The following is a 115343-nucleotide window of genomic DNA, read 5'->3' as shown; positions in this document are numbered from 1 at the left end:
GCGGTTGCTGGAACGAAGCTGTGTTTCATGAAAAGTGCGGAAAATTTGCCGTTCAGTTAGACAGCGACGATTTGTATGCATCAGAAAACACCCTTCAAAAAATTGTGGATAAGTTCCATGAAGAAAAATGTGCCATGGTGATTGGCAGTTATCAAATGACCAATTTTGATTTGGAAGAGCTGCCTCCCGGAATAATTGACCACAACGAATGGACCGACGACAATGGCCCCAACAATGCTTTGCGGATTAACGGACTGGGCGCACCACGTGCATTTTATACACCGGTACTGAGAACTATCAGAGTTCCGAACGTGAGTTACGGGGAAGATTACGCGGTTGGACTGGCCATTTCGCGGGAATACAAAATAGGGCGGATTTACGAACCGGGTTACCTGTGCCGCCGCTGGGAGGACAATACCGATGCATCGCTCGATATTGAAAAGCAGAATACGCACAACTTGTATAAAGATCGTATTCGTACTTTTGAACTAAAAGCAAGGTTGAAAAAGTAAAGCAGATAATTAAACCCGGAGCTTTCAATACAAATGAACTTGGTAAATCAAAAAATAATAACTGCTCAAGAACTTTCCGGTTTCGGCCTGGTTGAAAACCTGAACGATCAGGCCATTGCACTGGTTAAACAGCAGCAAAAAAAATGGGATTTGGCCCGAAAAAATTACCAGGCACTTACTGGCATGCAAACCAAAAAATTCAATTTTGGCCATTTTAAAATTGTTGTACAGCACAATCCCGGACGCATCCGGTCGTCGGCCGCCAAAACCGATGCAAAAAGTATTGCCGAAAGGCCATGTTTCCTGTGTTATGAGAATTTACCGGCTGTGCAAAAAGGAATTTCTTTCCAGGAAAACTACCTGATTTTGGTCAACCCCTTTCCCATTTTTCCGGTGCACCTCACCATTCCTCATCGGAGCCACACTCCCCAGCGAATTCAGAACTTTTTCCCGGATATGTTGAAACTGAACCGCGACCTGTCCGGATTTACACTTTTTTACAATGGACCGAAATGTGGCGCCTCGGCACCCGACCATTTTCATTTTCAGGCCGGGAACACCGGATTTCTACCTATTGAGGAGGAGTTTGAACTGCTCGAAAACCAATTTGCGGATATTATTTTCAGAAATAGCAAAATTACTGTAGTTGCAGTTGAAAACTATTTACGCAGATTTGTTTCACTTCGCTCATCAGACCTTGAGGAGCTGACAGCTGTTTTCAATGTTATTTTTGAATTGTTGCCGGCAAAGGGCGAACCGGAACCAATGCTGAACATTCTCTGTAATTACCAACAAAATGAATGGCGGGTTGTAATTTTCCCGCGCGAAAAGCAGCGGCCTTCCCATTTTTTCGAAACCGGTGAGAAGCAAATTGTGGTTAGTCCCGCATCGGTTGAGCTATGCGGTGTGCTCATTCTCCCCCGCAACGAGGATTTCAGGAAGATAACCCAAAATACACTGAATGAAATCTTTGACGAAGTTACCCTCTCCAAATATGATTTTAAACACTGGACAGAAAATGTGAAAGATAATCTAAAAAGTAATATGTATTATTAAAACAGCCATATTATTTACTGATTTTCAACGAACTTAGCGACTTTCACCCCGAAATCTCAAAATAATTTTATATTTGCAGCGAGCATTTGAAAAACAATTTACAAACCCGGGAAACAATTTTTGAAGATGAGAGCAGAAAATATACTGGAGGCACTCCCCTTGCATTTTTATGTCATTGATTTAAAACAAAAGAAAATTCTCCAAACCAACGATCCTAACGTTCAGCCCGAAAACGGAACCTGTTTCACACAGCTTTTCAACAAGGAATTGCCATGCCAGGTTATCAACGGACAGTGCTTATGCGAGCAGGTGATTGCGAATGGTGCCCAAAACAGGTTTCTTATGGAGATGGGGGAAAAGAACAATAAAAAGTTTTTCAGGGCCGATGTGAAAAATATTGGAGAGGATCGGGTGGTGGCCACCTATTCTGATATTACCGCCGAAACAATTGCTGCCAAAGAGATGAAAATAAACAATCGGCGGCTACAGCGGGCAGAAAAACTGACTTTTCTGGGATCATGGGAAATTGATTTGGATACAAAAATGATTTACGGAACGGAAGGTGCCCGTACTATTTATGGCGTAAAAAACAGAACTATTTCATTGGATGGATTAATTGAAATTCTGCTTCCGGAATACCGCAAGCCTATACTAAATGAACTTTCCAAACTGGTTGAAGGGAAAGGAAATTTCAATGTAAATTTCAAAATTAAAAGGCCCGACAATGGAGAAATAAGAAATATTCATGCCATTGCAGAATACCGCGAAAGCAAGAATATGGTTTTTGGGGTAAGCCACGATATTACCGAGCAGTTGAAAACTGAAAAAGAGGTGAATGAAATGAACCTGCTGTTCAGCACGCTAATTGATAATATTCCGGATGCGATTTACATGAAAGACACAAATTACCGTAAAATTATTGCCAACAAGGCCGATGTAATAAACTGCGGAGCCCGAAGTGTTGATGATATAATAGGAAAAACGGACGATGAGTTGTACCCCAAAGAAATTGCTGAAAAATACAACGAAGACGACAGGCAGGTTATTGAGCATGGAAAGGCGGTTGTCAACCGTGAAGAGATGCTTCCGGGAAATCCTAACCGCTGGATTTTAACCACCAAGGTGCCGCTGAAAAAAAGCGATGGAGAGGTTACCGGTTTAGTGGGAATAGGACATGACATTACCCTCCGTAAAAAAATGGTTGAAGAACTGGAGGAAGCCAGGAAAAAAGCAGAGGAGAGCGACAGGCTTAAATCACTGTTCCTGGCAAACATGAGCCACGAAATTCGCACCCCGTTAAATGCCATTCTTGGTTTCTCTAATATAATTTGTTCCGGCAACATTGAGCCAAATGACTTAAACTACTTCGGGAAAATCATCGAAAACTCAGGACAGCGCCTCACTGCTGTTATCGATGATATTATCGATATTTCGTTAATCCAGTCGAACCAGCTCAAAATCGACTATTCAACTTTCGACATTAATGAACTGTTGCAGGAATTGCACGTGGTTTACAAAACGCAGAAGGCTGATAAATTGTCAAAAATCGATTTAAAACTAAAATTGTGCCTGAATGAAGAATCCTGCATGGTAAGATCAGATAAAAACAGGTTATACCAGATTTTTAAAAACCTGCTCGACAATGCCTTTAAATTTACCGAAGAGGGTTTTATCGAATTGGGATGTTTGGTTTCCAACGGTGAAATTGTATTATTCGTTAAAGATTCGGGTGTAGGAATTGACCCGAAAAAAGCAACTATTATTTTTGAACCTTTCCGCCAGGTGGAAGAAGGCATTTCAAGGAAACACGAAGGCTCAGGACTTGGCCTTGCCATAATCTCGGGAATAACCGAGCGGCTTGGCGGCAAGGCGTGGGTGAACTCTGAACCCGGCAAAGGTTCAGCCTTTTATGTGTCTGTCCCGCGAAATTTTAAAGATGAAAAAACTTCGGCAGAAAATGGTAAACTTTCGAACAAAGCTGCAGGGGAAAATGGCAAAGAAAAAATCAGTACTTCTGCTAAAACTATTGTTTCATTTGAAGACGACCCCGCAAGTATTGAATACCTGAAAAGTGTAATAAAAATCCTGGGCTTCAAACATGTTAACTTTATGGATGCCAATGAAGGCATCGGGTACCTGAAAAATAACATTGCTGATTTAGTCCTCATGGATGTTCAGTTGCCCGGCATGAATGGCTACGATGCAACCCGGATTATTAAAACAGAGTTTCCAAACCTTCCGGTAATTATTCAAACAGCCTATGCCATGAAAGGCGACAGGGATAAAGCATTCCAGGCAGGTTGCGACGATTATCTTGCAAAGCCGGTTTTGCTGAAAGATTTTAAGGAAAAAATCAACAAATTTATCGACCAAAGCATAAATTGAAGGGCTTGCTCTTGATTATATAACTTGAGAAATCCCAGTTATTGCTTCTGGATTTTTGCTTTTGGCCGGTAATTCTTTCTTTTATTCCGCCTTTTTTTCCTTTTGTTTTTCCCTTTTTTCTCAAAACGATCAATACGTCCGGTGTTTACAGGTTCCCAGCCGGGCTCTTTTGCCTGTGTTGAACCCTGAGGTAAAATTTCGGGTTTTTCCCCTTTTTTGTTTTTCTGGATAATATCCTTCACCTCTTTCAGTGTCAGCTTAAAATTGCCGGATGGTGTGTTACCGCCTGTGGTGTACCAAATCTCTTTTTTCAGATAATCAGTATTTATGGGTTTGGCAACACCGGCAGCGGTTTCCAGCTCAAGCAGTTGTTTTGGGAACTCTTTTCGTGCTTCAATGTAAACATCCAGCTCGTAAAGCAGGCAGCATTTTAGTTTTCCGCAGGCTCCGGCCATTTTTTGTGCCGATGGCGAAAGACCCTGTGTTTGTGCGGCTTCAGAGGTAATACTGGAAAAGTCAGTACGCCAGCTCGAGCAGCAAAGTTCACGTCCGCACGAGCCAATTCCCCCAACCAGTCCGGCCTCCTGCCGGGCACCAATCTGCTTCATTTCCACTTTAATATTGAACTCACGTGCGTAGTCCTTTATCAGCTCCCTGAAATCGACCCGTCCATCGGCAATGTAGTAGAAAATGGCTTTTTTGCCATCGCCCCTAAATTCCACATCGCCCACTTTCATGTCCAATCCATGGTCACCTGCAACCTGGCGTGCACGAATCAAAGTAGGTTTTTCCCTGCTTCGGGCGGCTTCCAGCATTTCGAGGTCGTTTTCGCTGGCTCTCCTGTAAATGGGATTCAGTGTGAAACGTTTCGGGTTTTTTATTTTGCGGTGAAACTGTTTTTCTGCAAGGTAGCCGGTCAGGGTAACTTCGCCGGTATCGTGCCCCGGCGAGGTGGCCACCACCACTTTATCACCTCTTTTTAATGCCAGTTTATCAGTATTTTTATAAAAATCTCTTCGTGTCGATTTAAACTTTACTTCAACAATATCCGTTTCAGATGCCGTGTCGGGCAAATCATTCAGCCAGTCGTATGCATCGCCGGGCCTGTCGGAAATTGAATTATTAAATGAACATCCTGAACAACTCATAATCTTCCCTTCTTAAATAATTCCGTGCGCAAAGATCAAAAAAAAGATTGAAATGTCCTTAAATAAATAAGTTTTTTCTGAATTGATTGGCTTTGAAGGTTAAAATGGCAATACTGTGTTCAATTTTTATCGCCTTCCTTAAAATACACCGGCTCAATTGTTTTCCAGTCCGATTCATTAAAACTTTCCAGGCAAGTGGCAATTACTTCGCGAATACGTTGTTCATGCGTTTTGGTCACATTCAGGGCGGGTTTTTCAACAAACGCCTCGGACTCGTACAGTCTTCCCACACTTCCGTCTTTTTCCCTCAGAAATTCCAATTTGATATCTGCTGTTCCTGTTATTGGCACTCCCATAGTTTCTGAAACATGCAAATAGTTAACATACATTACAACCGGAACACCTGAAAAATCCTGCCTGAAATTTTCTTTCAAAAAATTGTAAATAGCGGGTTCGAGGCCATCTTTAAACCGGGCCGGCACTTTATCTTTTTTGAATACGCCCTTTTGGGCAAACCCAATGCTGTCTTTATTTGAACGGCTATCTGTCACCCGCTTTATATAGAATCCATCCGCCTCAAATTCAATGGGTTCATCATTCAACTCAATTAATTCTTCCTGAGCCAGGAGCATGCTGTGCAATCCGAAAAGAAGTAGAAAAAAAAGAGTAATTCTCATAATAATTTTGAATTTAATTCATTGCTAAAAATATTCAGAATAAAAACTTCTGCTGAGTTAAAACGTGAAATTTTCGTTTTTATTTACCACGCCTCAGGTTGAATACTCCGGCCTGGCCGAGTGTCATTACCAAAACTCCGGCAACTGTTATCAATCCGCCCACAAACTGGTGTGGAAGCGGAAACGAACCGAAAACAAGGTAAGCGCCCAGCAATACAAAAATACCTTTCAGGCTTTGCACCACCGACGACCGCGAAGCATTTATGTAGCTAAATGAGTAATACACTGTAAGAACAGCCAAAAATGGCCCGAGCGCAGCACCCACTGCAATGTTTTTCAATGCCGAAACGGGAATGACAAACGATTTTCCATAAACAAAAATCATTATAAACGAAAATACCAGCAGCCAAACAGAGCGGTTCAGGCCCAGCAATTCGGGACTCAGTTTCCGCACATTCGTCTTTACAACGAGTGAGGCTGTGGTAGCAAAAAAAGCGTTCAGCACAACAATTCCGGTGCCGGGAATGAAAAGTTTTTCAAGTGAAGTTTCACCGGTGTAGCTAATTACGAATGCGCCAACCAGGGCCAAAACTGCCCCGCCGGTTTCAACCGGCCCGAACTTTTCGCCCAAAACCACTACCCCGCCAACTGCCAGCATCACCGGGAAAAGGTTTCCCAAAAACGAGGTTACTGCCGGATCGGGGATTATATTGATGGAGAGAAAAAAGGTTGTGGTAGTGAAAATTTCGAGAAACCCGAGCGTGATTAAAATATGCACCTGGCGTTTGGTGAGGCTATAAAGTTGTTTTAATTTATTGTTCCAAAATGCATACCCCAAACTTAAAACCGTGCTGATAAAAAACCAGTAAACCCCAAACTGTGCAAGGTGAACTTCATTTAAGGCCGCTTTGCTGAAAATGTAAACATTCGAAAATGCAATTGTTGCCAGAATGGCGAAAAAATACCCCTTAAATGCGTCTGACCTCTTTACCATTTTTAATTTACTAATTGTGGACAAAAGTATAAAAAAACGGCTTGCCTGTTATTAAGCAATAATTAAGGATTCCTGCTCAAATGCTGTGATTTTTATTAAAGCATTATCTTTGTCTTATAACTATTAAGCAGTTGGTTCATTTAAACGAAACCTCCTGCTTTTAAAAATTTCAAAAACTATGTTACCAAAAATAAATCCGACTACTACCGGCGCATGGAAAAAGCTGGAAGAATATTATGAAACCTTCAGCGAAACACACATTAAAAATCTTTTTGAAAACGACAGCAACCGCTTTGAAAAGTATTCACTGAAATTCGAAGATATTTTGGTGGATTACTCAAAAAACTGTTTGGACGATACGGCTAAAGCGGCTTTGATTGAGTTAGCCGGCGAGTGTGGACTGAAAAATGCCATCGAAAGCATGTTTTCGGGTGAAAAAATAAATGCCACTGAAAACCGTGCAGTGTTGCACGTAGCCCTGCGCAACCGCAGCAATTCACCAATAATAGTTGATGGCGAGGATGTAATGCCCGAGGTGAATGCAGTGCTCGATCAAATGAAAGATTTTTCTGAAAAAGTGATTTCGGGTGAATGGAAAGGTTACACCGGAAAACCGATTACCGACGTGGTAAATATTGGCATTGGCGGTTCCGACCTTGGCCCTCTGATGGTAACCGAGGCATTGAAGCCCTACAAAAACCATCTCAACCTGCATTTTGTGTCGAACGTGGACGGAACACACATTGCCGAAACACTTAAAGAAGTGAATCCGGAAACCACCCTGTTTATCGTGGCTTCCAAAACGTTTACCACCCAGGAAACCATGACCAACGCCAACTCGGCACGCAGCTGGTTTTTAGATTCAGCAAAAAATGAAAATTTCATTAAAAGCCATTTTGTAGCCGTTTCGACCAATAAAGAAGAAGTGGCAAAATTTGGCATCGACACCAAAAACATGTTCCGTTTTTGGAACTGGGTGGGCGGCCGTTATTCGCTCTGGTCGGCCATCGGGCTTTCCATTGTTTTGGGTATTGGATTTGAAAACTACATTCAGCTTTTGGAAGGCGCTCATGCCATGGATAATCATTTCCGCAATACGGAATTCGACAAAAATATCCCGGTCATTTTGGCATTAATTGGCATTTGGTACAACAATTTTTACGGCGCCGAAACCGAGGCCATTTTGCCTTACGACCAGTACATGCACCGTTTTGCTGCCTATTTCCAGCAGGGAAACATGGAAAGTAACGGAAAATATGTGGACCGAAACGGAAAACAGGTGGATTACCAGACCGGCCCAATCATCTGGGGCGAACCGGGAACCAACGGACAACACGCTTTTTATCAGCTGATTCACCAGGGAACCAAACTGATTCCTTGTGATTTTATTGCACCGGCTGTGAGCCACAACCCAATTAGCGACCACCATCCGAAACTACTGGCCAACTTTTTTGCCCAAACCGAAGCCATGATGGTAGGCAAAACTAAAGAACAGGTGAAAGCCGAGCTTAAAGCAGCAGGAAAAACGGACGAGGAAATTGAATCACTGCTGCCTTTTAAAGTTTTCCAGGGAAATATTCCTACCAATTCTATTCTTGTGAAAAAATTGACGCCCCGCACGTTGGGTTCGCTTATTGCCATGTACGAACACAAAATTTTTGTTCAGGGAGTAATCTGGAACATTTACAGTTTCGACCAGTGGGGCGTTGAGCTGGGCAAACAACTGGCCAAAACGATTCTTCCCGAGCTGGAAGGCAGCGAACCGGTTACCGGACACGATGACTCCACGAATGGATTGATAAATGCATATAAAGAAATGCGGAAATAAAAACACAGAAGTTCCCTATTGACAGATTATTCTGAGTGTTCTCTCAAAATTTTTATTGGGTGAACACTCAGAATGGTGCCAACGCGATCAATTTAAACATACACTTGATTCCTTTGAAGGAAATTTTACACATTTCAATCCCCCTAAAACCTACAAATTGATAAAAAATTATCATTTTGATAGTTCATAATGTCAGCCTATTCATCTTTGCCATTAAACCCAAAAATTAACAAAACAAATACAACAAAATGACATTCAAAAAATTACATTATTGAGCATTTGACAGAAAGCAGACAACTGCTTTTTCAACACGATTTTTGGAATCCTTTTTGAACTTTAGACGTTAACATTCCAGGATTTCATAGTTATTGGTTAGAAATTATGAAATCTGGAATTAGTAATGACGTAAAAAAACAAATACATTAATTAATTATGCAAAAGCTCAGACTTAGTTTAGTGATGATGTTTAGCGCTGCCTTGATTTTTGGCGGTTGTGCTTCGTGGAATAAAACGCAAAAAGGTGCGGCAGTTGGCACTGCAGCCGGTGGCGCTGCCGGTGCAATTGTTGGTAAAGCATCAGGAAATACAGCCCTTGGGGCAATTATCGGAGCCGCAGCCGGTGGTGCAACCGGTGCAGTTATTGGCCGGCAAATGGATAAACAGGCCGAAGAAATAAAAAACACAGTACCCGATGCACAGGTAGAACGCGTGGGAGAAGGAATTGTAGTTGAATTCAACAGCAAAATCCTGTTTGGTTTCGACCAATCAAATCTTTCGGCTGACGCAAGAAACAATCTCGACAAACTGGTAGTTGTATTGAACAATTACCCGGACACCAACATTGAAATTCAGGGACATACTGACAGCACCGGTTCAGAATCCTACAACCAAAGATTATCAGAACAACGCGCCGGTTCAGTTTCCGACTATTTGGTTCAAAACGGAATTTCAAATCGGCGAATTACCGAGATTGGCATGGGGGAATTGTATCCGAAATATACCAACGATACAGAGGAAGGACGAGCCCAAAACCGCAGGGTTGACTTTTTAATTACTGCCAACGAAAAAATGAAAGCTGAGGCAGAACAAGAAGCTGGCAGCTAATAGTATTCCTTCTTATTTTAACACCCTGACATTCAGTTTTAAATCAAAGTAGAATCAAATTAAAAATTCAAAAAAATGAAAACAAAATTTTTAACCATTACCATACTTATCGTATTTACGGCAATGTCTGCAGTTGCCCAATTCAATAATAATTCCTCAAAAACTTCATTTGCCGTGCTTGGCGGAGTGAATTTTCAAAATTTAAACGGGAAAGATGCCGACGGCGACCAGCTCGAATACGATCTTCTGCTGGGATACCATGGTGGAGTGAATGCCCAGATTCCGGTAGCACCCGAGTTTTATTTTCAACCCGGGCTTATGCTGTCAACAAAAGGAGCCCAAAACCCTGAAGGTTTAGAAATGGCACTGGCCTCCAAAATCAGGCTTTCCTATTTGGAAATGCCGTTGAATTTTGTCTATAAAGCACAGCTGGGCAATGGCCATTTTATGTTGGGATTTGGCCCCTATTTAGCTTATGGAGTTGGCGGAAAAGTCATCTGGGAATCCGACTCGGGCTCAATGGAATATGATGTTAAATTTAAAGAAGGCAGCAACTCAGACAGTTCAGATATTTTTTATGTACGGCCTTTTGATGCAGGCGGTAACATTTTTGCCGGTTACGAACTTCCCGGCGGTTTATTTTTTCAGTTCAACACACAATTGGGCATGTTGAATATTAACTGGGAAAATGAATTTATCCCTGACGATCAATCGGTGTTAAAAAATACAGGTTTTGGACTTTCTGCCGGATACCGGTTTTAAAAGTAAGTGCATAAAAATTCAATACCCTTCGTGTTGAATTTTAAAATAACTTCCATTAATTTGCCAATTATCTAAAAATAACTACTTTTGCAGTCCAAATTTTGAATCGTTCAGGCTTAAAAAAGAGGAATCAAAAGTGATTCACGCCTGGCGGTGTAAACATTAAAATTGAAATTATGTACGCGATTGTAGAGATTGCAGGGCACCAGTTTAAGGTGGAAAAAGACAAAAAACTGTATGTCCACCAGTTGGATGCCCAGGAAGGCGACTCGGTAGATTTTGACAAAGTGTTGTTGGTTGACAACGACGGTAAAATTGCCGTAGGAACGCCCACCGTAAAAGGTGCAAAAGTGTCAGCCAAAGTGCTGGCACATGTAAAAGGTGACAAAGTGCTTGTCTTCAAAAAGAAAAGAAGAAAAGGCTACAAAAAACTAAACGGTCACCGTCAGCGGTTCACACAAGTGCAAATTGAAAACATTGTTGGATAACTAAAAAACATTTACCATGGCTCATAAGAAAGGTGTAGGTAGTTCGAAGAACGGACGCGAATCGGAAAGCAAACGACTGGGAGTAAAAATTTACGGAGGTCAGTTTGCCAAAGCTGGTAATATTTTAGTACGCCAGCGTGGAACACAACATTACCCGGGCGAAAATGTGGGAATGGGAAAAGATCATACCCTGTTTTCATTGATCGACGGCACTGTTGTTTTTAAAAGAAAAAGAAAAGACCGCTCTTTTGTATCGGTTGAGCCGCTTGCAGAAGTAGAAACTGCAGTGGCAGAAGCTCCGGCCCCAAAAGCGCCGAAAGCTGAAAAACCAAAAACAGAAGCCAAACCGGCAACTGAAACAAAAGACGAAGCGCCAAAAGCAGAAGCGCCGAAGGCACAGGCTAAAAATGCGGTTGAAAAAGACGACCTCAAAAAACTCGATGGCGTAGGTCCGAAATTAGAAGAAGTTTTCAACACGGCAGGAATTGCAACATTTGAAAATTTTGCTGCAACATCGGTTGAAAAACTCCATGAGATCCTCGAAGAAGCCGGAAGCCGTTACGCTTCAAAAGACCCGGCACCGTGGATTGAACAAGCCAAAGAACTGGCAAAAGAGAAGTAAAAAAAATTCCGGGATGCATTTCCCGAAAAAGAGATAAAATCTCCTGTCGGTTTCGGCAGGAGATTTTTTTTGTAAATTTGTGTAGAAATGAATGCTTCAATCCTGACTTCGAATTGGAACAAAACATTAGCAAAAAGATAACAGATAAAAGTTGAAATTATGAACCTGCAATATATTTCGGACAGCAAAGGAAAAACAACCGGCGTTTTTATTCCTATTAATGATTGGAACGAACTTAAAAGTAAATACAAGGATATTGAAAGCGAAGACATCGATATCCCGGAATGGCAAAAAAGGTTGGTGTTAAAACGCCTTGAAAACCACAAAAAGAATCCTGATTCTGCTTTGGATTTCGACTCTGCCATGGACGATATCGAAAATGATTTGTAATGTATAAATCTGTGATCCTGCCTCTTGCGAAGGAAGATATCCGCGAAGCTGCCAAATGGTATAATAAACAACAAAACGGGCTTGGTAAAAGGTTCACTACAGAAGTCCGTGAAAAGGTCAACTTTATTAGAAAAAATCCTAGAGCTTCAAATGTACGTTACAACGATGTGAGAACTGCTGTTTTAAATGTGTTCCCGTTTTTGGTGCATTATTCAATTGACGAAATCAATAAAACCATAATTGTTTCTGCTGTTCTGCATACAAGCAGAGATCCTGAGATTTGGAAGAACAGATAACAAAAAAAGCCAGATACTTCCGAAGAAGAGATGAAAATCTTCTGTCGGTTTCGGCAGGAGATTTTTTTTTTAGTCCAATTTACTTTTTCTACACAACGGTTGTGCCGTATCATTTATTAAATTTGTACCTTATTTAAACAGGAAGTCATGCTCAACCTTAAATTCATTCAGGATAACCCGGAACTGGTGGTCGAAAAACTGAATCGCAAAAATTTCGATGCCAGTGAAATTGTAGGTCAAATCATCGATTTATACCGGCAAAAAAACAAGTTGCAGAACCAGGCCGACGAGGCCAAAGCTGAGATGAATAAAATCTCGAAGGAGATTGGTCAGTTGTTCCGTGAAGGAAAGACAGAAGAAGCCAACACTGCCAAAGAGCGCACCTCGCAACTGAAGGAAAACATCAGAAAGGTTGACGAACAATTTGGCGGTATCGAAACCCGGGTGAATGAATTGCTGGTTCAGTTGCCCAACCTGCCACACGAATCGGTGCCTGAAGGAAAAGGTGAAGAAGATAACGAAGTAGTTACTTCCAAAGGCGAACTGCCCAAAATGGCCGACGATGTTTTGCCTCACTGGGAACTGGCACAAAAATACAATCTCATCGATTTTGAGCTGGGCGTGAAACTCACCGGCGCAGGTTTCCCGGTGTACCGCGGAAAAGGATCGCAGTTGCAGCGGGCGCTTATTAATTTCTTTTTGGATGAAGCACGAAAAGCAGGCTACGAAGAGGTGCAACCGCCGCTGGTAGTAAACGAAGCCTCCGGTTTTGGCACGGGACAGTTGCCCGACAAAGAGGGCCAAATGTATCATATTACCGGCGATAATCTCTACCTTATTCCCACCGCCGAAGTACCTGTGACTAACATTTACCGCGATGTAATTCTGGATGCCAAAAATCTGCCCTACAAAAACACGGCGTACAGTGCCTGTTTCCGTCGTGAAGCGGGGTCGTACGGAAAAGATGTACGCGGTTTGAACCGCCTGCACCAGTTCGACAAAGTGGAAGTTGTACAAATTGCCCACCCCGACAAATCGTATGAAGTACTGGACGAGATGGTGAAACACGTGGCTTCGCTCGTTGAGAAACTTGAACTTCCCTACCGCGTGTTACGACTTTGCGGCGGCGACATCAGTTTTACCGCTGCACTGACTTACGATTTCGAGGTTTATTCTGCCGCTCAGAAAAAGTGGCTCGAGGTGAGTTCGGTTTCCAATTTTGAATCGTTCCAGGCCAACAGGCTTAAACTGCGTTTTCGCGAAGAAGGTGTGAGAAAGCCGCAACTGGCCCACACTTTGAACGGAAGTGCACTGGCACTGCCCCGGATTGTTGCCGCACTGCTCGAAAATAATCAGACCCCGGAAGGAATAAAAATTCCGAAGGTGCTGGTGCCGTATTGCGGATTTGAAAGAATAGACTAATCGAAAATTACAAATTCCAATTACCAGATCTCAAATAAACACCAAAAATAAAATATCCTGAAATCCAAACATTTTGCACACATTTGGATTTTTTAAAATTTGTGATTTGGAATTCATTTGAGATTTGTTATTTCAAGCGATTCATTATCAAAGTCATTTCAAAAAACCGGACTTTGACCTCTTTGGTTTTATTGCTAACTTTGTAATTCCTGTAAAATTAGTTTTTTATGACACAGAACGCAGGAAACAAGCTGGCACATACTATTCTTCGCCAAACCGAAAGGGCTGAGTATTTTTGTAGTGTTGAAAATATTTCGCCAAACATTACCGTGCATGAACTGCGCAAAATATTTAAACGGTTACGGTCATTAATCCGCTTTTATGAACAGGTGCCCGGGAGCGAAGCCAAAAGCATTCGCAAGGAAATAAAACAACTCGGGAAAATACTTTCTCCGCTGCGCGAATCGTATGTGAATGTCGAGCTCTTTGAAAAAGAACTGACGGGGAAAAAACTTATTCCTGAACGAAAAATAAAAGACGCAGAAGCAAAACTGCACGGGAAGAACAAAAAAGCAATTGATCAAGGTTTCAAAGGAAAAGAAATCTGCAAATCAATCGGCAGTTTCTTTTCAAAACTTGAGTCATCCATTACCGGTTCAGAAAACAGCAAAGTATCAAAAGTTCACCTGGTACGGGAAATCAACAACTCGTACCTCACAGGCTATATTTTTTTCTCTGAACTGCCTGACGCTCCTACTCCCGAAGCGATCCATTCACTGCGAAAAAAGTTGAAGCGCTTATTTTACCAGCTCGATTTTATACGGTTGATGCACCCGAAATATTTTAAAGCCCGAAGCGAACAACTCAATATTATTAACGACCACCTGGGAGACGATCACGATTTGCATATTCTGGCAGTTGAGTTACGCCTTTCGGATTACCAATTCAATTCAGAGGAACAGCAGATCCTGGAAAATCAGATTGAGCACCTCCGCGAAATGAACCAGCTGAAACTTTGGCCCCGGCTGAAACAATTTTTCAGCGAACTGCCCGAAGAATTTGAAGAGAAAGCTGAAAAAGCGTTCAAACTGGATTGAAACTTTTTGAATTCAAACAAAGCATCTTTTTCCCTTTTCCCCTTTATCACTGATAATTTTTTCAATTCTGCCAGCAATCGGTTCTTCGATGTCGCCTTTTTCAATTGGGATGGAATCCAGTACATCTCCTAAATCGTTTATTGCTTTTGACAGAAAGGCTGTTTTTTCTTTCAAATGCCTCAGAAGTTTAATCCGTCATAAGGAAGATTCAATTCTTCAATTACCAACGTATTTTTTCATGTTATATCGTCGCCAGATTCAATTTACCTGATGAAAAAGATGCAGGAAATATCGGATAAAATCGTAGTTTGTAGATTTCCGTATCCGGAGTCTTTACAGCACAAATTACCAGTTGAGCTTGACCTGAAATCTTCCAGTCCCTACCAAAATTTTAAAGTGTAACAACACCATGCTTGTTTGGAGAAAATCATTACGGAAATGGCTGTCAGATAGCCTTGTGTGAACAAACTATTTTGTGGTGTGTTTTTTATTCGGACATAAAATAATAACTCATTGGCCTATGAATAAAGCGTTTGCTATTTTAATGATCTGTATTATCACATAGGGGATCAATGGACATTCAATCGGACAAGAATTCAATAAAAAACAAGAAAAACCCGTTGGACGCCCCAAAGATGTTGGCAATTTGGAATCAGGAAAAACTTTTTGACAATGCCACAAAAGAAGAAATGAAAAACTATTGGCACAGAAAAATGACTGTAATAGAAAATGCATTAACGATTGGAAAAAGAGAAACGAAAACCTACAAAACTTTAAAACCCAGTCGGGAATTCCATTGTTCAAGGGAAAACACAAATGAAGCAGAAGGAGAACATAAAAAAAAGAGCAACAAATCTGTGGAAATTGGACGACATCCAAATTTCGCATAATATTATTGACTATCATTCTTTTGAGACAACCAAATTTGCGGATGATACAAATTTTGTACGGCTCCATATTGGTCTGGGGGGCAGCTATGATTTTAATTTTAAGCAAATAAACAGGTCTTTTTTGCTTTCAGGATATCATAACAATATAATGTATTCTGATGGTTTGGATATTGAGGTCCATAACAATACCAAAAGAATAGAAACACTTGGAATAAACTTCAGCACCAACACATTTATTGAAATAGGTCAAAATGGAAATGAGCCTTTAAAAAGATTTACGGATAAAGTAATTAATCGAAAAAACTGCATCCTTTCGGACGAATGGAAAACCAATAACTTTAAAATCCGGCAGGTATTAAGGGAAATTATCGATTGCACGTACAATGACCAATTAAGAAACCTTTTCCTTCTGTCAAAGAGTATAGAATTATTGGTTTTACAGGCCGAGCTACATGAACACCAAAACTCAAATAAAACTATCAAGTCAGGCCGGGACAAACAAAAATTGATTGAGGCCAGAGAGTTCCTGTCGTACAGAATTGATAATCCCCCAACCATTGTGGAACTTTCCAAACAGGTTGGGGTAAACGAATACAAACTAAAGAAAGGATTTAAAGAGCTTTTTGGCACAACTGTTTTTGGGTATATTCATAAAACCCGGATGTTTATGGCAAAACAACTATTGCTGGAAACCGGAAAGCCTTCAAAAGAGATTGCATACGAAACCGGATATAGTTCCCCTCAGCATTTTTCAAACGCCTTCAAAAAAGAATTTGGGATTTCTCCCAATTGTGTTAGAAATAATCCCGATTCTGTAACAAAAGCATTAAAAAACTCCTCAAATTTGGATTTTAACCAAATGAAAAAGCTATGAAACAGTCACTTATTGTCAGAGAAGAACTTACATTCAAAGCTAATGCTGAAAAGGTTTGGGATTTATTAATAAACCCTGAAATGACGAAACAATACATGTTTGGTTGTGAAGTGCTGTCCGATTGGAAAGTTGGAACGCCAATTGTCTGGCAGGGAAAAAACGAAGCCAACCGGGATGTCGTTTATGTCAAAGGAGAAATAATGGAGGTTGTTCCCCAAAGAAAGGTTACTTTCACAATGTTTGATCCCAATTTGGGATTGGATGACATCCCCGAAAACTACGTGGACTTAACTTACGACATTCTCCCCCAAAAAACTGGTTGTAAATTGATAATCACGCAAGGAGATTTTCAAGGTGCCGAAAACGCTGAAAAGAGGTTTGAAGAATCTTTGCGGGGATGGAAAATGGTTATTCCGAAAATGAAGGAAGTATTGCATGAAGCACCCCCCGGGGAATAAAGGCAATTATAATTCCTTCATCTGCCTTGTCGCCCCCACCTGGCGGCAGGCATTAGCCATTAAAAATCAAGTTTTGTTCTGATGAAACGAACATGATAATTTATAAGCATAAATTTCACAAAATACAATGTTGTAACTAATCAGTCTGGTTTTTGTTCTCTTGATAATGGATGGAAGAAGCCACCCAAAATAGTCCCGACCTTCAGGTTGGGGTATTGTGTGCTGGAAGAGGATTGAGATTTTTATATCAAATAATTACAAAATTTTAACGAATAATTAAGCAGAAGAAATTTATTCATTCTTTGTGTTGGGGTGTATGTGGGAACCAAGTCTTAAAATCAATTCTTCAAAAAACACTCAGTATTTTTGATACACATTCCCGGTTGCAGCCAGCACATCATTTTTGATAAAACACTTTAGTTCAATTAATCCTAGGCAAACTATCACTTTTCGGTAAACTTTTTTTTATTCTCAAACAAAAAAGATAAATTTGTCTTAATATACTTAATGTGTAAAAAAACGAAAAGAGTGGTTGTCTTACTGCTAAAGCACGTTAATATTTCCGTGTTAAACTAAATACTTGAAACGATGAAAAATAAAATCTTATTTGCTGCCAGCCTCCTTTTCGGACTGGCATTCATTAACTCGGGGCTCAACAAATTTTTCTATTACATGCCCGTCCCGGAGGATCTCCCTGAACAGGTGGTGAAAACGATGGAAGCTTTCAACAGTATTGGGTGGGTGCAGCCCCTGGTTGCTGTAGCCGAAATCATCGGGGGGCTCCTTTTTATCCCAAAGAAAAGCAGAGCATTGGGAGCAATTGTCATTTTCCCGGTTATGATCGGGATCCTTGTTCATCATATAACGGTTGCACCTTCGGGGCTCCTTATGCCGCTTCTATTATTTGCGATTTTGCTTTGGGTGATTGTTGACAATTATGAGAAATACCTTCCAATGCTACAATGAAGGTGATGATTGGGCGTAACGCTTTTCAACAAAATTAAAAAAGGATAAGTCACTAAAAAATTAACCACGAATGGCAAACACTTAAAAACACAAAAAAAATACTGTAATCTGGTTGTTAATTTTAAACTAATAAAATATGAAAGAAGCACTAATTGTTATTGATGTGCAGGAAGGATTTTTCGTGGATCCTGATGATTCTGTATATAATGAAACCAGTTTGATAAATAATATCAACCAACTTATTGATTGGTTCAGAAAACATGATAAGCCAATTATCTTCGTCCGGCATATTGACGAAGATTTAGTAAAGGGGACAAAACTCTGGGAAGTATATTCAAAAATCCATTCAGAACCTACTGATTTTTATATTGACAAGCACACTCCCGATGCATTCTTTAAAACCAAGTTATCAAATATTTTGACTTCGAATAATATCAATTCTATTGTGATAGCAGGTCTCCAAACTGAGTACTGTATCGATACAACCTGCAAAAGTGCATTTGGGAAAGGCATTCCAACAACTTTGATAAGTGATGGTCACAGTACTTATGACAACTCATTTATGAAAGCAGATAAAATTATTGAATATCATAATAAAATAATTAAACGATGGTTTGCTCAATTAATAACCACAAATCAAATGATAACAAACTCACGTTAATCCTGACTTTCCCTGCAAAGGACAATAAACTAATAACAGAATAACGAATTGGCAGTTACACACTATTGACTAATGGAAACAGTTTTAATAAACTATAAACGAAAGGATAATGGACAATAAGAAATTAGAAACCCTACACTCTGATTTATTAAAAGCCTGGAACAACCAGGATGCGACCAAAATGGCATCACTATTTACCGATAATGGGGAATCGATTGGTTTTGATGGCAGCTTGTATAAAGGCAGAGATGAAATTGAAGCTGAAATATCAAAAATATTTAACCATCATCAAACAGCCATTTATGTATGGAAAGTTAAAGATATGCGCTTTTTGAAACCAGAGGTCGCCATCCTGCGAGCCATTGTCGGCATGATACCCCCCGGACAAAAAGCGATCAATCCGGCAGCAAATGCAATTCAAACTATAACCGCAGTAAAGCAAAACGACGTTTGGAAAGTTGACCTATTTCAGAACACGCCTGCACAATTTCACGGCAGACCTGAAATGGCTGATGAGTTCACAAAAGAATTAAGCGCACTGGTAAAATAAATCAACGTTTTATATTTATTGCCCCATGAAACCGGAATTTTTTAAAACCTACAACGACTTTGGGGATTTCCTTGCTGAAAATCACAATAAGCTGAATGAGCTTTGGGTCGGCTTTTACAAGAAGTCTTCGGGCAAGGAAAGCATCACATGGGACGAATCAGTGAAAGTGGCTATCAGCTTCGGCTGGATTGACGGCCTCAGAAAATCCATTGATGAAGAAAGCTATAAAATTCGCTTCACCCCCCGAAAGCCGGGAAGCAACTGGAGCGACAAAAACATCAAAACCGCTCGAATACTAATCGGGAAAAACCGGATGCACCCCTCCGGAAGAAAAGCATTTGATCAGCGAAAAGAAAAAAAATCCAGGGTGTATTCATTTGAACAACCCCAGGTGACTTTCAGTAAAGAGTTTGAATCTACCTTCAAAGAAAACAAAAAAGCCTGGGCATTTTTTACTTCTCAGGCACCTTATTACCAGAGAACTGCCATTCATTGGGTAATGAGCGCCAAACAAGAAAAGACACGGCAGAAACGGCTTAATGAACTGATTAATGATTCTGAAAATCGACGAAAAGTGAAACCCCTAAGACGAAAAGGTGAATAAAATCAAATGCATTCCGGAATTACGAAACAATTCCGGAATCCGGTTCTCCGGGCAGGTGCATGTCGCTATTACCCCTTCATATTGTCGTAATCACACAACCTTCTTTCCAAAAAACGATTTCATCTTTGTTTAAGTAATTGTGATGCATAGAAATCAATATATTAATCTTAACGGCATTTGCAAAAATCGAGACATAGCAATGTCCCCGGTTCTGGAAGAAGTGACAACATATCGCGCTAAGGTCATTATTGTATGAAGCATTCAGTGGCCGAGGAATTATAGCTTAAAGGAGGTTCTATGGTAGAAGTTTTCAAAACCAACGTTGACAACCCGGAGCAGGCTGAATCGCTGGTCAGGCGAATTCACCGGCAGTTTCCGGCATACAGAGCCAACTTCGACCTGGAGGACTGCGATAAAATTTTACGAGTAGAGTGTCCGGATCAGATAAATGCTGAGAGAATCATTCGGCTATTAGCACATACTGGCCGACATGCCACCGTTCTGGAAGAATAAACCAGCTATCAATTTTACGCTGACAAACTGCTTTAGCAGCAGAGTTTTCTCTTTTACACACATCAAATTAGTGAAGCCTGTAAACAGGAAACAAAGTTGAGAATTATTGCAAAATATAACATTCCAAAAAAAACAATTTAAAACAGTGAAAAGAAATGGACTACAAAAATGGGTTGATACTTTCATCAAAGTTGATGCGAAAACAATCACCAAGCTTTATGACGACAATACAACTAATCACCAAATCGCAAATGAGCCAATTACCGGACTGTATCCTCCGGCAGAAAACTTTTGGCAGGGTATGATGTTTATTTTTAAGGCAATGCTGAGCTTTTAAATCATTGATATGCCTGTCTTACTAATATTTCAGGTTGTTTTGAAATTTTCACAGAATAGGGTATCTACTAATTTAAAAAAATGAATAATTATGGATAATGATAATCTGCAAATCAAGAAAATAATTACCGAAAGAGTGTCAGCAATTAAAAAAAGAGATGTGGAAAAAGCTACGGCCGGTTATCATACGGATGTAATTTCCTATGATGTGGTTGGCCCTCTTCAACTGGTTGGGATTGATACTTTAAAAAAAAGATTGGATGAATGGCTCTCAACCCTTTCAAAAATAATTGACTATGAAATAGCGGATATTGAAATTAGGGCTACCGGCGACTTAGCCTATTGCAGCGGCCTAAACCACATCGACGCAGTAAAACCCGATGGAGAAAAACTGGACATGTGGTGGCGGGAAACAACTTGTTACATAAAAACGAATGGGAACTGGCAGATTATCCATGCACACAGCTCAGTTCCGTTTAACGCTGAAAACGGCCAGGCCTCGGTTGGTCTGAAACCTGAATAATCAGAATAAAACATGATTCTGAATGAAATTAAAAGCTAAAGATAACCTTGCTCCCATCAAAAATCAAATAATGGATTTGATTGAACCAAATTCCAGCGTAATCGAATTTGGATGCGGAAACGGAGACCTGCTTTTTAAGCTTTCATCACAAATAAAATACGGATTGGGAATCGACAAATCAAAGCCGCTGATTGATTATGCGGTTCAACAAAAGCGAATAATGAATCTTAGTAATGTTGATTTTAGGTGTGAGAAACTCGACAGCAGTTACCAGCACTCAGAAAATTACGATTATGCAATAGCAAGTCTGTTTTTTCATGTGATACCCTGGTCAGATTCGATTTATCTGATAAAAAAAATGCAGGAAATTTCGGATAAAATCGTGGTTTGCGGATTCTCGCAGCCCGTTACTCTACAGCAAAAAACGCTTTTGTGGCTTGACCAAAAAGCTACAAGCCATTACAAAAATTTTAATGCGTATCAAAAGAATGGATATTTGGATGGAATCTTCAGACATATACACTATTCAAATATCATTGATTATGAGACCCCTATCCCATTCACAAAAATCTACAGTATTTGCTGACAAACAAAAAAAGATTTCTATGGACAACAAAAACAAGAAAATTTCATCTGGCTTAAATTTCTCTCAAATTGCGTGGGTAGTGAAAGATGTTGAAAGAACAAAAACATTTTTTCATGAAATGCTCGGAGTACACAATTTTAGCGAAACGGTAACTTCGCGCTTAAAGGAGTACGATGCAACCTATTACGGAAAGCCTTCAGATGCAGAAAATCTGGTAACTATGGCTTATTCGGGGGGTATCTTTGTTGAACTCATTCAGCCACTTTCAGGTCAAAGTATTTTTAAAGATTACATCGACAGTAACCCCGCAGGTGGTTTTCAGCATATTGCATACAGTACACCGGTTACCAATCTTGATAAAGTTATTTCGGAATTTGAAAACAAAGGTTATTCTATTGTAAGCAGCTTTGATACACCAATAGCTAAAATCGTATTCTTCGATACACGAAAAGAGATTGGGGTATTTACAGAAATAATGGGTATTACGGAAGCTGGTGAAAAGGCTGTGCAGGAAATGAAAAACGGGGGCAGGTAAGTTTCCCGGAGACTCGAATTATTGCATAAACAAAGTTGAAAAACAAAAGACAAATGCGAAAATTATCAGTTTTTATAGCAACAAGTTTAGACGGTTATATTGCAAAACCTAATGACGACCTCAGTTTCTTAAAATTGGTAGAAAAAGAAGGCGAAGATTATGGTTATGCAGAATTTACTGATACAATTGACACTTTGATTATTGGCAGAAAAACCTATGATTATGTGCTTAAAGAAATAGGCTCATCTCACTATGATAACGGCGAAAGAGATGTGTATGTCATTACAAGAACCGAAAGACCTAATGTTGGTAAAATAAAGTTCTATACCGGAAATCTAACAGAATTAGTATTAAAACTGAAGAACGAAAACGGAAAAAATATTTACTGTGACGGTGGAGCGGAAATAATAAATGAACTATTAAAAAATGACTTCATTGATGAGTTTATTATTTCAGTCGTTCCTGTATTGTTAGGGAATGGAACAAGATTATTTAAAGACGAAAGGCCTGAACAAACGCTTGAGTTCATATCTGCAAAAACATTTGATACAGGATTAATTCAGTTACATTACAAACGAAAAAAATAAACAACAAACCACCAACACATACGATGATGCATTTTAAAATTACTCTGCAAGTTAAAATGACAAACGAAAAGCTTGACATAAAACTTAGACAAACAGAAATTGAAGACTTGCCCGTTTTCTTTCAATTTCAACTTGACGAAGCAAGTTATTTAGCCGCATTCATACCTGAGGACCCAACAGACAAATCAGCATATTTAACCAAACATACGAAGTTGTTGAGCGCCCCAACCATAAATTATATGACAATCTCGTTTAATAATAGTATTGTTGGAAGTATTGTGAAGTTTGAAATGGAAAGAGAAGCGGAAATTACTTATTGGATTGACAAAAAATTTTGGGGACAAGGAGTTGCCACAAAAGCCCTGGCTGATTTTCTTAATATCGAAACTAAAAGACCAATATATGCACGAGTTGCGTTTGACAATTATGCCTCACAAAAAGTTTTAGAAAAATCTGGTTTTGTCAAAATCGCCAGGGAAGTAAGTTTTGCAAATGCACGACAAACAGAGATAGCAGAATTTATTTATAAACTGACTATCGTTTGAACATCAGGCTTAACAACAATGAATGCAGAGCAGAGCCAAGTATCTAACATTCTAATTTTTGAAAAATTATGGTGAAAAACTATTTCTATTTAATCGTCGGATTTTTATGCGTACTCTTTGCAGTTACTCACACGCTGAATGGGGTCGAAAAAAGTTTGCAAATATTAGAAAATTCTAAAATTGAGAATAATACAATTGTTACACTCACTTATGTGTGGCATATAATAGGTATCGAAAATCTTATTTTCGGAATTGCCTTACTGGTAATGGCTTTTCGAAAGAATCAATCAAACTTAAAGTTTGCTTCATGGCTAATAATTGTGATTTTAGCGATGCGTTGGATTGTTATTACATTTTTTACTCTACTGAATGACAGCAGTAATATAAAGCAATTAATACCTGATACGCTTGCAATTTTTGTTGTAATCGTATTGTTGTTGATTGGAACAAAAGTAAAAAACAAATGAGAAAAGTTTTAACGGTAATACTTGCATTTTTGGCTACCCTCTCTTTTGGACAAACTGACTTTCAAAAATATTATGACAGTTTGAGTTTGAAAGAATGATAAAAACAACGAACCGCCAACAGCTAATTTAGCGGAGCGGTGTAGTTGGGATAGTACTCAGCTCTTTCCTCCTTTTTTTTATTAGCTTTTTCGTTGGATGATGAGTTTATCACAAAAATACAACATTTATCCAGCAGGCTATAACCAACAATTAAACAGAGACTCATATATTAATTTTGAAAAAAAATCAGATAAAAACTTGCGAAACCAAATAGTTGCACATATATTTGCAACCAAATAGTTGCATTAATTAATTTTGAATAAGATGAAACGAGATGTTTTTAAAGCAATAGCAGACCCAACAAGGCGGGCAGTAATAACACTCATTGCGATGCAATCAATGACACCCAATGCAATTGCTGAACATTTCGACACAACACGACAAGCCGTTTCGAAACATTTACGCGTTCTGACAGAATGTGAACTGGTAACTCAAAAACAACAGGGCAGAGAAATTTATTACCAACTTCAGGTTAACAAAATGAAAGAAATTGACCAATGGCTCGAGCCATTCAGGAAGATGTGGGAAGACCGGTACAAGCAACTTGACGAAGTTTTATTAACCATTAAAAAAGAGAAAGATGAAACGTAATTTATTATTTGACTTTAGAGTAAACAAAGAAAGCAATTCCTTAAATATAACACGGGAATTTGCCGCAAACCTTGAATTAGTATGGGAAGCCTGGACAAAACCTGAAATCCTTGATCAATGGTGGGCTCCCAAACCTTATCACATTAAAACCAAATCTTTGGATTTCAGAGAAGGCGGAATGTGGTTATACGCAATGATTAGTCCCGAAAATGATATGCAATGGTGCAAAGCTAATTACAAGAAAATAGAACTGAAAAATTCACTTTCGTGGCTGGATGCATTTTGCGATGAAAATGGCAAGGAAAACTCAGATGCGCCACGTTCTTTCTGGATAATTAAATTCACCGAACAAAATGGAATAACCACAGTAGATGTCACGTTAAAACTCGAGAGTCTCAAAGAAATGGAAAGCCTAATTGAAATGGGCTTCAAAGAAGGCTTTACAATGGCATTAGAAAACTTAGACGAACTTCTGGAAAGCAAATAAACAACATCCCGAGATGCTATAAAAAACTAAACTTTCACAAAAAAAGAGCTGCAAATTTCAACCTCTGCAACTCTTTAATTTCTTGTGGGGAGTACTGGATTCTCCCGTAGGGATCTCTTCGAGGGAACCAGCGACCCCGGATGAATCTTATTTCTTTCCACAAAAAAAGAGCTGCAACTTTCAACCTTTGCAACTCTTTAATTTCTTGTGGGGAGTACTGGATTCTCCCGAAGGGATCTCTTCGAGGGAACCAGCGACCCCGGATGAATCTTATTTCTTTCCACAAAAAAAGAGCTGCAACTTTCAACCTTTGCAACTCTTTAATTTCTTGTGGGGAGTACTGGATTCTCCCGAAGGGATCTCTTCGAGGGAACCAGCGACCCCGGATGAATCTTATTTCTTTCCACAAAAAAAGAGCTGCAACTTTCAACCTTTGCAACTCTTTAATTTCTTGTGGGGAGTACTGGATTCGAACCAGTGACCCCCTGGGTGTAAACCAGGTGCTCTGAACCAACTGAGCTAACCCCCCAATAATGTTTCTCTGAACGCGCCCCCTTTCCTCAAAGGCGCTGCAAATATAAAACGTATTTTCAGTTCTGCAAAAATAATTCACAAAATTTCTGCAACAATAAATGTACTCCCGCCCACAAAAATAAAATCATCTTTTCCGGCACTCTTTTTTGCCTCGTTGTAAGCATCATTAACATCCGAAAAAGCCTGTCCTTTCAACCCAAATCCAGCAGCATATTTTGCCAGAACATTTTCATCGAGGGCACGCGGAATATTCGCTTTAGTGAAATAGTACGCTGCATTTTGTGGCAGCAGTTTCAGAATTTTCTCCGGCTCCTTGTCGTTCACCATCCCAAAAACAACATGCAATTTTTTATATGGAGTTTGTTCCAGCTGCTTCACAATCTCAGTTAGTCCGTCGGCATTGTGGGCAGTGTCGCAAACGATGCGCGGATTGACATCTAAAACCTGCCAACGTCCCAGCAATCCGGTAAGTTTGCTGACCTCAGCCAACCCCGTTTCAATATTTTCCTGTGAAATACCCCAGCCTTTGGTTTTCAGGAACTCCAGCGTTTTTAAAACCGCCGGCAAATTCTTTTGCTGATAAGCACCTTTCAAATCGAGTTTCAAGTGCCGGTAAATCTGCTTCCCGTTTTTCTCAACTGCCAAAAGCTGATTTCCGTCAAAATCATTCATGGCATAACGAACTGAATATTCTCTATCGGCAAAATACAGTGGAGCATATAGTTCGCCAGCTTTTTCCGTAAAAACCTGTTGTGTTTCATTCTGGGTAGTTCCGATAACAACCGGGATTTTGTTTTTAATGATGCCGGCCTTCTCTTTTGCAATCGCTTCAAGCGAATCACCGAGCAAGGCGGTGTGATCCAACCCGATATTTGTAATAATGCTAACTTCCGGGGTGATGATATTTGTGGAGTCGAGCCGGCCCCCCAACCCAACTTCCACAATGGCAATATCCACTTTTTCGTTTGCAAAATAATCGAAAGCCATGGCCACGGTAAGCTCAAAAAACGAAGGTTCAATTTTCTGCAACTCATCGTTAACTTTGTAATTCTCAACCCAGTTAACCACTTCGTTTTCAGGAATCATTTTCCCGTCAATCCGAATTCTTTCCCTGAAATCTTTTAAATGGGGCGAGGTGTAAAGTCCGGTTTTATAACCTGCCGACTGTAAAATAGCCGCCAGCATGTGCGAAACCGATCCTTTTCCGTTGGTTCCCGCAACATGAATTGTTTTAAAATGCCGGTGCGGGTTCCCGTAAAAATTATCGAGCTGCAAAGTATTATCGAGATTGTTTTTGTATGCCGCCGGCCCTACCCGCTGATACATGGGCAAACGGGAAAACAAATAATCAAGTGTTTCAGAATAATTCAAAATCAGAAATATTTATTAACCGCTGCAAGTTTATTAAAAAATGAAATGTGCCTCAACAAATATTTTGAATTTATCTACATTTAGAAAATTCAAATCTACAACTATGTTGAGCAAAACCAGTAAAAGTAAAATTTTCATTCTCGACACGAATGTCATTTTACACGATCACACTTGTATTTACCAGTTTCAGGATAACGACATTATCCTTCCGATAACCGTACTGGAGGAACTGGATAAATTCAAAAGAGGAAACGACCTGATTAATTACCAGGCACGGGAATTTGTGCGCGTCCTTGACGAGATTGTGGGCGACGAACTTTTTAACGGCGGTAAATCGCTGGGAAAAGGAAAGGGCAAACTGCGCATTGAAACCGGCAAACCGTTTTCGGAGGCCATGAAAACGTCGTTCCGCGAAGATATTCCGGACCACCGCATTCTGGCTATTGCCGACTACACCTCGAAAGCGTACCAAAACCGGAAAACAATCTTGGTGAGCAAGGACATCAACCTGCGCATGAAAGCCAAATCGCTCGGAATTAAAGCTGAGGATTACAAAACCGACCAGGTGACCGATGAAAATGTGCTGGATAAAACCATCACCACATTCGAAAATTTCGACGATAGTTTAATTGAAAAGTTGTACGAACAAACGTCGGTGGCCGTTGAAGAATTCAAAGAAATTAAGCCCGAAGCCAATGAATGTTTCATTTTTAAAGGCAACAATTCAAGTGTGCTGGCCAGGTACGACTCCAAAGACAAACGCATCAAGCGGGTGGAAAAGAAACCGGCTTACGGCATAAAACCACGAAATGCGGAGCAAACTTTCAGCCTGAATGTTTTAATGGATCCGGACATCCAGCTGGTAGCGCTTACCGGAAAAGCAGGTACCGGAAAAACACTGCTGGCACTGGCAGCAGCAATCGAGATGCATAAATCGTTCGATCAGATTTTACTGGCGCGCCCAATTGTGGCACTCAGTAACCGCGATCTGGGTTTTTTACCCGGCGATGCCTCCGAAAAAATCAATCCGTACATGCAACCGCTGTTCGACAATCTTTCGGTAATAAAACATGCGTTTAATCCGCGCAGCCAGGAGTACCAGAAAATTGAAGAGCTGCAAAAAAATGAAAAGCTTGTAATTACCCCGCTGGCTTATATTCGCGGACGCAGTTTGTCCAATTCATTTTTTATTATCGATGAAGCCCAAAACCTGACGCCACATGAAATTAAAACCATAATTACACGCGCCGGCGAGGGTACGAAAATGATTTTCACAGGCGACTTGCAGCAAATCGATTCACCTTATCTCGACATGAAATCGAACGGCCTTTCCTACATGGTCGATCACTTGAAGAACCAGGAACTTTTTGCCCACATCAACCTGGTAAAGGGCGAACGGAGTTACCTTGCAGAGCTTGCAAGCAACTTGCTTTAAATTACAATTTGCCAAAAGCAGCTTTTTTCTAACTTTGCATTTTTATTTAGACTGAATTTAAATGCGATATAAAGGGAAAAAAGCTGCTTTTTATACACTGGGATGCAAACTCAATTTCAGCGAAACATCCTCAATAGCAGGAACTTTCACCGAGAAAGGTTTTGAGCGTGTTGACTTTGATGAAGAAGCTGATGTTTATGTAATCAACACCTGCTCGGTAACCAATCAGGGCGACAAATCGAGCCGGAATATCATTCGACAGGCCACAAAGAAAAACCCGAATGCGATGGTGATTGTGGTTGGCTGCTACTCGCAGCTAAAACCTCAGGAAATTGGCCAGATAAAAGGTGTTGACCTCGTATTGGGCACACAGGAAAAATTTAAAATACCTGAATATCTCGGCAATCTGCAAAAGAAAAAAACAACCGAAATACGGACCACCCGCCTGCCTGACATTAAAAGCTACCATCAGGCATTCTCGTGGGGCGACCGTACCCGTAGTTTCCTGAAAGTTCAGGATGGATGCGACTACTATTGCTCGTTCTGCACTATTCCATACGCCCGTGGCCGCAGCCGGAACGACTCCATTAAAAACACGGTAAAAGAGGCGCAAAAAGCCGTAGCAAAAGGTTTTAAAGAAATTGTTTTAACCGGTGTTAATATTGGCGACTTCGGAAAATCGACTGACGAAAATTTCCTCGATTTGTTAAAAGCACTGGAGCAAACCGATGGCCTCGAACGTTTGAGGCTGGGCTCCATCGAACCCAACCTGCTGAAAGATGATATTATTGAATTAGTAGCGGGTTCAAATGTATTGATGCCACATTTCCATATTCCGCTGCAATCGGGTTCCGACGAAGTTTTATCGCTGATGAAACGCAGGTACTCTACAAAATTATTCAATCACAGGATTGAACTCATTCGCCAACTGGTGCCCCACGCTTTTATTGGCGTTGATGTGATTGCCGGCACCAACGGCGAAACGGAGACACTTTTCCAGGAATCGTACGATTTTATTAACGGGCTCGAAATTTCCCAGCTGCACGCATTCACCTACTCTGAACGAAGCGGAACCCAGGCACTCAAAATCCCATGGAAAGTGGATGTGGAAGACCGCAAACGCCGCACGCAGATGTACATCAACTTATCGGAGAAAAAACTGCGCAGTTTCTACCAAAAATATTTAGGAAGCGAGCAAACCGTTTTGTTCGAAGCACAGAAAAACGGAGATACCATGAGCGGATTCACTGAAAATTACATTAAGGTGGAAACTCCTTTCAACAAAAAATTAATCAACCAGTTAGAAAGGGTGAAACTGAAATCCATTATTCCGAACGGTCATGTGGAAATTGAAATGACTTGAAATTTTTGAAAACACCTGTAAAAATCTAAATAAAATTCTCCCGCTGATTGCGCTGATTTTCGCAGAAATCAAAAAAATCTGCGAGAAGTCAGAAAACTAATCAATGTCTGAGTACACAAACGTATAGTAATTTCATTTTTACAAGTCCTGATTTATTACTATATTTGTACATAATTATGTACAAATTTTGCAAACATGATTACAACAACACTTTCCGATTTTAGAAAAGAAATTAAACGATACCTCGATAGCGTAACCGAAAACTTTGAAACACTGATTATTAACCGCGGCAAAGATTCAGGGGTTGTCATTATGTCGTTAAACGAATACAACTCTCTGCGTGCAACTCAACATGAACTTTCTTCCCGGAGGAATGAACAACGACTGGATGCTGCCATCGAAAAATACAGAAATGGGAATTCCGTTCAAAAAGATTTGATTGAACCTTAAAAACCTCTCCCATGAGATATGTTTTTGTTGATGAGTCGTGGGAAGATTACCTCTACTGGCAAAAGAACGACAAACGTATTTTAAAACGAATCAATCAGTTACTTAAAGATATTGCTAGAAATCCTTTTTATGGTCTGGGAAAACCCGAACCATTGAAACATAAATACAAAGGTTTCTGGTCGAGAAGAATTGATAACGAACACCGCTTAATTTATCAGGTAAAAGACAATGAGATATTCATTGCCAAATGCCGGTTTCATTACGACTAAAATCAATAATTATGACAGACATAACCGATTACAAAACATTGTGTGAACAAGTTCAGCAAATTGCCCGCGAAACAGGAAATTTTATCCGCGGTGAACGAGCAAAAATCTCAGAGAAAGATGTGGAATTGAAAAGTGCAGCCAGCCTGGTCACTTATGTTGACAAAACCGCCGAATCGCGCATTGTTTCAGCACTAAAAGAGATCATTCCCGAAAGTGGTTTTGTGGCAGAAGAAGGCACTGCTTCGGAGGCCGGCGAAAAATTTTTGTGGGTTGTAGATCCGCTGGACGGAACCACCAATTACATCCACGGAATTTCGCCGCACTCGGTAAGCATCGCCTTAAAGGAAGGCGACGAGCTGGTGCTGGGAGTGGTTTATGAAATCGGCCTCGATGAAATGTTCTGCGCATGGAAGGACAGTCCGGCTTATTTAAACGGGAAAAAAATCTGGGTTAACACCACTTCGGAACCGGAAGACACATTAATTGGCACCGGGTTTCCCTACTATGATTTTGACCGGGTGGACGACTACATCGAGGCCATGAAAAACCTCATGAAAAACACTCGCGGGCTGCGGCGACTGGGTTCTGCCGCCGTCGATCTTTGTTATGTGGCAGCAGGTCGGTTCGATGCATTTTTTGAACATGCCCTGCACGCCTGGGATGTGGCAGCCGGAGTTTTTATTTTGCAGCAGGCCGGAGGAAAAGTTTCCGATTTCAACGGCGGCGGCAAATGGCTGTTTGGCGGTGAAATTGTGGCTGCAAGCGAAAATTTCTATCCTGCATTCTATAAAATCATTCATAAACAGTTGGGAGAAAAGCAGAATTCGTAAATTGCAGCACAAATAAATCGCAACTTATGGCCGAAAAAGAAATTACCTTGCTGAAAGAACAGATCGCCCGGCTCGACGACAAAAAGTTTGACCTGGAGGCATGGAAAAACCGCACCATCATTTTTTTGGAACGCATTTTTGGCAAAGAGAATTCCAAAATAAAAATGATTCAAAACCTTCATTACGATTACTCGAGCTGGAGCCTGCGCGATACTTTTGCTGGCGGTTCGGCCAAAGACAAAGACCCGGTGAGAATTCAGGCCAAAGAAATTCTGGATGCAGTTATTTCGGAACTCGAAAGCCTGGGGCTCCCGCAGCAAAAACACGAAAAATTAAAAATTAAAGAATTGCTTGAAGATGAACTAACCGGCAAACAGGTAAAAGAACTGGAAACCATTTTAAATTCAGGAGAACAGGAAAAAGAAGAAAAAATACAGGAAATCCTGGAAAGCCTCGAGAAGGAAAATCTCGCATCCATTATTTCAAAACTGCTCACTTCCTAACGCAAAAAACTATGCCCGACGACAAAAAGGTTGCTATTGTAATCCTTAACTGGAATGGTGAAAAATTATTCGACACTTTCCTGCCATCGGTTATTCTGAATTCAAAATCTCCCAACATCGAGGTTTATGTGGCTGACAACGCGTCAACCGACAACTCCGTCAACCATTTAAAAACCAATTTTCCATCCGTTAAAATTATTGTTCTCGATAAAAATTACGGTTTTGCCGAGGGCTATAACCAGGCGTTAAAACAGGTAAATGCCGATTATTATATTTTGCTCAACTCCGATGTGGAAGTAACACCCAACTGGCTAAAAGCAGGAATTGAACTGTTTGAAAAAGACGAGCACACTGCAGTTGTTCAACCCAAAATATTAAGCTACAAAAAACCGCACAAATTTGAATATGCCGGTGCAGCCGGCGGGTTTATCGACATCTTCGGCTATCCGTTTTGCCGTGGCCGAATTCTGAACCGGACAGAACCCGATTTGGGCCAGTTTAACAAACCGGCACCAATATTTTGGGCCAGCGGAGCATGCATGTTTATAAAATCAGAAGCTTTCAGGAAAGCTGGTGGTTTCGATGGTGAATTCTGGGCACACATGGAAGAGATTGATTTGTGCTGGCGATTGAAAAACCAGGGCTTCAAAATATTGTACCAGCCTGCAAGCGTGGTTTTTCATTTGGGGGGAGGCACTTTGTCGTATGACAGCCCCCAAAAGGTTTACCTCAATTTTCGCAACAACTTATTCATGCTGTACAAAAACCTTCCTCCAACATGGTTTCATCGCATTTTACTTACCCGGATGGTGCTGGATGGCGTGGCTGCTGTTAAATTCATTTTTGGATTCTATTTCCAAAGTTTTTGGGCAGTTGTTAAAGCGCATGCCTCTTTTTACCGGAACCTGGGAAAGCTCATCAGAAAAAGAAAAAAACTCCTGCAGCTCGCAACCGTTGAAAAACACCCGGAAATTTTCCCCAAAAGTATTATGTGGAAATTTTTTATTCAGAAAAAAAGGAAGTTCTCCGAGTTGAATTTTAATCCGGAAAAATGAACCAAAAAGGTAACCATTGAATGAAAAAAACGAAAATACCATTAAAATTTACCAGTACATATACACCTGATCGTTACCAACCATAAAATCAAGCTACACACGAAGAAAAAAAATAAAATTATAGTTCCATGTATTGTGAAACTTTCATTTACATTTGTCGTTGTAAAATATACAACTTGGAATTACTAAGAAAACAGAAATTATAGAAACACGACCTGATGCAGATTGTGTACACAGCGATGGTTTTTACTTTTTTGATATAAATATTCATCGTACAATGATTTTGATAGTCTTTGAAGACAATGAAGCAACGGTTGTATGGACTGGTTCGCATGATGAATATGACAAGACTTTTAAAGGAAATAAAAGCACGATTGAAAAATGGTTACGTAAACAAAATTTGATTTAAAATGGATAGATTTTCAATACAAAACATACAAAGATTAGATTCATTAGAGAGTGAATTGGATTTCGAAAAAGCATCATCACTATTTCTAAAATTACGAGTGCTTGAAAAAGAGGATGAATCATATAAACCAATCCGCAAACATCTTCGCAATCTGATAAAAGACTATGAAGAAAAAAATTGGAATGATGAAAATTCCATAACAGATAATCAAATTAAAGATAGCGATTTAGCAGAAACATTAGTGCAAGCCGAAAATGACTTCTACGAAAAGAGAAAAGAACGTATTAAAGCAAAATTAAAAGAGGCAGGGTTAACTCAAAATGATTTAGCAAAGATTTTAGGTCATCGAAAAAGCTATATGTCGGAGTTGATTAATGGATTAAGACCTTTTTCAAAAGAGGATTTAATCGTTATAAACAGACTCTTTAAAATAAAATTGGAGGATTTAATTCCAACGTTTATACAACAAGACAGAGCATCACATATCAAAAGGACTTTAGAATCATTGTCTCATAATAAGATAAGACTAACTAAAAAAGATTTTGATTTACAAATGGTTTGATGATGAAAATTTAAACTTAAATCTGTTAAGTGCCTAATTCAATAATCCTTTTTCCACCGGAACCCGTTGAAAGCAGCCCGCAAAAAAAAAGGCAGCGCCCCTAATCGCTGCCTTTTTTTTGTATAAATGGATAACAATATCGTTGCTGCTCTTCATTTTGGATATTAAACATTGCATATTCAGCGCCCATTCCCCGCCATTCAATACAGGGGAATTCCCCCACGCCTCCCTTTTCGTCCGGCGACGGTTAGGAGATGTCTCCCACGCCTCCTTTTTTGTCCGGGGAAGCTTTTATTAAATAATAATGGCCCCCTTTTTTATTTGAAAATAAATTTATGCTTACTTTTAAGCCACTAAAAACCAAAGTATTGATTATACCGGGCAACATAAGGAGAAAAGGAAGATTCCATAGCAACGAAACCGACGCTTTCGCGGAAGGATTCATTTGCTCGCCGTTTGCCCGGAGAGGGAAGCCCTTGGAGCAGGAAAGGCAGGGATGTACGGAAATTTTAAAGAACATCCAAAACCCTGAAATGATTCCAATCTGTGAAACAAAACCTAAATATATCCGACAAATATTATTCAGTGGATTCGGAAAATATGAACGGATCGCTAGGTTTCATGCTAAAAACCACATAGGATGAGATAAATAAAGTATTAAGATTATATAAAAGGCTCCTATAAATTTGTTTTTCACATTATATAGACTTAATTTGTAAAATATTTACAAATACAACATCAAAATGATACTTGAAATACGTTTAAGTAACTTCTTCTCCATAAAAGAAGAAATTGTATTGGATTTGAGAGCTGCAAATATTAAATCAAAAAACGCTAAAGCACTCAAAAATAACATTACAAAGTTTGAGAAAACATCTGTACTTAAAACCGTTGCGTTGTATGGGGCAAATGCTTCAGGGAAAAGCAACATAATTAAAGCAATCCGTTTTTGCAGCATGATGGTTTTAAACTCCCACAACCACAACGAGAATATAACATTCAACTTCAAAAAATTCAAATTTGGAAATTCAAGCAAAAAACCAAGCAATTACTTCATTCGTTTTGTCAATAATGAAATTGAATACGAATACTCTTTCTCTCTAATGCAAAACAGCGTAGTAACTGAAAGTTTATTCTACTATCCCAAAGGACGAATAACAAAGATATTCACTCGTGATGAACGATTAGGAAAAACAAAAAAGGAAAAATATTCGTTCGGTTCTGTTCTAAAAAGACCTTTGGATGTAGCAGACAACACATCAAATAAAACATTATATATTTCCCGAGCAAGCCAAATGGACAGAGAAATAGCTAAAGATATTTTTAACTATTTCAACAATACTTTTATCCTTGGATATCTAGGACATAATGCTCCTCAGATAGAAAACCTATTTAACGTTTATAAACAACAATTATTAGAAGCATTAAGGATTGCAGATAGCGATATCGTTGATATAAAAATTAGAAAAGTAAAACAGCAAGGGAAAAATTTTAATGCTAATCTACAAGACTTAACATTATCAGTTGAAGATGTAATACAGGACGCATTGCAAATAAAAACATATCATAAGGCAGACCCGAGTGTAGGTTTTGACTTAATTACCGAAGAGTCTGAAGGAACAAAAAAACTTTTTGTGATAATGTTAAACATTTTAGACATAGTTTCTAATAATAAAATATTATTGATTGATGAAATTGGAGAAAGTCTGCATACTGATATTATAGAATACATTTTCAATCTATTCCGTGCAGGAAAAAGGGCGCAATTAATATGCACAACTCACAATACTCGATTTTTGAATCTTACCAAGTTTCGTAAAGACCAAATTTTCTTTGTAAATAAAAATGAAGATGCTTCTACGGATTTATATTCACTATACGACTACAGTGACTTTAGAGATACAATGGATTTAGAAAAAGCATATTTACAAGGACGTTTCGATGCCGTTCCATTTGTAAATGACTCTATCGAGAACCTCAAATCAATACTTCATAATGAGTAGGAAAAGACAAGCATCAAAAGGGAAAAAGATAAAACCCCATTTTTGGGTTTTTTGTGAAGGAAAAACCGAGGAAACATACGTTTGTTACCTTCGTTCAAAATACCGAGTTCCTATTGAAATTGTCCCTAAAGTTATAGGCAGTAATATCGATGAAAAGTTAATCAAAAGGCATAAGAAAGGAAAACCAACTCACGAAAAGGATATTGACTTTTTAATGTATGATGCAGATATAGACGCAGTACTTGAACGGTTGCAAAAGATAGATTCTGCTAAATTATTAACATCCAATCCCTCAATTGAACTTTGGTTTTTATTGCATTACAAAAATCAAAATGCACATATTACAACTGCCAATTGCATTAGAGAATTATGTAATAGAAATCATAATACTTACAAAAAAGGAGTATTAGACCAAAAGTTACGAGAGAAATTAAACGAAAAATGCTTTGATGCTTGTAAAAGAGCTAAACAAAAAGAATTATTCAACAATCCATCAACAAATATTTATGAACTCATTGAGATTCTTGAGGAGATAAAGAATGGCTAAAAACAAAGCACGAAAACCTAATCGAGTAGATGGCCGGGTGCAGCGGAGTGCCTTGTCTCCGCTCCTTTCCTGACCGTCACCGCCAATAATAAAAAACAAATGAATAAACAACCAATAAACAAAACCATATTTTTCCCATTCCAAAAAACCTTTTTAACTTTGTCCTGATATTACGCAATGGGGGTGCCTTAATTAATTAAGGGCTGAGATTATACCCACTGAACCTGATCCGGATAATGCCGGCGAAGGGAGGGCAAACGGGCTCCGGCCCACTCCATTGGTTAGTTTGATAACCAAAAAATTCTAAAAATGAAATGTTTAAGCATTTGGCTGCTGATGCAGTTAATGGTTGTTGCCGCAACAGGGCAACACAATTTGAGAGGAACAGTTACCGGCAATGGCGAACCGCTTCCCGGCGCAAGCGTAGTGGTAAAAAACACGTTCTATGGAGTATCTGCCGGCAGTGACGGCAGCTTCGAATTTAAAAACCTCAAACGGGGCGAATATGTCATCAAAGCCTCGTTTGTAGGTTACGAAACCAAAGAAGTTCCGGTTCAAATTCCGGAAGATGAAGAACTCATCCTAAATTTAGAGCCGGCATCTTTTATGACCGGCGAAGTGCTTGTATCAGCCACACGCGCCAAAGACAAAACGCCGATGGCCTACACCAACCTTACCGGTGAAGAAATTTCGTCGCGGAACATGGGGCAGGATATTCCTTACTTGCTGCAGTTGTCACCCTCATTTGTTGCAACCTCCGATGCAGGTGCAGGCGTGGGATATACCAATTTTCGTATCCGCGGCACCGATCTGAACCGCATCAATGTAACGGTAAATGGTATCCCGCTGAATGATGCCGAATCGCACGGAACGTGGTTTGTCGATCAGCCGGATTTGGCATCATCGCTCGAAAACGTCCAGATTCAGCGTGGCGTGGGCACTTCAACCAACGGAGCAGCAGCGTTTGGCGCCACCATTAACCTGCAAACCAACATGCTCCGTAAAGATGCCTATGCGGAGTACAAAACAGCAGCCGGTTCGTTTAACACCTTTAAAAATACCGTCTCCGCCGGCACCGGGTTACTCAATGATAAATTTACACTCGATGCCAGGCTCTCAAAAGTAACGTCCGACGGGTTCATCGACCGTGCCTTTTCCGACCTGAAATCGTTTTTTGTTTCAGGTGGCTATTATGCTGAAAATACAGTACTGAAAGCCAATGTATTTTCGGGGCTTGAAAGGACATACCAGGCGTGGAACGGGGTTCCTTCCGTTCGGCTGAACGATGATCTGGAAGGGATGCAGCGCTACGAAGAACACTGGCTCTATTCACCGCAGGAAACACAGGCGATGATTAACTCCGACAGCCGCACATACAACCTTTATACGTATGAAAACCAGGTGGACAACTTCCAGCAGGATCATTACCAGTTGCATTTTTCGCACAAATTCAGCCCGGACTTTAATCTGAATGCCTCCGGCTTTTATACCCGCGGCAAAGGCTACTACGAAAATTACCGGGCCGATGAAGACCTTGAAGATTATCAAATCCCGGATTTAATTATTGGTAATGACACGGTGACATCGTCCGACGTAATCGACCGCAAGTGGCTCGACAACCATTTTTACGGGCTCACCTTCTCGCTGAATTACCAAAAAGGAAAAAGCGATTTGACTTTGGGCGGGGGATGGAATACGTATGACGGCGACCACTACGGAAATGTAATCTGGGGGCAATACCTCGGCGAGATAGACTACAACCACGAATGGTACCGCGGAAACGGACTGAAAAAAGATTTTAATGTGTACGTCAAATATTACTACCAGGTAGCTGAAAAACTGAACCTGTTTGCCGACTTGCAATACCGCCGGATTGATTACCGTATCACGGGGATTGACGATGATTTACGCGACATTTCACAGGAACATGTATTCAACTTTTTCAACCCGAAGCTTGGGATTTTTTACGAACCTGCCGAAAACCAGAAGTTGTACCTCTCGTTTGCCAGGGCCAACCGCGAGCCCAACCGAACAGCTTATGTGGACATTGACCCCTCGCAGGAAAAACCGGTGAACGAAACACTGAACGATTGGGAGGCCGGCTACCGGTTTCATTCGCGCACCTTCTCCGGAAGCGCCAATTTTTACTACATGAAATATAAAAATCAACTGGTACAAACGGGCGAAATAAACAACGTGGGGTCGCCCATAATGGTGAATGTGGACAACAGTTACCGGGCCGGTGTTGAATTGCAGGCCGGGATAAAAATCTCCCGAAATTTTGAATGGCAGGGGAATGCCACATTCAGCCAAAATAAAATAAAAAACTTCATTGAATATGTGGATAACTGGGATACCGGCGGGCAGGAAACAGTTGAGTTGGGAACCACTAACATTGCTTTTTCACCCAACGTAATTGCCAACAGCCAGCTGCTTTTTAACCCGGCAAAAAACCTGAACCTGGCACTGGTTTCATCTTATGTAGGCAAACAATTCATCGACAATACCTCAAGCGACACCCGCAGTCTGGATGCCTATTTTGTAAATAACCTGAAAATAGATTATTCATTTAAAACGGAATTGTTTGACGAAATGGCCCTTCACCTGATGGTGAACAACCTTTTTAATGAAATGTATGAAACCAACGCCTGGGTGTATTCCTACATCTTTGGCGGCGAGCGTTATGAAATGGATGGCTATTTTCCACAGGCCGGCAGGCATTTTATGGTGGGCGTGGATTTTAGTTTTTAAAAGGAAACTGTTCTTAACCATTGGTGTCGCTCGGAGCGAAACTGATGATGGAGTATTCGTGGCACGACCTCAAAGTCGTGCCACGAATTTTAACAATGAATATTATTCCAGCACCACTTTCCCTTCAATCTCCACCAGCAAATCATCGCGGCAGATATCTGCCAGAATATATACTGCCGGCAAATTTCCGAAATAACGTTCCACGGTGTTTTTTATGGCTTTAAAATCTTTGCGGTGTTTCACATAAACACGAGTATGGCCGTATTGTGGCCGAATACCGTTGCCCGGGATTTGTGATAAAACCTCATCGGAATATAAACGCCGGATATTTTCGATGGTGACCTCGGTCTGTTTCGCTGCATCACCCAAACCTATTGTTTTCTCTCCGCGTATGGAGGCAGTTCCTGAAATAAAAATCATTTTCTTTCCGAAAACTCCGAGGTAACGTGCCCGCTCAAATTTGGGAGTGGACTTAACGGCAAACTTTCCCCCAATCAAAACTTTATCGCTGTAAACATGTGCGGCAACCTGGCCGGGATTGTCAAGTGGCATCGTAAGTGCAGCTTCCGACTTCAGGGCAACAAATTCAATCAACACGCCGCCCCGGTTCATGCCAATTCCGGTGGCTGCCGGATAGCCCGTTTCTTTAAAATAATCGGCATAAAAACCAGAACGCACATTGTTAAATTCCTGGTAACGTTGCTTGTCGTCATCAAAACCCAAAATATCCTCCAGGTAGTTCCACTGGCGAATTATGGAGTTTACTGGAAAACCGGCATGCCCAAGCAACCCGCCAAAATCTTCAAAAGTGCTGGCTGCATTTTCATGGCAGCTTTTGCTTTTATTTGCCTGCACATTCCCGATCAAAATTTCGGTTCCTTCGCGTTCAAAAAGCATGGCGGCTCCATTTTCTTTTTGAATATATTCCGAATTCCAAAGTGTGGCATCAAAATAAAAAACCTCGGCCAGAATTTTACAGGTCAATGGCGGTTGAGCAATAATATTTACGACCATGGGCGTTGTAAACCGTTCAGAAATCAGCTCATGCGCTTTCTCCTGTAAATTATTATATGAGTTGTTATTGGAAGTATCGGCAAAAAAATTAACCTTAAAAACTTTCTTCCCTGAATTAATCTGGTTCAACTGGCCAACACAGCTCAACAATTGGTTGTGCAGCGATTCAGCGCCATTATCGGGTTTTATATAGATTCGGTCTCCGTTTAAAAAATACATTCTGGTTCTTTTTTCATCAAGAACTACAAATATGCCTTATTTTTTGGTGAAAAAAAATTAATAATCACCAGTGGCTTTTGCGCCGTTCAAAACGGCTTCGGTTGAGCCAATCCCAAGCCTGTCGGCCCCCTGTTCGAGAAAAGCGACAGCATCGTCCCAGGTGCGAATTCCGCCCGAGGCTTTTATTTTCATTTTATCGCCCACGGTTTTTACCATCACATCGATGTACTCCGGTTTTGCGCCCCCGGGACCAAAACCAGTGGAGGTTTTCACAAAATCGGCACCTGCCATAAACGACAATTCGCACGCTTTGGTAATTTGCTCGGGCGAAAGAAATCCGCTTTCCTGAATCACTTTTACAGGCACATCGTGTTTGTGGGCCACCTCCACCACAGCTTTGATATCTTCTACCACGTAATGATAATCATCGCCCAGGAAACGTCCAATATTCATCACCATATCGATTTCGTCCACGCCATCTTCAATCGCCTGTTTGGCCTGAAATGCTTTTACCGGAGTGGCGTCAGCCCCGTGCGGAAAACTTAACACACACGAAACTTTCACTCCTGAATCTTTTAGCAGTTCTTTGGCAGCTGAAATGTCGCAGGGTTTCACACACATGCTGAAAACGCCGTTATCCATGCACATGCGGGCGTGTTTTTGTAAATCTGCTTCGGTGAATTCCGGTTTTAACACCGCATGATCTATTGTTTTTGCAACTTCTTCTTTTGTCATATTTCTTTTTTACAAAGGTACGAATTTGAAAATATTCCTATTCTTCCATTTCTTTTAAAATTTGCTCCACCTGTTCGTTGGTTTTCAGCAACTTGTCTTTACATATTTTTAGCAGTGAGGAAACCCGCTTCACTTTTTCGGCCAGCTCGTCCACATCCAGCTCTTCATTTTCAATTTTCCCGAGAATGTCTTCAATCTCCAGAATTGCCTCATTGTAAGATACTTTTTTCGTTGCCATTTTATTCTTTTTTTGTGATTTTACTTTTAACCTTTCCATCAGCAAAACGGGTTTCCACCTCATCGTCAACCGCAAGCTGTTTTACCGATTTAACTACCCGGTCATTTTTCATGGTTAGCGTGTAACCCCGTTTCAACACATTTTCCGGATTCAGCAACCGCACTGCATTTTCGTTTAAATGCAGCCGTTCCTTTTCTTTTGAAATCAGGCCCCGGGTGGCTGACTTTAACCGCCCAATTAACCTGCTGTTTTCTGTCTGCTGTTTGAAAAACACTTCGCCTGCCAGCGTTTTTAGTAACTGCCGGTTGCGTTCCAGGTCAATCTTTTTTCTATTGTTCCAGGCCGTAACAGCTGATTGCAAATCGTGCTGAATGGTGTTCAGTTCATACTTTTTATTGAATGAAAACCGGCTCACCTGCTGCTGAAACCTGTTTCCTTTTGCCGTGAGCTGAATCTTTTTTTCATTAATAAACCGGGAGACCAGCTGGTGAAAATCAGATGCAAAATTTTCGAGCTGATGATGTTTTTCCTGCACATTTTCGCGGACTGCGTCAACCACTTCCTCCTCCAGGGCAAGCAGCCTGTCGTAAAAACTTTCTGTGCCGTTTATAAAAAATTCGGCCACTGCAGTGGGAGTTTTCAGGCGGGTATGTGCCACCATGTCAGTAATTGTATCATCTTTTTCGTGGCCAATGCCGGTGACAACAGGTAACGGAAACTGGGTGACATTAAAAGCCAGTTCGTAGTTATCAAAACAACTTAAATCGGCCGAAGCTCCCCCACCCCTGATAATTGCCACGGCATCGAAAAAATCTTCGTACTGAAAAATTCGTTCCAGTGCATTTATAATTGAAGGAACAGCTCCTGTTCCCTGCATTGTTGCCTCAAAAATGTGTGTATAAAAACGAAAACCGGCAGGATTATTTTCCAGTTGGTTCATAAAATCCTGGTAACCGGCAGCGGTTTTGGAAGAAATCACGGCAATTTTTTGCGGGACCAATGGCAATTCCAGCTCTTTGTTCATCCCGAAAACTCCCTCGCGCTGCAACCGTTCCATGATTTCTTTACGCTGCAGGGCCAAATCACCCACGGTGTAAGCCGGGTCAATATCTTTAACGTTCAAACTCAATCCGTAGGCAGGATGATATTCCACTGAAACCTGAACCAAAATTTTCAACCCGTGCGTAAACAGTTGCCCGGTAGTGGTTTCAAAATAAGGTTTGAGCATCCGGTAGGTGTACGACCAGATAGTAGCCCGCGCCCGCGCAATAATGTCATTCTCCTCTTTTTCAACCAACTCGAGGTAGCAATGCCCGCTGCGGTTTTCCTTCAATTCACTAATTTCGGCAACCACCCAAACGGTGCCGGGAATGGCTTCGCTGAGTGCATTTTTGATCCATTTGTTTAACTCGAAAAGTGTTAATTTTTGCTCCATCGGGTTACGGACTTTTATAAATTTTCACGGTTTCAGCAGCTTCTTCTGTAACTATCTGCAAAAGTAACAACCCTGAGGGCAAAAACTGAAGTTCATTCATCATAATTTTGGAAGCTTCCGGTTTAACCACTTTGTAAACCAAGCGGCCGTCAGTGGTATAGAAGTAAATTTTTAGTTCGGAAGAAACACTTTTCGATTTTTTTTGCAAGACAAGGTAATCAGCCATCGGGTTAGGATAAACCAACCAGTCGCCAAGAGTTTCAAGCTGCTCAATAACAGAAGTTTTAAGAATCTGGTCGGCCAATTTCATATCCGGGATACCGAATCCCAGCAACGGATCGGGCTCGTCAAACAGGTGGGCACTTTGCTCGATGGCACTTTTCACCTGGAAAGCAGTGGTATTCGGATTCGCCTGCCACAAACAGGCTGCAGCTCCTGCAATAACCGGCGAAGAATAGGAAGTACCATTGCCGGTGCCAATTGTTCCGTTGCTTTTTTGCAAAGTGGTATTCCAGCCCACTGCCGACACGTTGGGTTTCACATCGCCATCGGATGCGGGGCCATACGAAGTGAAAGGTGCCGGCGCCCCGTCGCAGTTGGCAGCTCCCACACCAATTACACTATCGCCATCTGACGGAGCAATAATGTATTTCCACGGATTATTTACGCTGCCTTCATTCCCGGCGCTAGAAAACACGAGCATTCCGCGCGAAGCAGCAATATTGGCACCACGGGTAACGCGGGTGGTATTCCCGTCCATATCGGCGTAGGTGTGATCCATGGCTGAATCGTTGAAAAGGGAATACCCCAACGATGAATTGATAATATCAACGCCCAGGCTGTCGGCATACTCGGCAGCAGCTACCCAGTTGTCTTCTTCAATAATATTCTCGGAATAGGTATCCTCGGAACGAAAAAGCCAGTACGAGGCCCTGGGGGCAGTTCCGATTAGTTCACCGGGTTGATTGCCACCCATAATAGAAAGCACACTCATGCCGTGATAATGCATTTCGAAAATATTGAAGTTACTGTCTCGTGACACAAAATCACGGGTTCCCAAAATCTGGTTGTTGGCCCACAAACTGTCGAAAGCTGAATACTGGTTGGCTTTATAAAAACCGGCATCGAGCACGGCAATTTGCATTCCCTGCCCCCTGAAATCCTGGTTATGCAGAAACTGCCCGTTTAACTGCCCCACCTGGTAAACTGAACTGCCGTAAAAAGAGGTGTCGATGTCCAGTTGGTTTTCAGGCACAACCGGTTCGGCAAATTTATTTACTGCACTTTTAATTTGCGAAACTTTTTTAGTGAGCTGTACTTCTGTTACAAATGTCAGTTCCCGCACTTTTTCTTCAAAATCGCCAGACTCTGCAGATACAGTAATTCCGTTTAACCATTTTGAGGAATGGATAGGCACAGCACCGAGTTGCAAAACCTGGTTAATATATGCAGGATCAACCGGCAAATCGAGCGAGTCGATGGGAATATCTTGCTTTTCGCGGCGTTCCAGGGCACGTTCAGAAAGATATTCTTCGGGGAAAGCAGTGGAATAAGGGGTGTTCATCTTGTCAGAAAAGCCAACCCAGTAATACATTTGGCCCCATGATGTTGCAGTGGTCAAAATTAAAACTGCCAATAATATAAAAGCCTTCACTTTGTTCATGCCGGTGCCAACTATTCAGTTTTCTTACCTGATTAACTTAAGTGGCACAAATTAACGAAAACAAGCGACTTTTTAATTACAGATTCCAGAGAAATTTAGCCCTGTCAACTTTGAAATGTCATTTCCCGCGATGCCCACGAAGTGATGCCTACGGCAGATCCCTTTGGAAGACGACGCAGGAGGAGAAATCTCTTTTTGTATTACTACTCAGCAGAACAAGGAAAATATAAACTGTTAGTTTTCAACCCGTTTTGTCCTGATTTTTGTTCAAGAAAAACAAAAATCCAGCCAAAACTACCGGTTAGTTGCAATACCCCACCCCAAGCTAAAGCATGGGGATATTGAAAATCAACATATTACACTTACTGAGCAGTAACCTTTTTGTAGGAGCAGATTTCCTGCCCGGCGAAGTCATTCAGGCGGGCTCAGATTCTGCCATAGGCATCACTTCGTGAAAAATGACAAAACATGATTGACACAACACTACCTGCCCATTTGCATTTGCCGCATGTATTCGGAGGGATCCTGCATGAATTTTTCCGGATCCGGAATGTTTTGCCTCCCTTGCTCCAGGTTTTTTATTTCCTGATTGCCAATACTGTCGCGCACTTCAGGATTCAGCAAAACGCCTTCGTCATATTTTAAGGTGTAAAGCAATTCGCCGGAATCACTGTAAAATTTCCAGTCGTCGTGCCGCAGATTGTTTTTGTAATGCGCTTCCATTTCCAGTCTTCCGTTTTTGAAATACGACAAACAAAGGCCATTTCGTTTCCCGTTGCTGAATTTGCATTGCATGTAGGGTTTGCCATTTTTAAAAAAGACCTGGTACTTTCCTTCCTGACGGCCGTTTTCCCACTCGGCCTCTTCCATCACTTCGCCTGAAGGGTAAAATTTCCGGGAAGTTCCGTGTTTTTTATCGTTGACATATTGTTCTTCCGAAAATTTCACATTATCAGAAAAGAACGTCCATTTGCCTTCCTTCTTTTCATCGATGTAAGTCCCCTGAGCTACTTTTTTGCCCCGGTTATCGAACAGTTGCACAAATGCCGAGTCGGATTTTTCATCGTACTCAATTTTTGCTTTTACCTGTCCACCGGTGTGGTAACGTGTCCAGTTTCCTACCGGTTCCCCGTCTTTAAATTCGCCCTCGTACATTAATCTGCCGTTGGGGTATTTTTTTTGCCATTTGCCCTGGCGCAAACCGTTGGCATCGGTTTGGTTGATTTGTGAAGAGGCCAAAAACGGAATACATAAAAGCAGGCTGAAAAATAACAATCGCATAAATCATTCTTTTGTGTGGGAACAAAAATAGCTTAAAGATTTGAACCGGTGTAATAACGCATAAAATTGGATTTTATTGAATGGGGATTTTTCCTTTCACCTGCTATCCGCCGGCTGGTGGAGCAGCTGGTGAATAGGTTTTGCTTTACAGCCATTTTATGAGCAGGCGACCGGGAGTGCCCAGCTCAACAAGTGCTGCCTGCATCTCAATAACCGCTAACCGCATTACAATAAGTGCTGAACGCGTTGCAAAAACCATGAACGGCCAGCCACGGGCCTACAAAATTGCCTCGGTGCAGGCCACCAAAGAGCTGGAACAACTTTTTACCGATGCCACTCAAATTCTGGAGAATAAACTGGATAACGTGATGAAAATTTTTAAACGGCGCGATGCCAATTTTTACAACGGATACATAGCCGCCCGCGAGGTGGTGGATAACTAATGTTTGTTTGAGTTTGTTCATTTTAATTGGCGGGAGTCCCGGAAACGGGGCTCCTGCTTTTTTTTGCTTGGCTGTGTGGGGTTGGCTAATCGTCCACATGGTTAAAAACTGTGTAAAAACAAGCGACCTGAATCATCTTTATCATTTAATTCCAGACAAATTTCTTTATCGTCGAATTGGTATTTTGATCCATCACTCAAAACAGGAATGTCAGAATCAATTAAAGATAAAATATATTGAATATCATATTCCTCGCAAATTGATTTGACCTTGTTCAATAATCTTACTTTAACCCTGTCATCAAGCCCCTCCAGAATCCCATCATGATAAACAAACCGAAAGAATGATTTATCTGAATAATGTATTAAAAGTGCTATATCAAATGCCATGCAGAGGATTTTCTTGTATGTGGTACCCTGAGCTTCGGATGTTGAAAGTAAATCTTCAGGATTTTGATAGTTAGCATCAAATTCTACATTACCTTGTTTATTCTGAGTAATCGAAATAAGTGCATTAGTATCAAGAATATCATAAATAATAGAATTGAAGGTTCGGTTTATATTTGCATGGTTTCTTTGTGCAATTGCATCATTGATATTATCTATGGCATTCTCAATATTATTATTTATATTTTTTATCTGTTGTTCAATTTTAACAGACTTGTCAATTGCCTTTACTTTATCTTGCAAACGCTCAATTTCTGCTTCAAGCTTTGCCAATGATTTCTGATATCCTTTGAACTTATAATAGCTATCCCTTTCAGTCAAATAGGAGAGCTTTTCACTTTTATCAAGCTCTAATATTTTGATTTGTCTTGCAATTTCCTTGTATTCATCCTTTAGTAAAGAAAGATTCTCTTTTAAAAACTTGTTTCTTTCGGTTGTAATTGATTTGTTAAATTTTATAAGGTCATCAAATTGTTTTTCAATGTTTTCAGGAAAATACAGTTCTACTTCCTGATATAAAATCCTTAGCTTTTCAATGTTAATATCATTATTACTCTCACTTAATGATTCTTCAATTTTCGTGATCTCATATCCAATTCGATATCTTTCTGTATTAAATGTCTGAATTTGAAAATCTAAATCATCAATTATCTCCTGGTTAATGCTGCTATCTTTTTCAAAAAAATCAAACTTATCAATTGTAGCTTCGGTCTTATTTTTTTCTTGTTCTTTTATATCAATTAATCCGAGTAATTTATCTTTTTCACCGATATCAACATTGGCTTCTTGTTTTAGAATAACAATTTTCTTTTTTTGTTCTTCAGCCAATTCTTCAAGTTCAAGCTTTTTTGTTATAAGACTACCATCAAACCCCAATAATTCAAAAACAAAAGGTTTCCATGTGATGTGTTTGCCCTGGAATTTATTCAGTTTATAAACATCCAAATAATCCTGCTGAGTGCGGAGAAAATAGGTAATAGATTTTCTATAACTATAATTCTTCAAAACATCAAAGCCTAAGTAGGCATCCATTGTTTTCTGGGCTTTTTCAAACCCTATATCTTCATAATCCCAACTTTCAGGTACATTGAAATCATTTTGTTTATTCTCATTTAGTTTAAATGATATTTTAGTTGGAAAATCAACCTGTCTTCGAAGTATTAAAAATTTACCAGAATTTAACTCAATTTCACCGTAAAATATCTGGCCATTGAACAATTCATTTTCAAAGAAATTCTTATTGAATTTTCCAAGTAAAAGAAAATTAATAACATGTACTAAAGAAGTTTTACCAAGATTATGAGCATCATCTTTGCTTTCCATATCTGAAATCCGAGCAAGGACAACATTAAAATGGTGATCCATTTTAATGTTTATAAAATTCTTATTTGAATATACCCTAACTAATTTCATTATTCAGTAGTTGTAATTGAATCAAGTTTTTGATTATACAGAATCTTGTTATTCAGATATAAAAACGACAGAGCAAATTGAAAAACATCCTTTGCTTGATTCCCGGTTTGTTTAATTGTTGTATTTAGCAACTCATCATATCTGATAATTCCATTATTCTGAACTGTTTTAAGCACAATACCAGAAACGTAAATTAAGGAATACTTTATATTTGTATGTTTATCAGGTGCTAGCATTATTCTTTTTTTCCTATGTCACAGTTACAATACATATAATGCAAAAATACACGAACAAGTCGTTTTTTCCCTTTTAAATCTTTGTTATTTGTCACCACATAATCGAAAAAATCTTCCAGTAAAGATTCGAAACAAGCATAGTCCTCTCTATTCAAATTAATTTTTGCATTAATCTCATCTGCAGTATCGTAATATAGCTCTTTGTATTCTTCGTTAATTGTATCACTCAAGAAAGTCTTTATTGATTCAAAGTAATGAAAACTGTTTTTTAACACATTATTAAAATATTCTTCACCTAAATCATTCAGTTCATTTTTCTTATCTAAGTTCAAATATTTAATTTCCTTGTAATTTTTTTCTAATTCTTCTTTGCCTGGAATATTTTCATGAACTTTAATTACAATATCTTTCAAGTCCTCTTCATCGAATTGTAATGGACGAAGCAATAGATTTAAATTTTCAGACCTTACAATATCAGGATAAGACCTCAAAAACTGTTGAATATGCTCATCTCCAATTATTATATTTCTAACTCCAGTTTCTTCATCTATATAGTCTTCAATTTTCTCATCTTGCTTACCTGTCAGTTTCCTATTTGTAAATAAAAGGTAATAGTCAACTTTGTTGTTTTCAAGATTTCTCTTTATCGCAGGAACAACTTCGTTTTTGAGTCTTTTCTTAAACTCATAATCTGAACAACTAGCATTTTCTTTGCTAGTGTGTTTTGCTTCAATAACAAACTTACCATCCCAAGGTTGTTGTTCACTTGGAAAACTGGTTGCTTTACCTTTAAAACTTCCATCTCTCCCTCCATCACTACCTTTAGCAAAGGGCTTTACTCCTTCACCTAGTATTTTTGAGCAAATTGATATTGTAAGTTGCTCAAAATCATATTCGTTCATATAGTGTAATGGATATTTTCTCATAATCTTTTAAAAACAATAAATATAGAAAAACAACTTGAGTTTAAGGAAGAAAGCAGCACTCTTTTGCAAATTTCGAATTGTAAGGCTGCCTGTGCGATTTGCAAATCCCGAAAATACTGTAAAAGTTGTGTGCAATGTACTAGGGCTTCTCTGACTTTGTTCCGCCAATTGGTGGACAGGAGCGGGCGGGCAAAAACTAATTTTTTCTTGCACCAACCTTCAATCAGTGAGACAATATTTTCAATCCGTTTTTTCAAATTTATAATCCATTTATTAGTGTACCGCTGTCTTTTTAGCCTTGCATTCAACGGTTGGCACATGTGGTCGGGGCGGATTCCGGAGAGCCTGCCCGTCCGGTCAGGCGGGCGTTCCTGTCCGGCAGCTGCCTGACACGGAACTGCGATGCGACCCCGAGCACTCGAGGGCAATTGGCGTACCACCAAACCCCGTCCTGCAATATGTACTGTGTGGCATAGTTTTTTAATAAAAAGTGTAACTATGAAAATTTTTATTATTCCATCCCCATAGGGAAATACCTTTCCCTTGATTTTGTGGAATACGTTCTAAAGTATATGCTCTAAGTAATTCACCTGCTTTTTCATAATCAGATTCGTCTTCATATTTTAATATGGCTGTAAAATGATTTGGTTCATTACTTGTATAATACGGAAAGGGGATTTTACCTTCACCAATAAACTCATATTCAACCAGTGATATCTCATTTTTAAGAACATTTAAAAAATCAATACATAAGTTTTCGTCGGTTGAATCAGTCCAACAAGTAAAATCAAATGTATTCTCAGGATATCTGAATATTTTGTCATTTATAACATCGGTAAAATTTTTTACTATTGAATCAATCTCAACTTTTTCTTTGGAAATAGAAACATCATATTTATCCACAAAATGTCCATTAATTAATGAAATTTTATTGATATTTTCAGGCAAGCTAACATAGGCTGTTGCTGACCTTGGCTCCAATGATGCTGTCATTGTTGTTTGAATACTGTCAAACCTTATTATTAATTCATTTTTCTCAATGAATTTTGAATAAAAAAGAACACCTCCCCAATAGGTATCTGTTGTCATAAAATGTAGATTCAATTCAGGTATAGCAATCGTATTATAATTTTCATAGTTTTCAGCAGGATAGAAAATTATTTCTGATGTAATAGAATTATTACTTAGATAATCCGAATAGTCAATATCCGTAATAAGGATATCCTTTTTGCAGGAACTAATAATCAAAAGTATGATGCAACAGTAAAATAAATTTTTCATGGTAATCTTTTTTATGATGATGCATCTCATTTAAAATAGGTTGCTTTAAAATGAATGCCAACCGGTTCGTACATGTTGTCGGGGCGGGTTGCGTGCGATTTCCTGTCCGGAGGATACGGGAAATCGGGCATGAACCTGCCGACCGCACAAAACCAGGCGCAGCCCTGAAATTTGCACAATGTTGACCACCGTGTTTTATCATTTTTTATTCGGTAATAATACAAATCCGAGTAGTGTCATTGATTCCCAAACTTGCTCCATCAGAACCTCGATTAAGTATCAGTCCAACTGTGTCCTTACCTGTAAAATTATCTAAAGGAGAATATTGATAGAAAATTGAACTACTAGATAGTTCTCGTAATATTTTACTCACCTTTGCATTTTGAGGTTCTTCAAAAATCCATGCACCTTCCTCGTCTCCGAAGTTTCCCAGATTTATTTTTAGTATATCTCCGTTTTTAATTTTAATTTCCTGTTGAACTGAAAAATTTATTATTTTCTCACTGGTCAAATCATCTTTCTTTGAACAAGAAATAATCATTACAATAGAGATGAGAAATGTTAATTTTGTCTTCATAGTCTTTATTTTTAGATTCTATCATTGAGATGAAGAATAACTTCAATTGGTTGCTTAATAAAATTATATCAAGAGCTGTCCTATATATTTCAACATGGTGGCTAACGTACGTGCACGTTGCAATGCAACATATATCTTATTATCCTTCAAAACAGTAATTCCCTGTTATTCTGCCGGTTGCTATCAAAAAGGAACAACTATGTGTTTATCCAATTTGCAAGAGCCGGCTTTTGGTTTCAGTAGTTAAAAATAAAAATAATTGTTGGGAATCAGGCATTTAATGAGATTTTTGTTTTTAACCTAAGTGGTTCTCATCTGCAATGTTTTGGATTAGTTCCATTATAATTTCTGTAGCTTCCTCTTCTGAACCATAAGGCAAAGCACTTTCTATACCTTCTGTTAATCCATCATTTTTCAACAGATTGGCACATTCTTCATTTAAATATGTTTTTACACTCTCATTTGCATTGGTTATACTTTCGAGTAGTTCTGAACAATTATCCAGCATATAAATGATATCCTCAAAATCGTGACTCTGGCGTAAATCATTTCCACCTCGACCTTTGTGCGCTTCAAATTTTGCAGCTAAATAATATTCCGGTGGAAATACAAATACCTCAGTTCCATCGGGAAGTATTTTTGATATTTTAATTTCAATTCCTTCCTCGTACCACCGGTTACTGAATCCAAGAACACTTGAATCTGTTGGCATCACATCTACTTTAATGTCTTTATAAATCCATCTGCATATCGGTGCTCCTTCTGATGTATCGTTTGTAAATCCTCTGGCTCTAAGATTTTCTTCCATTCGTGCAAATTGAAGCCTTGAACTAATCTCAATTACACAATCTACATCAATAGTCGGTCTGATTTCCGAAGCTGCCGGATTATCGGCATAAAGTTCAGCAACTGCACCACCGACAAAAACCATTTCGTCTCTCAATTCTCCCAAACCGCTGGCTACAGTTTGCAGCATTAGAATATTATTACCAGGCATTTTTTAAGCGTTTGTTTAATTCTTCGATTGCAATTTGTATTTCCCTAACGCGACCAACCCGAATGGTATCAAGAATGGTTAATAGCTCGTAGAATAATTTATCCTCCTGAACTATCTGGGGAAGCGTTTTATACAATGGTTCAATGGCTTGACCTCTGTGAGTCCCTTTTGCATTAGCCCATACATAAACATCAGCATCTGATGAAATATGTTCTTTTATTGGCGATGCAGAATGAGCAGTTGGAGTTCCTTTTACAATAGCTCCGGGTTCAGTAGGGAAAACATATTTTAATCCGTAAACCAAAAACTCGGTAAAAGAATTGATATTAACTTTTCTTTTTTTACTATCAATTAGTTTTGCAATCTTACATCTGTTTAACGCTTCAGAAACTTCGGAAGGACTAATTCCAATAGCATTTGCAATATCAATATTTCGCCACTTACCATCACTTATTGAAATAATCTTCAACAGAACTACAATATCTTGTGGACGCATTCCATTATGCTTCTTCATAATCAATATCATTAATTCGCGATTCGCGAATCGCAAATATATCTATAATATCAATTCAAACAAAAAGTATTCTTTGATTATTACAATCATATGCAGTTAGTCTTCCAAAACCTTCTTTATCATTATATACACAGCCAGTATCAATATTAATTACATCAAGTTTAGAGAGAACTCTATCTTCACATTTTGAAATACTTATAAGATTATGACCATGAATAATAGTCTTATTTGCTAACAAAGGATTTGCGTAGGATTCTTTACATTTCCATAGCATTGAATAATAATCTGTAAAAGGATTAAGTACATTGTCATTAAAACCCGCATGCACAAAAAGAAAATTTTCAAATGCGAAATAGCACCTCAAACCTTTAAAAAAATCAATGTATTTGGATTCAACATCTTTCAAAGAATTGATTTCAAAACTTTTCAATGTTTTATCTCCACCGTTTTGAATCCATTTTGAGATATCTTTCTCGGCTTCTAAAGCATCGAGTAGCATGGCTTCATGATTGCCCATAAGTGGAATAATATTGAACCCCTTTTTTTGTAATTCCATTATAAAATCAATAACCTCTTTGCTTTTATCTCCTCTGTCAATGTAGTCACCGAGCAGAATGAGGTTGTCACTTTTTTGAAGTTGTATTTTGTTTTCAACCAACTCCTTTAATGAATCAAAACATCCGTGAATATCTCCAATTGCAAAAAGTCGTTTATTCATAAATTAAATGTTTGAATGGAGCTTGAAGGTAAGAGAATTGCACTCATTTGCTACCGAAAACCTTTTTTTTAGTGCAATCACCTTCATACTTCTTCCTCTTATTGTCCTAAAAATACATGTATGTGTATATCCAATTTGCAAGAGCCGGCTTTTGGTTTCAGTAGTTAAAAATAAAAATAATTGTTGGGAATCAGGCATTTGATGAGATTTTTCAGGGGCAAGGCGGTAAATAATTTTTGGGTTATGCTTTTTTTTATTGAGCTGGTGACTCTCAGTCACCTGCTCAATTTTGGAGAATAAAAAAAGCCCCGCAGCAAACTGCGAGGCCATTCACTCTTCTTATTATTTGTCATTAGCCGAGCCACGATTTCAGCATCCAGATGCGTTTTTCGGTGGCTCCGATTAAATCACCGAGCAAAGCTGAAGTTCCTTCATCGCCGTCGGCGGTTTCAAGTACTTCGTACAATTTTTTCAGCAATGCCTGGCTGTTGTCGAGAACAATCTTTACGCCTTCGCTACCATCTGTAACGGTTCCGGCTTCTTTCAAATCGGAAACTTTCACATAGTCGGCAAACGTGTGCAATGGCTGTCCTTCAACCATTAAAATACGTTCAGCAATTTCGTCCACAACATCGGCTGTTTCGTTGTACAGCTCTTCGTACTTTTCGTGCAGTGAAAAAAACTGGGCCCCTTTTACATTCCAGTGCAATCCTCTTAAATTCTGATAAAAAATTTGATAATCAGCCAGCAGGCCGTTTAATTCGTCAACTAATTTTTGATTTTTTGTACTCATAATTATTGATTTTTTTGTTTTGTTATTCAATACTTCAAAGATACTATTAATTATATTTTCTATCTTTATATAACTATAAAGTTTACTTATGCTTAATATTAATCAGCTGGAATATTTAAAAACATTGGTTCAATTTGGCAGTTTTTCTGTTGCAGCAAAAAAACTACAAATCACACAACCCGCATTAAGTTTGCAAATCGCAAAGCTGGAAAAGGAAATTGGATTCCGGCTGCTCGACCGCCGGAAACGCCCGCTTGAGTTAACATCTGAAGGTGAGGTGTTTTACCAGAAAACGGTGGACATTTTACTGAAATTTCAGGAGCTGAACAAAGTAACTACCGACATGGGGGAACAAATCTCTGGCAATTTGAAAATTGGAATTATTCCCACTTTGGCGCCTTATCTTGTTCCGATGTTCATTAACGATTTGAATAAAAACTACCCGCAGCTACAGGTTGAAATCAGCGAACTTAAAACAGAAGAAATTATTCATGAATTAAAAATGGGCAATCTCGATTGCGGCATTCTTTCCACTCCGTTAAGTGCTATCGGAATCGATTTCAAACCGCTTTTTTACGAACGGTTTTATGCCTACATTTCACCCAATCACCCGCTTTGCCACACAAATGAACTCAAAATAGCCGATTTGAATGAGGAAGAAATCTGGTACCTTGAAGAAGGAAACTGCTTCCAAAACCAGGTGAACTCCATTTGCAAAATCAACTACCAGGAGCAGGCCAATCAAAATCTGGTTTACCGCAGCAACTCAATAGAATCGCTGCGCCGGATTGTGGAAAATAAGGGCGGTATCACTTTTATTCCGGAACTGGCCACCATTAATGTTTCGGCAGAGCAGGAAGATTTAATCAAAGCGTTTTCAGAAGATCAGCCGACCCGCGAAATCAGTGTGGTTACCCTGAAAAATTATGCGGGTGAGCGACGGATAAAAGTGCTGCAGGATTCGATTTTAAAAAACATTCCGCAGCGCATGAAAAAACAGCCCACCAACTGGATTGTGGATACGAACATCAGGATATAAAAAAGCTTTAATTTTATTGAGCAGGTCAACTGTAATGATCAGCTCAACCGGCCTCATTTTCACCTGCTGACTTCGGGTCAGCTGGTGAATAAATTGGAGTGCCTCTGCTTTTTCTATTGAGCAGGTGACTGAGAGTCACCAGCTCAACCCAAAAAAAAAGCCCCGCCAAAACTGGCAGGGCTTCATTTAATCTTGCAATTACCCGGGGTAGATTTCCTCAGGTTATATCTGCTTCTTATTTCACTTCTTCAAAATCAACGTCGGTTACTTCACCGTCGTCTTTATCATTGCCGCCACCTTGCTGGCCGCCTTGCTGCTGACCACCCTGTGGTCCTGCCTGTCCGCCCTGCGGACCTGCCTGCTGGCCACCCTCGGCTTGCTGCGCATTGTACATTTCCTGAGAAGCAGCAGAGAATACTTTGTTCAGTTCTTCCATTGATGAATCAATAGCTGCTATATCCTGGTTTTTATGCGCTTCTTTCAGTTTGGCCAATGCATCTTCAATTGGCTTTTTCTTATCAGCCGGAATTTTGTCGCCGTAATCTTTCAGCTGTTTTTCAGTCTGGAAAATCAAACTGTCGGCCTGGTTCATTTTATCCACTTTTTCTTTGGCCTGTTTATCGGCTTCGGCATTGGCTTCAGCTTCTTCTTTCATCCGCTTAATTTCGTCTTCCGACAAGCCGGAAGAAGCTTCGATACGAATTGACTGCGATTTTCCTGTTGCCTTGTCTTTAGCGTGAACATGCAAAATACCGTTGGCATCGATATCGAACGACACTTCAACTTGTGGTACTCCACGCGGGGCTGGCGGAATTCCATCGAGGTGGAACCGTCCGATGGTTTTATTCCCCGATGCCATTGGGCGCTCGCCCTGCAACACGTGAATTTCAACTGAAGGCTGGTTATCAGCGGCAGTAGTAAATGTTTCCGATTTTTTGGTTGGAATGGTGGTATTGGCCTCAATTAATTTGGTCATTACACCGCCCATGGTTTCAATACCCAGTGAAAGCGGGGTAACATCCAGCAGCAGTACATCTTTTACTTCACCGGTTAAAACACCGCCCTGAATAGCTGCACCAACGGCAACCACTTCGTCAGGATTTACTCCTTTCGATGGATTTTTGCCGAAGAAACTTTTTACTTTTTCCTGTACGGCCGGGATACGGGTTGAACCACCTACCAGGATAACCTCATCAATTTCGCTGGCAGAAATTCCAGCACCTTTCAGTGCCTTGCGGCATGGTTCGATGGTGGCATTCACCAACGTATCAGAAAGTTGTTCGAATTTAGAGCGTGATAACGTTTTCACCAGGTGTTTTGGCACACCGTCAACCGGCATAATGTAGGGCAGGTTAATTTCGGTAGATGTTGAGCTCGACAGCTCGATTTTGGCTTTTTCGGCAGCTTCTTTCAAACGCTGCAGTGCCATTGCGTCGCGTTTTAGGTCAACGCCTTCGTCTTTTTTAAACTCTTCGGCCAGCCAGTCAATAATCACCTGGTCAAAATCGTCGCCCCCAAGGTGCGTGTCACCGTCGGTCGATTTTACTTCGAAAACGCCGTCGCCCAACTCAAGGATGGAAATATCGAAAGTACCTCCACCAAGGTCGAAAACGGCAATTTTCATGTCTTTGTCTTGCTTATCCAAACCGTAAGCAAGTGATGCGGCAGTTGGTTCGTTGATAATACGTTTAACTGTGAGGCCGGAAATTTCGCCTGCTTCTTTTGTTGCCTGACGTTGTGAGTCGCTAAAATAGGCAGGCACAGTAATTACGGCTTCACTCACTTCCTGTCCCAGGTAATCTTCGGCAGTTTTCTTCATTTTCTGAAGCACCATTGCCGAAATTTCCTGCGGTGAATAGTTACGGTCATCAATCTGAACCCTTGGCGTATTATTATCTCCCTTAATTACTTTGTACGGAACCCTGCTTACCTCTTTTGATACTCTGTCGTAGGTTTCTCCCATGAAGCGTTTGATTGAAGAAACGGTCTTCTCGGGATTGGTAATAGCCTGACGTTTGGCGGGGTCGCCAATTTTGCGTTCCCCATTTTCAATAAAAGCCACAATTGAAGGAGTTGTTCGTTTTCCTTCGCTGTTGGGGATTACAACAGGCTCATTACCTTCCATTACCGATACGCATGAGTTGGTAGTTCCTAAGTCTATTCCAATTATTTTTCCCATTAGTATATTTTTTTAATGAATTATTTCTAAAATTTCGATGCATACTATTCAATCATTGTGCCACCTGAAAAGATGATGGTTTTAACGAAAATCTGACACAAAATGGCCTGAAATCGGATTTCAGCTTGTCAAATCCGGTGACAAAAAGGCAGGAAACAGCTAACTAAACAAAAGTAATATCAAAAGATAGCATAGTTTATTATTAGTTGATTGGAAAGAAAGGTTTGTTTATTAGTAGAAATATCAGGATTATCATTCCAATTAAGGGTCAAAACCGAGTTTACCGAAGCTTTTAACCGTGGAGAAAAATAATAGTGCAAGGCTCCATTAAAAGAACCAAAGACTCTGTTATGGTCTTTATTATACTCATCTCCTTCATTATAATCATATCTATAATAACGGCCAACTACCCCAAATGATGCATGAGTACGTGTATTTAAAAACCAATCATACCCATAAGAAATTGTGGCAGCTAAAGTATTATAATCATTCAATAATCTATTATCTGTATCATCAATAAAAAAGTGATTAAAATATAACTTTGAAGAAAAATGGCGTTGCCATTTTAACCTTATAGGTTTATAAGAATCAACCGTAACAGATCCACCAACTGCTTTATCTTTGAAATCATTTTTATCAGATGTGACTGTCTTTTCAAGTTGAAAATCATAATCTTCCGTCCTGGTTTTACTGAAATGATAATCGATCCTTCCTAACAGGTCAAACTGAATACGTGTCCCTGAATATCTCATCTCGTTTCCATAACTCCACATGTCGTATAAAGAGGTGAAATAAGTTGCATCCGTCTTATCAACCAGCCCCAATTGTGTAAGTGTTGAGTCGAGGCTTTTTATCTCAAAAATTCTTCGCAAACGGGAATCAAAAAAGCGCTGATTTCGAAGTTCTGCAACTTTATCTGCCAGTTGGTAAATCACATTTTCACCGGGGATTTTTTCCAATCTGTCATTTTTTCCCAAGTCTTCCAGAATATAAATCGCTCTTCTTAAATCCCCAACCTGTTCAATTCTACCATAACCTCCACCAAATTCAAGCTTCGGAGCAAAATACAAATCCTGTGAATACGTTTTGTCACTCAAACTTTCATCATAATTTGATAAGTTCTTGTTGTAATAAACAAACCTGTTAACATTAATTTCCGGAGACAAGGATAAGAACCATTTATTATGACGAGGATAAACACGTCTAATACAACCAACTCTTAACGAATGGTAATATCTGTCGTCCTTATCAAATTTCAAATTTTTCGTTTTTCCCCAGTCCAACTGAAGATCTGAAGTTAGGTTCATCCATCTTTCCACTTGAAATTTATCGGTATTCAAAAAATATGAATAATCTGCATTCAATTCGTTATTCAAATCAAAAAAATAAAACTTGCGATCATCCTGATAAGAATCAGTAGTAAAATCTGCATTGTTTTTAAAATTAAAATCCAATTGATGCCGCTCAATTTCAGGTAATTTATATTCCGACAAATCGATATTTTCGAACTGGGCTTTTGAAGAAAAAATAACAGCAACGAATAAAAATGTAAGGAAAATAAACCGTTTCATGATTTTGATTTTTTGGTTTTCTTTTATAAAACAAACTTCATTCCAACTAACCAATAACAATCATCAAAAATACTTAACAAATGCTAAATCCAAGATTACGAGCCACTTGTTAAATTTCTTATCTTTCGGAAAAAGATTATTAATTTTGGGGCTCAATTTAAACCGAATAAAAATGACGACTAAATCATTGCGGACCGAACCCCAAAAACGCCTTTACTCGCTCGATGTATTGCGTGGTTTCGATATGTTCTGGATTACCGGCGGCGGGGCACTGGCCATTGCCATTGCTCAACTTTCAGGTGCCGGATGGCTCGAAAACCAGATGCACCACGTTGAGTGGGAAGGTTTCAAATTCTACGATCTGATATTCCCGTTGTTTATGTTTATTGCGGGAGTGGCCATCCCCTTTTCGGTAAAATCGAAACTGGAAAAGAATTTCCCGAAACGAAAACTTTTTCTGAAGGCTTTAAAAAGATTGGTTATTCTTATCCTGCTGGGAATTTTATATAACGGCACGTTCCGCAGCGGTTTCAGCGACGGCCGCATTGCCAGTGTGCTCGGGCAAATTGGCATAGGCTACTTTTTTGCCGCGCTCATCGTCATCTATTTTAAATCGTTTCGGAGCCGCATAATCTGGCTCGTCAGCATCCTGACCGGATTTGGAATTATTCAGCTGTTAATTCCAGTCCCCGGATTTGGAGCTGGTGTACTCACACCCGAAGGTTGCATTAACGGATATATTGACAGTTTGCTCCTGCCCGGAAGAATGTATGGCGGAACTTTCGATCCCGAAGGAATTTTATGCAGCCTCTCGGCCACCGGAATTACACTGATGGGAACCATTGCAGGAAATATCCTGCGCAAAAAAGATTCAACCGACTGGCAAAAAATCGGCTACCTGGCAGTGTGGGGAGCAGGTTCAATTATTCTGGCGCTGGGGCTTTCCACATTCTACCCCATCATAAAAAGTTGCTGGACTTCCACATTCAATCTGCTCACAGGTGGCATCAGCTTCCTGCTAATGGCACTGTTTTACCTAATTGTTGACCACTGGGGAATTCACAAAATATTCTTCTACTTCAGAGTAATCGGGATGAATTCAATTTTTGTGTACCTGTTTACCCGAATTATAAACGTACAACGTATTTCGGAATTCTTTTTCGGCTGGCTGGCCCAACCACTGGGTGATAACAGCCACCTGGTAATTTTGCCCGGCAGCCTTTTAATTATCTGGCTGGTGCTTTATTACATGTACAAGAAAAAAATATTCCTGCGGGTGTAAATCGATGTTTCTTACTATTTTTACTGAAAACAGATTGAAGTGAATAAAAAACAAACCGAAAGGAAGATTACCAATTTTTTGAAAAAAGCAATTCCTGGGTTGCTGGGGATATACATTTTCGGAAGTTTTGCTGAAAACAGGCTAACACCTGACAGTGACATTGACATTGCGTTTTTGACATGGGAAAAAATTTCAACCGTTGAGAAGTGGAAAATTCAGGAAGAGTTAGCTTCTCTGCTCGATATCGACATCGACCTGGTTGATTTAAAAGATGCATCGGTTGTGTTGCGCGCCGAAGTTGTTGAGAACGGAGAGCGCATTTACACTGAAAATGAGTATGAATGTGACAATTTTGAAGTTACTACGTATTCAATGTATGCTGATTTGAATGAAACAAGGAAGGATATTCTAAATGAATACAAAGAAAAATTTGGACGAAATTCTGATAAATAAACAAGCCACAATTAACCGGTGCATAAAAAGAATAAAGGAAGAATACCAGGATGATTTCAGAGAAAATTTCACCCGGCAGGATTCCGTGATTTTAAATATTGAAAGGGCTTGCCAGACCGCCATTGACATAGGGAATAGAATAATTAAGCTTAATAAATTAGGACTTCCCCAAAGCAACAGGGATACATTTACTAAACTTGAAAAGAACAAAATAATAACACCGGAGTTAAGCAGCAAAATGCAGGCAATGGCAGGGTTTCGCAATCTTGCTGTGCATGATTATGGTTCCATAAATCTGGATATCGTTGTTAACATCGTGGAAAATAACCTCGATGATTTGAAAAGTTTTGCGGAAACAGTGATTATGAAAACTCAAAGTTAATACCTGCTTCTATAAAACGAAACCGAAACTTCCGGCCCGGGCAACACAAATGTATCGTTTTCAGCAATCCGCCACGAAAAAGCCAAATCCATCCGGTAATTGGAATTTAGCTGCGAGTAGTAATTCACGTAAGGAATGAAATTGTGGCGGACAGCGCCAAAATCGTCCATGTCATTCACAATTACACCCGGGATATATTTCAGTCCAAAATCGAAACTGGATTTCAGGTTGGGATAAAAACTCCAGCCCAGTTCTGTTTCCAGTAAAATCCAGTCGCGCTGTTTATATCTGTTGTAGCTCAGTGAAGCACTCAGGTTTCGGTTCCATTTTAAACTACAATATTTGGCATCTTCAAACTTAAGGTACCCACCGTAAATAAAATCGGGCTCGCGATTGAAATAATTGAAAAACGGTCCCAGTTCCATCCGGGTTCCTTCAAAACGGGGTAAAAATTCACCCATTCCCCAGTCGGATAAAACAGCTCCGGGGGATTCCAGCATCAACTCCCGGTTCATAAAAGCGGTTAACTGCCCGGCTTCCGTTTCGGGGTCGTGCCCCGTTCTGGCGTCTCTTGCATGTTTTATCCGGCCAATTTCGCGGGCCAGCAGCACAACCTCCCGGTCAGAAAAGTTCCTTCTTTCATAATTTTTTTCAAGAAGATATTGTGCAATCATGAAATGATTCATTGGATTTAACCTTCCGCGTCCCCAGCCTGCTTTTGCCTCAAAACCATACCTCAGTTTCGAAAGATCCGATTTTTGGGAGTAAGAAGATTCCAGCCCAACAGAATCGGTATGCGTGCCGGTGGCATCTCTGCGCAGCAAGCCGTAGCTTCCCCAAGCATCCACTTTAACAATGGTGTAATTTTTAAGATCGTAATAAAAACGGCTGCTGTAACGGGCTGCTGCTTTTGCGCGTACTCCCGTCATTTTTTGTTCCGCATCAATTATTCGGGTTGCCGAACTGTCGAGCATTGTACCATTCCCGTAAAACGGGCCAATTTCAAAATTGTAATCCCATACCTCCTGTTTAAACAACGCTAAATTCCAGTTGCGGTTGGCCCACCGGAACCGCAGATAATTTTCTGTTATTTCTTCAAAATCGTTTGTATTTTCAGTACGAATTTGTTCGCGTTCTTGTTGTAAACTGTAAACAACCCCGGTGTTCAGTTCCTTTTTAAAATAGTTGAAATACGACAAGCTGTCAGTTAAAATTTCATCTGAAGCGTAGCTGTGCGAATGGCTAAAAATCAGCACAATTATAAGTAGCATTCCTGAAAATCCGATTCTTTTCATTTCCTGAACATTTCGTTAACATTACAAAGTAACTAAACTTCATTAAACCCCGAATATCAGACCGGTTAATAAAAGTTAAGCATATATGATTTTTCATTTCGGAAACCGCTGCTGTTGCGGAGGTAAAAACCTTTGGTTACTTTTGTATAGAAATTAAATATCAATAAAAATGTCGGTACACAACGAAATAAAAAAAGTGACCACTCACCGGTTATCGGAAATGAAACTGAGGGGTGAAAAAATTGCCATGCTCACTGCTTACGATTTCAGTATGGCCAGCCTCGTTGATGAAGCGGGCCTCGATGTGGTTCTGGTAGGCGATTCGGCTTCCAATGTAATGGCTGGCCATGAAACCACGCTGCCCATCACCCTCGACCAAATGATTTATCACGGGGCATCGGTAGTAAGAGCCGTTAATCGCGCACTGGTGGTTGTGGATTTACCATTTGGAACGTACCAGGGTAATTCGCGCGAAGCTTTAATTTCGGCCATCCGCATAATGAAAGAAACGGCTGCCGACGCTGTAAAACTCGAGGGCGGTTCGGAAGTTATCGAATCGGTAAACCGGATAATATCGGCCGGAATTCCGGTGATGGGACATTTAGGTTTGATGCCGCAATCTATCCATAAATTCGGGACCTACACAGTACGTGCAAAAGAGGAAGAAGAAGCTGAAAAACTGATCAACGATGCCAAACTGCTGGAAGAGGCGGGATGTTTCTCGGTTGTGCTGGAAAAAATCCCGGCGAAACTGGGCGGGAAAGTGGCTGAAAAGCTAAAAATTCCTGTTATTGGAATTGGCGCCGGCAACCAGGTGGACGGTCAGGTACTCGTTATTCACGACATGCTTGGCATTACCCAACAATTTTCGCCCCGGTTTTTACGCCGTTACCACAACCTGGCAGCCGAAATAAAAGGAGCTGTGGGTTCATACATAAAAGATGTGAAATCGCAAGATTTCCCGAGTGAGAAAGAGCAGTATTGAGGAAGTTTAAAATTCGGGGTTTAAAGTGGAAGTACTTTACGAAGACAATCATATTATTGCGATAAACAAAGCCTGTGGTGAGTTGGTGCAATCGGATATCACAAATGAGCGTACCCTGGTGGACGACATGAAGGAATATCTGAAAAAAAAGTACAACAAGCCCGGGAATGTTTTTGTGGGACTGCCACACCGGCTCGATCGACCTACCAGCGGAGTAATGGTTCTGGCCAAAACCGGCAAAGCACTCGAACGGCTGAACAAATTGTTTAAAGAGCGTGGCCAGATAAAAAAAACCTATTGGGCCGTTGTGAATAAACGCCCGCCCAAATTTGCCGATACGCTGGAACATTACCTCAAAAAAAACACCACCAAAAACAAAAGTTTTGCTTACCCCAAACCAATCCCGGGAGCCAAGCTTGCAAAGTTAAATTACCGCCATGTGGCAAGTTTGCAACGCTACCATTTGCTCGAAGTAGAATTACTGACCGGAAGGCATCATCAAATACGTGTTCAGCTGGGCACGCTTAATATGCGCATTAAAGGCGATTTGAAATATGGCTTCCCGCGTTCCAATAAAAATAAAGGCATCCACCTGCATGCCCGCAAACTTGAATTTATCCACCCGGTGAAGAAAACGCAGGTTACCATTGTTGCCGACCCCCCGGATGACCCGGTATGGAACGAATTATTAAAACTATTCAGGGAAAACAAATTCAGTCCAGTGATTCCGGTTTAAACGCAAATGGCAGCAAATCTTCAACTCCCGCCAAAACATGGATTTTTTTCTTTCCGTCGAGAATGATTCGTATGGGTTTACCAAAACGAAACTCGGCTTCTGCCAGTGCCTGGCGACAGGAGCCGCAGGGCTTTACCGGCCCGTCAACAATATTTGCCCCATTAATGGCGGTTACGGCCAGTGTTTTCACGGCCACATCAGGATAGGTGGCATTGGCATAAAAAAGGGTCACCCGCTCAGCACAAAGTCCTGCCGGATAAGCCGCGTTTTCCTGGTTATTTCCGCTGAAAATTTCATCGTTTTCCAAAAGTAACGCAGCCCCTACATAAAAGGTTGAATAAGGTGCGTAGGCATTTTTGGCAGCTTCGCGGGCAATCTTCACTAATTTTTGATCTTCGGCAGGCAATTCGTCCACCGATTTATATTCATATACGAAAATCCGTAATTCTTTCGTTTCCATACCAGTGATTTTGCTCAAATGTACAATTTTTCAAAAAAATGAACGCATGTAAAATTGTTGAAAAGAAGCGACAAACGAAATTCACGTTGAACTGTTCATAAAAAAATGCAATTATCATAAAAAAAGCAACAGAAGAAATTATTTTTAACGCAAAATAAGAAATCAACAAAGGATGAAATATATTCTTCTAATCATATTCATTTTCTTTACCGGGTTAATTGCCCGTCCGCAATCAACCCGCCAGCAGTATATAACTAAATACCAACTGCTTGCCATTGAAGAAATGGGCCGAAGCGGAATACCGGCAAGTATAAAAATGGCCCAGGCTGTGCTGGAATCGGGAAACGGAAACAGCGAACTTTCGCGAAAATCGAACAACCATTTTGGCATCAAATGCAAGCGAAACTGGAAAGGCGGGAAAGTTTACTACGACGACGATGCAAAAAACGAATGTTTCCGGAAATACAAATCGGTGGAAGATTCGTACATCGACCACTCCAACTTTTTGATGTCGAACCCACGCTATGCCTTTCTTTTTCAGCTGGCACCCGACGATTATGTGGGCTGGGCCAAAGGCCTTAAACAGGCCGGCTACGCCACGGCGCGCGACTATGACAAACGCCTGATTAAAATTATTGAAGACAACAAACTGTACCGCCTCGATTACAAAGAGAGTTTCAGCCCGCTTTTGGCCTACAACGAAAACAGGCCACTCAACGAAGGAATGAACTCCGGTGTTACCATTAATCCTTTTCAGGCGCACGAAATAGTTGAAATAAACGGGCTGGAAGCCGTAATTGCAAAAAAAGGCGATACCTACGAAATTATTGCCCAGGAACTGGACATGAAACCCTGGCAGCTTTACAAATTTAACGACTCCGCCGAAGGTTACCGCCCGCAACCACGCGAGGTGGTTTACATTGAACGAAAAGACCGGAGAACATCAAAAGACCAGCTCACCCACACGGTTTCGGCAGGCGAAACCATGCACTTTATTTCACAAAGGTATGGCATCAGGCTGAAACCACTTTATCGCCGCAATCGGATGGATTTTGGCGACCAGCCTTCCACAGGGGAAATAATTAATTTACGTAAAAGAAAACGGAACTAATCGGTTGAAGGTTCTACTCCATTCTTTTTATCTTTAAAACATGGTGTGGAATAGCAGAAATATCAAAAAATGGGTCAAGCCATTGAAAAATGGATTGGCTTTGCTGATTGGTTTACCAGTGCTTTACTTTGCCGCAGCCCTGCTGCTTTCGGTTCTGCCCACGCACCCGTCAGAAAAAAACTGCCGCCCCGAGCATAAAATTTTTGTTTCAACCAACGGCGTTCACCTCGACATCATTTTGCCCGTTGAAAATGTTGACCCTGATTTGCGTTCACAGTTACAGTTAGCTGCAGGCACCCGGTTTGTTGCGTTTGGCTGGGGCGACAAGGAATTTTATATAAAAACCCCCGAGTGGTCGGATCTGACTTTTCCGGTTGCATTCAGGGCACTGTTCCTGAAAACGGAAACGGCCATGCATGTTACCTCACTGGGCCGCTCGTTTAACAACTGGAAGGAAGTGGAAATCTGCGACGGGCAACTCCACGCTTTAAACAACTACATCGATTCCTCCTTTAAAAAAAATGCAACCGGTGAATTACAGAAACTCGATTTCCCGGGTTACACATGCCAGGATGATTTTTATGAAGCCAACGGAAAGTTTACGATTTTTTTTACCTGCAACGTTTGGGCTAATAATGCTTTGAAAAAAACCGGAATTAAAACAGCTGTATGGTCACCATTCGATTTTGGAGTACTACATCATTTGCCCTGATTTTTTAAATCCCCAAATTTCATTTTAATACGTAGGAAATTGAATCAGAATTTTAAAATATGCATCCAATTTCATAAATTTACTATATGCGAGTTGCTGTAATCGATTTGGGAACCAACACTTGTAACCTGCTGGTGGCAGAAATTAAAAATCGTGCATTCACCATTCTTCACCAGAGCAAGCAACTGGTTCAGCTGGGCGACGGCAAAATTCAACAAAATGAAATCAGCAGTGAAGCAACCAACCGGGTACTGGAGTGCCTCAGGGTTTTCAAAAAAATAATTTCAGAATTACATGCCGAAAAGGTGCGATTTGTGGCCACTTCGGGCATCCGCGATGCAAAAAATAAAATTGAACTGCTTGAAAATATCAGTTCTCAAACCGGCTGGGTGACCAAAATTGTTACAGGCGAAAATGAGGCGCAGCTAATTTTTGAAGGTGTATTGCTGGCATTTGAAAAAATAAATGCCCCAACTGTTGTGCTCGATATCGGGGGTGGAAGCAACGAAATGATTATGGCCGAGAAAAACCAGCTCATCTGGAAAGACAGCCAACCAACCGGCATGGCGCGGGTAATCAACCAGTTTTCGCTCTCAAATCCATTAAAATCAGAAGAAATTAAAACACTTGAAAATTACTTTACCTCCCGGCACGCAGCTGCAATTGAAAACTGCAAAAAACGCAGCGTGCAATGGTTAATTGGCTGTGCCGGTGCTTTTGACACCATTGCCGACCTCATCGATAAAGTAAACCCCGGCGAAAAACAGCGGATACGGCAGGAAATTTCACTTCCTGATTTCAATCGGGTGTATGACAGCTTAATAGCATCGACCCGCGAAGAACGCCTGAAAATGAAGGGGATGGACAATGTGCGAATCGACTTGATTGTTCCCGCCATGATACTTATCCGGAAACTTATTTCAGCCATTGGAATCAGGCGAATCATTCAAACCGATTATGCACTGCGTGAAGGCGTATTGTTCGAATTGATAAATACCCAAAAGGCTTAATAAAATTTATTGGTGTGTATTTTGCGTCAGCGCAACAAACCTTCTGCAATTAAAAACAGCATCATAAAAAGGTAAAGAAAGTTGAGCTGGTAGAATGCCTGAAGCACCTTAAAATTCTCCCTGAATATAACCGAGCGGCTGAGTGAAATCATCAGAAACAGCACATAGGCAAGTAAAATAAATAACAAAATGCGACTGGTAAAAACAAAGAAAAGAACCAAGAAAGCTGATGCAATTGTGGTAAGCACCCAGGCATAAGTAACACGTTTTAGCTGCACTTCAGAAAAGATATCGGTCAGGCTGGGAAGACCTGCCAGTTTATACTGGTCGCCAAAAAGCATTAAAAGCAGCCAGAAATGTGGAATCTGACCGATAAAAAAGAAAGTGGCGACAATGAGTATCGTTTCTGAAAAAATCTGCCCACCGGCAGCCGTCCAGCCAATGAGTGGCGGAAGCGCCCCCACCAGCGAACCCGGAATTACTGCAAAAGCAGTTACCTTTTTGAGCGGGGTATAAATAAGGTTGTAGGATGCCAGGGTGGCCCAGCTCAAAACCAGGGCAGTTAATGGATTCGAAAATAGTAAAATGAATGAACCGGCAGCTGCATAACCCAAAGCTACCATAAATCCCTGCAGTGAAGTAATTCTGCCCGAAGGAAGTGGCCTCAACTGTGTGCGGGGCATTTTAGCGTCGGTTTTTCGTTCCTGCCAGTGATTTAATGTTCCCGAGGCGCAGGCCATTAAAAATACGCCCAAAGCCATCAGCAAGGCCTGACTGTTTATTTCGCCCTTGTACAAAACAAAACCCGCAAGTGCAGACAAAGCAACGGGCAAAGCGATTCGCACTTTGCCCAGTTCAACAATAATTTTCAGGAAGTGTTTCAAAATGTTCAATTCACTGTTTTGAGGTATTCAATAATATTGTTGACATCTTCTTCGGAAAGCTGGCCTTCGTAGGAAAGCATCAGTCCTTTGTTGAACCCGTCAACCACATCGGCATTGGGTTCGTAAATCGAACGGCGGACATATTCCTCATCAACAACTACCTGCCGTTCTTCGCCGTCTGTCACCACGGTAATTTCTTCTCCCCATATTCCTTTAAAAGAGGGACCTACCAAACGGGAACCATCCAGTGAATGGCAGGCAAAGCAGCCAATATTTTGCATTATCCGCTTACCGGTGGCTGTGGGCGAATCGATATTTTCAGCCAATACCTGTGTGGTATCGGCAATCCACGACTGGAAAGCAGTGTCTTCCATCACATTCACATAAGAATACATATAGGAGTGTTGCAGCCCGCAATATTCAGCACAAAACAATTCATAAGTACCTTCTTTTTGCGGTTCAAACCACATAAAATTATTTTCTTTCCCGGGAACCATGTCCTGTTTTACCCTGAAAGCCGGAATATAAAGGCTGTGCAACACGTCCATTGCCACAAGGTTCAGTTTCACCGGCTTGTCTTTGGGTAGGAAAAGTGTATCGGTACGTTTACCGTTTTCGTACTCAAAAGAAAAGTTCCACATTCGCCCGTAAACGGTAACTTCCATGGCATCGTCAGGCACTTTTGTCATGGGCTTGTAGCCCGCCCAGCCGAAATAAAACATCAGCAAGGTTAAAAGAAGGGGGATTACGGTCCATATTATTTCCAATTTTGTACTTCCTTCAATTTGTTTTGCAACCGGATGCCTCTTGCGGTTGTACTTGTAAATAAAAACTATCATTAAAACAGTAAGGGAAATCAGAAAGAAAAATGAAATTCCCAGTATTACCAGAAAAGTAAGATCGACACCCTTCACAAAATTAGACGCCTGTGTAATTTCAGAACTGTACATGGTTTTATCGGTATAAATAATCTAAAAATGTGACAACTATGGTTACTACAAGAATTGCAAAGACAAAACCTACCATTATTTTAATGTATGGCTTATCGTACTTGAGGTGCATAAAATAGGTGAGCACTAAAAAAGATTTCACTACTGCAAAAATCAATGCACCTGCAACAGTATATTTACCCAGGTCGTAACCGGTTATGGCAATTGATAAAAAAGTTAAAACCACCAATGCTACAAGTACGAAAGCATAAACGCGGTAGGGCACAATATGGGTTTTTTCGTCTGACATAAAAAATAGGTTTAAACAATTAGATAAAACAACGGAAAAAGGAAAATCCAGATAATATCGACCAGGTGCCAGTAGAGCCCGGAGTTTTCGAGCAGAGCTGATCTCCCGGCATGAACCTTTCCTCTGGCTACTTTCCACATTACCACGGCAATAAAAACAAGGCCGATAATAATGTGCAGTGCATGCAGCCCGGTCATAATAAAATAGAGGCCAAAAAATAAAATCTCACCCTGGCTCAATGTTTCGGCCAGGGTAGCAGAGCCCGGAAAAATACCGTGGTCAAATTTAGCCCCCCACTCAAAGTATTTATTCACCAGGAAAACCACACCGATAACAAAAGTAATTCCGTTGAGCAACAGCGTCAGCGGTTTATTATTTTTCTGAAGTGCAGTTACCGACATGGCAATAGTCATACTGCTAACAAGCAAAATGAGTGTATTAACAGCACCTGTAAACGTGTCGAGCTCCGCGGCTGCCAAATGGAACGCATCGTGGTTCAGGTAGCGGTAAACGGAATAAATGACGAAGAGAATGCCAAAAAGCAAAAGCTCGGTAAAAATAAACAGCCACATTCCTATTTTTGATGCTTCTGCATCGTAATGGTCGTGAGGTGCGTGTGTAACCTTTTCCATTATTGATTCAGTTTTTAATAGTTGTACGGTCCGTCATCTTCAGCTATTTCCGGAATTTCATCAAAATTTTCAACCGGCGGCGGCGAAGGAACAGTCCACTCCAGGGTCTTTCCTTTCCAGGGATTCATTTCCGCTTTTTCACCCCTTCGCGCAGATCGCACAAGATTTACTATAATAATGATAAAACCCGTTGCAAGTATCCATGATCCGAAAGTACTTAAAATATTTCCGCCATGAAATTCTTCCAGGTAATCGTAATAACGTCTTGGCATGCCCATCATACCCAAATAAAACATGGGTGAATAGAGTGTTAAAAAGCCAATAGTAAAAACTATCCAGCCGATATTGGCCCAGGCTTTGTCGTACATGCGGCCAAATATTTTCGGAAACCAATAATGGATGGCGGCAAAAAAGGCAAAGCCAGTACCGCCAAAAACAATGTAGTGAAAGTGGCCCACCACAAAAGCTGTATCGTGCACATAAATATTGGCAGCGAGCGCCCCCAAAACGAGTCCGCTTAACCCGCCAATCATAAATACAAAAATAAAAGAAATCGCCCAGTAAAAAGGAGTTTGAATATTTATCGACCCTTTATACATGGTAGAAATCCAGTTGAATACTTTTATTGCACTGGGTATTGCAACCAGAAAAGTAAGCAATGAAAAATAGTATTGGGCTGTTCCGCTCATTCCGGCGGTAAACATGTGATGCCCCCAAACAAGGTAACCCACAAAAGCAATAGCCATAGTTGAAGCAATAATTGCTTTGTATCCAAAAATATGCTTCTGCGAAAATGTGGGTATAATTTCGGAAATAGCTCCCATGGCCGGAAGAATCATTATATAAACAGCCGGATGGGAATAAATCCAGAACAGGTGCTGGTAAAGAATCGGGTCGCCGCCAAGTGCCGGATCGAATATTCCAACTCCGAAAAGGCGTTCGAGCGCAACCAAAACTAGCGTAATACCAACAACCGGAGTGGCAAGCAGCTGAATCCAGGCCGTTCCGTAAAGCGTCCATACAAACAAAGAAAGTTTACTCCACTTCAACCCCGGGCAACGCATCCGGTGGATGGTAACCAAAAAATTCAGTCCCGTCAATATGGAAGAAAAACCGAGAATGAAAGCCCCGAAAATAGCCGGCAGCATATTAGTTCCGGTTTTAAAACTGTAGGGTGCATAAAACGTCCAGCCGGTATCCGGAGTTCCGGGGCCAAACAGCAAAGCAGCCAAAACCAAAAATACACCTGCCACATAAAACCACCACGAGAGCAGGTTAAGTTTTGGAAAGGCCACGTCTTTGGCACCAATCATTATGGGCAGCAGGAAGTTCCCGAACACAGCCGGTAGCCCCGGAACCACTACCATAAAAATCATAATAACACCGTGAACCGTGAATGTGGCATTGTAATCCTGGGCATCCATAATGGTTTTGCCGGGGGCCAGCAGTTCAAGTTTCATGGCTAACCCCAGCAACACCCCTACCGAAAACATAACAGCCATTGAGTAGAGGTAAAGTAATCCGATACGCTTGTGGTCGGTTGAAAAAATCCATCCGAACAAACCTTTGAACCGCCCGCGGTATTCCAAATAGTTTGCCTGATTTACAGCATTTGTAGATTGCATATTCAGTTTAGTTTAAATATTTAGCTTTTTTCTTCGGTTTCAATACCAAATATAGTAATAATACCACTGCGAAAAACATTATTACCGCTCCGCCAACCTTTGTAAAGTTCAACACATAAGACTGACCGGCAGGATCGTAGGTAAAACAAAACCGTAAAACTTTATTCATTGTAGGTCCCGACTGCCCTTTTGACGCTTCCACAATAGCCATTTTCCATTCAAACGGCAAAAATTGCATCCCGTTCAGGTAGCGGGTGATTTTTCCTTTGGGACTGACTACCGTAAGTGATGCCGCGTGCAAGTAATCGTTGCCGGTTTTCCGGTACCTGAAACCTGTTGCTTCGGTAGCACGCTTAATACTTGCGCTGTCGCTCACATAAAAAAGCCAGCCTTTTTCAGCTTCAGCAGCTTTCTCATCCGACATTAACCCGAGGTAATTATTTTTCTTTCGGATGCCCAAATCAATCGTCTCCACCGGATCAAAACTGATGGTTAATACCTGGTAATCTTCACCGGCCACCAGTTCCGATTTATTCATTACCCCGGCTACTGCTTCCATTAGCGGGCTGCAAATTCCGGGACAACGATAATAAACGAAGTTGATTACAGTGGGCTTATCAATTACATCGGACAACCAAACCTGCTCACCATTTTCATTAATTAACGAAATGCTGTCGGGCAAAAATTCATCGAGGTGCTCAACTACCCCAATTTCAACGTCTTCGGAGTTTACAGCCGGATTTACAGCTGCCTGCCCAAAAATAAAAAAAGGAATTAACAAAAATGTGAAGAGCGCCCCGGTGCGATTAATCTTCTTCAAAAAAATATCTCTCATAAAAAACATACCCCTTTCAAAAAATAACCAAACTCATTCAAATTCTAACTCAAATATTGTAACCCGAATAATTCATGAAAAGTTCAGGCAAATAAGATGTGTTTCACAATAAACCATTTTATAGAATGAAAGTTTAAGGGAGATGTAATTTTTATAGAATGTTGCAGCGGTTTTTTATTTTTACTTCAACTCCGGGAAGCACTACTTCCGGGTACTGAAAAACCAGCTTTACTGTTCATAGCCAAAACAAACAGGAAGTTGTATTCGAATTTCCAGCCAACAGAAAAAATCGTTTGGGCTTTATTGACTGTTGTTATGCTGAGTCTGGTCACCCGTTGAGTGTTGCAATGCCAGAATACATTCTTCAACCTCACGCATAGAAAATCCATAAATCCTGCGGATACGGCCCAAACGCTCATTTGATGAAACATCTGACGGAATATTTAAGGTGTTCTTTAATTTGGCTGCTGAAACATTATAATTTTTGGCAAGTGTGCCAATTGTGTGGTAGCCTTTTATTTCGAGCATTCGAGCCTCTCCATGTCTTCGATTTTGGTTTTGGTGTATTGCTTGTGTTTGTGGCAATTCATTTAATACTTCTGATGAAAGCGGTGTTCTGTCTTCGGATTCGGAAGGTAAATACGCACCAGAAGTCCGGGAAACATTCCGGCCACCCCTTTCGCCTTGTCCGCGGATAGATTCGCCCAATTCAACCTTCAGGAAGAAAGGAGAAATGAGAATCAGCAAGCTCACAACTGTTATAGCCGAAACCAATGCATACCTTTGAGGTCGCAGGGGAGTTAACCGTCTGAAAAGGCAAATTATTTGCTTCCAGTGAAACACAATATGCAATACAAGAAGCACTGCTAACATTACCCCCAATACAAGGTGGATGAAACCCCATTGATGACGGTCTAAGCCAAACAGGGTCATTTCAATATTACTGCCGAATTTTTCCCACCGCGCTTCACCTGAAATTAATGTGTAACGAATAAGAAAACCGATAACAGCCAATGCTGCCATCACCACAAACATTAAAATGTCTATTACAATATTAACTTTTTGACGTGTTACCGGTTTCATTTTTAACATACTCAGGTAGATGAAAAATTTATTATTTTCTTGCTGTAAACATAATTTTTGATGCGGCATTTTCGGCTGCTTTCACCAGCGGATATCCTGCAGGTGAGGCTGTAAGCAACGGATGTGTGCCAAATTGAGCAGTAAGCAGTGAATTCAGCGTCATTTTATTCTGAACGATGATTCCCAGTGTATTGGTTAATTCACCCGCCGAAAGGCCGCCATACACTTCGCCGCCTAAAATTACCCCGGCTTCCTTTCCAACCACAAGTTTTACAAACTGTTTATGCGTATCTTCCAAAGCACCGGGATGCCGGTCGATGCCTTCGAAAGTGCCTGTTATAAAATCGAAATTCTCTGCTGCTGCCTGGGTCTCGGTAATTCCAGCAACGCCAAATCCTGTTTCGCCAATGGCAGTAGAGAAAATTGAAATGGTGCCGATAAACGTTTTAATAGCCGACAGTTTAAACAGGTTCATTCCGGCAATACGAGCCTCGGCACATGCTGTTGATGCCAGCATTACCGGCGAAGGTTTGCGGGTAAAAAAGTCACGTTTTTCAGCACAATCGCCCACGGCAAAAACGCTGGAATCTTCCGTGCGCATGTAATCATCAACTTTTATAAAACCTTTGTTACTAACAGGAAGACCAGCTTCTCCGGCCAGTTTGGAGTTGGGCTGGTAGCCCATTGCCAAAATCACTGCATCAGCTTCAATCTTTTGCCCATCATCGAGCAGTACACCATCGGCTTTTCCATTTCCTGTTATCTCCGAGACAAGTGTTCCGGTTAAAATTTTCACTCCCCTTTCAGTGAGTAAACTTTCAGCTCTTTCCGAAATATCTTTATCGAAAGCCATGCCCAAAATGTTTGGCAATTTTTCTACCATCGTAACATTTTTACCGGCTTTTCGGAGTTCATCTGAAATTTCGATACCAATAAATCCGGCTCCAATGGTTACAATATTTTTGGCATCCGTCAGTTTCGTGTGCATTTCATCGAGGTAAGTTTTATTTTTGGGAACCTTGAAAACATTTTCCAGGTCTGCACCTTTCAACCAGCCAGGGTGTATTGGAGTAGAGCCGGTGCCAATAACCAGTTTATCGTAAGCAATTACGCTTCCCGATTTAAACCGCACATTTTTTTCTTTCAAGTTAATCTCCTCGGCTATATCCACGACCATTTCTATATCATTGGCCTCAAACATTTTATCGGCCGGAAGAATATCATTATCAGAACTTCCCACCGACCCAAAAATATAAGGAATTCCGCACGGGATGAGTGTTTTGGGATTTTGTGTTGTGACCGTAAATTTTTTATCCGGATAAACTCTTTTTCCGGTTAGTGCCGCAACCAAACCTGCCGCACTGCTTCCAATTACCAAAACATCGGTTTGTGTTTTATTGTTGTCCATTTCAATTAGCTTTAGATTTAAACAAACTTAATTTCATTTCAACAACAAATTTAACGAACAAATGATTAATTATGAAACTTGTGACCAAATATTTTTCAAGCCAGAACAGGTAGAATATATAACTTTAAATATCTTGGAAAGAAGCGTCATATGAGAGTTATATCCGCTATCTGAATATCAAAATTGCCAATATTGCTGTAAAACATATTTCTGGTTTGATACTGACAACTAATTTAGTGATTAATGAAAGTACTGTTTTCAGTTTTCAATATTTTATTTAATTTCAAACTTTTAAATATCGAACTACCATCAACTGCTGAAAATATAAATTCAAAAAGTTATTTAGTACGGATGGACAATAAAAATGAGAATATTTTGCTGCGTGTCTGGAGATTCTATTTAAGCGGGTTTAAAAATATGAGCAACTGGGGCAGGCAGGTTTGGATAATCATCTTAATCAAACTGTTTATCATGTTTGCCATTCTGAAAATTTTCTTTTTCCCTGATTTTCTGAACACAAATTTTAAAACGGACCAGGAAAGAAGTGACTATGTACTCGAAATATTAACAAAACCAAAATAATTGAAATGGTTGAAATTGCAGATTTATCATTAGTAAACTGGTCGAGGGCACAATTTGCACTCACGGCCATGTACCACTGGTTATTTGTGCCGCTCACCCTGGGTATAACTTTTATTATCGCGTTTATGGAAACGCTGTATGTAAAAACAGGCAATGAGGAGTGGAAACGAATAACCAAATTCTGGATGACCCTGTTCGGCATTAACTTCGCCATTGGGGTGGCCACCGGTATTATTCTTGAGTTTGAATTTGGCACCAACTGGTCGAATTACTCCTGGTTTGTGGGCGACATTTTTGGTGCGCCGCTGGCTATCGAAGGCATTTTTGCCTTTTTCATGGAATCCACTTTCATCGCCATTATGTTTTTTGGCTGGAACAAAGTGAGCAAAAAAACGCACCTGCTGGCCACCTGGTTAACCGCCATCGGGGCCAACATGTCGGCCTTGTGGATACTGGTTGCCAACGGCTGGATGCAAAAACCGGTAGGCATGGTTTTCAACCCTGAAACGGCCCGTAACGAAATGGAAAGTTTCTGGGATATCCTGTTCTCGCAGGTTGCAGTTGATAAATGGCTGCACGCCACATCATCGGGGTTTGTGTTGGCTTCAATTTTTGTGATTGGCGTTTCGGCATGGTTTATTCTTAAAAAGCGCGAAATTGTTCTGGCAAAAAAGAGTATTCTTATTGCAGCGGTTTTCGGCCTCATTTCGTCGGTTTACCTGGTACTTACCGGCGACAACTCCACCCGCACCATTGCCAACGACCAACCCATGAAATTTGCGGCAATCGAGGGATTGTACAATGGTTCCGAAGGAGCCGGGCTGGTGGCAGTAGGGTTGTTTTCATCGACCGAAACCGACCCGGACAATGAAAACCTGAAGGATTTCTCCATGAAAATTGAAATCCCGAATTTTCTTTCTTACATGGCTTTTCTCGACTGGAACGCCTTTGTTCCCGGGGTTCATGATTTAATCGACGGCAACGAAAAGTACGGTTACATGCCCGCAAATGAAAAAATTGAACGCGGGAAAGTGGCCATTGCAAAACTGTCAGAGTTTAAAGAGGCTAAAAAAGCGAAGAACGAAGAACTGGCCAATTCACTAAAAGCTGAACTCACCAGCGACGACTTCCAGAAGAATTACTTTAAATATTTCGGATATGGCTATTTTGAAGATGTGAACGATTTAATACCCAATGTACCACTCACTTTCTACAGTTTTCACCTGATGGTTGGCCTCGGATTTATGTTTGTACTGCTGTTTGCATTGTCGCTGTTTTACCTCATAAAAGGACAATTAACTGAAAAACGGTGGTTTTTGCGGCTCGCTGTCATTGCCATTCCGCTGGCATACCTTGCCAGCCAGGCCGGATGGATTGTTGCAGAAGTTGGACGCCAGCCCTGGGTAGTACAGGATTTAATGCCAACCATGGCCGGTGTAACCCGGATTAGTGCAGGCTCGGTGCAGGTAACTTTCTGGCTGTTTGCTGCCCTGTTTACAGTTTTGCTTATTGCCGAGCTGAAAATCATGTTCCGTCAAATTAAAATTGGTCCGAAACACTAAAAAAGGAGGAAACAAATTATGTTCGAAAATTTATCATACTTAGCATTGCAACAATACTGGTGGGTAATCATTTCAGTACTGGGTGCGCTTTTTGTTTTCCTCACTTTTGTTCAGGGAGGACAAACATTGATTTACCGAATAGGAAAAAACGAAAACGAAAAGTCTATTTTACTCAACACCCTGGGCCGGAAATGGGAATTTACTTTTACCACGCTGGTTACATTTGGCGGCGCTTTCTTTGCTTCTTTTCCACTGTTTTATGCTACCAGTTTTGGCGGGGCCTACTGGGTTTGGCTGCTCATTCTTGCAGCTTTTATTATTCAGGCAGTAGCTTACGAATTCCGTAAAAAACCAGCCAATTTCCTGGGCGCAAAAACCTACGAAATATTCCTGGTTATTAACGGTTTGCTGGGCACCATCTTAATAGGAACAGCGGTGGGCACCTTTTTTAACGGCGCACAGTTTTCACTGAACGATATGAACCAGGTAATCTGGCAAACTCCCTATCGTGGTTTGGAAGCCGTTTTCACATTTCACAATGTGGCACTTGGATTGTCGGTGTTCTTTTTGGCACGGGTACTTGGCCTGTTGTATTTTATTTTCACAGTTGACCATGATCTTATTGTTGCCCGTTCGCAAAAACAACTTTTTTTATCGGGCTCTACATTCCTGATCTTCTTCCTGTACTTCCTGGTATGGCTGCTGCTGAAAGAAGGGTTTGCCGTAAATCCGGAAACGGGCGAGGTTTTTATGGAAAAATACAAATACATGCACAACCTGCTTCAAATGCCGGTAATTGCGGGTATTTTACTCGTTGGGATCGCAGGTGTACTCTGGGGAATCATCTCCACTATGTTTAAGCACAGCACCAAAGGTTTTTGGTTTGCCGGCTCGGGAACTGTGCTCACTGTTTTTGCCCTGTTTATTATGGCCGGATTCAACAACACCGCATTTTACCCATCGGCTTACGATTTGCAGTCGTCGTTAACAATACAAAATGCGTCGTCAAGCAAATTTACATTAACGGCCATGAGTTACGTTTCGCTAATGATTCCGTTTGTGCTGGCCTACATTATCTACTTTTGGCGCGCCATGAACCGGGAAAAAATTACAGAACAGGAAATTAAAGAAGAATCGCATGTTTATTAATAGAAATTCCAAAAGTCAAAATCCAAATTACATTGGCTGAATGTTTGGAGTTTGAACATTGTTTATTGGAATCTAATTGTATTTTGCTATTTGAATATTGAAAATTTAAAAAATATGTACACGACACCTATATTATGGATGCTGAGCTGGCCTGTTATCATAGTAATTTCCTACTATGCAGTTAAATGGGCCGTGAAAAAATACGGCGCGAAACTGGAAAATGAAGAGGAGCAACAGGAATAAAATCTAATTTTTTTGCCTCTTCTTATTTAGAAGTAATAAAAATTACATATATTGCCGGCAATATGATGAACACCTTGTGTAATATTATTTGTTACTGTTTCCGAAAAACCGGGAAGGTGTTGATTGTATAATAAATTGAAATTCAATTATTAATTATATAAACGAAGGCCTTCCCAGAAAATGGGAAGGCCTTTTTGTTTTAACCGTTTAAAAAGAAAATTATGAAGGCAAACAACATTTTAGAAACCATTGGCAACACGCCTCATGTAAAAATGACCCGTCTTTTTCCTGCCGATTTTGAAGTGTGGGTAAAAGTTGAAAAGTTCAATCCCGGCGGGAGCATAAAAGACAGAATTGCCCTGTCGATGATTGAAGATGCCGAAAAGAAGGGACTGTTAAAACCCGGTTCGGTAATTATTGAGCCAACATCGGGAAACACAGGAATTGGCCTGGCACTGGTGGCAGCAGTGAAAGGTTACCGTCTCATCCTTACCATGCCTGAGTCGATGACAATAGAACGTCGCCAGGTATTGATGGCGCTGGGAGCCGAACTGAAACTCACCCCGAAAGAAAAAGGGATGAAAGGTTCGATTGCCAAAGCTGAAGAACTGGCCACTGAAATCAAAGATTCCTGGATCCCTTCGCAATTTACGAATCCGGCAAACATCGACGCTCACCGTAAAAAAACAGCCAAAGAAATTATTGATGATTTCCCGGAAGGAATCGATTATTTGATTACCGGCGTAGGAACAGGAGGCCATATCAGCGGGGTGGCTGAAGTGCTGAAAAAGGAGTTCCCAAAGCTAAAAGTACTGGCTGTTGAGCCCTCCGACAGCCCGGTGATTGGAGGTGGAGATCCCGGTCCGCATCAAATCCAGGGCATTGGTCCCGGTTTTATGCCTGACACACTGATTAAAGACCTGCTTGATGGCACGGTGGAAGTATCAAAGGAAGAAGCTTTTGAATATTCCAGGAAAGCAGCCCGGGAGGAAGGCCTGTTTGTAGGTATTTCCTCAGGGGCATCATTGGCTGCAGTGGCAAAAAAAATTAAGGAATTGCCGGCAGGTTCACGAATACTCACATTTAGTTATGACGTGGGAGAAAGATACCTCTCCGTTGATGGATTGTACTAACCAAAAGAGGGAGTTCAAAAAATGAACTCCCTCTTTTACTATTCTCTTAAAATTATGCCTGTGCCGTAGGCCCGCCAAAGTTCATTGGCGGCATGGATGGGTCGGATCCGGGCTTTATATTTTTTATAGGCCCGTGCTGCGCTTCAAACTTTTTAACGTTATCCTGCAGCGCCAGCAGCAACCGCTTGGCATGCTCCGGGGTAAGTATTACCCGCGATTTCACATTTGCCTTGGGAACGCCCGGCATTATCCGTACAAAGTCAACCACAAATTCTGAACTGGAGTGTGTGATAACTGCAAGGTTAGAGTAAATCCCCTGTGCAACTTCTTCACTCAGTTCAATATTCAATTGCTGTTGTTTTTGTTTTTTCTCATCCATAATAATTGTACTTAATCATTTTTTCTTGTATCCACCAACCTGTCGTATTCTTCTTTTGAGCCTACAATCAGGTTTTTGTATTCTTTCAGTCCGGTTCCAGCCGGAATGAGGTGGCCACAAATCACGTTTTCTTTCAACCCGTCGAGATAATCGGTTTTACCGTTAATAGCTGCTTCGTTCAGTACTTTTGTAGTTTCCTGGAACGATGCGGCCGATAACCAGCTGCGCGTTTGCAACGCTGCTTTGGTAATTCCCTGAAGATTCTGACTTGATGTTGCAGGGATGGCATCCCTTGCTTCAACCAGTTTTTTATCTTTTCTCCTGAGTTGCGAATTTTCATCTCTGAGCCTGCGGGCCGAAATAATCTGACCTGCTTTTAATCCTTCAGCATTACCGGGTTCCACAATGACCTTCTTATTCCATATCCAGTCGTTTTCCGAAACAAATTCGTTTTTGTCAACAACCTGTTTTTCAAGGAATCGTGTATCACCCGGGTCTTCGATGGTTACTTTCCGCATCATCTGGCGGATAATCACTTCAAAATGCTTATCGTTAATTTTTACCCCCTGCATGCGGTACACATCCTGAACTTCGTTAAGAATGTATTCCTGAACAGCAGTTGGACCTTTAATACCGAGAATATCGGAAGGAGTTGTAGCACCGTCGGATAACTTGGTACCAGCCCTGATGTAGTCGTTTTCCTGTACCAGTATCTGCTTTGAAAGCGGCACGAGGTATTTCTTGACATCACCGCCTTTTGAGGTAATGATAATTTCGCGGTTACCACGCTTGATTTTACCCAGTGAAACCTCTCCGTCGATTTCGGAAACCACGGCGGGGTTGGATGGGTTACGTGCTTCAAAAAGCTCGGTTACACGTGGCAGACCACCAGTGATATCGCCTGCTTTACCGGCAGCACGTGGTATTTTCACGAGAACTTCACCAGCATTCACTGCTTGTCCCTGCGACACAGCAATATGGCCACCTACAGGTAAGTTGTAAGAGCGGATCATCGATCCCTCTTTGTCCATAATTTTGAGTGTCGGGTTCTTTGTTTTATCTTTTGTTTCGATAATTACTTTTTCACTGTAACCGGTTTGTTCGTCCGATTCTTCGCGGTAAGTAATTCCATCGATTAAGTTCTCAAACTCAATTTTACCATCAAATTCGGTAATAATTACACCATTGAACGGGTCCCACTCACAAATAAGTTTCCCTTTCCTTATCTCCTCGCCATTTTTCACATACAATTTTGAACCGTAGGGAATGGTATGGGTTGACAACGGAATTTTGGTATTCTTATCAATAATTTTGAGTTCGGCCAAACGGCTCACTACAATATCAAGGGTTTTGCCATCTTCAGATTTCTGTTCTACTGCCCGCAGCTCTTCAATTTCTGCATATCCGTCGTAACGGGCTTCTACAGTAGATTGTGCTGAAATGTTACCTGCAATACCACCAACGTGGAACGTACGGAGTGTAAGCTGTGTTCCGGGCTCACCAATTGACTGTGCAGCAATTACACCAACAGATTCTCCCTTCTGAACCAAGTCGCCGGTAGCCAGGTTTCTTCCGTAACATTTCGAGCAAACCCCTACTTTTGATTCGCAGGTAAGTACTGAACGAATTTCCACGCTCTCAATCGGCGATTCATCAATAGCAGCAGCTACTTCTTCAGTAATGGTATCGCCCGATTTTACAATTAAATCGCCATTCAACGGATGGAAAATATCGTGAACAGAAGTCCTTCCAACAATACGTTCGTAGAGCGATGCAACAACTTCTTCGTTGTTTTTAATGGCAGTAGCAACCAATCCGCGCAGTGTTCCGCAGTCTTCTTCTGAAATAATTACATCTTGCGAAACATCAACCAAACGACGGGTAAGATAACCGGCATCAGCAGTTTTCAGTGCGGTATCAGCAAGTCCTTTACGGGCACCGTGTGTTGAAATAAAGTATTCAAGTACGGACAACCCTTCTTTAAAGTTTGCCAGAATCGGGTTTTCAATAATTTGCGAACCCGTTGAGCCGGATTTTTGTGGCTTGGCCATCAATCCCCTCATTCCGCACAGCTGCCTGATCTGTTCTTTCGAACCACGGGCACCTGAGTCGAGCATCATATAAATAGAGTTGAAACCCTGTTTGTCAGTACTAATGGTTTTCATTACCGAGTTGGTAAGTTTCGAGTTGGCATGTGTCCAGATATCAATTACCTGGTTATAGCGCTCGTTGTTGGTAATAAATCCCATGTTGTAATTGCTGATAATTTCTTCAACTTCCTGATAACCAGTGCCAACAATTGTTTCTTTATCTTCGGGAATAATAACATCGTCGAGGTTAAACGACAAGCCACCTCTGTAAGCCATGTTGTATCCCAGGTCCTTAATTGCATCGAGGAAAGTTACGGTTTCAGCATTTCCGCATTTCTTGAAAACATCGGCAATAATAGTCCTCAACGACTTTTTGGTAAGCAGCTGATTAATGTATCCTGCTTTGATCGGAACGTATTCATTAAAAATAACACGTCCTACCGAAGTTTCAATAATGTGTTTAAAAATCTCACCGTTTTCATCGATGTCTTTCACTTTCACTTTGATGATAGCATGCAGGTCGATAGCTCTTTCTGAATAAGCAATCATCACCTCTTCAGGCGAATAAAAAGTCATTCCTTCCCCTTTCGAACCTTTACGTGGTTTGGTCATGTAGTACAAACCAAGAACCATATCCTGCGACGGAACCTGAATAGGTGCTCCGTTTGCAGGGTTCATCAGGTTATGCGAAGCAAGCATCAGCAGCTGTGTTTCCAGTATGGCAGCATTGCCCAATGGAAGGTGAACAGCCATTTGGTCGCCGTCGAAGTCGGCATTAAACCCGGTACAAACCAGCGGGTGCAACTGAATTGCCTTACCCTCAATCAAAACAGGCTGGAATGCCTGGATTGACAACCGGTGCAATGTAGGTGCACGGTTTAGCATTACCGGATGACCTTTCAACACATTTTCCAGAATTTCCCAAACTACGGGATCTTTCCGGTCAACTATTTTTTTAGCTGATTTAACGGTTTTCACGATGCCTCTTTCAATTAATTTCCGGATAATGAAAGGCTTGTACAACTCAGCGGCCATGTCTTTTGGCAACCCACATTCGTGTACTTTCAATTTTGGCCCCACCACAATTACTGAACGTGCAGAATAGTCAACACGTTTACCCAGCAGGTTTTGGCGGAAGCGGCCTTGTTTCCCTTTCAAACTATCGGAGAGTGATTTCAGGGCACGGTTATTTTCCGTTTTTACAGCATTCGATTTTCTTGAATTATCGAATAACGAATCAACAGCTTCCTGGAGCATTCGTTTTTCGTTTCTCAGGATTACCTCGGGTGCTTTAATCTCGATCAACCTTTTCAAACGGTTATTACGTATAATTACCCGGCGATAAAGGTCATTCAAGTCAGATGTGGCAAACCTCCCGCCATCGAGCGGAACCAGTGGCCTCAAATCGGGAGGAATAACAGGAACAACTCTTACAATCATCCATTCCGGGCGATTGAGGTTTTTACTTGCCCTGAATGCTTCAACAACCTGAAGACGTTTCAATGCTTCGTTTTTACGTTGCTGAGAAGTTTCGGTATTGGCTTTGTGCCTCAATGTGAATGACAAATCATCCAAATCGATTCTGCTCAAAATCTCGTAAAGCGCCTCAGCTCCCATTTTGGCGATGAATTTATTCGGGTCTTCATCGTCGAGCATGTGATTGTCTTTCGGGAGGGTATCCACAATATCGAGGTACTCTTCTTCGGTTAAAAAGTCGAGCTGTTTCACGCCGTCTTCTGCTTTTACCCCCGCATTTATTACCACGTAACGTTCGTAATAAATAATTGAATCGAGCTTTTTGGTTGGGAGGCCAAGTAAATAGCCTATTTTATTCGGTAACGAACGGAAGTACCAGATATGAGCCACCGGCACAACCAGTGCAATGTGGCCCATGCGTTCGCGACGAACTTTTTTCTCTGTAACTTCAACACCACAGCGGTCGCAAACGATTCCTTTGTACCGGATACGTTTGTATTTCCCGCAATGACATTCGTAATCTTTGACAGGGCCAAAAATACGCTCGCAAAACAAGCCGTCCCGTTCGGGTTTGTAAGTTCTGTAATTTATTGTTTCGGGTTTCAAAACTTCGCCGAATGACCGTTCCAGAATTTCTTCCGGTGAAGCCAGACTGATCGAAATTTTCGAGAAACCACCTTTTGCTTTGTTATCTTTTCTGAATGCCATAATTTGAATTAAAAATCATTATAACAGAACCAATAAAATGAAGATGAAATTTTATTCCATCTTAATACTGAGACCCAGGCCTCTCAATTCGTGCAACAGTACGTTGAGCGATTCAGGAATTCCAGGTTGGGGCATCGGTTCTCCTTTAACAATTGTTTCGTAAGCTTTTGCCCTTCCCATAACATCATCCGACTTAACGGTAAGGATTTCCTGAAGAATATGAGAAGCACCAAATGCTTCGAGTGCCCATACCTCCATTTCACCAAAACGCTGGCCACCAAACTGCGCTTTACCACCCAAAGGTTGCTGGGTAATAAGTGAGTAGGGACCAATAGAACGGGCATGCATTTTATCTTCCACCATGTGCCCCAGTTTCATCATGTAAATTACACCAACTGTAGCATGCTGGTCGAACGGCTCACCGGATTCACCATCATAAAGCACTGTTTTCCCGAAACTGGGAACTTTGGCTTTATCGGTATATTCTGTAATTTCTTCCAGTGTGGCACCATCAAAAACCGGGGTTGCAAATTTAACGCCCAATTCTTTTCCGGCCCATCCCAGAACAGTTTCATAAATCTGACCGAGGTTCATCCTTGAAGGTACACCAAGTGGGTTGAGTACGATATCAACAGGAGTACCATCCGCAAGGAATGGCATATCTTCCTGGCGCACCAGGCGTGATACAATACCTTTGTTCCCGTGGCGTCCGGCCATTTTATCACCAATTTGAAGTTTGCGTTTTTTGGCAATAAATATTTTGGCAAGCTGAATGATTCCTGCAGGAAGCTCATCACCAATGGTGACATTATATCTTTCGCGGCGTGCGATTGCTTCTGCTTCCTTGTGCTTCATGATGTAGTTATTGATCACCCTGAAAATCAATTCGTTTTTCTGCTTGTCAGTTGTCCATTTTGATGGATTAACCGACAGGTAATCAATTTCCTGAAGCTGTTTCAGGGTAAACTTAACCCCTTTGGGAATTATCTCGGTGCCGAAATAATCTTTAACACCCTGCGAAGTTTTCCCGCTTACGAGTGTAAATAATTTATCTTCGAGGCGGCCACGCAAAGCGGCAATTTCGTTGTCAAATTTTTCGTCAATCTGATCAAGAAGTGCTTTGGTAGCCGTTTTGCCTTTTTTATCTTTTGCAACTCTCGAGAACAGTTTTTTGTCGATAACAACACCTGAAAGTGAAGGAGAAGCTTTAAGTGATGCATCTTTCACATCGCCGGCTTTATCGCCAAAAATTGCGCGCAACAGTTTTTCCTCGGGTGAAGGATCCGATTCTCCTTTGGGAGTAATTTTACCGATGAGAATATCACCCGGTTTCACATTTGCCCCCACGCGAATAAGACCGTTTTCATCGAGGTTTTTAGTTGCTTCTTCGCTTACGTTCGGAATGTCAGAAGTAAATTCTTCCAACCCTCGTTTTGTATCGCGAACCTCAAGGCTGTACTCATCAACATGAACGGATGTAAAAACATCTTCGCGGACAATGCGTTCTGAAATTACAATCGCATCCTCGAAGTTGTATCCCTGCCAGGGCATAAATGCCACCATCAGGTTACGGCCCAGCGCCAGTTCACCTTTTTCAGTGGCATAACCTTCGGATAAAATCTGACCTTTTGTAATCCTTTCGCCTTTTTCTACAATCGGTTTTAAATCGACAGTAGTTCCCTGGTTTGTTTTGGAATATTTCTGCAATTCGTAAGTTACAACCTCTGGGTCGAAACTAACAAAACGATCATCGTCAGTTACATCGTAACGAACAATAATCTGTGTGGCATCAACAAACTCAATCACCCCGTCGAACTCGGCTTTTATAAGCACCTGTGAGTCGGCTGCAGCCCTTCCTTCCAACCCTGTTCCCACAATAGGAGATTCAGGTCTCAGGAGCGGTACTGCCTGACGCATCATGTTCGATCCCATTAATGCACGGTTGGCATCATCGTGCTCCAGGAAGGTAATTAACGAAGCTGCAACCGAAGCAATCTGATTCGGTCCAACATCCATCAGGTTAACTTCTTCCTTGTCAATTAATGGGTAGTCACCGTCGAGTCTGGATTTTACTTTCTGGTTCAGGAAATAACCATCTGCATCGATAGGCGCATTTGCCTGTGCAATTATCCGGCCTTCTTCCTCTTCTGCTGTTAAATAAACAGCTCCTTCATCCGAAAGGTCAACTTTACCGTCTTCGACTTTACGGTAGGGAGTGGAAATAAAACCAAGGTCTGTAATTTTTGCAAACACGCATAATGAAGAAATCAAACCAATGTTTGGTCCTTCAGGTGTTTCAATCGGACACAGTCTTCCGTAGTGTGTATAGTGCACATCGCGCACCTCGAAACCTGCCCTCTCGCGGGACAAACCGCCTGGTCCAAGTGCCGACATACGACGCTTGTGCGTCATCTCTGCCAACGGGTTGGTTTGATCCATAAACTGAGACAATGCGTTGGTCCCAAAAAATGAATTAATAACCGAGGAAAGCGTTTTTGAGTTGATCAAATCAATTGGAGTAAAAACCTCGTTATCGCGAACATTCATTCGCTCACGAATTGTGCGTGCCATGCGTGCCAACCCAATGCCAAACTGGTTGTACATTTGTTCGCCCACAGTACGCACACGGCGGTTACTCAGGTGGTCGATATCATCTACATCGGTTTTTGAATTCACCAATTGAATCAGATACCTGATAATTTCAATGATATCCTGTTTGGTCAAAACCCGGTTTTCAGCCTCCACTTCGAGGCCTAATTTTTTATTAATCCGGTAACGGCCAACTTCTCCGAGATCGTATCTTTTATCGGAGAAAAAGAGTTTATCAATGACATCCCTGGCAGTGGCTTCATCAGGCGGTTCTGCGTTTCGCAGCTGCCTGTAGATGTGAAGCACCGCTTCTTTTTCAGAGTTACAGGGGTCTTTTTGCAATGTATTGTAAATAATTGCATAATCCTGTTGCCTCTGATCATCTTTATGAAGCAAGATTGTTTTTACACCTGATTCGAGAATATCTTCAATATGATCTTCTTCAAGGATTGTTTCCCGGTCGATAATTACCTCGTTACGTTCAATTGAAACTACCTCGCCGGTGTCTTCGTCCACAAAGTCTTCAACCCACGATTTAAGCACGCGGGCAGCAAGTTTGCGGCCAATAACTTTTTTCAAACCGGTTTTCGAAACTTTTACTTCGTCGGCAAGATTGAATATTTCAAGAATATCCTTATCGCTTTCGTAGCCGATTGCACGTAAAAGTGTAGTAACAGGCAATTTCTTTTTACGATCGATGTATGCAAACATGACACTGTTAATGTCGGTTGCAAACTCAATCCACGAACCTTTAAACGGGATAATACGTGCCGAGTACAGTTTTGTACCGTTGGCGTGTAAACTCTGACCAAAGAATACACCCGGTGAGCGGTGCAACTGCGACACAATAACCCTTTCGGCACCATTAACAATAAAGGTACCTCTTTCGGTCATGTATGGCACTGTTCCCAGATAAACATCCTGCACTACCGTATCGAAATCTTCGTGTTCCGGGTCGGTACAGTACAGTTTCAGCTTTGCCTTTACCGGCACGCTGAAGGTTAAACCACGTTCAATACACTCGTTAATAGAGTATCGCGGCGGATCGACCTGGTAGTCGAGAAACTCGAGTACAAAATTATTACGTGTATCAGTAATCGGGAAATTTTCCTCGAATACACGTGACAATCCTTCCTCCTTCCGCTTTTCGGGCGTGGTGTTTAACTGGAAGAAATCCTTAAATGATTTAATTTGTACTTCTAAAAAGTCAGGGTAATCAAACCTGGTTTGCGTTGAGGAAAAATTAATCCTCTCGTTTTTTGTATTTACTGACATGTATTTATACAGGTTAATTATATAAAATATAAATACACAAAAAGGTTTAGAATCCTGCTGCGCAAGATTCTAAACCATACAACCTCTTTTAAAAGGTCTGATTGCGAATTATTTAACTTCAACTTCGGCTCCTGCTTCTTCCAACTGACTCTTAAGGGCTTCTGCCTCATCTTTGGAAACTTTTTCTTTAATTGCTTTTGGAGCTTCATCAACAACTGCTTTGGCTTCTTTGAGGCCAAGACCAGTTAATTCTTTCACGAGCTTAACTACTGCTAATTTTGACTGACCAGCTGCTTTCAATACAACATCAAATTCGGTTTGTTCTTCAGCGGCTTCGCCTTCTCCACCACCTGCTGCCGGGCCTGCAACTGCAACTGCTGCTGCGGCTGGCTCAATTCCGTACTCCTCTTTAAGGATATCAGCTAATTCGTTAACCTCTTTAACAGTCAAGTTTACTAACTCTTCTGCAAGTTGTTTTAAATCTGCCATTTTTATTTACTTTATAAAATTTATTTCTAAAAAACTATTCTTTTTCTTTCAGTGTTTCAAGAACACCGTGTATTGTATCACCACCTGATTGCAGTTGCGAAAGCACTGTTTTCATTGGTGACTGTAATAAGGAAACCACATCGGCAATAAGTTCGTCTTTCGACTTCACAGAAACGAGAGCGTCGAGTTGATTTTCGCCGAGATAAATTGACTCCTCGACAAATGCTGCTTTGAGCAGTGGCTTGTCGTGCTTTTTTCTGAAATCTTTAATCAGTTTTGCAGGAGCATTCCCGGTTTCAGTGAACATTACTGTGGTGTTTCCACTAAGCGCGTCGTAAAGCTCTTCTGCGTTTTTCTCAGAATTTTCGAGTGCTTTACGAAGTAGTGTGTTTTTTGCAACAACCAGTTTTACTTCTTGTTTAAAACATAGTCTCCTCAAATTACTGGTATCTTCAGCATTCAGACCACTAATGTCAGTTAAGTAAAAATGGCTGTACGTGTTGATCTGCTCTTGCAGGTCATTGATAATTACTTCTTTTTCTGTACGTTTCATTTTTACTCCGCTTTTATAGTCACAACTGACTTGGGTTCAACTTTAATACCAGGGCTCATAGTACTGGAGAGAAAAATACTTCTGATATAAGTACCTTTTGCTGCTGTTGGTTTTAATTTGTTAATGGTACTGATGAACTCAATGGCGTTTTCTTTAATCTTTTCCGGAGAAAAGGAAACTTTACCAATTGTAGTGTGCACAATACCAAATTTATCGACTTTAAAATCAATTTTTCCCTGTTTAACTTCTGACACAGCTTTACCAATATCCATTGTTACTGTACCACTTTTGGGGTTAGGCATTAAACCGCGTGGGCCTAATACACGTCCCAGCTGGCCAACTTTCCCCATAACCGGGGGCATGGTAATTACCACGTCAACATCCGTCCAGCCTTCTTTGATTTTATCGATATAATCATCTAAACCAACATAATCAGCACCTGCTTGTTTGGCTTCCTCCTCTTTATCGGGGGTCACCAAAGCCAGCACTTTAATCTCTTTTCCAGTTCCATGGGGTAACGAAACTACGCCTCTAACCATCTGGTTAGCTTTTCTTGGGTCAACTCCCAACCGAATGTCCAAATCAACTGAAGCATCGAATTTGGTAAATGTAATTTCCTTTACCAGTTTAGACGCTTCGTCAATCGCGTAAGTTTTCGATCTGTCGAGTTTATCAAGAGAAGCTTTTTTATTCTTCGTAATTCTGCCCATCTTAAAAAGATTTAATTTAATTTTTGAATGGGGCTTTACCTTTTACGGTAATTCCCATACTTCTGGCAGTTCCAGCTACCATTTTCATTGCCGATTCAACAGTAAAACAATTCAAGTCAGCCATTTTTCCTTCTGCTACATCGCGAACCTGTTCCCAGGTTACGGCAGCTACTTTGTTGACATGAGGTTCCGGAGAACCTTTTTTGATTTTTGCTGATTCGAGCAATTGTACAGCTACGGGAGGTTGTTTTATAATGAAATCAAATGATTTATCGCTGTAAACAGTGATAATTACCGGAAGTAATTTACCGGCCTGGTCTTGTGTACGACCATTAAACTGTTTACAAAACTGCATTATATTAACTCCCTTGGCACCTAATGCTGGTCCCACCGGTGGTGACGGGTTTGCCGCTCCACCTTTAATCTGTAATTTAATTAATCCAGCAACTTCTTTCGCCATAATAAAATTAATAATGCGTTACTATTCCTTCTCCACTTGCATAAAGCTAAGTTCCAAAGGCGTTTTACGTCCAAAAATCTTCACCATTACCTGCAGCTTTTTCTTCTCTTCATTGATTTCTTCAATGGTTCCGTTAAAGCCGTTGAATGGTCCGTCGATAACTTTTACGGTTTCTCCAACAACAAAAGGAATATTCAGCTCCTCACCCGTTTCGGCAAGTTCATCAACTCGTCCGAGAATTCTGTTCACTTCGTTTTGCCTCATAGGAACCGGATCTCCACCTTTGGTGTCACCAAGAAATCCAATTACATTGGGAATATTTCTAAGCAGGTGTGTAACTTCACCCACTAACGAAGCTTCGATGAGAACGTATCCCGGGAAAAAGTTTCGCTCTTTGCTGACTTTTTTCCCATTCCGGATTTGATAAACCTTTTCAGTTGGTATTAAAACCTGTTCAACAAAACCCTTCAGATCTCCATTAGCGATTTCGTTATCGATATATTCTTTTACTTTTTTCTCCTTACCACCAATAGCTCGAAGAACATACCATTTTTTTGTATTCTCGCTCATTTTGACCTACAGGTTTCTATTAATAAAATAATCCATAAATAAAATCCATTATGTTTCTGAATGACAGATCCATAACGAATATCAAGAGTGATATAATAAAGGAAGCAACCATTACAACCAATGCGCTGTTTTGCAGCTCTTTCCAAGTAGGCCATGTAACTTTATGAATGAGTTCATTGTAGGCCTCTTGCAAGTATATTTTTAGTTTCATATTATACTCTTCGTCTTTTGTACGGAAGGTAAGACTCGAACTTACAACATTTTTCACTCCCAACAGAATGAGTTTCTTCCGTGAACAATCCCGGGCTATAACTGCCCGGGACTATTATTTTTTATCTCTGCGATTGTAACAGATTATTCCAATATTTCGGTAACCTGACCAGCACCAACTGTGCGGCCACCTTCGCGGATTGCAAAACGCAAACCAATGTTCAGTGCTACCGGGTAAATCAGATCCACCTCAATTGAAACGTTATCACCAGGCATAACCATTTCACGCCCCTCGGGCAAGTGAATTTCGCCGGTTACGTCAAGTGTACGCAGGTAGAACTGTGGGCGGTATTTGTTATGGAATGGAGTATGACGTCCACCTTCTTCTTTTTTCAATACATACACCTCAGCTTTGAATTTGGTATGAGGAGTGATTGAACCAGGTTTTGCCAAAATCTGTCCACGTTTGATTTCTTTTTTATCAACACCACGCAACAACAAACCTACATTGTCACCAGCCTGTCCGTCGTCAAGAATTTTGCGGAACATTTCAACACCAGTACATACTGTTTTGCGTCCTTCTGCTCCAAGGCCAATCAACTGAAGTTCGTCACCTGTGTGAACAACTCCTGTTTCGATACGACCTGTGGCAACTGTTCCTCGGCCTGTGATTGAGAATACATCTTCAACAGGCATCAGGAACGGTTTATCAATTTCACGCTCAGGAAGTGGAATCCAGTTATCAACTGCATCCATCAGTTCCATAATTTTGTCTTCCCATTCTGCTTCACCGTTGAGTGCACCAAGTGCTGAGCCCTTAATAACCGGAGTATTGTCTCCATCGTATTCGTAAAATTCGAGCAATTCACGAATTTCCATTTCAACAAGTTCCAGCAGTTCTTCGTCGTCAACCATGTCCACTTTGTTCATGAAAACAACTACTTTCGGTACGTTTACCTGGCGTGCCAAAAGGATATGCTCACGTGTTTGCGGCATAGGTCCGTCGGTAGCAGCCACAACTATAATTGCACCGTCCATCTGGGCAGCACCAGTTACCATGTTTTTCACATAGTCGGCGTGACCGGGACAGTCAACGTGAGCGTAGTGACGTTTTTCAGTTTGATACTCTACGTGAGCTGTGTTAATTGTAATACCCCTTTCTTTTTCTTCGGGTGCATTATCAATTGAATCAAATGATTTGATTTCGGAAAGGCCTTTTTTGGCCAATACCATTGTAATAGCAGCAGTAAGGGTAGTTTTACCATGGTCAACGTGACCTACAGTCCCTATATTGACATGATCTTTGTCCCTTTTAAATGTTTCTTTAGCCATAACTCCAAAATTTTAATTATTATCTAAATTAATTGAGCCGAAGACGAGAATTGAACTCGTGACCTCATCCTTACCAAGGATGCGCTCTACCCCTGAGCTACTCCGGCTTAAATACACAAAGAGAAAGAAGTTAAAAGTACTCTACTTAAAACTTCAATCTCATATTTTTGAGCGGGAGACGGGATTCAAACCCGCGACCCTTAGCTTGGAAGGCTAATGCTCTATCAACTGAGCTACTCCCGCAAATTGCATCCCGGTAAAAACGCGGTGCAAAAGTACAAAATTTTACAAAAACAGAATGACAAAATTTTGTCTTACTGAATCTCAATGTATTTTTTGTTCAGATTTTTTAAAATATTTCAACCTGAAATATTGCCAAAACCATCAAACTACTTTAAATTCAGCTGTTTCTGGAACGCCCCTAAAATGGGTGTGCAAATGTAAAAATATTATTTTAAAAATCTAAAAAACGACAACCAAAAAATTAAATATTATTGGTTTTTAAGTTTTTCTTTATATTTAGTCAATTGTTTCCGAATTGCATCAACAGCCAAATCGGTTGCTTCTTCAAATGTATCTGCCTGTTTCTTTGCAAATAAGTAACCATTGGCCGGGATTGAGAGTTTTATCTCAGAAATTTTATTCCCGGCGGCTTCGGGTTTAAGGACTTTTAATGTTACCTCAGCGTTAATAATACCATCGAAGAAGGTGTCGAGTTTTCCAACTTTTTTATTAACGAACTCATCCAACTTTTTATCAGTTGTAAAATGTACTGAATTAATAATTATTTCCATAGTAACACTTTTTTAGCCCCTTGGATGGGCTTGTTTGTAAATATCATGCAATTTCTCAAATGTAGTATGCGTATAAATCTGAGTGGCAGCCAAACTTGAATGCCCCAAAAGTTCTTTAACGGCATTCAGGTCGGCACCTTTGTTTAACAGGTGCGTTGCATACGAATGACGTATAACATGAGGGCTTTTTTGCTCAAATGATGTCACATATTCCAAACTTTTTTTCACCACTCTGTAAATTAGTTTTTCGTAAACGGGCTTTCCTTTTTCAGTAACCAATAAAATATCCGGGAAATAACCAATTTCCCTGTTTCTTATTTCAAGGTATTCGAACAGCAAATTGTTCATTTCTCTTGGGTAGGGAATTATTCTTTCTTTTTGTCTTTTTCCCAGCACCTTTATAAGATAATTCTTCGTATCAAAGCTGGAACCTTTGAGTTGCATTAATTCTGCCAGTCGAATTCCAGTTGCATAAAGCAGGGCTACTATCAGTTTATCGCGCACGCCCCTGAAGTCGCCCGGGAAAAACCCATCGTCAAGCAAATGATGCAGGCTTTCTTCTTCAACAAAACCGGGTAATTTTTTTCTAACCTTTGGCAGCGGGAGATTAACTGCGGGATTGGTTTCAACTATTTTTTCTTTCATCAGGAAGCGAAAGAAAGCCTTAACGGTGGAAACTTTTCTGTTAACCGAACGGGGTGACAATTGTTTCTCCATCAAGCTCACTATCCACGTGCGGACAAGTTTTGAATCGACCTTATTAACATCAAATTCCCCGACCATTTCGGTGATAAAACACACAAATTGATCGAGGTCTTTTTTGTAAGCCACCACGGTATGAGGGGATGTCCTCTTCTCATACCTCAAATAGTTGATAAACGATTCCTGATACTCCATTAATCTTCTGCACTAATATCAGGAACCACTACTATTTTAGTCTTCCTGACGTTGCAAATTCTCTATATAAGCAGCTTTCTTTAACTCTTCCCTTCTTCTTTCCGAAGGTTTTGTATACTTCTGACGGTCACGTAGTTCTTTTACGACTCCCGTCTTTTCAAATTTGCGCTTAAATCTTTTTAAGGCCCTTTCAATGTTTTCGCCTTCTTTTACCGGAATAACAATCATTTTTCTACTCCTTTTTTTAAAAATTGAGGCGCAAATTTAGAAATTATTCCTACTAATTCAAATTTAATGGAAAAAAATAATAAAACCTAAATGGTTTATTGATTTAATCTTTTTTAACGACAGCTGATGTAAACTTTTACCGCATCGAAAACAACGGAGTCACCTGGCAAACTTTGAATTAGCTGGTCAAATGATCTAAAAGGGCCATTTTTTTCACGATAATCGAGCAATGCTTCAACATGTTCATTCTCAAAATATGGATGCCGCAATAAATCAGAATATTCTGCAAAGTTCACACGTATTTTTTTAATCCTGGACGAATCGGCCACAATATTATCAGCAATATTGCTGTAGGTTTCCTCCGGAAAGTTATAAACTTCAAGCAGTTGTTCTTTTTTGTAAAAGCCACCAAGCAAATCACGGTATTTCAAAATCCGTTCGGCAAACACTTCCCCTACTCCGGGTAACTGCATCAGTTCGGCTTTACCGGCAGAATTCAATTCAACTTTTATGACGCGAACTGTTTTTTCTTCATTTTTAGTAAAATCATTTTTGGGGACAGTTTTAATCTGTATATTTTCCTTAATGATGTTGAAGAAAGCGGAGTCAACTCCATAAATTTTCAAGACATCCTCAGACGTAGAAAAAAAGCCGCCGCTTTTGCGGTAACTTATCAGGTTGGAGGCCTGAAAGTTGTTGAACCCAAATTCGGACAAAGTGATTGAGTCGGCTGAATTGGGGTCGAATGTTCCGGTATAAGACTTTGGTAATTCCCGGGTATCGGCTGGTTTAGGTTGCTCCTCACGGGGAACACTTTCCGGGATTACTATAAATTTTTCTATGAGCTTGAAAATGCTGTCATTCATTCCATATATTTTGGCCAAATCTGTTGGGGATTCAAATTTTCCGCCGGCCGATCGGTAGCTCAGCAAATTATTTTTCACAAATTCAGGAATGGAAAGTGAGTCGAGCTGTTCTTTCGTTATAGTATTGGGATTAAATGTAAAAAGTCTTTTTGAATCCAATTCACGTTTTTTCGTGCGTTCCCATTCTTCAAGGGCTTCTTTAAATTCGGAAAAATCATAGTCAGCCTTCAGGTTAAAATTACTGACAATAATTATTCCCGAAATCAACAACAAAATAATAACCACCAAAACTATAATTCCGCTTCTGTCGCTTTTTGAAAAACGAAAATATTCTTTTACCAATTGCCGAAAGGGTTTCTCCATTTTTGCATTAATGGGATGAAAAAATTAACAAGCCTACTCAAGTTATAACTTTTGTAGCTTAAATGCAAAAACGGTTATAAAAAAACAGGTTCAAAAAGAAAATCCAAACCTTAAAAATTGATTAGCCCAACCCCCTGTAAAAAGATGAATGCAATGGCCAACGGTGCAATAAATTTAATGATGAACATGAACAGGGGAATGTATCCTGCTTTTAATGAGCCATTATTCGACAATTCGATTTTGACTTTATCGCGTCCCAGGAACCAGGCTACAAACAGAACTATAAACAAACCTCCTAAAGGCAACAGGATATTTGCCGAAGCAAAGTCCATCAGCCCGAAAACGGTAAACCCGAAAATAGTAAAATCTGACATCGAACTTGAAGAAAGCACACACATTATTCCCAGCACAGAAACCGAAGATGTGGCCAGCCATGTTGCTGCTTTTCGTTTCAAGTTAAGTTCTTCAACAAAAAAGGCAACAATAACCTCCAAAACCGAAATTGTTGATGTGAGTGCAGCAACCCCGAGAAGAACAAAGAACATGAGAGAAAAGAAATATCCGCCCGGCATCTGCTGAAAAATATTAGGCAGGGTAATATAAACAAGTCCTTCGCCTGACCCGGGCTCAATACCAAATGCAAATACAGCAGGGAAAATGGCCAGGCCGGCCATTATGGCAATAAAAGTATCGGCAAAAGCAACAGAAAAAGCTGTTGTACCCAAATTGTCATTCTTTTGAATATAAGAACTATAAGTTATTAAAGTTCCCATCCCAATGCTTAGGGAGAAAAAAGCCTGCCCTAAAGCTTCGAGCACAGTAGAAGGCGTTATTTTACTAAAATCGGGCTGGAATAAAAAGGCAATACCTTTTTCGGCTCCCGGCAGAGTCACTGAACGAATTACCAGCGCCAGCAGCAGTATCAACAAAACAGGCATTAAAATCTTGGTGTATTTTTCAATCCCTTTCTGTACGCCTGCCATTATTATTGCTGCAGTTAATCCCATAAAAACAAAAAACCACAGTAAAGGCCGCCATGTTCCTCCGATAAATGAATCGTACATTCCGCTGAGTTGCTCGGGCGATTTGCTGGCAAAACCATTAATTACAGACTGGTAAATATATTCGAGCGTCCAACCTGCAACGGCGGTGTAGAATGCTAAAATCATAAACGCAGCAACCACTCCCATTAAACCGATGAGATACCACGGCCGGCGGGGAGCCAGTTTTCGGAATGAGCCAAAAGCATTTTTCTGTGCACTGCGCCCAATGGTAAATTCAGAAAGCATCACCGGAATACCGATGGCTACAATAAACCCCAGGTACATAATTATAAAGGCAGCTCCGCCATTCTCACCTGCAACGTACGGGAATCGCCAAATATTTCCCAGTCCTATTGCCGAACCGGCAGTGGCTGCAATAACGCCAAACTTTGAACCAAATGAATCACGATTAGAAGGAAGATCTGCCATTTTACCCTGGAATTAATTAAATAATTTCTACTCTGTTTACTTACATTCAATAAGCAAAGCGGGGCTAAAAATGCAAAAAAATAATTCATTGCAAAAGCAGAAAATAAAAAAGTAATTCTTTTTTTTCAGAATGGATAACCTATTGCAAATGCGAGATTAAAATCGTCGCTGGTGTATCTTCTGTGTCCTATAATCCAGCCATTGCCTGTGGGTTGGGAAGGATCACGAAGTTTCATTCCCACATCGACGCGAAAAATAAAATAGTTAAAATCGAAACGAAACCCGGTGCCGGTTCCCAAAGCCAGCTGCCTGTAAAAACTGTTCAGTTTAAACAGTGCGCCGGGTCGATTATCCTTACTGTTTATAGCCCAGATATTTCCGGCATCTAAAAACAGTGCCCCTTCTAAAAATCCTATGAGGTTATACCTGTACTCCAGATTCACTTCCAGCTTAATATCAGCCGACTGGTTAGGGTAAGCATCTTCAGGAGCATTATAAGTGCCCGGCCCCAGGGAACGCACCTGCCAGGCTCTGATACCATTGGCACCACCGGTAAAATATTTCTTTTCGAAAGGCAAAACATCAAAATTACCGTACGGCAGGGCAGCCCCTAAAAACGCACGGCCAACCACTGTGTTGTATTTATCAATTGTATAACCATACCTGAATTCAACATCAGATTTTACGTATTGGGCAAAACGGGTGCTCAGCAACCTGTAATAACTTGATGAAACTACCCCCAAACTGTCAATTTCCTGATTTTTGGTCCTGTTGGTGACAGATGAATACAATCCGAGTAAATTTCCTGCCGACTCCACATTGAACCGAAAATAAGTGTAGCTTTTCTTTGTCCCCAATTGTTGGGTATTGTAAACCAGCGAATAGTTCATTGCCATAATCAGATGGTCGGTAAAACTACTTTTAATGTACAGGTCTTTAATGAAATTGATAAAGCCCGGATCGAACTGGTAAAGATTTACAAGGTTAAAGTCAACAAGGTTCCAGGTATGATCCAGGTATTCCGATGTTTTCCAGTTGTACCCAAATTTCACATTCGAAATTGTTCGGGTATATTCCGGCCTTCGTTGAAAATTATAACCAAGTGTTACAACGGTTTGAGGCAATACATCACGAAACGCATTAATTGCCTGTCCTGGCCCGATTAGTTTAGGAAAAGTCAACTTCGATTCTACCCCCAGCTCGCGGGTGTTAAAATATTCAGACACCTCATCCACCACTCGCTGCTGACGTTCGATTGCCCCCTTAAAATTCAGCTGAAAAAGTTCGGCACCCCTGAACAGGTTTCTGTGCCGGTAATTAATATTTCCGGCCACTCCCAGGTTGCCCGAAGTGTTTGTTCCTTCAATATCGAACGAAACTGCCTGTTTGCTCAAAGGGGCCAACCGTATGTTGCAATTTAACAAATTGGTGTCCTGCAAATGAACAGGTTTGTTAAACTGAACATCAATAAAACGAAACCGACGCAAACGGTTAAAAGCATTAAAAGTACTCCTTGCATCATCCAAACGATACAAAGAGCCGCTTTCCATTTGCAAAAGGTTTTCAAATAAAGAAGGACGGTAAAAAAGCTCAGAATTTTGGTATAACGTGAGATTGTCGAGCCTTGTGGTATCCGAAAAATTACTTTCCGAACCCACTCCCGAAGTTACCGGCCCTGACCCCGGCAATACTGAAATGGTAAAATCATTAAGATACTGCGGTTGATAACTTTTCGATGAATCCTGCCCAATAAACAAATCGAGAACAATCTCTTTTTCAAACCTGCTGCTGTCAGCAATATAACTCACATCATCTTTATTAAAATAGAAATAGCCTTTGTTCCGGTAAAAATCCACAATGTCTTCCCGCTGTTCTTCAAGCCTGTTAAAATCAAACGGGGTTCCCGGCGTAATCAATATTTCTGATGAATCTTTATAAAAATGTGCTTTTAACGTGGAGTCGGAAATGTGGTAATTCAGAGCCTTAATCTTGTACTGATCGCCGGTTTTAATTTTATATTTTACATTGGCTTTCCGTTTGTTTTCTTTAAACTCAACTTCGGTGTCAACACTGGCCCTAAAATACCCCTTGTTTCCTAAATACTGCTTCAGTCGCTCCTGTGAGGCAAGTACCAGGGCCTCGTCGTAAACAACCGGTGGCTCGCCAATACGCTTCAACCAATCTTCCTCTTTTTTCTTTGAAGATAAATTATAGAGCCACAGGTGAAACTTGGCAAACCCAAGGATTTTGTAATTCTCCTTTTGCCGGATATGCGATTTGGCTTCTTCTTTATTGATGTTTGATTTTTCAACTTCAATATTTACTTTATTTAAAAGATATTCATCCTGCGGAACAAATTTCACAGGAGTGCAAGAGAACAAAAAAATTGCAATTACAAATGCAATTATTTTTCCCACAAATGCACTATTTGACAGATTTCTCTTATTCAAAATACCGAGTTAAATTTACCATGTCTGTTTCTCACAAAAATAATGAAGTGTTTTAGATGGAAACAGTAACTTTAAAACATTTATTTTGCAAGGAATAATTAAAAAAATGATTAGCAAAAATACAATAAAACTCATTAAATCGCTTGCCCATAAAAAATACAGGCAAAAGCATCAGCTGTTTTTAGTTGAAGGCGAAAAAAATGTACTGGAAGTGCTCGATTCTTCGCTTCATGTAACCCAGCTTTTCGGAACCGCACAGTTTCTGGAAAACAATTCAGGACGAATCAATAAAGCTGATATTGTTGGTGAAGCCTCAATCGACGAAATAAAAAAAGCAAGCCATTTAAAAAGTCCGCAGGAATGTTTGGCTCTTTGCGCTTTGCCAAAAGATAATATTATTCCTGCCCAATTGGGTACTTTCACTTTTTATTTGGACGGCATTCAGGACCCGGGAAACTTAGGCACAATCATGCGCACATGCGACTGGTTTGGAGCAAAAACAATTTATTGCTCACCCGACACTGCCGACATATTCAACCCCAAAGTAATCCAGGCATCAATGGGATCTTTCGTCAGGGTGAAAGCCATTTACACTCCCTTTGCTCAACTGGCTGAAATTGCGACGCAATCGCAAGCTGAGGTAATGGGCACTTTTATTGACGGTGAAAACATTTACAATACACAACTTCCCGAAAAAGCAGTAGTTATTTTGGGAAATGAAGGGAAAGGAATAAGCCCTGAATTGGCAGCAAAAGTTAAGCGAAAATTGAGTATTCCCCGATTTCACAATGAAAACGATGGCCCTGAGTCGTTGAATGTTGGCGCAACAGCAGCCATTATTTGTTCAGAGTTTAAAAGGCGGAAAACGTTTTGATAAACTTATTCAAAATGGAAACAAAGGGTGAAAATATTGGAACGCAAACTTTCAAACGCATGCGTGTAATATTTTCTCTGATTATCGCCTTGAGGCGGATCTCCCAACTGATTATTGAGCCCTAAACTCACTTTCGCTTCAACTGAAAACCGGAAAAATGTGAAATAATGATCCCATCCTGCACCAATTTCAGCATAAAAACCTCCGTTTGTTAACCTGACCAAGTCCTCTCCGCCAGTGCGCGAAATGTCCTGCCGGTATGCTCCGCCAAATATAACATAAGGCCTGTCGTTATTGATTCGCCGGGCTTTGTACTTTATCAGCAAAGGGAAATCGAGAAAAGTGGATTTTACGGAGTAATCGTAAGTTCGGTTTGAAAATCCGCTTGTGGTGTAATCAACAACCAACTGGTTATAGGTAAGAATCCGTTCTCCAAACGATAACCCGGGCAAAAAGCGCAGGTTCAAATCGCGGGTAAGCCGCAAACTGGAAACGATTCCAACGGTAAAACCTGGAATAACTTCTTCAATATCAGCTCTTACAAAATGATTCCCTGTTATTCGTTCTTCATCAGGATACCAGGTGTTGGCCGGAGGTGTAGTAAAATCGGGATTACTGCCAATTGGGTTGTAATGCACAATCCCAAAATCGAGCGTGTTCATTCCAAGGGTAAATCCAAAATGAAGCAACTTGTCGTCGAAAGTTGTCATGTGGTTCACTTTCTGCTTTTGGGCAAGTAGGTTCCCGGCAATGAGCACTAAAAATATGACAGTAAAAATTTTTCTCACCTGGCTAAAATCAATCCATTTTATTCAGAAACAAATAAAGTGATTTTTTATTGTATTTTAATTCAATTTTCGGGTTTTTGAGCTTTATATATCGAGGCAATGCCAAAAGTTTGAGGGTGCCAGCTGCATTTGTGGTATCCGGTTTTTTCCAGGATGGAAACAAAATCGTCACCATCCGGAAATTCGCGCACCGATTCCGGCAAATAAGTGTAAGCACTGTTGTCTTTTGATACCAGCCGGCCAAGCATTGGTAAAATATTATTGAAATAAAAAAAGTACAGCTGTTTGAAAAATGCCTTACGCGGCCGCGAAAATTCAAGGACGATGAAAACTCCGCCGGGCTTCAGTACCCTCTGAATTTCTGACAGCCCTTTTTCAAGGTTTTCAAAATTACGCACGCCAAAGCCAACAACTGCGGCATCGAAAGTGGCATCATCAAAAGGAAGTGCTTCTGAATCGGCTTTCAATAATTCAATACTTCCTGTCAATCCTTTTTTTTCAATTTTCTGCCGGCCTATTTTCAGCATGCCTTCGGACAGGTCGATCCCTGTAATTTTTTTGGGGTTCAGCCGGGTTGCAGCAAGTGCAAAATCGGCAGTGCCCGTGGCAATATCAAGAATTTTCTCGGGATGATGCGGAGCAAGCAATTTAATTGCTTTTTTGCGCCACAATTTGTCAATATTCACCGACAGCAAATGGTTCAGCAAATCGTAACGGTGCGAAATGCTGTCGAACATTTCTTCCACCTGTCCTTTTTTGCTTAGCGCTGAATTTTTGTAAGGAACTGCTGACATTAATTTTTGATAAATTCTTTCAACTACACTTCTCTGAAAAAGAATTTCAAAAGATGATAATTTTCGAATTCCTATAAACCAGATGTCATTTTATCGATATATCCCAATGATTCATCGTCAATGCGGATTTCGCCTTTTGTGACATGGCCGAGTGTGAAAAACGGGATATTCTGTTCGGACATGATATCCACAAACTCATCTTCCTTATCAGATTCAATCTCCACACAAATTCTCCCCATAGCTTCGCCAAATAAAAAGGAATCCAAACGTGTTTCGGCAGCAGTGGTAATATCAAAACCCAGTCCGTTTGGAATCGCGGCCCTCAACAGGGTAAAAAATAAACCTCCTTTACCAATCGGGCTTGCGCTTTGAAGTAAGTTTAACTGATGAAGCTCTTTCAGGGCTTTATGTATCTGAATTTCATTATTTATGTTGAAAGCAGGCAAGGGTGAATCTGCAATTCCATGGTAGAATTCCAGGTATTCCGAAGAACCGATATCATCCACAGAGTGCCCAATCAAAAAAATGTTACTGCCCTTTTTCTTAAGCGCGTGAGTGGTAATTGTTTCCCTGTTTTCAACTGTACCAATCATGCTGATAATAATTGTTGCCGGAACGGGGCCGTGACCTGAAAAATGGTCGAACCTGATTTTTCGATCCGAAATTTTCAGGTTGAATTTTTGTGCTGCGTTTTCCAGGCCTTTTTTGGCGCCGGAAGCAACATTTTGCCCATTAGGATCGGCAAAGTTAATATGGTACAAAAAAGCACTGATTGCCACTGGTTTAACACCCATACATAACATTTTGCGGGTAGCCCGCGAAATTAAGATTTCAGTAGCTTTTTGCGGGTTGTTTTGCAGGTGGTGATGAAAGGCATGAGTACTCATTGCCAGTGCCGACCCATTGGAATCGAGATCAAAAAGGCCGATTTCATCGTTATCCCCTGCGCCAATGGCATCAGGAGAAATTGGCACCTCACTAAAGTCGTTGAAATAATTAATGCTCGACAGGTTTGGATTCACCATCAGCGAAAATATTACATTTTCAATGTCTTTAGGTTCAGGAACAGAATCAATTGAAAACGCTGTTTCTTGATTTAAAACTTCACTCATAATGCCTGATTTTTCTGGTAAAAATAGTGTCAGCAAAGGTAATTAAGAACATGATTTATCCATACGTTTTAATGTTTTTTTTAACTTCGGGTAAAATTTTCACTACCAGTTAAAATCGTGTATTTTTCTAAATATCAACAAAATGAAAAAAATAGCATTAATTACAGGCGCAACATCGGGAATTGGTGAGGCAACAGCTAACCTGCTGGCTGAAAACAATTTTAACCTCATTCTAACAGGAAGAAGGGAGGATCGACTTTCGGACCTGAAGGAAAAAATTCAGCATGAATCCGGTTCAGAAGTGTTGACATTAAAATTTGATATTAGAAATTCGGCTGAAACAGAACAAGCCATTAACAGCCTTCCGGACAACTGGAAAAACATTGATGTTTTAATAAACAATGCCGGACTTGCGGTGGGTTTCTCTTCCATTGCTGACGGGGCAACTGACGACTGGGGACGAATGATAGACACCAATATTAAAGGTTTGTTGTACATTACACGGCTTGTTTCGCAACAAATGGTTAAAAGAGGCGAAGGCCATATTGTGAACATTTCATCCATTGCCGGAAGAGAAACGTACCCCATGGGAAATGTTTACTGTGCCACCAAACATGCCGTGCAATCGCTTACCAAAGGATTGCGGCTCGATTTTTTGAAACACGGCCTTAAAGTTTCCTCGGTTTGTCCGGGTGCGGTCGATACCGAGTTTGCCCTTGTCAGGTATAAAGGCAACGAGGAACGCGCACGAGAGGTTTACAAAGGTTATACGCCATTGAATGCCGAAGATGTGGCGGAAACCATTCTGTTCGTTGTAACGCGCCCTAAACATGTTAATATCGACGATATACTTGTGATGCCAACCGACCAGGCCTACTCGCGCGATTTTAACAGAAACGAAACATAGCCAGTTTTATTCATGCGTTTAGTTTGATGTAGATAAGACGTCGGAACCCATTGATATAGTTGTCTATTTCAAGGGTTTCGCAACGAAGCAGATGCATTAAAATAAACGCACTTGAGAAAAATATTTTTTTTTGTATTTTTTATGCATCCGCTTAACCAAGTAGACTTTAATAATGTAAAATATTTTTCATGAATTAAACGGGATAGATGTTATTTTTGAAGAATTAAGCAGAAATTCCGTTTCACGGCCTAACTTTGCAGCTATTAACGATATAAAATGTCAGAAGCAATTGTAATAACGCCGGTAAAAAATTCGCCCGAAACAACCTTAAAAACAATTGAGGCCATTTGCCAGTCGGGTTGTGAAAACAACTACTATGTTTTTAATGATTTTAGCGAAAGGGCAACCAAAGATCTGCTCGAAAAAACAAGGAAGAAACTAAACTTCAACCTGATTCATCTTGAAGAAGTTACAACAAACCCGTCGCCCAATTACAAACTAGTGTTGGAAATGGCACAGGAAAAGGCGTTGAAAAAAAACCTGCCACTAATCATCATCGAGTCGGATGTAATTATTAAACCTGACACGATTACCGAGCTGCTGAAGATAAACGAAACAGCTGAAAATCCGGGTCTGGTTGGAGCCATCACAACCGATAAAAAAGGCAACTACAACTTCCCTTACAATTTTGAAAAAAAGAAAAGCGACAAAATTGTGAATACCTCTCACAGCCTGAGTTTCTGTTGCACGTTGCTGTCGGTTCCATTTCTCAGTGCATTTAATTTTACTGAATTATCGCAAAAAAAGGATTGGTTTGACGTGTCGATTAGCCGTCAATCCAAAAAAATGGGGTTCAATAATTACCTGGCAAAGGGCGTGAGGGTTTTGCACCTTCCCCACTCCAGCCGGCCCTGGAAAAATTTAAAATACAGCAATCCGTTTTTATACTATTTCAAAAAAATCACCCAAAAACGTGACCGGATTTAATATTACAATGGTGAAATTTAGTGGTGGTTAAGAAATGAGCACGGAAGGTAACATTTTGAAAAAATTTGTAGCTTTATATGTTACAAAATTTTTCAAAATATACTCATAGAATTAACTACTCTTTTTAACCGCCCTAAAAGGACGGTGCAATTTTTTAAAAACGCAGGCCAAAGTAAAACTGAATGGAAAAAACAAAATTATATCATCGGCTGAAAATTGCAGGGCACATTCTGTTTTGGTTGGTTAGCATCGGTATAATGTTGTTTTTTTTCTATTTCAACGAAAAGCGCGTCCACTTCGATGTTGCTATAATTGCCAAAGCATTAATCGCAAATTTTGGATTTGCAATGGGCGTTTATGTCAACCTTTACGTGCTGATTCCCCGGTTTCTGAAAAAGAAAAATTATGTTTTTTATATTTTCTGGCTCATTATATTATTAACCGTTTCCAGCTTAACCATCCAGTTTTTATTTATTTTGCCGCTCAGGAATATTCTCGATTTTGGCGAACGTTTCACTTCCTATGACTCGAACCTTCACTCGGCTTACTTTTTCGCCACACTCATTTATGTAGCTTTTACATCGTTTTTGAAATTTATAAAAGAATGGATTGCATTGCAGGATTTAAATTTAAAACTTGCCCGCATTGAGCAACAGAAACTGGAAGCGGAACTTAAAACGCTAAAAGGCCAGCTAAATCCTCACTTTCTTTTTAACTCGCTGAATAATATCTATTCGCTGGCGCTTGTGAAATCCGACAAAGTGCCCGGGCTGATTTTGCGTTTATCCGATTTAATGCGGCATATTATTTATGAATCGAGAGGAAATTACATTGCCCTTGAAAAAGAAATAGAATTTGTAAACAACTTTATTGAGCTGCAAAAAATCCGCGCACCTGAGGAAGTGAAAATTTCGTATGAGATTAAAGGAGAAATACCTTCGGCCAAAATCGCCCCGTTGCTTTTCGAGCCATTCATCGATAATGCGTTTAAACACGGGTTGCCTGGAAACAATGAAGATTTTATCCGTATATTTTTTGATTTCAGTAAATCCGGGGCCCTTCATTTTTATATTGAAAACAATTTTGATCCACCTGAAACCCAAATCAAAAAAACAGGTGGCATTGGTGTAAAAAATGTAAAACGCAGATTGAAGCATTTATACAGCCCGAATGATTATGCATTGGAAATTTCGGGCGAAAACAATATCTATTCAGTAAACCTACAGCTAAAACTTATTGAAAATGGAAATTAAAGCATTGATTATTGATGACGAACCGCTGGCACAAAATGTAATTGAGCAATATGCCTTAAAAATACCGCAACTGAAAATTGCAGGCAAATGCCACGATGCCATTTGTGCAAATGGGGTTTTACAGGAAAATGAAGTGGATTTAATCTTTCTTGATATTAATATGCCAAAACTGTCAGGGATTTCATTCCTAAAAAACTTAAAACAGCCCCCCATGGTAATTTTCACCACCGCCTATTCCGATTATGCACTCGAAGGTTTTGAACTGGATGCCATTGATTACCTGAAAAAACCATTCTCTTTTGAACGATTCAGCAAAGCTTTTTTTAAAGCGCATGAAATGTTCCTGTTGAAGAATAAACCCGGAAAAGATTTTCAGGAATCACCGCCGGAAAATGCTTTTGTATTTATTAAATCGAACAAAAAAACGTACAAAGTAAAATTCACTGAAATTGAATACATTGAAGGTTTGGGTGATTACATACAGGTACACCTGCAAAACCGAAAAATAATCACCAACCTTTCCATGAAAAAAATGCTGGAACTTTTACCTCCCAACCAGTTTTACCGCATTCATAAATCTTACATCATTTCAATCGATAAGATTGAATTGCTTGAAGGAAATATGGTGCAAATCAATGGGAAAAAGCTACCTGTAGGAAACAGCTACCGTCAGGATTTTCTGAAATTTATAAATGAAAAATTGGCTGACTAAAATTTCAGTCATTCAAAAATCCCTGATCACGTAATACCTGTAACATTTTTTCGGAAAAAAACAGGTTATCTTCCTCTTTGTACCTCACATCGGTAAAAACCTGAGCCAGCGTCTCCTTTTGATTTTCTTTAACAAACTGCTGCATTTCTGTCAGACTCTCCTTATAAGCATAAAACTCACGAATATTCTTCTCGGAATAATCACTGTATTTCTCGTGATGAACAACAGCTTCCAAAGGCAACCGGTCAGTCAAATCCGGTTTTTCATCCGGATAGCCAAGCGCAACAGTAGTTACCGGAAAAGTTAGTTTGGGCAGGTTTAAAACATCAATAATTTCCTTAGCATTATAAGTTGTGGTGCCCAGATAACAAATTCCCAGTCCATTGTTTTCAGCAGCCACACTTACATTTTGTGCCACCAGCAGTGCATCGATGGCTGCAGTGAAAAAGGAGATGAAATTGGCGTAACCAGGTTTTGCTTTATTCATTGTGCACCATTGGGAAAAACGGTTAAAATCTGCCACAAAAGTTAACAATACGGGGGCATTAACGGCCACCGGCTGATTAAAATGTAGTGGCGCAAGTTTTTGTTTTCGATCTTCTTCCTGAGTAACCAAAACACTGTAAACCTGCATATTTCCGGTTGTTGAGGCCCGTGTTCCTGAGTATAAAATACTTTCCAGCAATTTGGGATCAACAGGTTTGTTTTTAAACTTTCGTATGGTAACGTGATTATTTAAAACTTCCATTTGAATTATTTCTAATGATATTTTAACAAAAATAAAAAAACCTTCAAGGATTAAGAATACCTTGAAGGTTTAAAGGCAATAAAAAAGGGGAAGCAACGCTTCCCCCTTTTTAATCAATCAATTCGGTATTACCTTTTAACAATCCTCTCTGTTTTGGCGAGTCCGTCTTCAGTAAACATACTTACAACGTACACACCGCTAACCAGATTTGCAGTACGGATTTCCTGACTTGGATATTCAACATCCATTACTCTTTGACCAGCAATGTTGGTAATAACAACTCTTGTGAGTTTATCGCTATTCTCAATTTTGATGTGGCCATCGAATGGGTTCGGATAAACGTTGAACTCAATATTTTTAGTAATCATGTCGGCCGGAGTTGCAGTTAAGTCAACAATATCAGCCTCCATTCTTGGTTCTACTTTAAATGCATCGAGTCTTCCGTTTACAACACCGGTAACATCGTAGAAATTACCTTCTTCTGGTGCGTAAACATATAACCAGTCATTCACAACAACATCGTTGTCAGTTTCAGTGAAAATAGTCCATTCACCGTTACCTTCGTCAGCAGCAGTTGCACGTGCACCCTCAACAGTAACGAGGACACTTTCGTACATTTCATTTTCTGCTTCCATAGGTTCAACAACAAGTGGTTCAACTTCCAGCTGTGCATCAACTGCAGTAACTTCTGTTGCCTGAATAGTAGTTACGTCTGCTACTTCGGCAACAACACCAACAACTTCAGCACCATCGCCAATGGCAAGGTCAGCTGCATCAACATAAGCTACCCAGATTCCGCTCCAGGCTGCATTGGCATCCTGCATAAAGAATCCTTCGCCTTCAGCAATACCAGTAACAGTACCAGTTACACCCACAACGTCATCTAAAACCGGTGAATCATCTCCTTCACCCTGAACTTCGGCAATTGTCAATGATGTGAAACCTACAGATTCTAAAGTATCAGTTGTCCAGCACCAGTTGTTATCACGCACATAAACAACCCATGTATTAAATGAATCAACTGTCATAATGTTGTCATCCATCCATGTCAAATCACCTTCGAAACCGGCAGGTGCTATTGCGTATTGATAATCACTGGAGGTAACAACTGTACCACCAATTGCTGAAGCGGTAATCATATTATCGTCAACTTCCGTTGTTAGTATAATCTGAGTTTGGACAGGATCGAATGTGAATACCCCCATTTCAGATTTACAACCGAAATTGTCTTCTACTGTAATTTCATAGTGAACATCATCTATATTTTCACCATCAAATACAAAATTGTTAATATTGATCTCTGCTGTGAACCATTCAGTGGTATCTGTCTCAACTGGAATATCACTCTCAGTTACAGTATAAATAACACGGAACTCACGATCACTTTCACCCTGAACTTCTATTCTTGCAGAACCGAACTCATCACCGTAGCAACTTGTGTTAATTACATCGAATGTTATAGGTTCCGGACTTTCGATGTATTTTTCCACTTCAGCTATACATTCATTTTCATCCTTAGCAACAACTTTATAAGTGTGCCCAGCTTCAACAACATGGGAAGCATTAGATGTCCAGTTTCTAACCAATGCTCCATCTCTGTAAACCTGATATTCAGGAACTCCTGTTCCACCGCTTACAGTGATGATGTCAACTATACCAGCCAGGTCGTTTGCACAAATAAAGGCATCTTCATCAACAACAAGGTCAATAATAAACTCTTCTGGGTGGGTAATATAAGTAGAATCAACAAGTTGCCTGCAACCACTGGCATCAATTGCATAGATAAAATACATATCTTCCGGTCCAACATAGTTGGAAGTATCGTCCATGCTTGCATACAAGCCTGTTAACTCATCAGTAACTCCGTCATATTCTGCGTCGTCAAATACATAAGTTGTATCTGTACCATCGTAAATAGTACCTGTAACTTCATAAGTAAATGGAGCTCCATTTCCTCCAGTCACACTATTCAGCACGATTGAACCATTGGCCTCTCCGTAGCACGTTGCATTTGTTACTACTGTATCTGCACTGACAATCATTTCAGGTTCAGCAATAACAACACGGTGGTTATCAATAGTCTGTCCGTTCGGACGAATTTCTCCACCAATCCAGCAACCATTAGCATCAACTACCCAGGCAATAAATGTTCCGGCTTCAACTCCTGTAAATACGGGTTCTTCCGGCTGCCATAGGCTTTCATCTTCAAGGTCGGGCATATTCTGGTATGGATGTTCTGGTGAAACCACCTGTGATTCGGTGTAAGCATATTTATAAGGTGGGGTTCCACCTTCTACAATTATCTCAAATCTCCCATCGCTTCCACCATTACATGTAACATCGTTTATCCACATGGTTTCAACGATCTCAAGACTATCGGGTTGACGAATATGCCATGATTCAGCAGCCTGACATTTTGAAAGTGTATAACCTGCATCATCTCTGATGTAAAGTGTATGGTGACCATAAGTTAAAGTGTCGAATGTGAACTCAGTAACCCATACAGGATCGCCTTCTTCATCAAGTGGCAACCACATGTCTTCATCAACAGTCGGATTCTCGGAATTTACAAGTTGGAATTGGTAACCTTCAGTTCCCTGTCCTCCGGTAACGTTGGTAATGATAAATTGCCCGTCAGCACCGCCATGACAAGATACGTTCTTAACCTCCACATCATAGTCAAACGGAGAAGCTTCGCTGATAACTACTGTTTCAGAGTAAATACAACGTGTTTCGTTTATGGCAGGATCAACTGCCCCTTCGATAGCTGCTGTGTCATTTTGAACGTAAATAGTATGTGTGCCAAAACCTACATTGTCGAATGTATATTCTCCTTCATTGACAACGTCAGTCCATTCACCGTCATTCAGTTTAAACTGGTATCCCATGCCTAAATCTACCCAGCCACCGTCATTTACGGTAACTGAAACTGAACCGTCTTCCTCGCCACAATCACTTGGGAATGCAAAATCAGTAGTAACATCCCATGCTTCGGGTTCTTCAATAGAGATAATTGTAGGACCAAACATACAATCATTAGCATCGTAAACGATAACTTCATATTCACCTGCTGCTACTTGGAATATTTTTGAATCCACATCATCAGCAAATGCATATTCGCCATAACTAATGCCTTCAGAGTCGGTATTATTAATTACAACACGGTATTTATTTCCATCAGTACTGTATTCATCGTCTGTTTCCTGACCACCAAGTCCGTAGGTTCCACCTGTGCCGCCAGAAATGTCAATAAAAATCTCACCATCTTCTGCGCCGTTACAGCTAACATAGAGGCTGTCGAACTGAACATCTAAAGGAGCAGGTGAAAGTACATTGTAAGTTTCTGTAGCAGCTGGGCAACCATTTGCATCAGTTACACTAATCATATAAGTACCAGCTACAAGTTCATCAAATACCGGACTTTCCTGGTCTTCAACGATCAAAGAAGTTCCTTCTCCTACCTGAGATAAAGAATAAAGGTAACCCTCTGCTTCATTGCCACCTGTAACCGAACCGGTTAAATCAATATAACCGTCATCGTCACCATAACATGTAACAGGACCAACTTCAGCTTCGGCAATTTCAATTGCATCAAACCCTTCAATTTGGAAGGCCTCTGCTACCATATCACATGAATCTTTAACAGCTATCCAGTAGGATCCTTTTTGAAGCATCACAGTTAATGTACTGTCATTCTCAACGTCATCGTTATAGAATGGCAACCATTCATTATCAGGGTTGCTTAATGCAGCGTAGTTGTTTTTAATAATATACTTGTAACGGTCTCCTGTCAAAAACGGACTTCCGCCTGTCATTTTAATGGTAATGGAACCGTCCCAGTAGCCAAAACAGGTTGCATCTTCAGGAACCATTTCGAGTACTTCAAGCTCTTCCCCTTCTTCGATTTCCAATTCATAAGGAGCAGAAACACAACCATTGGGGTCTTCTGCTGTAAAATACCAGGTTCCGGCAGACAAGAAAGTCATATCTGTACCACTCAGTACTAAAGTCTGAGCATCAGACATATCAGATGATGCGGAATATTTATAGGTGTATTCTTCATCATCAAAGTCGTTTGCTTCGGAAATAAAAGAAACCAAAACATTAGTTGACCCGTCAAAACAGTAAATCTCAGGATCTGTTTCCGGAGTAGTTACTTCAATCTCAATAGGTTGAACATCATCCACAACAAATTCAACCGGAACTTCGCATCCCATGGAGTCCCTGACTGTCAATGTATGTGAACCTTCGGTTACCGCAAAAGTAGGATTACCTACCCAGTAAGGAGAACCATCAAGTGAATATTCATAATAAGGGTTATCATTCGCATCGTAGAATGGCCAGCCACCTTGAGCGAATGCTGTGGCATTTCCATCGTTCCCACCATCGCAGGTCGGAGCGTAAATGTTGTCAACTGAAAGATCAAGTGCTACTTCTGGCTCCTCAATTGTTACATCCTGCGAAATAACACAAGCATCCAAATTATCAGCATCCCTAACTTGTACAGTATAAACTCCGGCAGTCAGGTCTTCAAATATAAGTTCTTCCTGCCAGTTGGTACCATCAGTACTGAGTTCATAATTAACAGCTCCTGAAAGGCTGGTTACCGTAATTTTTCCGGTTGCACTTCCCTGACATACAACATGCTCCGGAATTACATCAAAATCTATCAATTCAGGAGACATAACAGGTACTTTGTTTCCACTACCGTCAGGATTACTGTATTCGTAAACACAGCCATTCGGGTCGCTTACAAACACACTGTAATTATTGGGAGCCAATCCGTCAACAATACCTCCGTCAACATCGGCTGTTCCTTCGCTTACAGCACCAGGCCCGAAAACTTCAAAAGTCCATCCTGTTAAGTCGGTGAGCGTATCATTCCCTGCCGGGTCGAGCCACCAAACTTCTTCAATCCAGATTTGTCCATTCGGACTATCAACACAAGCAACATCTTCATAATCCAAAGAAAATGCAGCGTCCAAAGGTTCTTGTATTTCTACGGTAATTGTTTCCGTGCAATACATATCCATTACGGCCACTGTGTGCGTACCACCTGGCAGTTCATCAAAAACTGTTGTAGCACCTGAGGCAACCTCTAAAGGAATACCACCGTTCAATGAAACTTTATAGTAGTCTCCTGCTCCATCATTCCATGGAGTTCCACCGGTACCCATTGTTGCAGTAATTTCACCATCTTCTTGGCCAAAACAGGAAACATCTGCAGTAGCAACGGCAGTAGCTCCGATAGATTCAGGTTGATCAATATAAACTTGTTCCCATCTGTTTGTCAAACTTTCGTTTACATCAAATAATTTGACGCAATTATTTACATCCTGCACAGCAATCCAATAAGAACCAGATTTTCTAAGTAACTGATTGGTTGAATAAGCAAAATTGTCCAACATCGTTTTGTCCCCGTAAAACCAGTCATACCTTACATCATCAATGTCTTCATCGGGAATAACATAATAGGTATAATCAGGTGTACCACCCGTAACGTTGTAAAACTGTATTTCGCCATTTCCTTCAAAACATTTTGCATCTTCCACTAACCATTCGAAAGTAACCGGTTCGGGTGCATTAATGGTAAAAGTAGTTAAAAGTGAAATACAACCATTTTCGTCTCTCACCTGAACTGTGTTCTCTCCGGGTGAAGAGTTTCCAACATTATTGTCAGTATATGACTGTCCGTTAAACGAATACTCAAAACCATCCGGTTCAACTGTTACATCTACAGTACTGTTATAACAAACAGCAGGATCAGGTGTTACGGTAATAACCTGCAAATCTTCAGCAACTGTAACAGTAAGGCTACCGTTGGTAAATTCACCTGTAAGAACCTGTTCATCACCGGAATCTTCATACAGATATTCACTTTTATCGGCATCCCATGTCAATGCAGTAGGATATTCAAATGCCGTATTTAACGGGAAATTGTCAATACTAAACTGAAGTTTCCCTATAACTGCCCTTTCAGGATCGTTGGCAATATCGACAGGTGTCGTAGAAGACCACTGAAAAAGCAATGTGTCTCCGGGTAATTCAGTAACCGAAATCCCTGAAAGCTCGGTAGCTTCCGGCACAAAATCTTCAAAATTGAAAATATCCCCGTCATAAGCCAGGTACAATTCCAATTCCTTAATTTTCTGAAAATCGCGTACTGAGATCTCCACTTCATAAGAGTTGGATTCATTATAACAGGCGCTGGCCTCTTCCGCAAAAGTCTCCAGCGTGGTTTGGGCTTCATCCTGAGCCCGTAATCCGTAAGGTGTCAGTAATACCAACATACCAAACAGCATTGTACTAATAAGCTGAGTAAATGTTTTTCTCATAGCATTTCTTTTTAAATTGAACTTAATTGATTGATTGATTTTAAAATATTTAATCTTTTAATCATAATTTCAGACAAAACTGTCTTTCCTAAATTGCAAAACATTACAAACGTATAAAATTTATCCGCAATGTACAAACTAAATGTGGAATAAAATAACTCGCTCTACACCTTTATTTTCAACAGGGGAGTATTGATAACCCGCGATGGTTGCTAAAATCTTTTTGTGCTTTTCTCATAGGCTTGCTTTTTATTAAAGTTTATGCAATTTTAAATTTATTTTTTCAAATAGCTATAATAATTGGTCATTTTTTTCGCTTTTGAAAAAAGGAAGGACAACATTTGACGAAGTAAAATATTATGGGAAATGCATTCATTTTGACGTTTTTTCAATCTTGGTTAATTCGAATTAATCAGAATAAATACCGGCACCATGTAAAAAACCCTGCTGCCCCAACACATTTTTTGCTGAAAAAAAATTTGGCAGGAGTAGTGCTTGTCATTTTTGTGCTGTCAACCACCTCGTGCAAAACCTGCAAATGTCCGGCCTACTCGCAAAACGTAACTAATCAGTCAGGTTTTTGTTTTCTTGATAATGGTGGGAAGAAGCCACAAAAAATAGCCCCGACCTTCAAAGGCTGTCTGAAAACAGGATGAAAAGAAAGTAATTTTTGCACCGGGTTTTAACCCGGTGACTTCATGATGAATGAAATTCGGCTTTAGCCTTTAACGTTCAGAAGTTTAACGGCTAAAGCCTCAAGTTTTCTAATGTTTTTTAATCACCGGGCTGAAGCCACGGTGTAAAAAATTATATTTTCACACAGCCTGTTTAAGCCATGGGTTATCCGAAATAAATTTTTTACACATCAAATCAATTAAACGAACAGGGTTGTCTGGTAAAACCATCATGTCATAGGAAAACATCATCAGTTCCTGCCTATTTTCGCCCGTTTTTATATGCATTGCCATCCGTTTTTAAATGAAACAATGGTTACAAATGAAGTTTGAATGAAGCCCCCTCATTCGCTGTTTCTCCAGATGATGCCTCCTCGAACATTCTTAAAAAACCCGTAAAAAACTGACAAAAAATGAATTAGTTGATTTTTACCCCGCTGAGAATTGAATATTTCAAAAGAATTCCACCCCATGCCCGGGATTTTTCAAAATATTAGCGCTAACCTACCTTATACACAATCATGCAACGTTGTTTAATTGTGCGAGTTGATTCTCAAGAAATTTAATACGCTTTTCTTTAAATGCTGCTTGGTT

The 115343-nt window shown here is 40.5% G+C and carries 116 protein-coding genes, 3 tRNA genes and 1 riboswitch (1 of these 120 running past the window's edge); of the genes, 61 read left to right on the top strand and 58 right to left on the bottom strand.

Annotation, left to right across the window (positions count from 1 at the left end; genetic code table 11):
• The 3 genes from BUC07_RS21095 to BUC07_RS04905 all read left to right on the top strand — a co-directional run.
• Nucleotides 1-512, top strand: the final stretch of a protein-coding gene (locus BUC07_RS21095) for a glycosyltransferase family 2 protein (RefSeq protein ID WP_073166423.1). 925 nt of this gene lie to the left of the window's left edge; the window shows 512 of its 1437 coding nt (coding positions 926-1437); its start codon lies off the left edge, out of view; it ends in the stop codon at nt 510-512.
• A 33-nt stretch (nt 513-545) separates the two neighbouring features.
• Nucleotides 546-1568: a DUF4922 domain-containing protein gene (locus BUC07_RS21090; RefSeq protein ID WP_217652648.1), complete on the top strand. Its 1023-nt coding sequence runs from the start codon at nt 546-548 to the stop codon at nt 1566-1568.
• Between the two features lie 126 nt (nt 1569-1694).
• Nucleotides 1695-3953: an ATP-binding protein gene (locus tag BUC07_RS04905; RefSeq protein ID WP_073166420.1), complete on the top strand. Its 2259-nt coding sequence runs from the start codon at nt 1695-1697 to the stop codon at nt 3951-3953.
• A gap of 38 nt (nt 3954-3991) precedes the next feature.
• Here the strand turns inward: BUC07_RS04905 and BUC07_RS04900 are convergent, their stop codons facing one another.
• The 3 genes from BUC07_RS04900 to BUC07_RS04890 all read right to left on the bottom strand — a co-directional run bounded on the left by BUC07_RS04900 (nt 3992) and on the right by BUC07_RS04890 (nt 6772).
• A complete protein-coding gene (locus BUC07_RS04900) occupies nt 3992-5101 on the bottom strand; it encodes a PSP1 domain-containing protein (RefSeq protein WP_073166417.1) in 1110 nt (369 codons plus the stop codon).
• A 119-nt stretch (nt 5102-5220) separates the two neighbouring features.
• Nucleotides 5221-5778 (bottom strand): hypothetical protein, encoded by a 558-nt coding sequence (locus BUC07_RS04895; RefSeq protein WP_073166414.1) that lies wholly within the window; start codon nt 5776-5778, stop codon nt 5221-5223.
• 79 nt (nt 5779-5857) lie between these two features.
• Nucleotides 5858-6772: a DMT family transporter gene (locus BUC07_RS04890; protein ID WP_073166411.1), complete on the bottom strand. Its 915-nt coding sequence runs from the start codon at nt 6770-6772 to the stop codon at nt 5858-5860.
• 178 nt (nt 6773-6950) lie between these two features.
• On the opposite strand from BUC07_RS04890, the gene pgi reads away from it, so the two are divergent.
• From pgi to BUC07_RS04845, 9 genes are all read left to right on the top strand, one after another.
• The gene (gene pgi, locus BUC07_RS04885) at nt 6951-8600 is read left to right on the top strand and encodes a glucose-6-phosphate isomerase (RefSeq protein WP_073166408.1); all 1650 of its coding nucleotides are present in this window, start codon (nt 6951-6953) and stop codon (nt 8598-8600) included.
• Nucleotides 8601-9032: 432 nt separating this feature from the next.
• Nucleotides 9033-9704 carry a YiaD family glycine zipper/OmpA-like lipoprotein gene (locus BUC07_RS04880; RefSeq protein ID WP_073166406.1) on the top strand — a complete coding sequence of 224 codons (672 nt, stop codon included), beginning with the start codon at nt 9033-9035 and terminating at the stop codon, nt 9702-9704.
• A gap of 75 nt (nt 9705-9779) precedes the next feature.
• Entirely contained in the window at nt 9780-10466 is a 687-nt protein-coding gene (locus BUC07_RS04875) for a porin family protein (protein WP_073166403.1), read from the top strand.
• Between the two features lie 176 nt (nt 10467-10642).
• Entirely contained in the window at nt 10643-10954 is a 312-nt protein-coding gene (rplU, locus tag BUC07_RS04870) for a 50S ribosomal protein L21 (protein WP_073166400.1), read from the top strand.
• Between the two features lie 16 nt (nt 10955-10970).
• Nucleotides 10971-11576 (top strand): 50S ribosomal protein L27, encoded by a 606-nt coding sequence (rpmA, locus tag BUC07_RS21725; RefSeq protein ID WP_073166397.1) that lies wholly within the window; start codon nt 10971-10973, stop codon nt 11574-11576.
• Between the two features lie 159 nt (nt 11577-11735).
• Nucleotides 11736-11966 (top strand): hypothetical protein, encoded by a 231-nt coding sequence (locus BUC07_RS04860; protein WP_073166392.1) that lies wholly within the window; start codon nt 11736-11738, stop codon nt 11964-11966.
• Nucleotides 11966-12262, top strand: a complete 297-nt coding sequence (locus BUC07_RS04855) for a type II toxin-antitoxin system RelE/ParE family toxin (RefSeq protein ID WP_073166387.1) — start codon at nt 11966-11968, stop codon at nt 12260-12262. Before BUC07_RS04860 ends, BUC07_RS04855 begins: the two co-directional genes overlap by 1 nt.
• 147 nt (nt 12263-12409) lie before the next feature.
• A complete protein-coding gene (serS, locus tag BUC07_RS04850; RefSeq protein ID WP_073166384.1) occupies nt 12410-13684 on the top strand; it encodes a serine--tRNA ligase in 1275 nt (424 codons plus the stop codon).
• Nucleotides 13685-13911: 227 nt separating this feature from the next.
• Nucleotides 13912-14781: a CHAD domain-containing protein gene (locus BUC07_RS04845; protein WP_073166381.1), complete on the top strand. Its 870-nt coding sequence runs from the start codon at nt 13912-13914 to the stop codon at nt 14779-14781.
• Nucleotides 14782-14793: 12 nt separating this feature from the next.
• On the opposite strand, the gene BUC07_RS20885 is transcribed toward BUC07_RS04845, so the two are convergent.
• On the bottom strand, nt 14794-14955 hold the full coding sequence (locus BUC07_RS20885) for a hypothetical protein (RefSeq protein WP_175552463.1): 162 nt from the start codon (nt 14953-14955) through the stop codon (nt 14794-14796).
• 398 nt (nt 14956-15353) lie between these two features.
• On the opposite strand from BUC07_RS20885, the gene BUC07_RS20880 reads away from it, so the two are divergent.
• The 17 genes from BUC07_RS20880 (at nt 15354) to BUC07_RS04760 (ending at nt 25053) form a co-directional block, all read left to right on the top strand.
• Entirely contained in the window at nt 15354-15671 is a 318-nt protein-coding gene (locus BUC07_RS20880; RefSeq protein ID WP_073166378.1) for a hypothetical protein, read from the top strand.
• Nucleotides 15646-16545: a helix-turn-helix transcriptional regulator gene (locus BUC07_RS04835; protein WP_073166375.1), complete on the top strand. Its 900-nt coding sequence runs from the start codon at nt 15646-15648 to the stop codon at nt 16543-16545. The genes BUC07_RS20880 and BUC07_RS04835 overlap by 26 nt, the downstream gene beginning before the upstream one ends.
• Nucleotides 16542-17003 (top strand): SRPBCC domain-containing protein, encoded by a 462-nt coding sequence (locus BUC07_RS04830; RefSeq protein ID WP_073166371.1) that lies wholly within the window; start codon nt 16542-16544, stop codon nt 17001-17003. Before BUC07_RS04835 ends, BUC07_RS04830 begins: the two co-directional genes overlap by 4 nt.
• Nucleotides 17004-17591: 588 nt before the next feature.
• Nucleotides 17592-17969, top strand: coding sequence for a DoxX family membrane protein (locus BUC07_RS04825; RefSeq protein ID WP_073166368.1), 378 nt, complete (start codon nt 17592-17594; stop codon nt 17967-17969).
• Between the two features lie 136 nt (nt 17970-18105).
• Nucleotides 18106-18630: a cysteine hydrolase family protein gene (locus BUC07_RS04820; protein ID WP_073166365.1), complete on the top strand. Its 525-nt coding sequence runs from the start codon at nt 18106-18108 to the stop codon at nt 18628-18630.
• A gap of 109 nt (nt 18631-18739) precedes the next feature.
• The gene (locus tag BUC07_RS04815; RefSeq protein WP_073166362.1) at nt 18740-19180 is read left to right on the top strand and encodes an SgcJ/EcaC family oxidoreductase; all 441 of its coding nucleotides are present in this window, start codon (nt 18740-18742) and stop codon (nt 19178-19180) included.
• A 25-nt stretch (nt 19181-19205) separates the two neighbouring features.
• Complete coding sequence (locus BUC07_RS04810; RefSeq protein ID WP_073166359.1) at nt 19206-19784, top strand: YdeI/OmpD-associated family protein; 579 nt, start codon at nt 19206-19208, stop codon at nt 19782-19784.
• Between the two features lie 297 nt (nt 19785-20081).
• The gene (locus BUC07_RS04805; RefSeq protein ID WP_073166357.1) at nt 20082-20297 is read left to right on the top strand and encodes a hypothetical protein; all 216 of its coding nucleotides are present in this window, start codon (nt 20082-20084) and stop codon (nt 20295-20297) included.
• Nucleotides 20298-20442: 145 nt separating this feature from the next.
• Nucleotides 20443-20634: a hypothetical protein gene (locus BUC07_RS04800; RefSeq protein ID WP_175552462.1), complete on the top strand. Its 192-nt coding sequence runs from the start codon at nt 20443-20445 to the stop codon at nt 20632-20634.
• 90 nt (nt 20635-20724) lie between these two features.
• Nucleotides 20725-21156, top strand: a complete 432-nt coding sequence (locus tag BUC07_RS04795; RefSeq protein ID WP_073166352.1) for a YybH family protein — start codon at nt 20725-20727, stop codon at nt 21154-21156.
• Nucleotides 21157-21178: 22 nt separating this feature from the next.
• Nucleotides 21179-21742 (top strand): class I SAM-dependent methyltransferase, encoded by a 564-nt coding sequence (locus BUC07_RS04790; protein ID WP_073166349.1) that lies wholly within the window; start codon nt 21179-21181, stop codon nt 21740-21742.
• A 19-nt stretch (nt 21743-21761) separates the two neighbouring features.
• Complete coding sequence (locus BUC07_RS04785) at nt 21762-22277, top strand: VOC family protein (protein WP_073166346.1); 516 nt, start codon at nt 21762-21764, stop codon at nt 22275-22277.
• Between the two features lie 53 nt (nt 22278-22330).
• Nucleotides 22331-22864: a dihydrofolate reductase family protein gene (locus BUC07_RS04780; protein ID WP_073166343.1), complete on the top strand. Its 534-nt coding sequence runs from the start codon at nt 22331-22333 to the stop codon at nt 22862-22864.
• 56 nt (nt 22865-22920) lie between these two features.
• Nucleotides 22921-23409 (top strand): GNAT family N-acetyltransferase, encoded by a 489-nt coding sequence (locus BUC07_RS04775; protein WP_073166341.1) that lies wholly within the window; start codon nt 22921-22923, stop codon nt 23407-23409.
• A gap of 68 nt (nt 23410-23477) precedes the next feature.
• Nucleotides 23478-23876, top strand: a complete 399-nt coding sequence (locus BUC07_RS04770; protein ID WP_073166338.1) for a hypothetical protein — start codon at nt 23478-23480, stop codon at nt 23874-23876.
• Between the two features lie 363 nt (nt 23877-24239).
• Nucleotides 24240-24566, top strand: a complete 327-nt coding sequence (locus BUC07_RS04765) for an ArsR/SmtB family transcription factor (RefSeq protein ID WP_073166335.1) — start codon at nt 24240-24242, stop codon at nt 24564-24566.
• The gene (locus BUC07_RS04760; protein ID WP_073166332.1) at nt 24556-25053 is read left to right on the top strand and encodes an SRPBCC family protein; all 498 of its coding nucleotides are present in this window, start codon (nt 24556-24558) and stop codon (nt 25051-25053) included. The genes BUC07_RS04765 and BUC07_RS04760 overlap by 11 nt, the downstream gene beginning before the upstream one ends.
• 454 nt (nt 25054-25507) lie before the next feature.
• On the opposite strand, the gene BUC07_RS04750 is transcribed toward BUC07_RS04760, so the two are convergent.
• Together BUC07_RS04750 and BUC07_RS04745 are read right to left on the bottom strand one after the other, a co-directional pair.
• A tRNA-Val gene (locus BUC07_RS04750) sits at nt 25508-25582 on the bottom strand.
• Nucleotides 25583-25662: 80 nt separating this feature from the next.
• Complete coding sequence (locus BUC07_RS04745) at nt 25663-26958, bottom strand: bifunctional folylpolyglutamate synthase/dihydrofolate synthase (RefSeq protein ID WP_073166325.1); 1296 nt, start codon at nt 26956-26958, stop codon at nt 25663-25665.
• A 103-nt stretch (nt 26959-27061) separates the two neighbouring features.
• Between BUC07_RS04745 and BUC07_RS04740 the strand changes: the two genes are divergently transcribed.
• From BUC07_RS04740 to BUC07_RS04680, 12 genes are all read left to right on the top strand, one after another.
• Nucleotides 27062-28393: a PhoH family protein gene (locus tag BUC07_RS04740; RefSeq protein WP_073166322.1), complete on the top strand. Its 1332-nt coding sequence runs from the start codon at nt 27062-27064 to the stop codon at nt 28391-28393.
• Between the two features lie 61 nt (nt 28394-28454).
• Nucleotides 28455-29756 carry a tRNA (N(6)-L-threonylcarbamoyladenosine(37)-C(2))-methylthiotransferase MtaB gene (gene mtaB, locus BUC07_RS04735; protein ID WP_073166319.1) on the top strand — a complete coding sequence of 434 codons (1302 nt, stop codon included), beginning with the start codon at nt 28455-28457 and terminating at the stop codon, nt 29754-29756.
• 195 nt (nt 29757-29951) lie between these two features.
• Nucleotides 29952-30206, top strand: coding sequence for a type II toxin-antitoxin system Phd/YefM family antitoxin (locus tag BUC07_RS04730; RefSeq protein ID WP_073166316.1), 255 nt, complete (start codon nt 29952-29954; stop codon nt 30204-30206).
• 11 nt (nt 30207-30217) lie between these two features.
• Nucleotides 30218-30475: a Txe/YoeB family addiction module toxin gene (locus tag BUC07_RS04725; RefSeq protein ID WP_073166312.1), complete on the top strand. Its 258-nt coding sequence runs from the start codon at nt 30218-30220 to the stop codon at nt 30473-30475.
• Nucleotides 30476-30486: 11 nt separating this feature from the next.
• Entirely contained in the window at nt 30487-31305 is an 819-nt protein-coding gene (locus tag BUC07_RS04720) for an inositol monophosphatase family protein (RefSeq protein WP_175552461.1), read from the top strand.
• 26 nt (nt 31306-31331) lie between these two features.
• Complete coding sequence (locus BUC07_RS04715; RefSeq protein WP_073166309.1) at nt 31332-31808, top strand: hypothetical protein; 477 nt, start codon at nt 31332-31334, stop codon at nt 31806-31808.
• 11 nt (nt 31809-31819) lie between these two features.
• A complete protein-coding gene (locus BUC07_RS04710) occupies nt 31820-32863 on the top strand; it encodes a glycosyltransferase family 2 protein (RefSeq protein WP_073166306.1) in 1044 nt (347 codons plus the stop codon).
• A 169-nt stretch (nt 32864-33032) separates the two neighbouring features.
• Nucleotides 33033-33272, top strand: coding sequence for a type II toxin-antitoxin system HigB family toxin (locus BUC07_RS20510; protein ID WP_083578096.1), 240 nt, complete (start codon nt 33033-33035; stop codon nt 33270-33272).
• Between the two features lies 1 nt (nt 33273).
• Nucleotides 33274-33834: a helix-turn-helix domain-containing protein gene (locus BUC07_RS04700; RefSeq protein ID WP_073166303.1), complete on the top strand. Its 561-nt coding sequence runs from the start codon at nt 33274-33276 to the stop codon at nt 33832-33834.
• Nucleotides 33835-34577: 743 nt separating this feature from the next.
• Entirely contained in the window at nt 34578-35837 is a 1260-nt protein-coding gene (locus BUC07_RS04690; protein WP_073166298.1) for an AAA family ATPase, read from the top strand.
• Complete coding sequence (locus BUC07_RS04685; RefSeq protein ID WP_073166295.1) at nt 35830-36384, top strand: RloB family protein; 555 nt, start codon at nt 35830-35832, stop codon at nt 36382-36384. Before BUC07_RS04690 ends, BUC07_RS04685 begins: the two co-directional genes overlap by 8 nt.
• A 169-nt stretch (nt 36385-36553) precedes the next feature.
• A riboswitch (TPP riboswitch) is annotated at nt 36554-36651 on the top strand.
• Nucleotides 36652-36693: 42 nt separating this feature from the next.
• Entirely contained in the window at nt 36694-39135 is a 2442-nt protein-coding gene (locus tag BUC07_RS04680; RefSeq protein WP_073166292.1) for a TonB-dependent receptor, read from the top strand.
• Nucleotides 39136-39237: 102 nt separating this feature from the next.
• On the opposite strand, the gene BUC07_RS04675 is transcribed toward BUC07_RS04680, so the two are convergent.
• From BUC07_RS04675 to BUC07_RS04650, 6 genes are all read right to left on the bottom strand, one after another.
• Nucleotides 39238-40368 (bottom strand): chorismate transformation FkbO/Hyg5 family protein, encoded by a 1131-nt coding sequence (locus tag BUC07_RS04675; RefSeq protein WP_073166289.1) that lies wholly within the window; start codon nt 40366-40368, stop codon nt 39238-39240.
• A gap of 57 nt (nt 40369-40425) precedes the next feature.
• On the bottom strand, nt 40426-41103 hold the full coding sequence (deoC, locus tag BUC07_RS04670; RefSeq protein ID WP_073166286.1) for a deoxyribose-phosphate aldolase: 678 nt from the start codon (nt 41101-41103) through the stop codon (nt 40426-40428).
• Nucleotides 41104-41140: 37 nt separating this feature from the next.
• Nucleotides 41141-41341 carry an exodeoxyribonuclease VII small subunit gene (gene xseB / locus BUC07_RS04665; RefSeq protein ID WP_073166620.1) on the bottom strand — a complete coding sequence of 67 codons (201 nt, stop codon included), beginning with the start codon at nt 41339-41341 and terminating at the stop codon, nt 41141-41143.
• A gap of 1 nt (nt 41342) precedes the next feature.
• Nucleotides 41343-42776 carry an exodeoxyribonuclease VII large subunit gene (gene xseA, locus BUC07_RS04660; protein ID WP_073166283.1) on the bottom strand — a complete coding sequence of 478 codons (1434 nt, stop codon included), beginning with the start codon at nt 42774-42776 and terminating at the stop codon, nt 41343-41345.
• Between the two features lie 4 nt (nt 42777-42780).
• The gene (locus tag BUC07_RS04655; RefSeq protein ID WP_073166280.1) at nt 42781-44439 is read right to left on the bottom strand and encodes a S8 family serine peptidase; all 1659 of its coding nucleotides are present in this window, start codon (nt 44437-44439) and stop codon (nt 42781-42783) included.
• 483 nt (nt 44440-44922) lie between these two features.
• Entirely contained in the window at nt 44923-45720 is a 798-nt protein-coding gene (locus tag BUC07_RS04650) for a toxin-antitoxin system YwqK family antitoxin (RefSeq protein WP_073166277.1), read from the bottom strand.
• 158 nt (nt 45721-45878) lie between these two features.
• On the opposite strand from BUC07_RS04650, the gene BUC07_RS04645 reads away from it, so the two are divergent.
• On the top strand, nt 45879-46163 hold the full coding sequence (locus BUC07_RS04645) for a hypothetical protein (protein WP_139279472.1): 285 nt from the start codon (nt 45879-45881) through the stop codon (nt 46161-46163).
• Nucleotides 46164-46264: 101 nt separating this feature from the next.
• Here BUC07_RS04645 and BUC07_RS04640 read toward each other — a convergent pair whose 3' ends face one another.
• From BUC07_RS04640 to BUC07_RS04600, 10 genes are all read right to left on the bottom strand, one after another.
• The gene (locus BUC07_RS04640; protein WP_073166272.1) at nt 46265-48022 is read right to left on the bottom strand and encodes a DUF2326 domain-containing protein; all 1758 of its coding nucleotides are present in this window, start codon (nt 48020-48022) and stop codon (nt 46265-46267) included.
• Nucleotides 48022-48258 (bottom strand): ABC-three component system middle component 6, encoded by a 237-nt coding sequence (locus tag BUC07_RS21590; protein WP_073166269.1) that lies wholly within the window; start codon nt 48256-48258, stop codon nt 48022-48024. Before BUC07_RS21590 ends, BUC07_RS04640 begins: the two co-directional genes overlap by 1 nt.
• Nucleotides 48258-49184: an ABC-three component system protein gene (locus tag BUC07_RS04630; RefSeq protein ID WP_139279471.1), complete on the bottom strand. Its 927-nt coding sequence runs from the start codon at nt 49182-49184 to the stop codon at nt 48258-48260. Before BUC07_RS04630 ends, BUC07_RS21590 begins: the two co-directional genes overlap by 1 nt.
• A 480-nt stretch (nt 49185-49664) precedes the next feature.
• Nucleotides 49665-50465: a hypothetical protein gene (locus BUC07_RS04625; protein WP_139279470.1), complete on the bottom strand. Its 801-nt coding sequence runs from the start codon at nt 50463-50465 to the stop codon at nt 49665-49667.
• 205 nt (nt 50466-50670) lie between these two features.
• Nucleotides 50671-51042: a hypothetical protein gene (locus BUC07_RS04620; RefSeq protein ID WP_073166260.1), complete on the bottom strand. Its 372-nt coding sequence runs from the start codon at nt 51040-51042 to the stop codon at nt 50671-50673.
• A 295-nt stretch (nt 51043-51337) separates the two neighbouring features.
• A complete protein-coding gene (locus BUC07_RS04615) occupies nt 51338-52039 on the bottom strand; it encodes a nucleotidyl transferase AbiEii/AbiGii toxin family protein (protein ID WP_073166257.1) in 702 nt (233 codons plus the stop codon).
• Entirely contained in the window at nt 52029-52553 is a 525-nt protein-coding gene (locus BUC07_RS04610) for a helix-turn-helix domain-containing protein (protein ID WP_217652647.1), read from the bottom strand. The genes BUC07_RS04615 and BUC07_RS04610 overlap by 11 nt, the downstream gene beginning before the upstream one ends.
• Before the next feature lie 55 nt (nt 52554-52608).
• Nucleotides 52609-53271, bottom strand: a complete 663-nt coding sequence (locus BUC07_RS04605; RefSeq protein WP_073166255.1) for a metallophosphoesterase family protein — start codon at nt 53269-53271, stop codon at nt 52609-52611.
• Nucleotides 53272-53274: 3 nt separating this feature from the next.
• On the bottom strand, nt 53275-53601 hold the full coding sequence (locus tag BUC07_RS20615; RefSeq protein WP_139279469.1) for a hypothetical protein: 327 nt from the start codon (nt 53599-53601) through the stop codon (nt 53275-53277).
• 22 nt (nt 53602-53623) lie between these two features.
• Complete coding sequence (locus BUC07_RS04600) at nt 53624-54064, bottom strand: Dps family protein (RefSeq protein WP_073166252.1); 441 nt, start codon at nt 54062-54064, stop codon at nt 53624-53626.
• Between the two features lie 88 nt (nt 54065-54152).
• Here BUC07_RS04600 and BUC07_RS04595 point away from each other — a divergent pair, with 88 nt between their 5' ends.
• Nucleotides 54153-55103 carry a hydrogen peroxide-inducible genes activator gene (locus BUC07_RS04595; RefSeq protein ID WP_073166249.1) on the top strand — a complete coding sequence of 317 codons (951 nt, stop codon included), beginning with the start codon at nt 54153-54155 and terminating at the stop codon, nt 55101-55103.
• A gap of 235 nt (nt 55104-55338) precedes the next feature.
• On the opposite strand, the gene dnaK is transcribed toward BUC07_RS04595, so the two are convergent.
• Both dnaK and BUC07_RS04585 read right to left on the bottom strand, forming a co-directional pair.
• A complete protein-coding gene (gene dnaK / locus BUC07_RS04590) occupies nt 55339-57282 on the bottom strand; it encodes a molecular chaperone DnaK (RefSeq protein WP_073166247.1) in 1944 nt (647 codons plus the stop codon).
• A 179-nt stretch (nt 57283-57461) separates the two neighbouring features.
• Nucleotides 57462-58853, bottom strand: a complete 1392-nt coding sequence (locus BUC07_RS04585) for a hypothetical protein (protein ID WP_139279468.1) — start codon at nt 58851-58853, stop codon at nt 57462-57464.
• 172 nt (nt 58854-59025) lie between these two features.
• Between BUC07_RS04585 and BUC07_RS04580 the strand changes: the two genes are divergently transcribed.
• From BUC07_RS04580 to hepT, 3 genes are read left to right on the top strand one after another with little or no spacing between them, the layout of a single operon-like run.
• Nucleotides 59026-60135 (top strand): acyltransferase family protein, encoded by a 1110-nt coding sequence (locus BUC07_RS04580; protein WP_073166241.1) that lies wholly within the window; start codon nt 59026-59028, stop codon nt 60133-60135.
• A gap of 39 nt (nt 60136-60174) precedes the next feature.
• A complete protein-coding gene (gene mntA, locus BUC07_RS04575; RefSeq protein WP_175552460.1) occupies nt 60175-60588 on the top strand; it encodes a type VII toxin-antitoxin system MntA family adenylyltransferase antitoxin in 414 nt (137 codons plus the stop codon).
• Nucleotides 60548-60970 (top strand): type VII toxin-antitoxin system HepT family RNase toxin, encoded by a 423-nt coding sequence (hepT, locus tag BUC07_RS04570; RefSeq protein ID WP_245792636.1) that lies wholly within the window; start codon nt 60548-60550, stop codon nt 60968-60970. Before mntA ends, hepT begins: the two co-directional genes overlap by 41 nt.
• On the opposite strand, the gene BUC07_RS04565 is transcribed toward hepT, so the two are convergent.
• Nucleotides 60967-62265: a hypothetical protein gene (locus BUC07_RS04565; RefSeq protein ID WP_073166235.1), complete on the bottom strand. Its 1299-nt coding sequence runs from the start codon at nt 62263-62265 to the stop codon at nt 60967-60969. The two genes, hepT and BUC07_RS04565, sit on opposite strands and share 4 nt — an antisense overlap.
• Nucleotides 62266-62434: 169 nt before the next feature.
• On the opposite strand from BUC07_RS04565, the gene panB reads away from it, so the two are divergent.
• Nucleotides 62435-63250: a 3-methyl-2-oxobutanoate hydroxymethyltransferase gene (gene panB / locus BUC07_RS04560; RefSeq protein ID WP_073166232.1), complete on the top strand. Its 816-nt coding sequence runs from the start codon at nt 62435-62437 to the stop codon at nt 63248-63250.
• A gap of 25 nt (nt 63251-63275) precedes the next feature.
• Nucleotides 63276-63986, top strand: coding sequence for an RluA family pseudouridine synthase (locus BUC07_RS04555; protein ID WP_073166229.1), 711 nt, complete (start codon nt 63276-63278; stop codon nt 63984-63986).
• On the opposite strand, the gene cdd is transcribed toward BUC07_RS04555, so the two are convergent.
• Nucleotides 63964-64446: a cytidine deaminase gene (gene cdd, locus BUC07_RS04550; protein WP_073166227.1), complete on the bottom strand. Its 483-nt coding sequence runs from the start codon at nt 64444-64446 to the stop codon at nt 63964-63966. The genes BUC07_RS04555 and cdd overlap by 23 nt on opposite strands.
• 172 nt (nt 64447-64618) lie before the next feature.
• On the opposite strand from cdd, the gene BUC07_RS04545 reads away from it, so the two are divergent.
• From BUC07_RS04545 to BUC07_RS04535, 3 genes are all read left to right on the top strand, one after another.
• The gene (locus BUC07_RS04545; RefSeq protein WP_073166224.1) at nt 64619-65557 is read left to right on the top strand and encodes a glucosaminidase domain-containing protein; all 939 of its coding nucleotides are present in this window, start codon (nt 64619-64621) and stop codon (nt 65555-65557) included.
• Between the two features lie 40 nt (nt 65558-65597).
• Nucleotides 65598-66269 (top strand): TIGR02117 family protein, encoded by a 672-nt coding sequence (locus BUC07_RS04540; RefSeq protein ID WP_073166221.1) that lies wholly within the window; start codon nt 65598-65600, stop codon nt 66267-66269.
• A gap of 86 nt (nt 66270-66355) precedes the next feature.
• The gene (locus tag BUC07_RS04535; RefSeq protein ID WP_073166218.1) at nt 66356-67279 is read left to right on the top strand and encodes a Ppx/GppA phosphatase family protein; all 924 of its coding nucleotides are present in this window, start codon (nt 66356-66358) and stop codon (nt 67277-67279) included.
• Between the two features lie 26 nt (nt 67280-67305).
• On the opposite strand, the gene BUC07_RS04530 is transcribed toward BUC07_RS04535, so the two are convergent.
• From BUC07_RS04530 to BUC07_RS04495, 8 genes are all read right to left on the bottom strand, one after another.
• A complete protein-coding gene (locus BUC07_RS04530; RefSeq protein WP_073166192.1) occupies nt 67306-68172 on the bottom strand; it encodes a protoheme IX farnesyltransferase in 867 nt (288 codons plus the stop codon).
• Nucleotides 68169-69113 carry a cytochrome c oxidase subunit II gene (gene coxB / locus BUC07_RS04525; protein ID WP_073166190.1) on the bottom strand — a complete coding sequence of 315 codons (945 nt, stop codon included), beginning with the start codon at nt 69111-69113 and terminating at the stop codon, nt 68169-68171. Before coxB ends, BUC07_RS04530 begins: the two co-directional genes overlap by 4 nt.
• Nucleotides 69114-69117: 4 nt before the next feature.
• On the bottom strand, nt 69118-69402 hold the full coding sequence (locus BUC07_RS04520) for a cytochrome C oxidase subunit IV family protein (protein ID WP_073166188.1): 285 nt from the start codon (nt 69400-69402) through the stop codon (nt 69118-69120).
• A gap of 11 nt (nt 69403-69413) precedes the next feature.
• Entirely contained in the window at nt 69414-70034 is a 621-nt protein-coding gene (locus tag BUC07_RS04515; protein ID WP_073166187.1) for a cytochrome c oxidase subunit 3 family protein, read from the bottom strand.
• A gap of 14 nt (nt 70035-70048) precedes the next feature.
• Complete coding sequence (locus tag BUC07_RS04510) at nt 70049-71659, bottom strand: cytochrome c oxidase subunit I (RefSeq protein ID WP_073166185.1); 1611 nt, start codon at nt 71657-71659, stop codon at nt 70049-70051.
• 7 nt (nt 71660-71666) lie between these two features.
• Nucleotides 71667-72494, bottom strand: a complete 828-nt coding sequence (locus BUC07_RS04505; RefSeq protein ID WP_175552459.1) for an SCO family protein — start codon at nt 72492-72494, stop codon at nt 71667-71669.
• A 300-nt stretch (nt 72495-72794) separates the two neighbouring features.
• A complete protein-coding gene (locus tag BUC07_RS04500) occupies nt 72795-73646 on the bottom strand; it encodes a DUF4405 domain-containing protein (RefSeq protein ID WP_083578093.1) in 852 nt (283 codons plus the stop codon).
• Nucleotides 73609-74985 (bottom strand): FAD-dependent oxidoreductase, encoded by a 1377-nt coding sequence (locus BUC07_RS04495; protein WP_073166178.1) that lies wholly within the window; start codon nt 74983-74985, stop codon nt 73609-73611. Before BUC07_RS04495 ends, BUC07_RS04500 begins: the two co-directional genes overlap by 38 nt.
• Nucleotides 74986-75336: 351 nt before the next feature.
• On the opposite strand from BUC07_RS04495, the gene BUC07_RS04490 reads away from it, so the two are divergent.
• The 5 genes from BUC07_RS04490 (at nt 75337) to cysK (ending at nt 79654) form a co-directional block, all read left to right on the top strand.
• Nucleotides 75337-75567, top strand: a complete 231-nt coding sequence (locus BUC07_RS04490) for a DUF4492 domain-containing protein (RefSeq protein ID WP_073166609.1) — start codon at nt 75337-75339, stop codon at nt 75565-75567.
• A 5-nt stretch (nt 75568-75572) separates the two neighbouring features.
• Nucleotides 75573-77129: a cytochrome ubiquinol oxidase subunit I gene (locus BUC07_RS04485; protein WP_073166175.1), complete on the top strand. Its 1557-nt coding sequence runs from the start codon at nt 75573-75575 to the stop codon at nt 77127-77129.
• 18 nt (nt 77130-77147) lie between these two features.
• Complete coding sequence (cydB, locus tag BUC07_RS04480; protein ID WP_073166172.1) at nt 77148-78278, top strand: cytochrome d ubiquinol oxidase subunit II; 1131 nt, start codon at nt 77148-77150, stop codon at nt 78276-78278.
• 114 nt (nt 78279-78392) lie between these two features.
• The gene (locus BUC07_RS21415; RefSeq protein ID WP_262509487.1) at nt 78393-78521 is read left to right on the top strand and encodes a hypothetical protein; all 129 of its coding nucleotides are present in this window, start codon (nt 78393-78395) and stop codon (nt 78519-78521) included.
• 221 nt (nt 78522-78742) lie between these two features.
• Nucleotides 78743-79654, top strand: coding sequence for a cysteine synthase A (gene cysK, locus BUC07_RS04475; protein WP_073166169.1), 912 nt, complete (start codon nt 78743-78745; stop codon nt 79652-79654).
• A 52-nt stretch (nt 79655-79706) separates the two neighbouring features.
• Here cysK and BUC07_RS04470 read toward each other — a convergent pair whose 3' ends face one another.
• The 18 genes from BUC07_RS04470 to tamL all read right to left on the bottom strand — a co-directional run bounded on the left by BUC07_RS04470 (nt 79707) and on the right by tamL (nt 99532).
• The gene (locus tag BUC07_RS04470; protein ID WP_073166166.1) at nt 79707-80033 is read right to left on the bottom strand and encodes a DUF3467 domain-containing protein; all 327 of its coding nucleotides are present in this window, start codon (nt 80031-80033) and stop codon (nt 79707-79709) included.
• 11 nt (nt 80034-80044) lie between these two features.
• The gene (rpoC, locus tag BUC07_RS04465; protein ID WP_073166163.1) at nt 80045-84307 is read right to left on the bottom strand and encodes a DNA-directed RNA polymerase subunit beta'; all 4263 of its coding nucleotides are present in this window, start codon (nt 84305-84307) and stop codon (nt 80045-80047) included.
• Nucleotides 84308-84358: 51 nt separating this feature from the next.
• Nucleotides 84359-88171: a DNA-directed RNA polymerase subunit beta gene (gene rpoB, locus BUC07_RS04460; protein ID WP_073166160.1), complete on the bottom strand. Its 3813-nt coding sequence runs from the start codon at nt 88169-88171 to the stop codon at nt 84359-84361.
• Between the two features lie 108 nt (nt 88172-88279).
• The gene (gene rplL / locus BUC07_RS04455; protein ID WP_073166157.1) at nt 88280-88660 is read right to left on the bottom strand and encodes a 50S ribosomal protein L7/L12; all 381 of its coding nucleotides are present in this window, start codon (nt 88658-88660) and stop codon (nt 88280-88282) included.
• Nucleotides 88661-88694: 34 nt separating this feature from the next.
• The gene (gene rplJ / locus BUC07_RS04450; protein WP_073166154.1) at nt 88695-89213 is read right to left on the bottom strand and encodes a 50S ribosomal protein L10; all 519 of its coding nucleotides are present in this window, start codon (nt 89211-89213) and stop codon (nt 88695-88697) included.
• 2 nt (nt 89214-89215) lie between these two features.
• Nucleotides 89216-89923 carry a 50S ribosomal protein L1 gene (gene rplA / locus BUC07_RS04445; protein WP_073166151.1) on the bottom strand — a complete coding sequence of 236 codons (708 nt, stop codon included), beginning with the start codon at nt 89921-89923 and terminating at the stop codon, nt 89216-89218.
• Nucleotides 89924-89939: 16 nt separating this feature from the next.
• On the bottom strand, nt 89940-90383 hold the full coding sequence (rplK, locus tag BUC07_RS04440; RefSeq protein ID WP_073166148.1) for a 50S ribosomal protein L11: 444 nt from the start codon (nt 90381-90383) through the stop codon (nt 89940-89942).
• 21 nt (nt 90384-90404) lie between these two features.
• A complete protein-coding gene (nusG, locus tag BUC07_RS04435) occupies nt 90405-90953 on the bottom strand; it encodes a transcription termination/antitermination protein NusG (RefSeq protein ID WP_073166146.1) in 549 nt (182 codons plus the stop codon).
• Between the two features lie 19 nt (nt 90954-90972).
• Entirely contained in the window at nt 90973-91164 is a 192-nt protein-coding gene (gene secE / locus BUC07_RS04430; protein ID WP_073166605.1) for a preprotein translocase subunit SecE, read from the bottom strand.
• Between the two features lie 143 nt (nt 91165-91307).
• Nucleotides 91308-92495, bottom strand: a complete 1188-nt coding sequence (gene tuf, locus BUC07_RS04425) for an elongation factor Tu (RefSeq protein ID WP_073166143.1) — start codon at nt 92493-92495, stop codon at nt 91308-91310.
• Nucleotides 92496-92530: 35 nt separating this feature from the next.
• Nucleotides 92531-92602: transfer RNA gene (locus BUC07_RS04420), tRNA-Thr, on the bottom strand.
• Nucleotides 92603-92665: 63 nt separating this feature from the next.
• A tRNA-Gly gene (locus BUC07_RS04415) sits at nt 92666-92738 on the bottom strand.
• A gap of 248 nt (nt 92739-92986) precedes the next feature.
• Nucleotides 92987-93289 carry a ribosome hibernation-promoting factor, HPF/YfiA family gene (gene hpf / locus BUC07_RS04410; RefSeq protein ID WP_073166141.1) on the bottom strand — a complete coding sequence of 101 codons (303 nt, stop codon included), beginning with the start codon at nt 93287-93289 and terminating at the stop codon, nt 92987-92989.
• Between the two features lie 12 nt (nt 93290-93301).
• Nucleotides 93302-94186 carry a tyrosine-type recombinase/integrase gene (locus tag BUC07_RS04405; protein WP_073166138.1) on the bottom strand — a complete coding sequence of 295 codons (885 nt, stop codon included), beginning with the start codon at nt 94184-94186 and terminating at the stop codon, nt 93302-93304.
• A 36-nt stretch (nt 94187-94222) separates the two neighbouring features.
• Entirely contained in the window at nt 94223-94414 is a 192-nt protein-coding gene (rpsU, locus tag BUC07_RS04400) for a 30S ribosomal protein S21 (protein ID WP_073166136.1), read from the bottom strand.
• A gap of 113 nt (nt 94415-94527) precedes the next feature.
• Nucleotides 94528-95643 (bottom strand): helix-hairpin-helix domain-containing protein, encoded by a 1116-nt coding sequence (locus BUC07_RS04395; protein WP_073166134.1) that lies wholly within the window; start codon nt 95641-95643, stop codon nt 94528-94530.
• A 110-nt stretch (nt 95644-95753) separates the two neighbouring features.
• A complete protein-coding gene (locus BUC07_RS04390) occupies nt 95754-97115 on the bottom strand; it encodes a sodium-dependent transporter (protein ID WP_073166131.1) in 1362 nt (453 codons plus the stop codon).
• Between the two features lie 125 nt (nt 97116-97240).
• The gene (tamL, locus tag BUC07_RS04385) at nt 97241-99532 is read right to left on the bottom strand and encodes a translocation and assembly module lipoprotein TamL (RefSeq protein ID WP_139279467.1); all 2292 of its coding nucleotides are present in this window, start codon (nt 99530-99532) and stop codon (nt 97241-97243) included.
• 139 nt (nt 99533-99671) lie between these two features.
• On the opposite strand from tamL, the gene BUC07_RS04380 reads away from it, so the two are divergent.
• A complete protein-coding gene (locus tag BUC07_RS04380; protein ID WP_073166128.1) occupies nt 99672-100439 on the top strand; it encodes an RNA methyltransferase in 768 nt (255 codons plus the stop codon).
• Between the two features lie 5 nt (nt 100440-100444).
• Here BUC07_RS04380 and porT read toward each other — a convergent pair whose 3' ends face one another.
• The 3 genes from porT to BUC07_RS04365 all read right to left on the bottom strand — a co-directional run bounded on the left by porT (nt 100445) and on the right by BUC07_RS04365 (nt 103133).
• On the bottom strand, nt 100445-101227 hold the full coding sequence (gene porT / locus BUC07_RS04375; RefSeq protein ID WP_139279466.1) for a type IX secretion/gliding motility protein PorT/SprT: 783 nt from the start codon (nt 101225-101227) through the stop codon (nt 100445-100447).
• A gap of 62 nt (nt 101228-101289) precedes the next feature.
• Nucleotides 101290-102021 carry a bifunctional demethylmenaquinone methyltransferase/2-methoxy-6-polyprenyl-1,4-benzoquinol methylase UbiE gene (ubiE, locus tag BUC07_RS04370; protein ID WP_073166122.1) on the bottom strand — a complete coding sequence of 244 codons (732 nt, stop codon included), beginning with the start codon at nt 102019-102021 and terminating at the stop codon, nt 101290-101292.
• Nucleotides 102022-102092: 71 nt separating this feature from the next.
• A complete protein-coding gene (locus BUC07_RS04365) occupies nt 102093-103133 on the bottom strand; it encodes an AIR synthase-related protein (RefSeq protein ID WP_073166119.1) in 1041 nt (346 codons plus the stop codon).
• 142 nt (nt 103134-103275) lie between these two features.
• Between BUC07_RS04365 and BUC07_RS04360 the strand changes: the two genes are divergently transcribed.
• The 4 genes from BUC07_RS04360 (at nt 103276) to BUC07_RS04345 (ending at nt 106992) form a co-directional block, all read left to right on the top strand.
• Nucleotides 103276-104040, top strand: a complete 765-nt coding sequence (locus BUC07_RS04360; protein WP_073166116.1) for an SDR family NAD(P)-dependent oxidoreductase — start codon at nt 103276-103278, stop codon at nt 104038-104040.
• A 276-nt stretch (nt 104041-104316) separates the two neighbouring features.
• Nucleotides 104317-105027 (top strand): glycosyltransferase family A protein, encoded by a 711-nt coding sequence (locus BUC07_RS04355; RefSeq protein WP_073166114.1) that lies wholly within the window; start codon nt 104317-104319, stop codon nt 105025-105027.
• Nucleotides 105028-105209: 182 nt separating this feature from the next.
• Nucleotides 105210-106280 (top strand): sensor histidine kinase, encoded by a 1071-nt coding sequence (locus BUC07_RS04350; protein ID WP_073166111.1) that lies wholly within the window; start codon nt 105210-105212, stop codon nt 106278-106280.
• Nucleotides 106270-106992 (top strand): LytR/AlgR family response regulator transcription factor, encoded by a 723-nt coding sequence (locus tag BUC07_RS04345; RefSeq protein WP_073166108.1) that lies wholly within the window; start codon nt 106270-106272, stop codon nt 106990-106992. Before BUC07_RS04350 ends, BUC07_RS04345 begins: the two co-directional genes overlap by 11 nt.
• 4 nt (nt 106993-106996) lie before the next feature.
• Here the strand turns inward: BUC07_RS04345 and BUC07_RS04340 are convergent, their stop codons facing one another.
• The 3 genes from BUC07_RS04340 to BUC07_RS20875 form a co-directional block, all read right to left on the bottom strand.
• A complete protein-coding gene (locus tag BUC07_RS04340; RefSeq protein WP_073166105.1) occupies nt 106997-107740 on the bottom strand; it encodes a nitroreductase family protein in 744 nt (247 codons plus the stop codon).
• Nucleotides 107741-107868: 128 nt separating this feature from the next.
• The gene (locus BUC07_RS04335; RefSeq protein ID WP_175552458.1) at nt 107869-114030 is read right to left on the bottom strand and encodes a T9SS type A sorting domain-containing protein; all 6162 of its coding nucleotides are present in this window, start codon (nt 114028-114030) and stop codon (nt 107869-107871) included.
• An 860-nt stretch (nt 114031-114890) separates the two neighbouring features.
• Nucleotides 114891-115037 carry a hypothetical protein gene (locus tag BUC07_RS20875; protein ID WP_175552457.1) on the bottom strand — a complete coding sequence of 49 codons (147 nt, stop codon included), beginning with the start codon at nt 115035-115037 and terminating at the stop codon, nt 114891-114893.
• Between the last annotated feature and the right edge of the window lie 306 nt (nt 115038-115343).

Source organism: Tangfeifania diversioriginum (genome assembly GCF_900141875.1).
Classification (GTDB): domain Bacteria; phylum Bacteroidota; class Bacteroidia; order Bacteroidales; family Prolixibacteraceae; genus Tangfeifania; species Tangfeifania diversioriginum.
The sequence above is the reverse complement of the archived record's forward strand: the minus strand, read 5'-3'. Positions and strand labels throughout refer to the sequence as shown.

Coding starts and splice junctions, on each gene's coding strand:
- BUC07_RS04600 (WP_073166252.1), bottom strand. CDS start 54,064: ATGAGTACAAAAAATCAAAAATTAGTTGACGAATTAAACGGCCTGCTG.
- BUC07_RS04565 (WP_073166235.1), bottom strand. CDS start 62,265: ATGAAAAGAATCGGATTTTCAGGAATGCTACTTATAATTGTGCTGATT.
- BUC07_RS04770 (WP_073166338.1), top strand. CDS start 23,478: ATGGTGAAAAACTATTTCTATTTAATCGTCGGATTTTTATGCGTACTC.
- BUC07_RS04830 (WP_073166371.1), top strand. CDS start 16,542: ATGAAACAGTCACTTATTGTCAGAGAAGAACTTACATTCAAAGCTAAT.
- BUC07_RS04775 (WP_073166341.1), top strand. CDS start 22,921: ATGACAAACGAAAAGCTTGACATAAAACTTAGACAAACAGAAATTGAA.
- deoC (WP_073166286.1), bottom strand. CDS start 41,103: ATGACAAAAGAAGAAGTTGCAAAAACAATAGATCATGCGGTGTTAAAA.
- dnaK (WP_073166247.1), bottom strand. CDS start 57,282: ATGGGAAAAATAATTGGAATAGACTTAGGAACTACCAACTCATGCGTA.
- BUC07_RS04625 (WP_139279470.1), bottom strand. CDS start 50,465: ATGAAAAATTTATTTTACTGTTGCATCATACTTTTGATTATTAGTTCC.
- BUC07_RS04405 (WP_073166138.1), bottom strand. CDS start 94,186: ATGGAGTATCAGGAATCGTTTATCAACTATTTGAGGTATGAGAAGAGG.
- BUC07_RS04905 (WP_073166420.1), top strand. CDS start 1,695: ATGAGAGCAGAAAATATACTGGAGGCACTCCCCTTGCATTTTTATGTC.
- BUC07_RS04490 (WP_073166609.1), top strand. CDS start 75,337: ATGGACAATAAAAATGAGAATATTTTGCTGCGTGTCTGGAGATTCTAT.
- BUC07_RS04515 (WP_073166187.1), bottom strand. CDS start 70,034: ATGGAAAAGGTTACACACGCACCTCACGACCATTACGATGCAGAAGCA.
- BUC07_RS04605 (WP_073166255.1), bottom strand. CDS start 53,271: ATGAATAAACGACTTTTTGCAATTGGAGATATTCACGGATGTTTTGAT.
- BUC07_RS04900 (WP_073166417.1), bottom strand. CDS start 5,101: ATGAGTTGTTCAGGATGTTCATTTAATAATTCAATTTCCGACAGGCCC.
- BUC07_RS04820 (WP_073166365.1), top strand. CDS start 18,106: ATGAAAGAAGCACTAATTGTTATTGATGTGCAGGAAGGATTTTTCGTG.
- xseA (WP_073166283.1), bottom strand. CDS start 42,776: ATGGAGCAAAAATTAACACTTTTCGAGTTAAACAAATGGATCAAAAAT.
- BUC07_RS04395 (WP_073166134.1), bottom strand. CDS start 95,643: ATGGAGAAACCCTTTCGGCAATTGGTAAAAGAATATTTTCGTTTTTCA.
- BUC07_RS04890 (WP_073166411.1), bottom strand. CDS start 6,772: ATGGTAAAGAGGTCAGACGCATTTAAGGGGTATTTTTTCGCCATTCTG.
- BUC07_RS04700 (WP_073166303.1), top strand. CDS start 33,274: ATGGATAGATTTTCAATACAAAACATACAAAGATTAGATTCATTAGAG.
- BUC07_RS04610 (WP_217652647.1), bottom strand. CDS start 52,553: ATGAAGAAGCATAATGGAATGCGTCCACAAGATATTGTAGTTCTGTTG.
- BUC07_RS04615 (WP_073166257.1), bottom strand. CDS start 52,039: ATGCCTGGTAATAATATTCTAATGCTGCAAACTGTAGCCAGCGGTTTG.
- BUC07_RS04875 (WP_073166403.1), top strand. CDS start 9,780: ATGAAAACAAAATTTTTAACCATTACCATACTTATCGTATTTACGGCA.
- ubiE (WP_073166122.1), bottom strand. CDS start 102,021: ATGTCAGCAGTTCCTTACAAAAATTCAGCGCTAAGCAAAAAAGGACAG.
- BUC07_RS04650 (WP_073166277.1), bottom strand. CDS start 45,720: ATGCGATTGTTATTTTTCAGCCTGCTTTTATGTATTCCGTTTTTGGCC.
- nusG (WP_073166146.1), bottom strand. CDS start 90,953: ATGAGCGAGAATACAAAAAAATGGTATGTTCTTCGAGCTATTGGTGGT.
- BUC07_RS04760 (WP_073166332.1), top strand. CDS start 24,556: ATGAAACGTAATTTATTATTTGACTTTAGAGTAAACAAAGAAAGCAAT.
- BUC07_RS04815 (WP_073166362.1), top strand. CDS start 18,740: ATGGACAATAAGAAATTAGAAACCCTACACTCTGATTTATTAAAAGCC.
- BUC07_RS21590 (WP_073166269.1), bottom strand. CDS start 48,258: ATGCTAGCACCTGATAAACATACAAATATAAAGTATTCCTTAATTTAC.
- BUC07_RS04765 (WP_073166335.1), top strand. CDS start 24,240: ATGAAACGAGATGTTTTTAAAGCAATAGCAGACCCAACAAGGCGGGCA.
- BUC07_RS04690 (WP_073166298.1), top strand. CDS start 34,578: ATGATACTTGAAATACGTTTAAGTAACTTCTTCTCCATAAAAGAAGAA.
- BUC07_RS20880 (WP_073166378.1), top strand. CDS start 15,354: ATGGACATTCAATCGGACAAGAATTCAATAAAAAACAAGAAAAACCCG.
- hpf (WP_073166141.1), bottom strand. CDS start 93,289: ATGGAAATAATTATTAATTCAGTACATTTTACAACTGATAAAAAGTTG.
- BUC07_RS04860 (WP_073166392.1), top strand. CDS start 11,736: ATGAACCTGCAATATATTTCGGACAGCAAAGGAAAAACAACCGGCGTT.
- BUC07_RS04360 (WP_073166116.1), top strand. CDS start 103,276: ATGAAAAAAATAGCATTAATTACAGGCGCAACATCGGGAATTGGTGAG.
- coxB (WP_073166190.1), bottom strand. CDS start 69,113: ATGTACAGTTCTGAAATTACACAGGCGTCTAATTTTGTGAAGGGTGTC.
- pgi (WP_073166408.1), top strand. CDS start 6,951: ATGTTACCAAAAATAAATCCGACTACTACCGGCGCATGGAAAAAGCTG.
- BUC07_RS04645 (WP_139279472.1), top strand. CDS start 45,879: ATGAGCAGGCGACCGGGAGTGCCCAGCTCAACAAGTGCTGCCTGCATC.
- BUC07_RS04495 (WP_073166178.1), bottom strand. CDS start 74,985: ATGGACAACAATAAAACACAAACCGATGTTTTGGTAATTGGAAGCAGT.
- BUC07_RS04730 (WP_073166316.1), top strand. CDS start 29,952: ATGATTACAACAACACTTTCCGATTTTAGAAAAGAAATTAAACGATAC.
- hepT (WP_245792636.1), top strand. CDS start 60,548: ATGAATACAAAGAAAAATTTGGACGAAATTCTGATAAATAAACAAGCC.
- BUC07_RS04710 (WP_073166306.1), top strand. CDS start 31,820: ATGCCCGACGACAAAAAGGTTGCTATTGTAATCCTTAACTGGAATGGT.
- BUC07_RS04380 (WP_073166128.1), top strand. CDS start 99,672: ATGATTAGCAAAAATACAATAAAACTCATTAAATCGCTTGCCCATAAA.
- BUC07_RS04335 (WP_175552458.1), bottom strand. CDS start 114,030: ATGTTGGTATTACTGACACCTTACGGATTACGGGCTCAGGATGAAGCC.
- BUC07_RS04825 (WP_073166368.1), top strand. CDS start 17,592: ATGAAAAATAAAATCTTATTTGCTGCCAGCCTCCTTTTCGGACTGGCA.
- BUC07_RS04740 (WP_073166322.1), top strand. CDS start 27,062: ATGTTGAGCAAAACCAGTAAAAGTAAAATTTTCATTCTCGACACGAAT.
- BUC07_RS04485 (WP_073166175.1), top strand. CDS start 75,573: ATGGTTGAAATTGCAGATTTATCATTAGTAAACTGGTCGAGGGCACAA.
- BUC07_RS04505 (WP_175552459.1), bottom strand. CDS start 72,494: ATGAGAGATATTTTTTTGAAGAAGATTAATCGCACCGGGGCGCTCTTC.
- rplL (WP_073166157.1), bottom strand. CDS start 88,660: ATGGCAGATTTAAAACAACTTGCAGAAGAGTTAGTAAACTTGACTGTT.
- BUC07_RS04845 (WP_073166381.1), top strand. CDS start 13,912: ATGACACAGAACGCAGGAAACAAGCTGGCACATACTATTCTTCGCCAA.
- tuf (WP_073166143.1), bottom strand. CDS start 92,495: ATGGCTAAAGAAACATTTAAAAGGGACAAAGATCATGTCAATATAGGG.
- BUC07_RS04390 (WP_073166131.1), bottom strand. CDS start 97,115: ATGGCAGATCTTCCTTCTAATCGTGATTCATTTGGTTCAAAGTTTGGC.
- rplJ (WP_073166154.1), bottom strand. CDS start 89,213: ATGAAACGTACAGAAAAAGAAGTAATTATCAATGACCTGCAAGAGCAG.
- mtaB (WP_073166319.1), top strand. CDS start 28,455: ATGCGATATAAAGGGAAAAAAGCTGCTTTTTATACACTGGGATGCAAA.
- BUC07_RS04680 (WP_073166292.1), top strand. CDS start 36,694: ATGAAATGTTTAAGCATTTGGCTGCTGATGCAGTTAATGGTTGTTGCC.
- BUC07_RS04810 (WP_073166359.1), top strand. CDS start 19,206: ATGAAACCGGAATTTTTTAAAACCTACAACGACTTTGGGGATTTCCTT.
- BUC07_RS04585 (WP_139279468.1), bottom strand. CDS start 58,853: ATGAAACGGTTTATTTTCCTTACATTTTTATTCGTTGCTGTTATTTTT.
- BUC07_RS04785 (WP_073166346.1), top strand. CDS start 21,762: ATGGACAACAAAAACAAGAAAATTTCATCTGGCTTAAATTTCTCTCAA.
- BUC07_RS04340 (WP_073166105.1), bottom strand. CDS start 107,740: ATGGAAGTTTTAAATAATCACGTTACCATACGAAAGTTTAAAAACAAA.
- rplK (WP_073166148.1), bottom strand. CDS start 90,383: ATGGCGAAAGAAGTTGCTGGATTAATTAAATTACAGATTAAAGGTGGA.
- BUC07_RS04595 (WP_073166249.1), top strand. CDS start 54,153: ATGCTTAATATTAATCAGCTGGAATATTTAAAAACATTGGTTCAATTT.
- BUC07_RS04725 (WP_073166312.1), top strand. CDS start 30,218: ATGAGATATGTTTTTGTTGATGAGTCGTGGGAAGATTACCTCTACTGG.
- BUC07_RS04805 (WP_073166357.1), top strand. CDS start 20,082: ATGGTAGAAGTTTTCAAAACCAACGTTGACAACCCGGAGCAGGCTGAA.
- BUC07_RS04355 (WP_073166114.1), top strand. CDS start 104,317: ATGTCAGAAGCAATTGTAATAACGCCGGTAAAAAATTCGCCCGAAACA.
- BUC07_RS04620 (WP_073166260.1), bottom strand. CDS start 51,042: ATGAAGACAAAATTAACATTTCTCATCTCTATTGTAATGATTATTTCT.
- serS (WP_073166384.1), top strand. CDS start 12,410: ATGCTCAACCTTAAATTCATTCAGGATAACCCGGAACTGGTGGTCGAA.
- rplA (WP_073166151.1), bottom strand. CDS start 89,923: ATGGGCAGAATTACGAAGAATAAAAAAGCTTCTCTTGATAAACTCGAC.
- BUC07_RS04640 (WP_073166272.1), bottom strand. CDS start 48,022: ATGAAATTAGTTAGGGTATATTCAAATAAGAATTTTATAAACATTAAA.
- rpsU (WP_073166136.1), bottom strand. CDS start 94,414: ATGATTGTTATTCCGGTAAAAGAAGGCGAAAACATTGAAAGGGCCTTA.
- secE (WP_073166605.1), bottom strand. CDS start 91,164: ATGAAACTAAAAATATACTTGCAAGAGGCCTACAATGAACTCATTCAT.
- BUC07_RS04365 (WP_073166119.1), bottom strand. CDS start 103,133: ATGAGTGAAGTTTTAAATCAAGAAACAGCGTTTTCAATTGATTCTGTT.
- BUC07_RS04345 (WP_073166108.1), top strand. CDS start 106,270: ATGGAAATTAAAGCATTGATTATTGATGACGAACCGCTGGCACAAAAT.
- BUC07_RS04630 (WP_139279471.1), bottom strand. CDS start 49,184: ATGAGAAAATATCCATTACACTATATGAACGAATATGATTTTGAGCAA.
- BUC07_RS21090 (WP_217652648.1), top strand. CDS start 546: ATGAACTTGGTAAATCAAAAAATAATAACTGCTCAAGAACTTTCCGGT.
- BUC07_RS04675 (WP_073166289.1), bottom strand. CDS start 40,368: ATGTATTTTTTAAACGGAGACCGAATCTATATAAAACCCGATAATGGC.
- BUC07_RS20875 (WP_175552457.1), bottom strand. CDS start 115,037: ATGCATATAAAAACGGGCGAAAATAGGCAGGAACTGATGATGTTTTCC.
- BUC07_RS21415 (WP_262509487.1), top strand. CDS start 78,393: ATGTACACGACACCTATATTATGGATGCTGAGCTGGCCTGTTATCATA.
- BUC07_RS04855 (WP_073166387.1), top strand. CDS start 11,966: ATGTATAAATCTGTGATCCTGCCTCTTGCGAAGGAAGATATCCGCGAA.
- BUC07_RS04685 (WP_073166295.1), top strand. CDS start 35,830: ATGAGTAGGAAAAGACAAGCATCAAAAGGGAAAAAGATAAAACCCCAT.
- BUC07_RS04895 (WP_073166414.1), bottom strand. CDS start 5,778: ATGAGAATTACTCTTTTTTTTCTACTTCTTTTCGGATTGCACAGCATG.
- cydB (WP_073166172.1), top strand. CDS start 77,148: ATGTTCGAAAATTTATCATACTTAGCATTGCAACAATACTGGTGGGTA.
- BUC07_RS20615 (WP_139279469.1), bottom strand. CDS start 53,601: ATGGCCTCGCAGTTTGCTGCGGGGCTTTTTTTATTCTCCAAAATTGAG.
- BUC07_RS04780 (WP_073166343.1), top strand. CDS start 22,331: ATGCGAAAATTATCAGTTTTTATAGCAACAAGTTTAGACGGTTATATT.
- BUC07_RS04535 (WP_073166218.1), top strand. CDS start 66,356: ATGCGAGTTGCTGTAATCGATTTGGGAACCAACACTTGTAACCTGCTG.
- rpmA (WP_073166397.1), top strand. CDS start 10,971: ATGGCTCATAAGAAAGGTGTAGGTAGTTCGAAGAACGGACGCGAATCG.
- rpoC (WP_073166163.1), bottom strand. CDS start 84,307: ATGGCATTCAGAAAAGATAACAAAGCAAAAGGTGGTTTCTCGAAAATT.
- BUC07_RS04655 (WP_073166280.1), bottom strand. CDS start 44,439: ATGAACAAAGTGAAGGCTTTTATATTATTGGCAGTTTTAATTTTGACC.
- BUC07_RS04500 (WP_083578093.1), bottom strand. CDS start 73,646: ATGCCGCATCAAAAATTATGTTTACAGCAAGAAAATAATAAATTTTTC.
- cysK (WP_073166169.1), top strand. CDS start 78,743: ATGAAGGCAAACAACATTTTAGAAACCATTGGCAACACGCCTCATGTA.
- BUC07_RS04520 (WP_073166188.1), bottom strand. CDS start 69,402: ATGTCAGACGAAAAAACCCATATTGTGCCCTACCGCGTTTATGCTTTC.
- BUC07_RS04470 (WP_073166166.1), bottom strand. CDS start 80,033: ATGGATGAGAAAAAACAAAAACAACAGCAATTGAATATTGAACTGAGT.
- cdd (WP_073166227.1), bottom strand. CDS start 64,446: ATGGAAACGAAAGAATTACGGATTTTCGTATATGAATATAAATCGGTG.
- BUC07_RS04880 (WP_073166406.1), top strand. CDS start 9,033: ATGCAAAAGCTCAGACTTAGTTTAGTGATGATGTTTAGCGCTGCCTTG.
- BUC07_RS04510 (WP_073166185.1), bottom strand. CDS start 71,659: ATGCAATCTACAAATGCTGTAAATCAGGCAAACTATTTGGAATACCGC.
- BUC07_RS04715 (WP_073166309.1), top strand. CDS start 31,332: ATGGCCGAAAAAGAAATTACCTTGCTGAAAGAACAGATCGCCCGGCTC.
- BUC07_RS04350 (WP_073166111.1), top strand. CDS start 105,210: ATGGAAAAAACAAAATTATATCATCGGCTGAAAATTGCAGGGCACATT.
- rplU (WP_073166400.1), top strand. CDS start 10,643: ATGTACGCGATTGTAGAGATTGCAGGGCACCAGTTTAAGGTGGAAAAA.
- BUC07_RS04795 (WP_073166352.1), top strand. CDS start 20,725: ATGGATAATGATAATCTGCAAATCAAGAAAATAATTACCGAAAGAGTG.
- BUC07_RS04790 (WP_073166349.1), top strand. CDS start 21,179: ATGAAATTAAAAGCTAAAGATAACCTTGCTCCCATCAAAAATCAAATA.
- BUC07_RS04720 (WP_175552461.1), top strand. CDS start 30,487: ATGACAGACATAACCGATTACAAAACATTGTGTGAACAAGTTCAGCAA.
- BUC07_RS04580 (WP_073166241.1), top strand. CDS start 59,026: ATGACGACTAAATCATTGCGGACCGAACCCCAAAAACGCCTTTACTCG.
- xseB (WP_073166620.1), bottom strand. CDS start 41,341: ATGGCAACGAAAAAAGTATCTTACAATGAGGCAATTCTGGAGATTGAA.
- rpoB (WP_073166160.1), bottom strand. CDS start 88,171: ATGTCAGTAAATACAAAAAACGAGAGGATTAATTTTTCCTCAACGCAA.
- BUC07_RS04540 (WP_073166221.1), top strand. CDS start 65,598: ATGGTGTGGAATAGCAGAAATATCAAAAAATGGGTCAAGCCATTGAAA.
- panB (WP_073166232.1), top strand. CDS start 62,435: ATGTCGGTACACAACGAAATAAAAAAAGTGACCACTCACCGGTTATCG.
- BUC07_RS04545 (WP_073166224.1), top strand. CDS start 64,619: ATGAAATATATTCTTCTAATCATATTCATTTTCTTTACCGGGTTAATT.